The organism is Halorubrum coriense DSM 10284, from assembly GCF_000337035.1.
In the GTDB taxonomy this organism is placed as follows: Archaea; Halobacteriota; Halobacteria; order Halobacteriales; family Haloferacaceae; genus Halorubrum; species Halorubrum coriense.
This window is the reverse complement of sequence record NZ_AOJL01000013.1, coordinates 1-113,391: the sequence shown is the minus strand read 5'-3', so window position 1 is coordinate 113,391 and position 113,391 is coordinate 1. Positions and strand designations below refer to the sequence as shown.

The window sequence follows — 113,391 nt, the reverse complement described above, 5'->3', positions numbered from 1 at the left end:
TTGGCAGGCAGGTTGACCCACAGAAAGCTGTACTCCGCAGAAACAATTCACCGCCGACCGACCCGAACCGAGTTTGGGGTGATTAACAAGATGGCAAACGGTTCTGGATTAAACATTAACGGTCCTGATAGCCTCAAGGGTGCGTTACTGTATCTTGTCATTGGAATTGCGATCGTCAGCTACGGAGGGTACGACTATGTACAGCAAACGGAGGCAGTTCGAGAGTCGGTTGAGGTTGATGCGACTATCACGGAGATCGGCATCGAGACAGACAGCGGGACGTCGTCAAATATGCGTGTAAATTACGAGCCAATCGTTGAGTTTGAGTATACATGCGACGGCACCGAATATGCTGGTACAAAAATATATCCAGCAGATATCGAACAGAACTATGACACTCGATCCGGTGCCGAGTCTGCTATGGAGCAGTACGAACAGGGAGAACAGACTGTCGCGTATGTTTTTCCGGACCAACCGGGAGACGCATTCTTAAAAGACAATATCTCAAATGCTCCTCTTATGACAATCGTCTCCGGTGGTATATTCAGTATACTTTCAATTATCTCTGCTGTACGGAAGCTCTGAGTCGAATAGCAAATTTTGGCTCTGTTGAAACCCTCGGGAAATGATATATTCTGAGTTGGATGTGGTCAGTACAGGACTTCTATGAAGCGTTCGACAGAGGTGGAGTGGCTGTCGCAACTCAGTAGATCTTTACTTCGAGACCTTCGACATCTCGGAAGCCGGAATCATTCGAGACCACTGGCTCGCCAAGTAGTAGACCATGAGCGGCGACGATTGAGTCGGCACCGTCGAGTTCTGCCAGCACGTCGGACTTCATATGTTCGCCGTTCAACCTACCAGCCTGGCGAGCTACTTCCGGTGAGAGATCGACAGTTGAGCGGCTCGCAATCAGTCGCTCGTAGAGCGCATACAACTTCTCTCCTTGCTCCGCCAGTGGGGCATTTCCAATACCAGTGTCGACCTCCCAAACGACTGCTGGCGGAACGCGGGTCGGGAGGACTCTCTCATCAAGCTCTCGTGCCTTCTCACGTGTAGCCTCATCGCCATCGGCCAGCGCGCCGAGGTATTGCGTGTCCAGAATCATTCCGACCCGGGCGGCGTCGCGCTAACTGATCCGTCAGTCACGTCCTCAACGCTCACCTCAAGATCAAGTTCGGTCGCATCATCAGCGAAGTCAGTTAGCGAATACCCACCGACCAGCCGGTCCAATGTTTCTGCGAGTGTTTCCCCCTCTCGGTTCTCCGATTTCACCCGAGCGTATAGGTCTTCGCTGACTCGCATTCCTCGTGTTCAAATAAGCTGATTCCATGCGAATGCGAACGATCTGAGCCACGTATCAGCAGTTTCTGCTTTGGCGTTGCTGAAACAGTTTGAGAAACTGGTAGTTCTGCGTTTTATTTCACGAAAGACACGTTCAACGCTGTTCCGATTTCCATGTCGTTCGTATCTGAAATCGAGGTCGTGTTTCTCACAGGCTCGGTGAAGTGGAACCGCTCCATCAACGAGAAAGATCGCGTCATCTACGTCGTGTTTCTCCCGGAGTTCCGCGAAAAACTGATCTGCGATCACGTTTGTTCTTGTCGGTTCAAGCTTTGTATGGAGTAAATCGTTTGAGTCGGGATCGACGGCGGCGTACAGCCAATATTGTTCATCATCAAGCTGAATCACGGTTTCATCTACCGCAACTTGATTCGGGCACCGACTAGATTCCGGCTGTAGATCGGCTTTGTGAACCCAGTTATGAACGGTGGATCGAACCCGATCAACACCGAATACCTCAAGAAACGAAACAGTATTCGAAAGAGATAGTCCTGCTAAATGAAGCTGAATACTGAGTTTCATCAACAGCTTCGGTGTTGCCTCTCGCTCCACAAACTCTAAGTTGATCTCGTCTAAACAGCCACTGAGGCGGTCGTTTTCGGGCATAGAACACTTTGAAAACGCACCGCCTCACCTTTCAATCCTTATCTGAACACCGTCCTCGCATTTGTTTCGTTCCTATTCTCTCTTGCTTACGCCGTTGACAAAAGAACCTGACGCTGGCCCTATATAAGCAGGAGGACGGACAAGAAATTCGTTGATCAGTTCGCACCCTTCAGCGACCGGCTGTTTCAGGCGAGAAAATATCCGAAGAATATGATTTCAACAGAGCCTAAGTTTTCTAATTCTGTTAGAGTCTTTAGAGATAATATCTTCTGACCGCGCGTGGTCAGCCCAGATTGCTAAGTAAGTATGGTCGGGTTCATCTTGGGCCTGAAGCCGCAAGTGTTCTCGGCCGGCCCTACTCTTCGGTAACAGGCCGATCGTTTAGATCAAACCCGCCGTAAGAAAAGTCTGCGACGTATATTTCCCCGTCATAGCGCACCAGCCACGTGCCGTCGTAGCTGTCAGCATCGATCGCTGACTCTGCCGGGAAATGGTCCATCACAGACCGGAATGCCTCGTCATCTGTATCCTCAGCGTAATAGACGTCGTCAACCGCCTCATTTACCACCATCCGCTCGTCCTCTGAGAGGCCCGAGAGGGTGATTAAGTGCTTCTCGCGAAGTTGCTGAGCGTATGTGGCGGTGCTGTCTGCGACCGTGCTGACGGTGTAACGGTAGCGGGTCAGCGTCACATTCTCGCGTTCGTTCAGCTCGAAGGGATAAACGGTGCCGTTGTATCGTAAGGCACTGTAATCTCCGGATAATAGCACGGACGTATTGGTCTTTGCCATGGTGTACTCTTCAGAAACAGCAACCTCGGGACCGGGTCTTAGCCGGCCCTCAGACTCTGTTGTAGCCGAAACCAGACCGCCCAATAGCTGCCTATCATGCTTAGAGAGATCATCAAAAGCGACTGTCTCGTCGGCCGACGCTGTTCCGTTGAGATCAACGCCAACAACGAACGCGGTTCCGGGCTCTGTGCCAGTTACATTCCAGTCAACCTCGTAGTAGCTATCCTCATATACAAAGGGGAGCCCTCGCTCAACCGGCGGTTTAGTAGCTGTAACTGTTCCTGATCCATGTTCAATCGCCTCCCGAACTACTGCCTGATCGTCTGGGGCAGGACTTTCCACGGCTGCTGGTCGGCTGGCGGCCTCCACTATCTCCGCGTCGTCTGCGGCCTTCATCGACAATGATCCCGCTGCCGAACACCCCGCAAGTGCGACCAGAGCCACCAAAACGAGTATTGCGAGTACCCTGCGTTTCATGCCCGAAATCTTGTTTACCGGTTTATCTGTTTTGTTGTGGTTCAATGTTTAGCGGATGGCTCCTTGCTTCCATAATGTATCCTCCAGAATTTCTAGGCTTGAAACACGCCAGTATCACTATATAGAGACAGTCTAATAATTCGATATGTCGCAGTCAGTGAACCTCTTCCAAAGTCCAGTTGTCCGGTGGGGAATGCCTCTCATGACGACTGTCGCTATTATAGCTATCGCGTTTTTTATTATCGAAGATCGGATGCTTAGATTAGCAATGGTCGGTGTAGCTGCTGTTGATCTTCTTGTTACGCCTCAGATATTGAAGCGCGCCGCTCGGAATTCATAATCAAGATCAACCATGAGATTACAACGGAATCTAACTTGGCTGAAATGACTCAAGTACTTCCGAATCAGAAGCAAAAAATAACGCCCACTAGTAGCGCGAGTCAAGATGAGACCATGGACAGTGGGAAGCGGCGGCTTACGCAGTCATCAATACCGCTGAGACACGTGAACAATCTGGGTAACAGTAAGAAAGAGGAGTTCGGGTAACCAATGAGTAGTGAGCGTCGCACCAGCATTCTGTTGGATGAACTTCCTGACCCAACTCTTGCGTACACTATTGAAGCTGATGACGCTCGCATAACAGCCACAAATAACGCCTTTAGCCAGCAGTTTGAAACCGAACTGTCGGGGGCACTCATCTCGACGATATTCGATCGTTTTAATAAGTGTAACACAACTGGGGATAAAGAGCCATTGACCCATCTGCTCCAAGGCGATCAGGTTGGTGTCCGTCTTAGTGGATATAACCGTCAGGGCCCCTTCTTCGCCCGGATAATTCCATCTGATGATGACACGGGCTATATCATTTTTTCAGACCTGCGTAAGTGCCCAGACAGAGGAGAGTCACCGGGTATTGATCAAGTTAGCAGTGTCATCAGCCATGATCTTCGGAACCCACTAGATGTCGCGAAAGCGCATCTTCAGGCAGCGCAAGAGACCGGGGATGCTGAGCATTTTCAATCGGTTGCTAACGCGCATGATCGGATGGAACAAATTATTCGCGATGTGCTTACACTAACGCGCGACGATATCGTTATTCAACCCTCAGAGGAGGTCGCAGTTGAGGCCACTGCGACAGACGCGTGGGAGTCAATTGACACTGAGCATGTTGAGTTGACAGTTTCAGAGGCCCTTCCAACCGTCACTGCAGACCCTGATCGTCTCCGGCGATTATTTGAGAACCTATTTCGGAATACCGTTGAGCATACTATCCCTAGCAACCAGTCAGAACCAAATCAGAAGACAGACCCGACTGATGAGAAATCTTCCAACTCTCAAGAGAATTGGAGAGGTGACGGGGTGACCGTGACTGTCCAACCATTCGAAGACGGCTTTTATATTGCTGATAACGGGCCGGGTATCCCGGCCGCAGAGCGCAACGTCGCTTTTAATCCTGGATACTCCACACGAAGTGGAGGTACAGGACTTGGTCTCGCAATTGTTAAGCAGATTATAGAAGCACATGATTGGGAGGTAACGCTCACAGTAGCAGACTGCGGTGGTGCTAAATTTGAGATCAACATTTGAAGGCGCTTCCTGCTCCGGGCGGACGGCCGGTTCCCCTGTTCGCTGAAGAACTCAACATGTGAAATGACGTTGTATAGATAGAAGCGCTAATTGCGTTTTGTACAGCAATAGTGTATATATAGACATGTGGAAACGTGCGTTGAGGCGAAGTGCCGACACAATATCAGAGACACTCCAGATATCAAGTGAATATATTCCAGGTCTCGTTTTGAACATCGCACTCATCGTTGCGATAATTGGCTTCCAATGGAGTCTACTGGAGATTGCGGTAATGTATGTACTGGAGATTGCGATCGTCAACGTTCTGTATCTGTTTGTTGCGTTGTTCACACCACAACCCCTCACAGATAGTGATGAAGAGCGGTGGAACACCAAGCCGACACCGATACAACCGATTAGCCGGTTTCCCGCAGTGTACTATCGGAATGCCCGGTTCATCCTTCGATATGTACTATCCACTGGGATTCTTATTCCAGTATTGTTACAAGCGCTGGTGGCTCAATTTGAGGTTGAGTCAATACGTGCCCCGTCGGTCGGGCTGGTAGTAGTTGGGATCACACTTTTTGAGTTACACCGGGTCTGGCAGAATTTCATTCGCGATCAGCAGTATCTAGAGAAGTCACCGCTAGATGCAGTTCAATTCGGATTTGTTCCGCTCAGTGAACTGTTTATTATATCGGTATACGTGATCGTCCCTGTCACAGTCATTATCGTAGTTATCGGGATCGCATTCGAGATCAGTTATGAGGCGCGCATTACATGGCTGGCCTATCTCATACCGATGGGGGCAGTCAGGGTCTGGTTCAGCGGACTTGATCCACAAACTGACGATGTCGAGGTTAGCTTCTCATGATAGTGATTATTCATTTGAAGTTTCCTCCCAAGGTGGTCAGTATGCTTCTCGTTCGATGCCAGAGAACGTGTCTAACAACTCTTTAGCGTCAGGAAGTAGTCGAGAAATACGATCCTGTAAGTTAGTGGCTTGCTCGTTGAGCGCTGAGAATTTCTCGTGATTCTTGAGTCGGTCTTGCGGTAACTCTGCGGCAATGACTGCTCGTTTCGACTCTATCCCAAAGTATTCGCCAATAAGCTCATATGCGAGAACCTGGCACTGTTGATCGACTGCGGCTCGGATATCCTCGCGGTCAACCGGTTTACAGAGGTAGTCATCAAATGGGAGGTCCAAGAGCTCCAGCCCCGGATCAATGGCGGTGACCATGATGATCTTGGTGTGGAGGTTGTAGTCACGCAGTTCCCGAAGAATGTCATCGCCCGATTGGTCCGGCATATGCCGATCCAACAAGACCACGTCTGGAGGTTCTGACTCATCAACTGCGGATAATGCTTCAGGGCCGCTATAGGTGACTGTAACGTCAGCTACGGCATCTAGCCGGAGGGCGTACGCGTCAGCAACCTCTTTTTCATCGTCAACGAGTAGCACCTGTGGCCGGTCAACGTACATATCGGCCGTCACAGCGCGGTGATACTAGCTACAGCGTCTAATAACCGGGGATTTTGAAATGGAGGGCTCTGTTGAGATCCTATTCTTCAGGCACGTTATGATCTGAAACATCCGGTCGCTGAAGTGTGCGGACGCACCGCTACAGATCCTGTCAGATTTTGTCGATTTCCAGAGAGGCGTGCTAAATGCAGCGCGAATGTCAGTCAAATTAAAGAGTCTTTATTGAATAGACCTAGGATAAGATGTATGATCTAATTACAGTCATCAGGCTGGCAGGGATTGTGTTGGAAGAGACACAGACATTCAAGATTTTAAAAATTTATCATATCAGCTTGAAAAAGCAACATCAGAGGAAGAACGAGATGAAGCTTTAGATGGAATCCAAGAGGGTGATATTCGTCAAGTATTGTATACCGCCTATAACTTAGTCACCAGTCCAGTGGTCAAGTTCCTCAATTTGTTGTGCGGGGGGGCTCCCCAGTACAATCTTCCCGGAGTCGATGTCCTGAGTAACCGCAGCTCCAGCGGCAATAACGGATCCAGAACCGATTTCCACACCGGGCCCGAGGACCGCGTTTGTACCAACGAAGACCCGATCGTGAAGGATAATCCGCTCGAATATGTCGTCTCGGAAAACCATACCCTGATCATGGAGTTCGTGGGTAACACCGACGACACTACAGTTGGGCCCAATCTGAACGTGGGACCCGATGTCAGCGTTTTCGACGTAGCTCCCGGCATTGATATCGACCCCCTCGCTGAGGTAGCTCTTCTTGATTGAGCACCGCTCGTAGATCCGGCATCCGTCACCAATCTCGGAATCATGGATGGTGGTGTACTCACGAATCATTACATCTCCCGTCGTCGATTCGACAAGTCTCACGGCCTCATCGATATCAGAGCCCATGGACCGGGTCGCGTTCACCTATTCTTAATCATTCCTATGAGCAGACAGGTGAGTCAGAAAATACCTCCCGAGAGACCACCCGACTCTGCTGAACGTAGGGCGCGTATCTCGCATTGGGGTCTTTCGGAAAACCAACTGTCCGGATCGGTCAGTACAGAGAAAGCACTTACCGACGAGTGAATTGGCGTTGGTATGCGGCGTCGGAGTATCATTAAAACGTGCGGCGTACTGATAGCGGGCGTCAGTAGTGGGTGTCTCTCTTCGGTTCGAGAAACAGTGAATCCGACCACTCAACTCGGGTGGTTCGGAGTCCACAATGTCGACACAGATTCGTCACATCAGTTTGACCTCGAAGTGAACCGAGATGGAGAGAGGGTTCACACTTCGACACATACAGTTGACGCGGCACGCGAGCTAGATGGCGGTGGCAAATACATCGACGGAGCCGTTGCGGAGTGTACCTGGGGAAATACTCCAGGCGATTATAGCGTTCGGATCCGTGCTGATGACAGCGAGTGGGTAGAAGAGTCCATCACGGAGTTCGCGTTGTCGAAAGATGTCGATTGCGTTGTTGCCGTCGCCGAATATCGCAGCACACTCAGCATCTATCTCAAGGAGGGATGTGACCGATACGATTACGATCAGATGTGCTCGTTCACGAACTGACCAAGTTTCACTCGGAGTAGCACGGTTGATTCCGTATATTGCGGACTGGATGAAATCTGTCGTCGTGCTGTATAGATCCCTCTGTATCTCGCACAAGACTACTGACAGACTCCGGAGGTCTGATGTCTGGCACCGTTACATGAGTCACCTGTCCTGATCACAGCCGGTCAGAATGTATCAACTTCGAATGGTTTCAAGAGAGCCAAATGGAGGCAAAATCTTGTCTAGGCAGGAGGCGGCAATCTATGACGAGATGTTATTACGGAATCGAACGACAACAGTAGTCCCTGTTGTGCCGGCGGACTGGAACTCAAGCTCAGCACCGAGTTGACTTACTGCCCAGTTGACGAACCAGAGCCCCACACCGAGTCCGTGTTTGATCTGTGTTTCGGTCGGTTCGGTCAACAAGTCACGCTCACGGTCGGGGATCCCGGGACCGTTATCTGCGACACGGAGCTGTGGACCATCGTCAGTCGACTCTTGAACTTCAATATCGACCCGTGTGGGATCATCCGAGTGAACGATTGCGTTCTCCACGAGTTCGGCCATGAGTCGGCGTACAACCGTTCGGTAGGTGGTTAGGTGTAGTCGCTCCGGTGCGGCGACTGAGATGCTGCTGTCTGGATAGTCATCACGGGCCGTCGCGGCTACCTCATGAGCGACAGCAGCGATGTCAACTGTCGACGGAGAGCCAACACTGTCGGTCATGACCGCCTCAGTCTCTCGTGCTTTGCGACTGACTGAGGCGAGATCTGTAGCGCTGTTTTGAATCGCTGTACGATGGGTGTCGTCTGCGACGTGGTCAGCGTGTGCCAAAATTACATCGAGTTTGTTCCGGGTGTTGTGTCTAAGTACTCGGTTGAGTACGGAAAGACGTTGTTCACGCGTCCGCTGATCGGTTACGTCTCGAAAGACAACCGTTCTCGCCACCGGCTCGCCACCGCCGTCACTAGTATCACGTTCGACATCGGAAACGGTGAACTGAAACTGACGTCGACCGTCGGTTGTCTGAAGCGAGACGAGTTCTGTGCTACCAGCTGAAATATCAGCTCCGGAGATATCATCAATAGCCGCATCGAGTGGTGTGCCAATCATATCTCGAGTTGTCCAGCCAAACAACTCTTCAGCTGTCACGTTGGCATCAAGGATGTTCATCTCCCAATCTACAACGATAACTGCTTCTTGGAGCGATTCGACAACACGTGACCGTGCGACATAGTCCGCCTTCGGGAATCCTGTCAATACTGGATAACGTTTAATTGCGACTCCAAGCAGTATCCCCGAAACCAACAATCCGCCTGTGACACCGTCAACAATCGAGCTTCCGTCAAGCCAGCCACCAATGAGATATGGAGCTGAAATTGCTCCTAGTTGGATTCCAACTTGTATTCTCGATACCCGGCCATGATTCCACCCATACCTGAGGAAAACAACTGCCGCATACATATACACAGCAAACAGCAGGAACAGTTCAGTTCCAGCAAGTGACGCAATCGAGCGCTGAATTTCTTCTCTTGTTGGGTCACCTTCGAACGTGACTGCTGCCCCAACTAACGGGAGCGCGAGGAGAACAAATAATGCTCTTCGCAGCCGAGTGAAACCTGTTTCCCGGCCGGTATACCCAAGCACATAGACCAACCAGATGGCGGGGAGAAACACAACTGGGACAATCTGTGCCAGCGCAGCGAGATTCGAACCAATCTCCCAGGCGTTTGGGAATTCCGAGACCAACGAGAGGAGTGCCCACAGTAGGAGACTGCCGCTCATGAGCGCAAAAGGGACCGCATTCGGCGGGGACCGGTCCTTCCCAACCTGCCACGTTACCCACGCGAGTAGACTTACGACAACAGCATCGATAGCAACTGATGTGACTAATGATAGCAGCATTGGTGGAGGAGTGTTCCTGTTAAATAGTTACTTGAAACCGGAGCGAATCCAAGGCCGATTGTGATCGTCATCGTAGCCAGTCACCTCGACTGTTTGGCAGGTTCATAAATAATACCACAGTGCTTGTTACGTCACCGGAAACACGACGCGCTCTGAGTCGTATATCTGTTCTTACGGAGAATCGAGGGAAAAGCCTCGCTCTTTGGCGCGAGGAAGATCTCAATGTTGGATTTTTCTACTTCGACCGACGGCAGCGGCGATTACGAGAACCACCGTTGCGATAGCTACCCAAACTGGCGTGCCTTGGGTGACTGTTTCTGGGTGTGTAGATATAAAACCAAAATATTAATCGTATTTATTTATTTGAGATGCCGTAATAAAAGGAATAGTATCTCAAACACTCGTGATGTACCGAGCCAAATCCAGCTTGCGAGTGCTGATTCAACTTAATGATTATCCAGATGATACTTACAATCTATCACGGGCTGTCAGTGTGTGGTTGAACTGCCCTCCACCCTGACGACGTTTCAGGGTCGACTCAAAAAGAAGACCGGTATTGCTCGCACAAGGGCATTTCTCGCCCTCATCGTATCGGCGACGATAGTTCTCAACTTGGTCGGCTCACTCGCTGTAGTGACGATGATCGGCTCAGACGCAGGTAGTACAGTAATATTCACCCTCCCGTTGTGGACCTGACTAATGATCAAACCGACAGGTAGCCGGTCCTGCTAATCCGTGTTTCTCCCGTTGAAACACTGCTACAGCCTTGATATGATACCGAGCACGATACGTACGTGGCCACTGACCGGAGGCCGCTCCTAACAAATGTCCGGTCATCGAACCCCCACCGCTTCCTCCCCCGATGGGGTGTTCGTCTGTACCCGGCAGTGCTGTATCGGCTACCCCGCTGACAGGACGGCCCTCCGCTCCGTCCAAGGTCCTCTTCATCGCTTGACATCCTCCCCGCGCTAAAACGCGAGGGTTCTTCGGTTGGGGGTTAGGCTACCGACCCACGGAGGCAACTTGCGGGTTTGTGCGTACTTCTTTGAGACTTTCGTGAGGGTGTGGTTTCCTCGACCACTCGTGGTCGTTCCACTCGAACCACACGGGCCGTGCCATCGGCCTGACTTCGCAATCGCTGTTTTTTCGAAGGAACGTTTCTGACGCCGTGAGGTCGGCGTGTTCCTCGAAACCACATAGACACGTCAACGTATACTACTCGACACTTTGATCGCCTCATCCTTCGACCGTATCTCAACACTCCCAAGGAGCCAAACAGAGCCACTCCCTCCCAGGGCGGTCAGATCAGCGTGGTGTCTGCGGGCGCCCCCTGAATATGAATCGGTACTGTCTGGATACTTAGACTCACGTCACTCGTTGATTCTGTATTATTAGCCAATAGCTACACCTATAATTGCCACACAGACATTACTGAACCCAAAGTGATGTACGTAGGGCATGTAGTATACCCGCTCGTATTGGCTAGTGCAAACATTATGATGGGCTTGGTACTCTATTACCTCGCTGAACCGGTTCTTGCGGCTTTGCTCATCGTGATCGGGATGCTTGTCGTGCTCGCCTCAGCGGGAGGCACTCTCAAGCAGCACCCCCCAATACACAGCGATCAGAACTGATTCGTTTTCTCATGGCTAACACCGCGAATTTGATACCGCGACGGCGAAGTGAGACAACGGTCACAGTCACTTTCGAGCACCCACACTTGCTTGCGAGTATCTCTCAGGAGATACTCCATACTCAAGAGGCGGGTAACGAGTCAGCCAGCAACGTCAGTCAAACATGAACGCAACAGGACCGTCTGACGACACACAAGACAGCCGTATTCCAGATCCAGAACTGGCGGCAATTATCATCGCGAATCTGGTCCCGATCGTGGGAATCATCGCGTTCGGTCTATCCGTGTTAGGACTGTTGACGCTGTATTGGCTCGAGTTCGGCGTTGTTTGCTTCTGGGCAATCGTTCGGGCCTTGTTCGCTGGGCGGCCAATAGAGCGAGACAAAGACCCACTTCTGTTGGGAGCGCTCGATGAAAAGAGGGCTTCAATTCCGATCCCAGTAGTCGATGCCGACATCCAAGTGATGACGATTCCGACGCTTCTGTTCGTGACACCGTTTCTCATCGGATTGTGGGTGTTTGTTGGTGCGCTAGTTGTTGGGCCTGTAGCGAATGTGAACCCAACTGCTGAGCCATCAGTGTGGATCGTTGCTGGTGCGTTTGGAATCTTTCTCGCAGAGGGGTGGCGGACAATCACTACCTACTTTCGGGATGACGGGTATCAAGATCATAACGTCGCCACGGCCCTCCAAAGCGTTCTGACTGAGGGCGCAACAGTGCTTATAGCGAGTATCGTCGCGTTGCTCGCCGCAGCTGTCTTTGTCACCAACGGCGGAGGTAGAGAGGGTCCTCAGACAATCGAACGCGTCGCGACTGGGCCACTCGTCATTGTCGTCGTCTCAATCAGGCTCCTTACCGACGTTGCCGGGTACTACTATGACGGTCGTCTCGGTGCTGGACTGTGGTCACTTGTTGGTCGCGGAGACGCATACCCCCCCCCAAGTCCTGAGACGATCGAGACAATGCTGTCAGGGGCTCCGACAGTGTTCCGCCCACCACTTCTTGGACGACTAGTGCCCACCGCATCACACTTCAGAGGACATCCTGCGCCGTGGCTACTTTCGCCGCTCGCCTTTCTCGCCGCGTCAGTTTCCGTATCCGACGGATCTATCCGAATCGCAATTGGATTCGTGGGCATTGGGCTCGGTGTACCCCTTACACTCGTCACGCTGGACTACTGGGTTCGGTACGCTGGTATTGAATACCAGGCTGATTCGAGCGCTATTGTTGCAACCGACACGCTATTTCGAACACCTCTCTGGCGGTACGAATCGCTTAATCATGGTGAGGTTCGAGTCGAACGTGACGCTGTCGACAGTTGGCTGGACACCTCGACGGTAATTGTTGACCGTGGCGACCGGCCAACCAAGTTACCACGGCTTGCTGATCCAACTGCGATCACACGCGTGCTTGCTGAGGCAGGTGAGGCTGACAGCAACATACGTGATTGGAACGCTGAGAGCGACGACCGAGACTCGATGATCGACGTTGGTACCGCATTGTTACGGCTAGATAGCTCATCGTCCACTCGGATGTCACTTGTATCAATGGGCCTGTTTGGGGCAGTCTCGCTAATTGCGATAATAATATCCGCTCAATTTGAAGGCAGCGTCGCAGCCGGTGTGTTCGTCTTCTTGTTCACTACGATCCCGCTCGTTTTGCTCACTGTTTATTCCATCAAGAAGTGACGATGTCCCTAAAATTCCTTGTGCTGTCTCGTACCGGTTTCAGACGCAGAAACGTGACGGAAGTGCTTTGACACGACCGCTGCTACCTTCGTATAGGGGAGAAAGAAATGCGAGGATTTATTGAAATCCCATCATTCAGACATATTCTCGCCTGAAACAGCCGGCTAATGAGAACTGCTTATCTGCGTAGTACAAAGTTTGAATTGGGATAATTCTATAGTATAGAATATGTCGGACATACGTAGCAAACTCCGATCTCGCCTACTTTCGACGGGTTTTGAGGCGTGGAACAACCCGCAACGGGCCAAGTTACTCCTGCCGGTTTTTGTTGTTGTTGGAGGCGGGCTAGGGATTCTCGTCCAGTGGTATGGGGTACTAAATCAAGCCCCACTACCCGTCCTCTGGACGATATTTGTACTCCTTGGAGTTACTTTTCTGGCCATCTTTGATTAACTCGGGCAGTTAGTGCTATCAGTTTGATAATACGATTTACAGAAAGTACCTCTTGCTGGATGTATTCTCTGTACCGAACGATACGTGATTCACTTGTACTGACTGGATTTACTCGTCATTTCGAGCGGGTTCTCCCCAACTCAGTTGGGATGAAACAACTGCTCAATCCATGTACGTAGTAGGCGAGTTGAGTACGACACCGATGTCGGCCTGTGGAAGACTGTTCATTGCTCCGGACCGGGACATGACTCGTAAACTAGCGGCGGGCCGAGCATATAACGCTGCCAGCAGTTGTTTCAAGATACTTTCGCCGTGTTTCCACGTCTGAGACTCACTGGTTGCTTCATGCTAACAAGATATCTGTCAGATACTCAATTATTGTTTGTCCACTGTACGATCAATTGACTGGTCTCTCACCACGCGGTCCTCTTCACAAAAGGTGTTAGACAGGTCATGATCAAGTGACTTGATCCAGCATGAGGCTTGAATTTTAGCCGATAAGTGAATCACCCCGCGGTCAAGACATAAGATCATATCGAGGTCCCGTTTCAATTCCAGAAACGTGGCTCTCCGTACTATTCGCTCTCGCACGTATGGGCGTCCATGCCTCTACAGCTAGGCAGTACATCAGAATCGCCTCGTAACAGGGCATTAAAGTTCAATTTTAGCTCTTCTTGGGCAATCGCATTTGTCGCGCTGTTATTCGTACATAACGAGATCCATGAAATATCACACACTGGTGTCGGGCGATTGATCTGTGGGTCTTGGGGTCCACGGAATTTCAACATGTGGCAGCTTGCGTGTCGGCAAACGCCAGAAATTGTCTTGGCACCAGTTGCTGGTCTTGTCTTTACTTATGGGCTCATGTGGATTGGGTATCATATAATAAGAACGAAAAAAGCCTTCCAAACAGATCGATCGGACTCTGTCTAATCTTCGCGACCATGCCTTTCGGCCGAATATACAGCGTCGCACAGTCTGGTGGCGATGAGATGGTAATTCTTCGGGGCATTTTTCCAAGACTGAATCCGCTTCTTCGCCTAGCAATTGGAGTAACAATTGTGTTAGCGCTCATCAGCCCGCCATTATATCAAGCCGCTTCAACGTTGCCACAGCAACGACAGTTGTCAACATTCACAGGACTACTCTTGATCCCGTACATGCTGTTTGAGATTCTCGTTTTGAGAGTTGCCAACCCGCTACTGGAGCAGGGCTTCTTAGCTGGTGAAGGAATGTTAGGTTCACCGCTATTTGTGAACGTCTGGACTGTATTCTGGGTACTTGTGTTGATCTTCTCTTGGCAGAGACTCCCCACTATTCTCGAATTACACGGAGATGATTAGTAAGATATTATCAAGTGAATTTGATTTTTCGCCCAAGCAGGGGTGTCTACGAACGACACAGCGGATTAGTTTGGATAACAGTATTGCCAACCACAAAGCTGTGGGTACTGATCTCACTATCTTCACTGTACTACCGACGGTTGTGTCCCGCTGAGAAACACACCACTTGGCGCTATTACTCTCGGTACAGAGCAACGATGTATGTCACAGCACTCCGGGGTTTTTCAGAGTCCGCTTTTCCGCTTGGGCATACCCACAATGACATCATTGATACTGGTTGGAATCGCTCTACTCATTGTCGAGGATCAAGCTCTTCGAATTATTTTGCTCATGACAGCAGCACTTGATTTCATCATTACCCCTCAAATATTGAGACGATCCGCCCGTAACGCCTGATAATATAGATACGAGCGCATACCCCCATTTTTAATCGGGGCCAAGCGGACAATGCGGAATGCCTCATAAATCAGACAGACACCCTCCTTACGGAGAATCCAAGAGAAAGCCTCGCACTTTAGCGCCGGGAGGATGTTAAACCACCCCCGACAAAGAACACGACAATCGCAAGTGTCAGCCAGCGGCGCACGGAGGCGAGAGTGAGAAACTCTCGAGTAACACCAAACGCTTTCTCAACGTTTTCGACTGCGTGGAGGGCTATGAGTCGGAATACACAAACAGGTGATTAGCCCTTCTGGTAGCCCAGTGTTCAGCGAGAGCTAACTTGCGAGGCTCTTTGTGGTCGTGTTCTCAGCGCCAACAGAGCTGTTTGTCGGCGTCCGAATTTCGATCGATTCGTCGTCATACACCCGCATGGTCTCGATCACGGTGCCATTTTCGGCAACCCGTTGGACAATGACTGTTGGCGTCTCTGTAGTCGTCTCGCTTGGATCTGTTTCGGTGGCTGTCTCAGTTGGCGTCTCGCCTGCGAGGAACTGCGTTATCGCATCTGTCTCTTCGAAGGAATCGACATTACCAGACCGTGCGTCGACAAACGCAACGTACGCGATCCCACTGTTGTCTTCGGGGACGACCCGTACCTGCCAGTACTCTCGGTCGTCGATAACGGTGAGAATCGGTTCGGCTGGTGAAAAGCGGTCCCAATCCGTCTGTGGCGCTGATTGCCTCACGAGATCCGCCGCTCGCTGTGGGCCGAACAGCGAGTCAGTTGGCACGTACCGTTCGAAGGTTCCGTTTTGACCGTCAATCGTCCACAACTCTTGAAGCCCCTGTGCGTCGCCATACGGTTCGACGGCAACAACGTACTGCGGGCCCGACTCAGAGAGAACGAAGAATGGCTGGTCGTTGTCGTCGCCGGGGAGTGGTGCGACCTCGATTTCATCTTCGTGGCTCGTGTACGTATTAATAATTCCATTGCGGTACTTCGTCGCTGCGACCGACTGGAGTGCCAACTTCTCTGGATACAGTTGCTGAGTGTCGAGGATCGGGTTGGCCGCAGCCTCAGCGGGCGAGAGCATTTCGATCGAACCACTTGGATCAATAACGGCGACACCGCCCCACTGTGGTGTAGAGTGAGGAAGCGGCGTCAAGTGGAACGCTGGCTCGGTGTATGGGACAGTGATATACTGAGTCTCATTGTGAATGACCATCTTCGGATCGCCGTAGTCAACGAGGTAAGCCTGCGATTTGAGGAGTTCCCACCGATAGTTCCGATGAAAAATGGTTCCGACGCCGGTCTCAAGCTCGCCATCAACAGACCGGACATTGGCCTGCTGAGTCGTCATATCGACCAAGACGGTGCCGGCCTGTCGTTTCGTGATCCTGTTGAATAGACCATCCGGAGCGAGCGGCGCCGCCCAGTAGGGAGTCCCGTTCACCACGCTAATATCTGTGTCACCAACACGATACTGTGGGCGATTGAGCGTGTTTGATGCGTATCGATCAGCGACCGCTCGCGTGACGATGCGCGGGTTGTCGGCATCAACATCATCAAGTCGCTCAATTGTAGCCGTCTGGCTCATCGTCTGATCGCTTAGCGTGACGCCAGCGACTGCGTTGGCGAGAGGCGCCAGCGCAAACGCAGCAATCACGAGCACAACCACCCCAACACGAAGTGGGGTAATCGTATGGTCATTGCTGGAGAGTGTATTGACGACAGTCTCAACGCGATCTCCCGACCGCGCGGTGACCCACGCAGCAACCCCGCCGGCAACGATACCGAGCAACAGTAACGGTGTTGAGTATGCTGTGTAGACGAGTCCGTGGAGCCACGGCCGAAAGAACCACCCAATAGCTACAGCTATGATTCCAGCAACACCAATTGGAAGCCACGGCGGGGATGACTCGCTTTGATCTGAGTCGCCTGGTGGCCAGTCGGTAAGGTCGTTATCGGATGACTGTTCGTCTGATCCGCCGGATGGAGGGCGTGTTGACATTGGTTGAAGTCTCGATGATAACTCGGGAACGTGTCCGTATACGGTGGGCAGCTAGTCCAAGTCAATGATAATCGGTGGGACTTGGTGATTGCGTCGATAAACCTCGTCGAATCACAACGTGGAGTGATGTCTTTCAGTAAATAAGTCTGCTCCTATTAACTTAGCAGAAGGCGTCAGGATTAGTCCTTCAGATTTCGACTCTTGACTAGGGAGATAGAATAGATCACCACCCAACGAACGCTAAAACACTAACGTACTCAAGTAGCAATTTCGGCTATCTCACGATTGAGAAGAATTCAAACTTTATTTGTCCGACATGCGTAGAGACATGTGGTGTGCTTTCATGAAACTCGCATTAATTGGGGTTGGACAGGCAGGTGGGAAGGTAGTCGACGAGTTTCTACATTACGACGCACAAACAGGCGCGGATATCGTTCGGGGAGCGATCGCCGTCAACACGGCAAAAGCAGACCTCAAAGGGATCAACAACCTCCCGACGGACCGTCGAATTCTAATCGGGCAATCACGAGTCAAAGGCCACGGTGTGGGCGCGGATAACGAGTTGGGCGCAGAAATCGCCGAGGAAGACCTCGATGAAATCCAAGGCGCACTCGACTCGGTGCCGGTCCACGAGATTGATGCGTTTCTCGTCGTCGCAGGACTTGGAGGCGGGACAGGATCGGGTGGCGCGCCCGTAATCGCGAAGAATCTCAAGCGGATCTACACCGAACCAGTATATGGACTTGGTATTCTGCCCGGCAGCGATGAGGGTGGGATCTACACGCTGAACGCTGCTCGATCGCTCAAGACGTTCGTCGATGAGGTTGACAACCTCATGTTGTTTGACAACGACGCCTGGCGCAGTTCCGGTGAATCCGTCGAGCAAGGGTTTGACGCAATCAACGAAGAGTTAGTCCAGCGGTTCGGCGTGCTCTTCAGTGCTGGTGAAATAACAGAAGGAAGCGATGTCGCCGAAAGCGTGGTCGACTCGTCCGAGATAATTAATACGCTCAAAGGCGGGGGTATCTCGACATTGGGGTACGCCGACGTCGAGGTGGAGGAAGCAGAGCGGGGTGGATTGCTCTCACGACTCCGTGGTGATTCGAATGACGGGATTGACAGTACAGAGGCCACCAATCGAATAACGAGTCTCGTTCGGAAGGCGACCTTAGGTCGCCTCACTCTACCCTGTGAGGTGAACGGAACAGAGCGAGCATTGCTCGTCATCGCCGGGCCGCCTGAGTATCTGAATCGGAAGGGGGTCGAGCATGGTCGTAAGTGGCTCGAAGATCAGACCGGGTCGATGGAGGTCCGTGGTGGTGACTACCCACGACGCGGTGAGGGAACGGTCGCAGCACTCGTACTACTCGGTGGCATAACGAACGTTCCGCGAGTGAAAGAGCTCCAGCAAGTCGCAATCGAAGCACAGCAGAATCGTGGAGAAATCACTGACGAAAGCGCGGACCGCTTTGCGGATTTGATGGATAGCGATGGGGAACTGGAGTCTCTATTTTGAACGCGGAGAGAGTATTGGGGGTGAGCGATTTTAGGGGTCGTGGGCGATGTACTCCGCTTCCCAGTCGACGCGGGCTTGGATTTCTCTTTGGCCGCGGCGAGTTGCCGCATACTCGTTGGTCCGGCGGTCCCGCTGACTCTTTTCGACAAGTCCCTTCTCAACAAGCGTGTCGAGGTTCGGATAGAGGCGGCCATGGTGGATCTCTTTTTCATAGTACTCTTCGAGTTCATCTTTAATTGCGAGCCCATGTGGGTCATCGAGCCCCGCAATGACGTACAGCAGGTCCCGCTGAAACCCGGTAAGATCGTACATATCCCAATATCCGGATTCAAGCTATGAAATACTATTGTTTTATTATATAATAGATCACTCATTTTATACGCGATGAGCATATGACAGTCGGAGATGATTTGGACGGTTGTATTCTCCTGACTATATGATCGGGTGGAGACGGTGGCCTACGGCTGATGTACCGACTCTGGCGTCCGATCCGAAGGGGGACGAGACCCTACCATACAAAGGCTCAAGATAGATACAGCACTTAATTATTTTTCAGGCGGTTAAATACAGACATTTCTAGGATGGTACGCGTACGCAACCTCAGAAGGTAGGCCAGCCCAAGCAGTTCGTATTTGTTATCAGAGTTAGACTGTCAAAACCACTCTCGTGGTTCCGGAATGACGGCCGCAGCGACACCTGCTAATAGCGAGAAATATCCCGCGAGGCCACCGAGCGTCGCCGCGTAAGCCATGTCACTGCGACGACCAACAGAGAGGGCCACGGCAACCAGCACGATGGGCGAGCCAAACCGAACACTCGGTTGCTGCCAGAGGTGACCTGCGCGCTCTGGCCACCACGCGAACACGGCTTCAATGATCACTGCTGTTGCCGCACCCCCCAGAAACGGACTTGGTCGAAGTAGCTCCTGAGTGGTCGCCCCACCTCGCCGCGCAGCGATCCAGACGATAACCGCAACGATGGCGGCCGAGCCAGCGTCAGTACGTCGCGTCGACACAGTCTAATGTACGCTGTCACATCACATACAGATGTCGCTGGCTGTGAGAATATCCACAGGACAGGAGGGAGCCAACAAACTAAACCGCCCGACAGTATATATCTGAGCGAATGGCCGTCGACGATGAGACTCGCAGTGGGGACGCGGAACGAGACGAATCAGCGTGGTCTGTGGGCCGGCTCAATAACGAGATCGAGGCGACCTTGGAGTCAGCCTCCAATCGATTCCCGACATATGTTGTCGGCGAGGTCTCGGATGCGACAGCGAAAAGCTATGGAACATTCTTCACGCTTCGAGACGTCAATGGCGAGGAGACGATCCAGTGTATCGTGTGGTCGTCCTATCGGAATCGTATCGATGAGCGCATCACCGAAGGCGAGGAGGTGATCGTTCGAGCGAACGTCGATTTCTACACCGACGGCGGACGCACACAGCTGAATGTGAAAAACTACTGGGCGGTAGGCGACTCCGACCGAACACAAGAGTTGGAGGCATTGCGTGCCGAACTCGATGAGGAGGGACTCTTCGATTCTGATCAGAAACAACCACTCCCACAATTTCCATCGAACATTGGCATCGTCACCTCGCTAACCGGGTCCGCACGAGAGGACGTGCGTGAAGCTGCTTGGGGTCGTGCGCCGGGTGTGACGCTTACTTTCTTCGGCGCAACAGTACAGGGCAAAAATGCCCCGCCATCACTCGTTGGGGCCATCCGGCAGGCAGATCAGGATCCGGGCATCGATATCATTGTTGTTACGCGTGGTGGCGGCGCAGACGACACGCTGTGGTCTTTCAACGAGGAGCCTGTCATTCGGGCCATCGCGGACTGTCGGACGCCAACAGTCGTCGCTGTCGGCCACGAAGATGATGAGACGCTTGCCGAAGGTGTGGCGGATAAGTCCGCGATAACACCAACGGAGGCCGGGATCGTCGCGACGCCGGCCGTGAGTACCGTCCGTGACCGGGTCGGCGAAATCGAGCGTCAGCTCCAAGCCGGATATGATGCGATTGTGACTGGCCGGCTGGACGCCTTTGATCGACGCGTCGACAACGCAGTGGTCAGTATCGAACGAGCGGCAGAGAACCGTCGGGCACAAATCCAACGAGCAGCTGACCTCGAACAGCGGGTTGACACCGCCTACTCGACACTCGTCTCGGCTCGTCTTGACAGTCTTGACTCACGGATAGGTACCGGAATCCAAAAGATAGAGCATGCCGCCGAGACGGAGGCTGTTACGGCCACAGCAGCCCGTGGACGTGTCGCCGGACTCGAAGCACGCATCGATCAGGCATATCAGACGCGCGTCCAGCGCGAAACTGAACATCTTGAACGTCGGATCGAGCGTGGGTACCAGGACATCGAGACAAATACAGATGTCCAAGCGGCACAGCAACAGGCTCAACAGCTTCGGATAGTCGTACTCGTTCTTATCGGGCTACTGGTGCTCGGTGTCGCCCTGTGGGCAAGTGGACTGCTGTGACAGAAACCAGGTATTCAAGACCGCTCCGGCCAACCACCGTTCATGAGCGAGGCTGAGATTGACATCAGCGAGCGGATCGATCGGCTCGAAGAGATCGCAGAAACGCTTGAGGAAGGAGACGTTGATCTGCCCACTGCGAAAGAGCTCCGCGAGGAGGCTGATGACCATCTCGAAGCACTTCATGACGCGTTAGACGTCGGTGATGGTGACATCATTGAGATCGATGGCGCAAAGGCCGAACTAGAGTCGTAGGCGGTCACCATAGGGAGTCAACTCGGGGAAACGCCCAGAAGAGGCGTACATGTTGCGTCGATATGCCCCGAGCATATCTTCAGTAGCATCTATAGAAAGATAGAGCAGTATGTCTTTGTTGAAATCCACTTCTTCAGACATCCATCAGTCTGAAACAGCCGGTCGCTGAAGGGTGCGTATTTCACAATAACTAAGACTCTAGCAGAGATTTTCCTCCAGTGATGCCCTCCAACTTAGCTCCTCTGTCCCGCGGGCTATCGCGCCCATACTACGAGGATTCTTTTCCCGCACACGATATGTTCCACGCGAAACGAGTACGTGATGTCGCACTCAGGCTTGCGAACCAGCATCCGGACAGCGTCGATCGAGACATCCTAGCCGCAGCAGCGTGGTTTCACGATATCGGGCGGCCACTCGAACGCGTCGGGGAAATCGACGATCACGACGACTGGGCAGCAGACGAGGCCACGACTCTCCTCGCGTCGGAAGATGTACCGTCGGACCGGATCGCAGCGGTTGAACACTGTCTTCGGGCACACAGCATTCGGGCAAGTTCGCCTGATCCTGAAACGATCGAGGCAAAGTTACTCTTTGACGCTGACAAGCTCGATGCAGTCGGTGCGGTCGGACTCGTCCGTCTCGCCTGTATCGTCGGTGAACGCTCCGGACGCATCGGCAAGCAGTACGCCATCATTGATGACGTAGAGACCCTTCCCGACGATGCCCCCGAGTTGCCAGATGTGGATCTTCTGTACGAGTGGGCGCGCAAACGCCTCGGCGCGTTGTATACGGACCCAGGTCGCCGCCTTGGAGAGTCGCGCTGGGATGTGATGGAGACGTTCTTTATACAATTCGCTCGCGAGATTGACCCAGACGCTACGAAATAAATAGTCTGTACTGAGCGATTCCTAATCCCGGTTCTCAGCGGGTAGATCAGCGACAGATACACGCTCGTATTCAGCACAGCCTCAGCAAACTGTCAGCGGCTGAGGATTTCAACAGAGCCGCCCATTTATGTCGATGCCTCTGTGGATATATCTCACCCTTGTTAGACGGGGTATGTTGCGATCTGTTTAACCAACAAATCTATGCCAACAGAGATACTGTTGGTTAACACGAGGCAATTGCTGATGCCTAACAAGCCACCGACGCCACCAGCGGATCTTCCGACAGAGATGGTTGACACGCTCAACAGCTATTCGCCAACTCAGCTCCGATACGTCGCACACTACGCCGAGGCTTTGGCATCGCACAAAACTCGTGGAGTCCACCTCGAAGAAGAGCCGGATAGCAACGAAGCTAACGAGCGACCTGGCGATCTTCCTAACAATGTCCCCTCAAAAGCCACGATAACGATCAAAGAGATCAACGACAACCGATATTATTATTGGCAGTGGCGAGATGGAAAGAAAATCCGCTCACAATACAAGGGACCAGTCAGCGCGGATGAGTAGCAACTGAGCCATATGCGACATTTACATAAATGTTGGTAGTCGTTCACCTAAGCAAATTCCTCGCTCACTTGGCTTTTCAATACTTCAAAAACCGATTTACACATCGATAGAGGGGTGTCTGCGAGAATGAATGGAAACCGGTATATTGGCACAAAACAGGTGATTTGAGTATCAATTGTGGACTGCTAGCAGACGTACCGAACACATCGATAGAGGGGTGTATACGCGAACTACTGGAAAACAATAGTCGGGGATTAGGAACCATTAAGCAAAGTAGCAATTGTTACTTGGGAACAAACGGTTCGAACACATCGATAGAGGGGTGTCTGCGCAATTTAGATAAAAACCGCAACTGAGAGGAAGAGAATTGGTTGGCTGAGTGAAAATTGCGTCCTGATAGCAGACACATTGAACACATCGATAGAGGGGTGTATGCTCGGATGAACAATAGCAGCAGAGATTAATCTACAGAGCGATTGCGGAACCGCTCCATTGGGATCAAATCGAGAGAATGATGGACGCTACTCCAAGCGAAAGCTGCTATTAGGTCTGGTTACGGATTTGCGCTTTGACGACAGAATTGACTTCATCCTCAGAGACCGCCTCAATACGCGAATCTTCTCGGAGTGTTTCCAAGATTGTTTCTGGTCGCTCTCCAAACTGGAACTCAAGGAACATTCCGGAGCTAGGACCGTGACTTCGACGTTCGAAGTCAACCAGCGAATAGGTCGTGAGTTCTTTCATTTTGTTCACGTACGTCTCCTGATGGTACTGATCAGCGTCGATAGCGTCAGTCAGATACTGGTACACGCGGTAACCGGTCGTACTTCGAGCAGACCCACCATCGCTTTGGGAAGCGACAGCTGCGGTTGCGTATAGACAGAGCTTCTTTTGTGTACTGATGCCACGGACAACCTCAAGCACCCGATTTTTTTCGACTTTCGCTTGTGCGGTGCGGACGTGTTCTTCGCGAACGCGAGTGTCGCCTTCCCGTTCAGCCAGTTCACCGGCAACACGGATAAGGTCAATCGCCTTCCTTGCGTCACCATGAGTCTGAGCCGCAAATGCCGCCGCAAGCGGGATCACATCATCGTCGAGCACATCATCATGAAAAGCATCTTGACGGCGTCGAAGGATCGATTGGAGCTGGTCTGCGTCGTAGTCGTCAAAGTGGACGTCTTCCGGAGTAAACGAACTAACGGCGCGACTCCCGACAGATTCCATCATCTTCGTGTCGTTTGAGATTGCAACGACTGAGATGTACGCGTTGAGATCGTCATTCGTGCCAGCTCGGGAGAGTTGATACAGCAGCCGCGAGAACGCAGGCTCCTGTTTGTCTCGCCGTCCGACAAGCATATCCAGTTCATCAAGGACAAACACAACAGAATCGAAATGCTCGTTGACGATCCGATAGAGTTCATCCCATTTCTCTTTCGTCGCGACGCCGTGTTTTGGAACCTCAACAGCGACACCTGCTTCGTCGGCAGCCTGCTGAACAAGTTCGTACACGGCAATACCCAGCGTGTCTAAATCTTGGCAGTTCACTTCGATTGTGCCAAACTGGATATCTCGACTTTTACAGATACGGCTAATATTATGACAAACAGCCTTTGTGATCAGCGACTTGCCTGTTCCGGATGGCCCATAGAGGAACAGATTCGGCGGTCGGTTGTCGCCGAGCGCAACACGAAGCATCTTGGTGACCTCCTGAAGTTGCTCGTCACGACCTACGATGCGGTCCTCTTCGACGACGTAATTGGGATCAAGTAGCGCTCGCTCCCGAATCAATCCTTTCTGGTCGTCGAACTCGAGGAGCATGTCCTCGATCGACTGTGAGGGCTCTCCAGAGTCAGGATCATCTTTGGACTGTGAATCACCGTTTGTGACGTGAGACGATGTCGGCTGTCGCGACGGTTCCGACTGTGACGCGTTCGACAGCTCTGCTTGAGCCGTCGTCTCGTCCTCCGGCGATCCCGACTCATCTAAAGGATCATCGGAGTCGTCAATACCCATACGCATGTTGATACCGGCCTGTATCAAAAAGGTTCCCCACCTCTATCGAAGTGTGATTAGCCGTTTGAAACCGCATGATACCGCATTAATCGCGTGAGAATGGTGATAATAGGGTAACTAGCAGTAGCCGGTGACGATGTGTTTAGGATCACACACCCGAAGACACACACCCCTCTATCGATGTGTTCAGTGTCTTCACGGGGTGGGCAATTCGTCGACCACCTCAACTAGTGTGTTGGAAGTGACCGCGTCTTGTCTGTCCAAATTGGACGAAACGTACTCTTGTCGGTTTCAAGTCGTTCGTTTCATCCTCTTCGTTCTCTTCTCTTCTTTCTTCCAATTAACACGAACACACACACCCCTCTATCGATGTGTTCGATGTGTTGTGACTGCGTGTATTCTGTGTTTCTCACTCCAACAATTTTGGTTGCTAGTACTCTTACAGTATTCGACGTATAACTGCCCCAAAGGTCAATTTTCGGGCTGTATCAACAATCCCAGCTCAGATGTTACGATTATCTGTTCAGTAACGACTGCGTGGAACACATCGATAGAGGGGTGTGTGTCTCTTTGGCCTCGAGGTGACGGCTAGTGAATAGCACTCTTAGTCAAAACCGTGATTCGACTTCTAACCTAACTAACAACACCGAACGTGGAAAACACATCGATAGAGGGGTGTGTCGTCCGCAACGTGCTAGCTGTCACACTCACATCTGGTGTTGTGATTTCATAGCAATTCAAAACAGAAACCCACGGCTAAAACCGTGGGAAGCAGCCACCGGGGCCGACAGTCCGACTCCCTCCATGGTACCGTAGTATATATTATCAACGCCACACAGGTGAATCCGGCGTACACGTCTACGTGGTGCTCAAAGTGCGAGACGACGTTGGACGAGAACCGCCAGTCGCAAGCGAAGTTCTGTTGTGTGAACTGCGGCTACGAAGTCAACGCGGCGAAGAACATCGGATTTCGGCCACTCCATGCGGGGCAAAAGTCTCCGCATAGAGGGGCGACACGTCACCTCGCCCTCAAGTTGGGGGCACTGAAAGTGAATGGCGGCTACTCGCCTGCCATCCAGTAGGATCGGCCAGAACGGGAGTCCACCGACAAGCCCACCATCTTAGAGGTGGGTTGGTGACATCGCACACGGGCCGTGGGGGTTCGCTCACGTGGAACCGTAATTAACCAACAACCCTACGTCAACCGCCACTTCTGTTGGTTAATCGTTTCCACCGCCGGCGAAGGCCAGCAGTTCTGGCATCCGTGTCTCTGCCAGTGCTCGACGAATCTCTGGCTGATCCCAGCCAAACGGTGCTAGCAAACTTCCGACAGCTCGGATGAATTGTGCCTCATACTACGACGCATCGTGCGGCGTAGTCTTTTCGTGAGCCAACGCGACCCGCTCCCGCGAGTGTTTCTCACCGTCAACGACCACGTACTCGATCTCTTGTCCAGGATGGACAACGAGGTCTTGGTCGCGAGCCCGCTTCATCCCCGCCATATTTTGAGTGTTCTGCGTATGCTGTTCGAGTGGCTTGGAGACGCGATTGCGTTCAACGAGGCCCTCAACCGGCACCGCTCCGGCGTGGAGCCGACTGATCGCCTCCTAAATACACTCGAGTACAGCGTCCGGAGGTCGAGTCGTGTCGAGCCGATCGAGGCAGTCACGCTGGGCGGCCTCGATGAACGGTGGGGTTGAGCGCTGTCGGGATTTGATTCCTCTAATCTTGAACTCGTCATCACCGGTGACCTTCCCGAAGTACTTCGTTAATGTGCCAGCGTTGCTCTCCTGTTGCGGCACGGACGCCACCTAGTCGTAGTGGGCTTCGTGTTCGAGCTGAATGTCGACCTACTCCGTGATCGCCGTTGCGAGCGTCTGGAGGTCCCCACGGTCGTCGTTGTCGCCGACGTCGGGGTCTGGCGTCACCCAGATCGAATCGACAATCCCATCGACGACGCGCCAGCCGCCGGCTTCCAGTCGCTCCTTCGCAGTCAGCAGGATCTCGCGGGCGAACGCATTGATTGCCTCATGACACTCAATACGCCCGAATTTGGCGTTACCCGTATGTGTCCAACTTTCTCTACTCGTTCGCTTATAACAATTAACACTAAACAATATGGTGGCTATGACGCGACACGCACCTCTATACGCAACTAATCACCGAAATTAGTATACATCAGTAGTGCGTGTAATGTTATCATGGGTGTTGATAATACTCCAGTTGAAAATCTAATGAGCACTGATCTTCTGACCGTTACACCCGACACTAAGATCTCTGAAGCCGCAGATATACTGCTGGACCAGGGTGTCGGATCATTGGTCGTGTTAGACTCTGAGGGTCACCTCAAAGGGGTATTGACAAGTACTGACTTCGTGTCAGTCGTGTCAACAAATAACTCTCTCTACAGCGGTACTGTTGGAGACTACATGACAGAGGATGTGCTCACGGTTTCATCTACGGCTACTCTCTATGATGTTGCAGTCAAAATGTTCCGCGAAGATATCCAGCATCTCCCAGTCGCTGGAGACAAAAATGAGATCGTTGGAATGGTCTCTGCGACTGATCTCACGGCGCAGTTAGCGTACATGGGGAGTAGTGGAACTGACTAACTGGACAGACTCGCTGCCTTTTGCCGCCTACCTACTGACTGCTATGAGTCTGAGATCTGTATCTAAGACAAGCGATCAATAAGCTCAGGTAAGATCTATATCTGAGTTTCGCACCAAACTCTAGCTCAACACCTTCGTGAATTAGTATAACAAAATCATACCCAGCTTGGCCTATCCGCAGCTTAGAAGATCCGCTCAAGAAGTCTTAGCGGTCATCGAGCAGGGAATCGTACGCTGCGGCAATTGGATAGTTCCACCCGCGCCCGAGCGACTTCTGCGTGATACGAAGTGGTGGTGGAGTTTGTCGCCGTTTAAATTCAGCGCGCGTGGTCCGTCGAAGTGCTTCGTCAACGACGTGGTCAGGATATTCTTCTTGTATCGAACTGGTGCTTTTGCCCTCCTCGATATAGTGTTCAAGAATAGGATCTAGTACCTCATACGCTGGGATCTCCTCCTCGTCGGTCTGTCCAGAGCGAAGCTCTGCGCTCGGTTCTTTTTCGATTACAGATGTTGGAATGACTGGCGATGACTCTGCTGAGGAAAAAGTATCGTTGAATACGCTAGCTAACTCATACACCAGCCGTTTGTAACAATCACCCAGTGGAGCAAGTGCGCCTACGGCGTCGCCGTACAACGTACAGTAGCCGACTGCGGCTTCGCTCTTATTATCTGGAGTGAGCACGAGCGCATTACGCTGGTTCGCTATTCCCATGAGGATGGACCCACGGATTCGCGCTTGGATGTTCTCAGCAGCAACACCAGCGAGCGATGCGTCGTTCTCATCAAGCGTCTGGGAGATGTCCTCCACCACCGACCCGATGGGGATCACATCGAACTCGATCCCTAAGTTCGCTGCCACCGTCCGAGCGTCGGCGATGCTCTGTTGGCTTGTGACTTCACTTGGGAGCGACACGGCATAGACGTTGCCTGCGTCGAGTGCCGCTACTGCGAGCGCGGCCGCGACTGCTGAATCAATTCCACCTGATAACCCAACTACGGCTTCCTCAAACCCAGTTTTTTCGAAGTAATCCCGTACCCCAAGCGTGAGTGCTTTGCGAGCCTGCGTAGCGCGGGTTTCAGTATTACCCGTCGGAACTGTTGCGTCTCCGCGGACCGGAACGTCTACCACAGTGGTGCTAGACTCGAATCCCGTCAGCTGCTCGTGGACCGCTCCATCAACAGCGACCAACGAGTGCCCGTCGAAGATCAACTCGTCATTCCCACCCACTTGATTAACAAAAACAACCGGACAGCCTGTCTCAGCAGCATGCGCTGCGAACCGACGCTCACGTCGCGACGGCTTCTCAAGACTGAATGGGCTCGCAGAAAGCGTGATAATAAGATCTGCTCCGCTTGTAGCTGTGTCTTGTAGTGGACTCTCGTCGTGGCGGCGCGTCCCGGTTACGACGGCATCCTGCCATGCGTCTTCACAGATTGTGAGTCCAACGGCGGTGCCCGCAATATCTACGACCACTGGGTCGGTCCCGGGCTGAAAGTACCGATGTTCATCGAAGACGTCGTATGTCGGGAGTAACCGCTTGTGGTACGTTTCACCCGTCTTTCCATCGCGGAGCACGATTGCGGCATTGTGGACCGGCGCACCATTGTCACGCTCGGTTCTGACCGCAGCGCCGACGATTAACGGTGGCCCGTCAGCGGTTTCTAACGCTAGATCGTTGAGCGCTGCCTCCTGAGCATCAAGTATCTCTGCTCGGTGGAGTAAATCACGAGGTGGATACCCAACCACCGAGAGCTCAGGTGTGACGACGAGATCCGGCTCAGTATCCAGCAGCTGCCTGTACTCCGTGACGATCTTACCGACATTTCCGTCTATATCGCCGATTACAGGGTTGTGTTGTATGACTCCAACTTTGAGCTGCTCTTCCATCTTTTCTAACAAGATGTTAGGCACACAGTAATAAAAATAGATCTAATATGTGTAACCGATCATTTTAGTTCGACCAACTCGCGCACGGGTTCGAACATTCACTGTCTTTACACATCTTCAGTATCTGCTGCGGCCAATATCTCGGGATACCTGTTTCGTATCGTCATCTCGCTCACCTCAGCAGCATGAGCAATATCTGCTTGTCGGAGAGACTCATCACATCGTTTCATGACATCCTCCTCGCCGTGAACGGCGAGGTTTCCTCACGCTGGGGGTATCGCTTACCGACCCACGGAGGCAACTTGCGGGTTCGTATGCTCCTCGTTGGGACGAAGAGAGCGTGATGACTCTGACCATGANGCAACTTGCGGGTTCGTATGCTCCTCGTTGGGACGAAGAGAGCGTGATGACTCTGACCATGAATGGTCGTCCCACTTGAGGCATACAGGTCGTGCCATCGACCGTGTTACCGTCGTCTGCCGCCGAAGGAACGTCTCTGACGCAGATAGGTCTGCGTGCCCCTCGAATCCACACGGACACGTCAGCGTGTCTCGGTGGCGTGTTGTGTCCTCTGTCGAACCGCAGTTCGGGCACTCCTGACTCGTCCACGCCTCCGACCGAATCTCAACCGAAATACCGTATTCTTCGGCGGTACACGCCAGTCGGTTCACGAACGTTCTAAACGCCCAGAAGTTGTGCGTTTTCGCGTTCGTCTCCACCGACCAGTGTGTGTCAAGCACGTCCGTCAACGCCCCAACGTACACCGTCGAAACGCCTTCGTCGTACAGGCGTTCGATGAGCTCGCGGGCGAGTGCGTCTTGGGCGTGGTCTCGTCGCTTCGTGCGCCGATCGTACAGGCACCGGATGCGGTGACTACTGTATCGGCCGTCCTCCAAGAGCGATTGGAGGCGGGCTATTTCTCGTGTCGTCTCGCGGAATCGCTCGAACAGCCCGCGTCCTTCGTACAAGAGTTGCTGACCGGTCGTGGTTGTACAGGCGACGAGGTTGTTCGCACCAATATCCAGAGCGGCTTCTTCTGAAGCCAGTGGGTGTGCCAGTCGAGAATGGTCTTCGCTGATTGTGACTGGCTGAAAGGCCCTGAACGTCTGTGCTTGCTCGTCGTAGAACAACTCTAACCGACCCTGTTTCTCGTACTCCTTCCAGTTGGGTTCCCCTCGAACTTCGAGGCGGAGACGTTCGCGGTATCCAAGCCCGTACTCGTCTTTCAGGTCTTGACCGACGAGAATTTCGAGCCGAGAGTATTCGCCCCACTCAACAGAGTATGATGTGTTGCGGATGTACGTACGGAGTTCTCTGCCGGCTTCCGAGTTACCCCAGAAGCCGGGTTTGCCGTTGGCTTCGCCCTTCTTTTTGAGGCTAAAAAANACGACTTCCACGATTCACGGTTCTTGCGTTCGATTTGTTGAACCGTGGATGCACCGAGAACGCCGCCGTAGCGACCGCGATACTCGCTGATGTCCCATACGTCTCCGTCTGGGTCGGCGTAGTTCTCGCGGCGCTCGTAGTTGATTTCGTTCCAGAGAGCGGCAGAAGCGTCCAACAATCGACGGAGGAGTTCCTCGTCCTCTGCGGACTTGGGAACCACGTCGAACGTGTTGGTTCGCTTCACCGACTACTGGTTGTATCAGAACACACATAAAGATGTGGTTTGTGTGTTACTATATGGTTGAAGTTCGCATCGAGTTCGATGACGATGAACAGTACGAGCGGTTGAAGGAACTGAAGAAACACCGTGGGTTGACGTGGAAGGGGTTGCTCCTCGAAGGCGAGAAAAAAGTCAGGGAGGATACCCTGGAGTAAGCGTCGAACGTGGTTGTGAAGTGGAGTGTCGGATTCACGCCCGGGCTAAAGGCCGGGACTCTCTCCTTGATTCAGGTAGNCCTGGAGTAAGCGTCGAACGTGGTTGTGAAGTGGAGTGTCGGATTCACGCCCGGGCTAAAGGCCGGGACTCTCTCCTTGATTCAGGTAGTGACCCAAAAAGGTAGTTTTGTTGATATGAGGTGATGCTACACGAAGTCGTCAGTGTACGCACACGACGGACAATCAATGCGGGTGATCCATTGGTCACCGTGTTCGTGGCTTCGCGGCGGTACTTCTACAATGTTGATCTGGAGGGTACCACACCCAGGGCACGTTGATGGGATGGGCTGTTCCACAATCTATTGTTGTTTCACTCATCCATCATAAATGCTGACCCACTATGTATTATAGATATGGTATATCTTTTGATATTAATATAGCCGATACAGGTCGACGTCGGACAAAACGCCACGTTGAAGAACAGACAATGGGAAAAAAGTGTATGCTGCGGCGAGCCGCGACAGATATCCTCACTGTGCTCGCGGTTATCGCAGTTATCACGCTTGTTGTGGGACAGCTCACTGGCCAGCCGGTCTTGCTAGGGTTCGTCACGTCAGAGAGCATGGCGCCCACACTGGAGGCGGGCGATGGGTTTGTGGCGGTTCCAGCGGGGCTAGGCAATGACATTGACACTGGGGATGTTGTCGTGTTTGAAGCCGTTGAGCTACAGGGAGGTGGGCTCACAACCCATCGAGTCGTCGGCGAGACAGACGCCGGCTATCTCACCCAAGGGGACAACAACCCATTTCCAGACCAAGACGGCGATGAACCAGTTGTAACGGATGGCCGAATCGTCGCAACCGCACTTCAAGTGAACGGGCAGGTCGTCCGCATCCCACAGCTTGGTGCTGGTATTGAACTGGTACGAGAGACCGCGTCACGCCTCCAAACAACACTAACCGGAGCACTTGGAATCGAAACTGTAGTTGATTCAGAAGGTCTCAGTGGACTGTTTATCGCGATCGGTTTGGTGTTGCTGTTAGCTGTGTTCGCCGATGACCTTCGCACGCCACACACACGTGATCGGACTCGCAGTCGGTCTCGGGTTGACGATCAGGGTATTGACGGCCGGTGGGTCGCACTTGCGCTTGCGTTTTTGATTCTCGTCCCGGCAAATGCGGCGATGCTCGCACCAACGGGCACCCATCAGATCGTCGTCGATGGCGATGATCTGCCCGCTGGCACAGCGGCGGGTGAGCCTGTCGACACCAGCCTCACTGCCGAAAACGGTGGGCTTGTAACGATGCTCGTACTGCTTGAGACGACATACCCAGATGGAGCGCTCAGCCGTAACGAGTTGGTTGTGCCTCGTGGTCAGTCAGCAACCACGACTGTAACCGTCACAGCGCCTCCACCAGAAGAACAAGCGGTGGTAACCGTGTCTGAACATCGCTATTTCCTCATTGCGCCAGCAACAGTCATTACTCGGCTTCACGCGATTCACCCCCTTGTCGCGATCGCGGCGTTCAACCTGTTGGTTATCGGAACGACTACAACACTCATCGGCGCAGCCTTTGGGTTTGGGCGACAGCGAACACGACGCCGGCGGAGTCGAGTGTGACACAGAGGATACAGAACACAGCCAGACGGAGCAGTACGCTACAGCCTACTCAGAGTACTCCACAGGCTTGAGGCTGAATCCTTCGAGTTGAGATTGGTTTCGACCGTTAGTACCGCCGTCAAATATCAAAAATAGCTCTCTGTTGCTAATATCCTCTTCAGGGTCGACAGTGAAATTGAATGGCCTATTTTTATTTTTGAGCAAGAACTCAGAACTCAGCCTATCCCCATCGTTATCCACAAGATACACAGTAAGATTCCCGGTTACTTTTGAAGCCGTGATTTGGAGCGTGTACGCGTCAGCGGACGAGACAGACGGCAACGCGAAGCCAACATTAAGCCCTTGACCGCCACTCCCTTTGAGTGTCGCAGATGTGCCACCATCTCCATCATTCACGTTCTCAGGGGCTAGAACCTCGCCAGTAGCATCATCACCGGGCTGTACAGCAGTGCCATCAACAGCGTCGCTGTAATTACTCGAGTTTCCATAATCGGCCGAACAGTCAACGCTCACAGCATTGGCTGTCGTTCGCGTTGCGTTAACAGAAAACGAATCAGCGTCCACAACAAGTGCCAAAGTGAACGTGTATGTCCCACTGAATTTACTTGCTGAGTCAGCACAAGCCAGCGTGACGGCGTAGTCGTTACTCCCCGTCTCAGTGAGTGATGCTTCAACCGCGTTGCTAGTAATCTGGTCGCCATTCTCAACAGAGACGCTTGTCACAGACACAGCAAGATCCATGAGTGAAAATGCCATCTCACTTTGACTGGCTAGTATCGTATAGATTGTCGTTGACCTATCCCGCCCGCTGATCGAAGCGGTTGCTGATTCATCACGGAGCGGCAGTAACGCCGTTGGATCACTAGCTGTTGTGAACTCGACAGCTCGGTCGGAGTGTATGTGTGTTGCCGCATCAGTGCTGAGTGTTGTGAGGCCAAATCCAACCCCCAGAAATCCCAGCGCGGCTCGTCGAGTCCACCTGCGGTCTCGACTCACGATCGGAACTCAGCTGGCTTGTCGCCGTTTCCAAGTAGCTGTTGACTGTTTTCATACACATGATACGCCGATGACCCAGCGAAGAGCAATCCGATGAGCGCTGCCCACGCGAGCGATGGAATCGACGCTGGGAACACACCGACCCATACCGCAGCCACAAGCGCGAGTGAGAACGCAGACAATCCCAAGTAGTACTCTCCCCACGGAATTGAGTTGTTGGGGACCACATCCATGTAGACGTCGAGTTCGTCGGCCTCGCTTGTCAACTCTAAATTACCCCTGTTGTGTGTAATAATGCCAGCGCGCGCTAATCGGGGTATATGATTCTGTTGAACCGAGGTGTACACTCGGTGGCGTTCGCGTGAGCTGACCTCTGCCACTGGTTTGTCGTTTTCCCACGCTGCAATCTCTTCAGCAATACTGGAGAGTGCGCTTTCCCCATCGTCGCGTTTTAGAATATGAATTGTGTGGCGGCGTCGCGAGTTGCTCAGAATATCGTGCACATCAGTACGCGACAGTTGTGGGCTAGTCTGTGACGGTTGAGGTGATGTACTCATAATACGGAGTGAAGAGGTGACGTTTGTCTCCTCTTTGGTTGCGTCTACTTCAAGAATTTGTGTTTAAAGGATATATTCTTTGTCATACAAATTCAGCGAACGAATCGACAATTGACATCCTCCTCCGCCTGAAGGCGGAGGAATCCCGAGCGTTGGAATATTAGGGTTTACACTCTCCCTGTTCTCTCGGTGTGAACTGTCCGCTCTCGCGGTCGAACAGGAAGACTCCTGGCTGTGCCAACCAGCCGTTACTCATATCCTCCAACGGAGGACTCTGAGTTATCTTTCTCCGAATATTTACCGCGCCGTTCACGTCCGCGTTCATCATCGTCTCGCACGACGAACAGACGTACAGACCGCGCTCCACTCGGTTGCTGTCACGAATCTGCCCGCAACACGAACAGGTCTTGCTCGTGCTTTTCTCGTCTACACGGTCAACGAGGATCCCGTGTTCTTCAGCCTTGTATTCGAGGAGTCGAGCGAATCGGTCAAACTCCCAGCCGTGAAGTTTCTTGTTCCCCGACGTGCCCCAACTCCGAGAGTCACCGTTCTCGCCTTCACGGATGTCACTGAGATCGCCAACCGCGATCTTCCCGATGCCTTCTTCGACACACCGCTGAACGATGTGTTTCGAGAGGGTGTGAAGGAAGTGGTCTTTACGCCGGGAAAGTTTTCGGCGAGCCTTCCGCGCACGCTTGCTTGGGCCGTTCCCACCCTCGGTCTGGTACTGCTCACGGGTGAAGTAGTGCTTGTCCTCTTTCAACGTGTTCCCCGGATACAACTCTGAGGAACTGTCCTCGTAGTCGATAGCGAGGTAGTTGCTAATCCCGGGGTCTATTCCCGCCGTCTTGTCTCCCGGTGCGTCTTCGACTGGTATCTCTTTCTTACAGACGAGGTGTAGTTCCCACTCGTCTCCGTTCCAGACGGCACGCACCTGTTGGATGTTCTCAACTTCTACGTCGGGACGGGTTTCGTACTCCGCGAGGATGAAGTCAGACCGACTCTGTTTCAGGTTGAATCCTTTCGAGAGGCGGAGCTGGCAGTGCTTCGTGTCGTGCTTGATGGCTTGTTTCTTCCACGTGACGGTGGAGCGCGGGTGTCGGTCGCCCTGTTTCCGGTAGCCGGGTGGGTTGTTGCCGTCGTCGGAGTTGTACCAGCCGGTGAACGCCTCAGCAAGTTCTTCGAGAACTCGCTGACTTGACTGAGAATGGAGGGCATTGTAGCGTTCATGATCTTTCAGCTCCGATTTCAATTCGCTTTCGTCAGGTATCTCACCAGTTTTGTCCCACTGGTCTTGGATGTAGTAGCGTCCGACGTTCCACAGTTTTGACGCTGCGAACCCGCATTGGTCGATGTCGTCACGAACCTGTTGGTGGTTCGTGATGCGTGCGACGTAGGTGCGGGTCGTTTCCAGCTCCGTACTGTGTCTATAAATACCAACCAACAGCCCACAAATCGAGTCAGGACAATTCGAATCCTCCGCGCTGATGTGTTACGACGAGGATTCTTCGATCCGGATGTCTAGCTGCTCGCGGCTGTTGTTGTCGGTTCCAGTCGCCACGTCAGCGTCCGCCGTCGGTGTGGCTCCCGAACTCACAGTAATCGTAGCCCCGGTACTGACAGTGGATCCACCAACCGACGACAGAATGCTGCCACCGTTCGTATCACCGAACGTGACATCAAAATTAGTATTATCATTCCCAACAAAGGAGAACAGGTCCCCGTAGTTCACCGTGGAGTTCGGCGGGAGGCCGTTATCATCGCCAAACACGATTGTCACGTCATTGGCAACGAGACTCACGTAGTTGTTCCCAATCCCAGAGTACGTTTCGCTCGAACCTGGGTTTTCCGGGTATACATCAGTCCCATCGGTAGAAACTTCCGTGTCACCAGTTGCGTCATAAATATCAACGGTGTCAGACGACGCGTCAACAAGGACATCAACAAAGTTGCCGGTTATCTGGCCTGCGAGGGTGGTCTCTTCCCCCTCGGTTAACCCAGAGACGACCCCGGCCGTACCCGAATCGCTAACCTCAGCACCGAACACGTTGACTTCGACCGCACGCTCTGCGGTCGTTGAGCTGAACGCACCTGACCCGAATGCCGCACCTGTTCCAACGCCGATAACCCCGATCGCACCCAGCACACTTCGCCGATTCACGTTCATTGGTGTAGCTCTTTCTAAACAAGATACCCAATTAATAACACGCCGCGTTAGGATTCTAAATGCCGCATTTAGCCACAGTAAACCGTTTCAGGCACACCCTGAACCGCCCCACGCAATTTGGTTGGTTGCTAAAGCGCTCCAATATTATACCCCTGTAGTGTATATGATGTGATAATGCGAAGACGAGCGTTACTCGCGGGAATTGGTCTGTCAAGTGTTGGAGTCGGAGCCGCGTTTGGATCTGGTGCCTTCACCACGGTGAGTGCCAACCGAACAGTCGACCTCTCAGTTGAGAATGATGCGGACGCTCGGATTGGATTTGGCCCGGGAACAGGGGCAAGCGGCGTCATTGAAACGAGCACGGACGACGATAGTGCGGATGTGATCACATTTTCACAGTCTGACCTCAACGAACAAGCAAAAACGCTGTTCGAAGACGCGCTCACCGTAACAAACAACGGAGAGAGTGGCGACCCGGCCGTTGAGATCTACGTCAAAGAGGTAAGCAATGTTGGAACTGAAAGCAGCGATGCGCTTGATTTCCAGACGGCTACCGACAACACATCAATTGTTGGGAGCACAAACGCCGATGAACTTGCCACAGATGGTGGCAGTGTCTCACTCGATATCGTCGTGGACCTGCGGAATGGCGCAAACAAAACAGCACTTGAATCTATCACCGAAGTGACGTTCATCGCAGACGCAAAGCCCACCAACAACTAGCGATGAAGCCAGCCAGTTCAACCAAAACCAAAGCGAGTAGCTGAGCAGTACCGAGCGTTGCTGACCGACGGTCCCACAATCACAATCTCCACATGACCCGTGTCACTGTCGTTGTATTCACTCTGTTACTTCTCGTCAGTGGCACGGTCGCTCCGGTTGCGGCATTCACCGACGGTGATGAGGTCGCGCCCGGGTCAGAGGTGTATCTCGATGCCGCTGACAGCGAAAACGCTGACAAATACGTCCAGTTCGATGCGAGTGATGAAGTCCGCCTCCAATTTGGTGGGGTGCCACCTGGAAGCCGCACTCGTGTCGATGATCTGTTTGTTGTTGGGTTCGATGGTTACCAGAATAGTGACAACACCACAACGGTCGGAATCAATAGCGCCAACAAGCAGTTCACGCTGACGCGAATGGACACTGGAGCAACGTTCGACAACGGTGAAATAACACTTCAGCCCGGCGAGAGTGTCGTATTCGGTGTTATACTCACGACAGAGCAAACCAGCGTTACCGGAACAATTAATTTTGAAGTGAATGTCCCCGACGGAGACAGCAGCGAAGAGAGTGGAGGTAGTGAGACAGGAACCGGTGGTGGGCCGCTAGATGGGGTCAACGGTGGGACTAGTGGTGGATCTGTCGGTGGGGGGACAGATGCTGGCGTAGGTAGTACCGATACGAATGGCACAGAAGATACTGGTACTGGATCGGGTGACAATAGTGGGGATGGAGAGACACCTGGTGGGAGTACCGGCGACAACACCGGTGGTGATGGCTCCTCAGCAGAACCAGCTCCAGAAAACACCACAGGTGATGAAACAGGACCAGACACCGGTGAGGAGGCTACTGGTCCAACGCTTGAGCCGGGTGGACTCCAATTCGGAACTGTGACGTTCCAATGGTCATTATTCGGTGGACTTTTCGCAGCGTTCACAAATTACTTCGTCCAGACACGAGTACGAAATCAGTTGCCGGTGTTGCGGTTTGACCGCTCACAGCGCCGTGAGCGTCTCAAACCGGTTGTACTCCGAGAAGCGGCCATCGGAGTCGGTGTCTTCGTTATAACTGTAGCAGTCGCGGGGCTGCTATCCGGGGCTGGAATCACAGGCAACGGACAGTTGGCTGTGACAGTTATATTCTCAGCGCTCGCGGGGGGCGTGACTGGGTATCGACGGTTCCCATATCTTGATCTCACCTTGGTTGGAGAGAATACGAAACAGTAGATTCAGTTAGGATTGCTCAGCGTAGCCAAGATAACGTCCAAGTGTTACTCAGACACAACATTTATTATTCCATCAGTAATAAAAGATAATGCTCGTCGCATGAGCATAAATCGGCCTCGGGTGGAGTGATGAGCCATCCGAGCCTGTCCGTCAACCGCTGCTGACGGGCACTCTTTAATCTGATAGTAAGTGACCTGTAGGCCCGGTATCTGTGGAGGGACACGGCGTCGGAGCCGACAATGGACCGGGTGCGGAGATCGCAACGGCCCTCCGGAGAGTCTAGCCCACACAACTGGAGTGCGGCAAGTGCGAACGGCCCCGCCCGTACCGAGAGACATCAACGTGTCTGTGTGGCTTCGAGGGCTGCGCTACCCCTGTCGCGTCACAGACGGGACTCGAATGAGCGACGAACACTACTGGCAGCCTGACTGACACCGTGTGGCTTTTGTCTCTGGTATCCGACTTTGAGTTATGAGTGATCGGCGGACGGCGTGGTTGTTGCTTCCACGACCAGTCCGGCGGCTTCCGGCCGACTTAGCAGCCGTTGTGGTGTTGACACTGCTCACGTTGGGCAGTGTATTTATTCCGGGCATCAATGAGACGCCGCTGCGGATTATCTTTGGACTTGGATTTGTCTTGTTCCTTCCCGGCTACGCACTGATTGCGGCACTGTTTCCTGAAAAGGGAAGCTCCGAGACCGAAGCCGACGACGAGCAGACACAAACAGCGACTAGTGATGAAACCAAGGCCAAACCCAGTCCAAAGCCGGGGACCGACGCAGCAGAGTCCGAACCCACACAGCCGACACCATCCGGTGAACACACACAACAACAGGGGATCGATGGAATCGAACGGGTCGCGTTGTCGTTTGGCTTATCGATTGCCATTGTACCGCTCATCGGGTTAGGGCTGAACTTTACACCGTGGGGCATTCGACTGGCACCGATTGCGCTTTCGGTCACAGTCTTCACGCTCGCGTGTGTGGCCGTCGCAGCAAAGCGACGCCATGAATTGCCTGCTGAAGAACGGTTCCGTGTCCCATACACGAAGTGGATCGCGGCTGGGAAAGCCGAGCTGTTTGATCCAGAGAGCCGGATGGATGCTGCGCTGAATGTTGTCCTTGTGATTTCGGTGTTGCTTGCTGTTGGGAGTGTGGGATACGCGGTTGCTGTCCCGTCACAAGGTGAGCAGTTCTCGGAGTTTTACTTGTTGAGCGAATCTGAGGATGGCGAGTTAGTAGCGGACGGCTATCCGGATGAACTCGCAGTTGGTGAGCAAAGCGAGCTGATTGTCGGGATCGGCAATAACGAATATGAGACAACAGCGTACACCGTTGTTGTCCAGCTCCAAACAGTTGAGCAAACCGGGAACACCACGACCGTGCGTGATCGCGAGGAAATTGACCGATTTCAAGCAACAGTAGAACACAACGGCACACACCACGAACCACATACGTTACGTCCGGGACAACCGGGAGAGAATATTCGTGTCAAGTATTTATTGTATAAAGGGAGTGCTCCGGAGACACCCACCGAAGAGAACTCATATCGGGATCTACATATCTGGATTGACGTTGGTGGCTCGAGTCAGTGACCTGAATCCGCGCCAGAGTCTACATTTGTCACCGAAGCGCTTGTACAGATTGTGTACGTGACCTCCTCCCCGTCGTAAACGCCGGGGCTTCCCACGGTACCGCACCGCTGGGTTGGGATATTTGCTGGTTGACGACCTGTCGGTATGACAGGTCGATGGCGGGGCCACACCGCCGTTACTCCTATCCCGGCAGGGGACTCGGAGTTATCTTACCCGAGACACCACAGCGGTTCGAGAGGGTGTCTCGAACATTCTGGGTCTCGGAGTCCCGATATTGTGCAATTGGGTGGGCGGTGGGACCGCCTCGGTGTACGTCATGCTACGGACCGATGCCAGTTAAATATCCGTATCGTCGTCAGACTGTGGTTTATACCGGAGTTGTCGGATTCACGCCCGGCGTAAACGCCGGGATTCTCTCCTCGAAGAAAGATAGCAAACAGCGTGCCCACTATCTCCACGCGAGTCCCCGACGACCTCGAAGCGGAACTCGAAGCCTACCTCGACGAGGAGCGCCTTGACCGGAGCACGGCGGTGCGAAAGCTCCTCTCGGAGGGGCTCGAAGCGTGGCGACGCGAGCACGCACTGGAACGCTTCGCCGACGGGGAGCTCACGCTGGTGAATCGCCTCGGGGTCAAGCCCCGAGGCTTCCCGTTTCTACGACGTGACTTGCAGACACGGACTCGAAGTGAGTCGTGTCCGTAGCGGTCACAGTCTCCACGGGCGTATCTTCGGGCCATCCCAGCCCTAACTCAGAAAAGCCGCGTTGCAAGACATTCATCGCTGCGTTCGCATCCCTGTCCGTCTCGAATCCGCACGACGGGCAGGAGTGTTCCCGTACCAAGATGGGTTTCGCTGTTTCCACACCACACGACGCACACTCTTTGGTTGTGCCTCGCGCTTCGACCTGTTTGACGTGACAACCGTACAGGTCAGCTTTGTATTCAAGCAGTGTGGTGAACTGTCGCCACGCCGCATCCTGCTTGTTCCGAGCGTTATGCGACTGTTCAAGCATCTCCTTCACGTCCAAGTCTTCAACGAATACGGCGTCGTACTCGCGGACGAGCCACGTCGTTATCTTGTGCTGGTAATCAAGCACCTTCCGCTTGATGTGACGCTTGACCTTCGCTACTTTTCGGCGTTGCTTCTCGTAGTTGCTCGACTCCATCTCCTTCCGTGACAACTTGCGCTGTTCACGGCGAAGGCGTTCGTACTCGTCTTCGAGATCGAGCCAGTCCACGGTCTTGCCGTCACTGGTGTGGATGTAGTTCTGGATACCGAGGTCGATTCCAACGCTGTTGCTCGCGCCGAGCGAGTCCACGTCGGGTTTCTCGGGCAGGTCGGAGTCGTCGGTTCCCAACCCGAAGGAGACGAACCACTCGCCGGTCGTTTCCTTCTTGAACGTGACTTCTTTGATGATGGCGTGGTCGGGAATGGGACGGTGATACCGGATTTTCACCCACCCGATTTTGCTGAAGCGGACGTAGGCGAACCTGTCTCGGCCCCTCTTTTCATCGAGGTTGAAACCAGACTGGTTGTACGTCACGCTTCGGTACTCGGTGGGTGCTTGCCGCTTGAGCCGACCGACGTTGTACCCCTTCTCTTTCTTTTTGCGTAGGTCCGAGAGGTTGCGGTGGAAGCGAGCAACGGTAGCTTGGGCAGCCTTCGAGTGTAACTCGCTGAATACGGGCCACTTCTGCTTCCACTCGGGGAGTTTGTTGTTCTGGTCGTACTCAGTCGGCTTGTCGTCCTCTGGACTGTTTTCGTAGTCCCAGCGGACGTGGTTGTAGAGTTGGCGATGAACGTTAAGATGGTGTTCCAGCCCCTCCGCTACCTCTTGTGTCGGGTAGGCGCGGTAGCGGTGACTGTGTTCCATCGCTGTCTTATGATTATAGATATGTTGAGTTAATGATTTGTATTACGAGTCGTCGGCTTCATCCCCGAGGTCAAGCCTCGGGGTATTCGCCTTGTCCGCTGATAAAGGCCGCCGAACTCGCGGACGTATCGGTGTGGGAGTTCGCGCGCCTCGCCGGGGACGCCGACGACGCGTGGGTCTCGTCTGATCATCTCGAAGCGGATCTCGACGAGCTGTGAGCTGGGCGTTCGACGCCACCCCGCTGATCTATCTCGCGAAGGCGGAGGGGCTCGGCGTAGTCGAGGCGCTGGACGAGCCGCGAGTCATCCCGGAGGCCGTCTATCACGAGGTCGTGACCGCCGGCGTCGAGCAGGGATACGACGACGCGCGTCGGATCGAGCGCGCCGTGGAGAACGGCCTCATCGACGTCGTCGCGGTCGATACTGACGGCTCTGCGGTCGCGACGCGGCTCGCGCGGCATCCGGGGCTGAGCGACGCCGACGTTACGGTCCTCGCCTGTGCGGACGCTCGCGACGCGGTCGCCGTGATGGACGAGTCCGCCAGTCGCTCCGCGGCCGAGGTTGAGGACATCGAGACGCGGGGGACTGCGTACCTCGTCCTCGCCGCCGTGAGGGACGGCGCGCTCTCGACTGCGGCGGGGCGTGACACCGTCGACGCGATGGTCGATCGGGGCTGGTACGTCGCGCCGGACGTGTATACGAGGATCGTCGAGAAGTTGGAGTCGCTCGCAGAGTGACGGAAGCGAGTCTGTCTCCGATCAGACGGGGCCATTCAGGTGCGCTTATGTATCTCCCAGTCACATCCGAAAACATGGACGACCACTCCCACGAGCCCGATCCGGACAAGCGCGTGACCGCCCCGATGCAGGAGTTCGGCGGCCGCGAAGTCGGCATCGGCGCGGCCGTCACGCTCGTCGGCCTGCTGCTCGCGTACGCCGTGCCGTTCCTCGCGACCTTCTGAACGCCGTCGCTCGTCGGGTTTTATTCGATCACCGAGTCGCCAGCGACTCGCTTACCGCGGGTACCAGGCGAGCGGATGGTCCGCGGTGAGCTCCAAGGAGACGGGCACGTCGAGGTCGAACTCCTCGACGTGGTTGTGGAGGCAGTGGACCGCCTCGCCGGAGTCGAGCTCGACCCGGTAGACGAACGACGGGCCGACGTACTGCCGCGAGGTGACGACGCCGTCGGCGAGGTCGGGGCTCGCAGGCGTCGCGCGGAGGTCGTCGGGCCGGACGAGCACGTCGACGGGCGCGCCGTCGTAGACGGTGTCGTACCCCTCCAGCGTGACGGCGTCGAAGCGCCCGATACCGGTGTCGACCTTCCCGTCACGGAGCTCGCCTTCGAGGAACGACGCCCGCCCGAGGAAGGAGGCGACGAACTTCGACTCGGGACGCTCGAAGACGGACTCGGGGCGACCGACCTGCTCGATCTGGCCGCCGTTCATCACCGCGACGCGGTCGGAGATGGAGAGCGCCTCCTCCTGGTCGTGCGTGACCGAGATGGCGGTGACGCCGGCTTGCTTCAGGATGCGGCGGACCTCCTCGCGCATCTCGACGCGGAGGCGCACGTCGAGGTTCGAGAACGGCTCGTCTAAGAGGAGCACCTCGGGCTCTGGGGCGAGCGAGCGCGCGAGCGCGACGCGCTGCTTCTGGCCGCCGGAGAGCTGGTCGGGCGTCTTCTCGCCGTGGTCGGTCATCTCGACGAGTTCGAGCAGCTCGTCGACGCGCGACTCGCTCGCGGCCGCGTCGGCGTCGGTCAGCCCGAACGCGATGTTCTCGCGGACGGTGAGGTGGGGGAACAGCGCGAAGTTCTGGAAGACGATGCCCACGTCGCGCTGCTCCGGCGGGACGAACGCCCCGTCGCCGGCGACGACCTCGTCGCCGAGCGCGATCTGCCCGTCGGTCGGCTCTTCGAGGCCGGCGATGGTGCGCAGCGTCGTCGTCTTACCGCAGCCGGAGGGGCCGAGGAACGTCAGCAGCTCGCCGGACCGCACGTCGAGCGAGACATCCTCGACGGCGGTCTCGGGGCCGAACGCCTTCGTCACGTTCGACAGCGACAGGACGGGGTCCGCGACAGCGGTCGCCCCGTCGTCGGCGGCGGCGCTCGCTCGGTGGTCAGTCGCGGAGTCGTCCGGTCGATCGGCGTTCGCGTCGTCCGACTCGGTCGAGCGCGTCGTGCCGACTGGTTCCGTGGATGCCATCGATGAGAGGCGGGCACCGGATTGGCCGGCGTCCCGCTGTTGGCGCCACGTACTTTAGGAGTGCCTAAAAACGTATCGCTCGCTCTCGAACGGTCGAAATCGGGCGCACGCGGGCAGACGCCGCGTCGGCTCGCTGCCCATACCCCGCGTCGGAGGGGTCTCAGGCGAGTTCGCGGTCGATCACGTCGCGGTGGTCGCGCACCGCCTCGGCCGAGAGCGCGACCGACTCGTCGTCGACGGTCAACGAGAGGGTTCCGTCAGTCGTCACGGCGCCGAGGCGGAAGACCGGGAGGTCGCCCGCCGCGGTCGCGACGGCCTCGGGGTCGGTCGTCTGGACGAGAAGGCGGCCGGGCGTCTCGTCGAAGGTCGCGACGCGGTCGGGGAGCGTCGCGTCGACGCCGGCGTCGTCGGTCACCAGCTCGGCGAGCGCGACCGCGAGCCCGCCCTCGCTCACGTCGTGGGCCGCGAGCGTCGACTCGTGGCGCGCGGCCGCCGCCAGCGACGCAACGAGACCGCCGAGGTCGTCCGCGCCGCCGGACTCGTCGGGCAAGGTCGGGAACCGGTCGCTGCCGCCGGCGTGTGCGAGGTACTCGGAGCCGCCAAGCGCGTCGCCCCCGGAACCGACGAGCAGGAGCTCGGAGTCAGCCGCGCGGTCGTCGTCAAGCGCGGCGGGCGGGGCGTCGTACCCTCGCGTCGTACCCAACACCGCCAACGTCGGCGTCGGCGGGATGGGCCCCTCGACGCTGTCGTTGTACAGCGAGACGTTGCCGCCGACGACGGGCGTGTCGAGCGCGGCGCAGGCGTCCGCGAGGCCGTCGACGATCCCCTCGAACGCGCCGTACACGTCCGGCTTCTCCGGGTTGCCGCCGTTGAGGCAGTCGACCGCGGCGAGCGGGACCGCGCCGGTCGCGGCGAGGTTCGTCGCGTTCTCTAACGCCACCGCCCGGGCCCCCTCGTACGGTGCGACCGTGGTCCATTTCGGGTTCGCGCCCGAGGCGAGCGCGAGGCCGACGCCGTCGCCCCCCGCGGCGGGTTCGTCATCCGCGTCGCGCTCGTCGTCCGGCTCGGTCTCGCGGATCGCGAGCAGCGCGGCGTCGTCGCCGGGCTTCAGCGCCGTGCGCGTCCCGACCTCGTGGTCGTACTGGCGGTACACCCAGCGCTTGCTCGCGGTGGAGGGGGCCGCGAGGACGGCCGCGACCGCCTCGTCGAGCGGGGGCTCGTCGGTGGGGAGGTCCTGGTCGGGCTCGCTCGGCGGCTCGCTCGGGAGGTCGTTCATCGGCGCGCCGTCGGCGAGGAACTCGGCGTCGGCGTCGACGACGGCCTCGGCCTCTGCGCCCGCGTCGCCGGCGAACTCGCAGACGTAGTTCCCGTCGGTCACCTCGCCGATGACAGAGCAGCCGAGGTCGAACCGCTCCGCGAGGGCGGCGACGCGCTCGACGTCGGCGGGCTCGACCTCGTAGCACATCCGCTCTTGGCTCTCGGCAAGCAGGATCTCCGTGGCGTTCATGTTCGGCTCGCGCTGGTGGACCGCGTCGAGGTCGATCCGCGCGCCGAGCCCGCCCTTCGCGACGAGTTCGGAGGAGGCGCCGCCGAGGCCGGCCGCGCCGAGGTCGCGAGCCGACAGGACGAGGCCCTCGTCCACGAGGGCCTCGTTACACTCGATCAGGCGCTTCTCGGCGTACGGATCGCCCACCTGGACCGCGGGGCGATCCTCCGTCTCGGCGTCCTCGGCGAGGTCCTCGCTCGCGAAGGACGCGCCGCCGAGCCCATCGCGACCGGTGCCATTACCGACGAGGACCAGCTTGTTGCCCGGCTCCTGGGCGGTCGCCGTGACGAGCCGGTCCTCGTTTGTGAGGCCGACGCAGGCGACATTGACGAGCGGGTTCCCCTCGTAGCCGCCGTGGAAGGCGACGCTGCCGCCGACCGTGGGGACGCCGATACAGTTGCCGTAGTGGGAGATGCCCTCGACGACGCCCTCAAAGAGGTACCGCGAGCGCTCGCGCTCGAAGCCGCCGAAGTACAGCGAGTCGAGGAGCCCGATCGGGTACGCGCCCATGCTCATCGTGTCGCGGACGATGCCGCCGACCCCCGTCGCCGCGCCGTCGAACGGGTCGACGAAGGAGGGGTGGTTGTGGCTCTCGACGCCGAAGGTGACGTAGGTGTCGCCGTAGTCGTCGGCGTCGCGCTCGGCCGCCGGCGCATTAGCCGCATCCGGTTCGGGCAGCGCGAGGACTGCGGCGTCGTCGCCGGGGCCGACCACGACCTGGTCGCCCTCACTATCGAACGCTGACAGCAGGGGTCGCGAGGAGCGGTATGCGCAGTGCTCGCTCCAGAGGTTCTCGAACAGCGCGGCCTCGGCCGCCGTCGGCTCTCGACCGAGCTCCGCGGTCACGAGCTCGTGGTCCGCATCGGACAGACTCATTCATCTGTGTGGTCACCGAGCCGGGTCTAATGCTTTTCTATACGCACGTTTGTGAGTATTCCGCGGCTGAGACTCGCGTGGGGCGGAACGGATCGCGGCGGTGTACAGCGGGACGGAGCCGTCTATGGCGGGGGAGGATTGGAGGTATCTCTGACGCTTCAGATCGGTTCTCAGCCAATCCGCAAACAGTCGTGTCTCAGTATCGATCGACGCGTCCGCGGTCTCTTATAGAAGAACGGCCGCGCCGACGTAGACGGCGACCGTCCCGGCTGCGCCGAGCGCCACCGCCTTCAGGTTGAGCTTGACCGCCTTCTTGCGGTCAGCGGCGAGCGCCGCCTCGTTCTGGATCTCGCTCGTCCCGCCGCCGACATCAAAGACGCCCATGCCGGCGAAGCCAATACAAAAGCGCTCGCGATACTGTAACCCCCCCATGGCAGCGCCGTATAGCGGGAACACCGTGAGGATGAGCGACCACTGCGGCCACGCGAACGAGACGACCGCCGCCACGAACACGGCGGCGAGCGCGAGCGACCCGACACCGAGGAAGAGCCGCCGTCGCTGCTGGGTCGGTCCGATGTTACACACGCCCGGTTGATACTCCATGTGGCCGAAACGGGCGGGACGGGCAAAGCCTCAACGGATCGATCTGGCCAGCAGGTCACGGCCTCAAGTCGGTCGGCTGGGGAACCGGTGCGGTGGTCAGAGCGGGCCCCTGCGCGGTCGGGAGACACGGGCAGACGAGCGAGGGCTTTTTACCGGTCGGTCAAAACTGGACGGCAAGTGCCATGGATGACCGTAACCCGGACCGTCGAGCGCGGGATCTGAGTCGGTACGAGACGATCCTAGGGTCGCTCGACGACGCCGTCTACGCCATCCGCTCCGACGGGACGGTCGCCTACGTCAACGAGCGGTACGCGGAGATGAAGGGCGTCGACCGGGACAAGTTCCTCGGCACGGGCACCTACGACTGGGGAAGCGAAGAGACGGCGAGACTGGCGCGACGCGAGCACACCGAAATGTGGGAGGCAGCCCACAACACCGGGGTAGTCGAGTACGAGTTCGAGCCGATCGACGGCGAGCCGTTCCCCGCGGAGATGCGGTTCGGGCCGACGGACCTCGGCGACGGGGAAGAGCTCGGTCGAGTCGGTGTGATCCGGGATATCAGCGAGCGGAAATACCGGGAACGCGAGTTACAGCGCCAGAACGAGCGGCTCGACGAGTTCGCGAGCATCGTCTCACACGACCTCCGGAACCCGCTGGACGTGGCTCAGGGGTACCTCGGACTCGCTCGTGAGGAGCACGACTCCCCACACCTCGAAGCGGTCGCGAAGGCGCATGACCGCATGGGAACGCTCATCGACGACCTCCTGACGCTGGCGCGCGAGGGTGTCGATGTCGAGTCGCTCGAACCGGTCGCCCTTGGCGCGGTCACCGAGGAGTGCTGGCAGGGCGTCGAGACCGCAGACACGACGCTGCGCGCGGAGGCGACGGCAACCATCCGCGCAGACCGCAGCCGACTCAAACAGCTGTTGGAGAATCTCCTGCGGAACGCCGTCTCGCACGGGGGCCCGGCGGTCACAATCACCGTCGGCGATCTTGATAGCGGGTTCTACGTCGCGGACAACGGCCCCGGAATCCCCGAAGACGAGCGCAACGAGGTCTTCGGGCGCGACCACACGGCCAATCCGGAGGGGGCCGGCCTCGGCCTCGCCATCGTCGAGCGGGTCGCCGAAGCGCACGGCTGGGCGGTCGGCGTCACTGACGGCCCCGACGGCGGGGCCCGTTTCGAGTTCACCGGCGTCGACGTCGAGTGATCGCGCTGGCGACGTGGTGGAAACGGTGAAATGCCCGGCAGCCGACGTAGCTGTGTGAAACGGATCCAGCTCGGCAACACCGTCTTCGAGGGAGAAAACGACGTATACCTGCTCGACGGCGAGACGACCGCGCTCGTCGACACCGGCGTCGCGCTCCCCGGAGTCCGAGAGGAGTTGGTCGGCGGCCTCGCCGACTACGGGCTTTCGTTCGCCGACGTCGACGCGGTCGTGCTCACCCACTGGCACCCGGACCACGCGGGGCTCGCCGGCGAGGTCCAAGCCGAAGGCGACGCCGACGTGTACGTCCACGAGGCTGACGCCGGCCTCGTTGACGGGACGGAGACCCCGCTGTTTACCGACCGTGACCTCCAGCACGAGACGTTCGAGCGCTGGGGGATGCCCGCCGCCGACCAGAAGCGGCTGATCAACTTTTTCGACGCCGTCAGCGTCGACCTCTCTGGACGACCGGCCGACGTGACGACGTTCGCGGACGGCGACGTTATCGAGGCCGGCGGCGTCGCGCTCGAAGCGCTCCACCTGCCGGGCCATACTGCCGGGCTCTCCGGCTTCGCGTTCGACCCGCGGACGGTGCCGGAACACAACCCCGTCGCCGGCGCGGACGCAACCGAGGAGGCGTTCACCGGCGACGCGCTGCTCCCGAAGTACACTCCCAACGTCGGCGGCGCGGACGTGCGCGTCGACGGCGCGCTCGCGGCGTACGCGGAGAGCCTCGCTCGGATCGTCGCGCGCGACTTCGACGCCGCCCACCCGGGGCACCGCCGGCAGATCGACGAGCCGAGCCGCCGGGCGGCGACGATCCTCGACCACCACCGCCACCGGACCCGCCGGGTGATCGAGGTCCTCGGCGAGTCTGGGTCGGCGACCGCGTGGGAGGTGTCAGCCGCGTTGTTCGGCTCGCTGGAAGACATCCACGTACTCCACGGCCCCGGAGAGGCGTTCTCGCACCTCGACCACCTCGCCGAGGCCGGCGTCGTCGAACCCGACGGGACCGCCTATCGACTCGTCGACTCGGATCCCGACGTCGACGCGCTGTTCCCGACCACGCCGCTCGACGACGTCGTTGACGGCAGCGACAACGCGTAAGCGACAACGCGCAAGCGGAGCGACGGACAGCGGTCGCCGAAAGCTATTCCCGCCGGCCGCCGTATTCGGTGACGTGAAGCGGGACGCCCTCGTCGCGGTCGCCGTCGCCCTCCTCGCCCTCCTCGCGCTCGGCGTCGCGTCCGCGACGCTCGACTCCGCGGTCGACACCGGCAGCGGCGGATTCGGCGGAGGCTCCGGCGAGCGCCCGAGCGTCGGCGAGGGCGGCGACGACCCGGGCATCCTCTCCTCCTCGGGCGAAGCGGGTGAGGTGTCGGTGACTGGCGTCTGCCTCCCGTTCCTCAGGGAGCCGCCCGCCGTCGCGGCGTTCGTCCTCGGACTCACCCTGCTCGGCGCGGTAGCCTATCGCGACACCGCGTCGCCGTTCGCGAGCGTCGCGGTCGCCGCCGCGGTCGGCGCGCCGATCGGATTCTTCGGGTGGGTACTGTCGACGTGCCGCAGCGGAACAGGGGGCATCTCGGCGTCGCTTGGCCTTGGCGGCAACGAGACGGGGCTGTTACCGCCCGGGGCCGCCGGCGGCGGCGGGCTCGGCGGCGGTGAGGGGGCGGCGTCGGCACCGCAGCTCCTCTTCGCGGTCGTCGTCGTCGCCGCGGTGATCGCGAGCGTCGCCGCGCTCCTCCTCGCCGGCGGCGACGACGAGGCCGACGGCGACGAGGGCGGCCGAGCTGACGAGCCGGCCGAGGAGCCGCCGGACCTCGCCGCAGTCGGGCGGGCGGCGGGCGAGGCCGCGGACCGGATCGAATCCTCAGACGCGGACAACGAAGTGTACCGGGCGTGGCGGGACATGACCGACGTCCTCGACGTCGACCGGCCGGCGTCCTCGACACCGGCGGAGTTCGCGACCGCGGCGGTCGACGCCGGCGTCGACGAGGAGCCGGTGACCGCGCTCACCGAGGCCTTCGAGCGCGTGCGCTACGGCGGCGAGGACGCGACCGACGACCGCGAGCGCCGCGCCGTCGAGGCACTGCGCCGGATCGAGGAGCGCCACGGGGGCGACTCGTGACCCGCGGCCGCGGCGGGAGCGCGGACACGGCGCTCGACGGGGGTGACACGTAGTGCGACCGCTCACGGTCGCGGGGGTGGCGGCGGTCGCAGCTGGCCTCTTCGCGGCGCTCGACCGCGGGATCGCAGCCGCCGTCTCGCCCACGTCGGCCGTCGTCACGCTGCTCGGCGTCCTCGGCCTCGCGCAGGGGGTCCGGTACGTGAACGCGCGTCGCGACCGGCGGCAACTGCTGACCGACCCCGGCGAGCCGGAGCGGCGCGCGCCAGCCACGGTGCCCGGCTCGGCACTCGACGAGCGGATCGCGCAGGTCGCCAGTCCCGCACCGGGCGGCTATCAGAGCCGGCGCGACCTCCGCGGCCGCGTCCGCGAGGCGGCCGTCGTCGCGGTCGCTCGCGACCGCAACTGCGCGCGGGAGGCGGCGGCGGAAGCGGTCGACGACGGCACGTGGACTGACGACCCCGCCGCCGCCGCGTTCTTCGATACCCGGACGGGGTACCCGGTCCGCGTCCGGCTCGTGGCCGGGGTCAGGGGACGCTCGAACTACTGGTACGGGCTCCGGGCCGCGATCGACGAGCTCGAGCGGATCGACGGGGGCGAGCCGTGAGCGAGTCGCGGGACGCAGCGGTCGCGCCCGGGTCGGCAGATTCGGATCCGGACGGTAGCGAGGCGAGCGACGCCGGTGCGTCGGCGGCGAAGGAGGCGACGGGAGCAGAGGTGAGCGAGGCGACCGGAGCGGGTGAGAGCGACGCGACCGGGGCGGAGTCGACCGAGACCGCGACCGACCGGGAACGCCGGCGCGAGGTCGCGACCGATCGCTGGCTGGGGATCGCCGGCGCGGCGCTGTCGCTCGTCGGGCTCGGCGTGCTCGTCCGGCAGTCGGCGCTGGTGCTCGCCGGGGCTGTCGGCGTCGGGTACGCCGTGTACGCGCGGGCCGGCGACGCGCCGCCACCGACGCTCGCGGTGACGCGGTCGGTGAGCGACGCGGCCCCGGAGCCCGGCGACGAGGTCCGGGTCACCGTCCGCGCGGAGAACGTGGGCGAGCGCGCGCTCCCCGACCTCAGGCTCGTCGACGGCGTTCCGCCGGGGTTGGCGGTCGTCGACGGTCCCGCCCGCGTCGCGACGGCGCTGCGACCCGGGACGGCGGTGACGTTCGAGTACACCGTCCGGGGAGCCCGGGGCGACCACGAGTGGGAGCCGCTGACGGCGATCACCCGCGACGCGGCCGGCGCGCGGGAGCGCGTCAGCGACCTCGACGCGCCGACCGCGATCGCCTGTACCCCGGAGCTGTCCGCCGGCGGCGACCTCCCGCTGCGGGGGCTGACGACCGTCCACCACGGGCGGGTGCCGACCGACGTGGGCGGCGCGGGCGTCGAGTTCCACGCGACCCGGGAGTACCGCCGCGGCGACCCGCTCAAGCGGGTCGACTGGAACCGACGCGCGCGGACGGGCGAGCTGTCGACCGTCGAGCTGCGCGAGGAGCGCTCCGCCACCGTCATGCTGCTCGTCGACGCCCGCGAGTCGGCCTACGTCGCCGCCGACCCCGACGCCGAGACCGCGGTGGAGGCGAGCGTCGCGGCCGCGGGACAGGCGTTCTCCGCACTCCTCGACGGCGGCGACCGGGTCGGCGTCGCGGCCCTGTCGCCGCTGGACTGCTGGCTCCCGCCGGGCAGCGGGACGGTCCACGCGGCCCGCGGGCGCGAGACGCTGGCCACCGACCCGGCGCTGGCCCCGACGCCGAGCGACGAGCGGTTCTACCGGTCGCTGTGGCTCCGGCGGTTCAGACGGCGGCTCCCGGCCGACGCGCAGGTGCTCTTCTTCACGCCGCTCGTCGACGACACCGCGGCGACGCTCGCGCGGCGGATCGACGCGCACGGCCACCTCGTGACGGTCCTCTCACCGGACCCCACGGCGACCGGCACGGCGGGCGAGCGGTTGGCGGCCCTCGAACGCCGCCAGCGGCTCCGGACGCTCCGGTCGGCGGGGATCCGCGCGCTGGAGTGGGGCGACGACTCCTTCCCAGTCGCGGTCGCGGCCGCGACGAGACGGTGGTCGCGATGAACGGCGACGACGCGCTCGTCGACTTCCACGAGGCCGACGCGCGGCCGCCGACGGTCGCAATCGTCGCGAGCGTCACCGCCGCGGGGGTCGCGTCGACCGCCGGCGTGATCGCCAGCCCGGCGGGCGGCGCGCTGCTCGGGATCGCCGCGCTCGCGTTCCTCGCCGGGTCGCTCCGGCGGTCAGCGCGGGTCCTGACGTGGGGGGCGGCGATCGGCGTTGGGGGACTCGGGCTCGCCGGGTACCGCGGGGCCCCCACCGAGGCGCTGCTCGTCGCCGCCGTCGGGCTGACGGTTGCGTGGGACCTCGCCGACCACGGCGTCGGCCTCGGCGAACAGGTGGGCCGCGGCGCGCGGGTCCGGCGGAACGTCGCCGTCCACGCAGGGGCGAGCCTGCTCGTCGGCGTGCTCGCGGCCGCGCTCGTCTACGGGGTGACGCTCGCGGTCGGCGGCGGCCAGCCGATCGCCGCGCTTGCGCTGTTTTTGGCCGGCGGTATCGCGCTCGTCTCGGCGTTGCGGTGAGGCCGCGAGCGACCGGAGAGCGAGGCGCTGCCCCAGCCGTCGCCGCCCCGCGAGGGCGGAGCTAAACCCTTATCAGCGCGCGGCTGGCAGGTACGCTCGTATGAGCGACCTCCCGGACGACTTCGACTGTACACTCACCAACTGGGAGTACATCTACGGGCTCTGCCGCAACGTGTCCGACGCGGTGAAGCGGGCCGACTTCGAGCCGGACGTGGTCGTCGCCCTCGCCCGCGGCGGCTGGTTCGCAGGGCGGTGTATCTGCGACTTCCTCGGGCTCAACGACCTCACCAGCCTCAAGATGGAACACTACGTCGGGGCCGCAGAGAAGAGCGACGAGCCCCAGATCCGCTACCCCATGCCCGAGGGGAGCGTGGAAGGGAAGAACGTCCTCATCATCGACGACATCGCCGACACCGGCGGCTCGATCCAGCGGGCCGAGGAGTACGTCGAGGACCGCGACGCCGGCGCGGTCCGCACCGCGACGCTCCAGCTCTTGGGCACCTCGGAGTTCCAGCCCGACTTTGTGGGCGAGCGCCTCGAACAGTGGACGTGGGTCGTCTACCCGTGGAACTTCCTCGAAGACATGGTCGACCTCACGGAGGGAGCCATGGAGCGCGCCGACGAGTCGGCGTTCTCGCGGGAGGATCTGCGCCACTACTTAGAGGAGTACCACAGCATCGGACGAATCGAGATGGAGGTCGCACAGCCCGGCCGCCTCGACGAGGTCATCGAGGAGATGGTCCGGCGGGACGTGGCTATGCCCGTCGGCGACGAGACGTGGGCGCTCGCCGAGTAGCCGGACGGCGCGATGACTTCCGGTGACGGCGGCGACGAGGGCGACCCCGCGGGCGGTGACACCACCCCCGCAAACGGCGACAACTCCGACACGGCGCTCGACGCCCTCCTCGACGCCTACGCGCTGAAAGACGAGGGGCGCACCGGGTGGCAGCTCCGCGGCGTCGACGCGCCCGAGTCCGTCGCCGCCCACTCGTGGGGCGTCGCCTACCTCGTGTTGGCGCTCGGCGACCGCTTCCGCGAAGACCTCCCGGGCGTCGACGTCGACCGAGCGCTGCGGCTCGCGGTCGTTCACGACGTCGCCGAGGCCGAGACGGGCGACGTGGCGACGCGGGCACGCGACATTGCGGAGCCGGGCAACGACGCGACCGCCGGCGGGGTCGACCGCGAGGCGAAGGTCGCTGCCGAGCGGGCGGCGATGCGCGATCTCGCCGGGCCGCTCCCGGATGACGTTCGGGACGCGTGGGAGGCGTACGAGGCGCGCGAGTCACCGGAGGCGGTCCTCGTGAAAGAGTGCGACCTGCTGGACACCAGTCTTCAGGCCGTCCGGTACGAGCGCGGCGACCGGTACGACCCGGAGCGGGGCGACCCCGACGCGTTCAGCGAGTACGACGACTTAGACGAGTTCTTCGCGACGACCGAGCCGCGGCTCCGGACCGACGCCGGGCGGAAGCTGTTCGCGGCGGTCCGCGAGCGGTACCGGGTCGCGCGCGACGAGTAGCGAGGGCCGCCGCCGAACCGCGCGCGCGTCGAGCGCCGGCTCGGGCGATCCGCTCCTACGCGAGCCCCTCCTCCGCGACCTCTCGCTCGAACGCCTCGCGGAGCACGCGGATCGCCCGGCGCTTCGTCCCGCTGGGGACGAACACGAACGGGATCGGCACGTCGAACGCGCGGTCACCGTAGAGCCCCCAGTCGGCGACCGACCGCGTCGTCCCCCCGTACGCGATGGGGATGTCCTCCAGCTCGTCGGGGTCGTAGGCGGGGACGTACGAACGGTCGATCCACACCTCGTGGACCGGGACGTTGAGCGCGTCGGCGAGGAGCCGCTCCAGTCGGTCGTCACCCTCGGTGAGCCACGCGGTGAACGCGTCGAGCGGGTCGTCGTCGCCGGCGAGGGCCTCGTCGAAGTCGCCGCCGACCCGGTCGGCGAGTGCGATCCGGTGTTTCCAGCAAGTAGCGGGGAACCGGCGGCTCCGGAAGCGGTCGTACATCGACGCGAGCGTCGAGTCGGGGTTCTCGCGGGCGGCGCTCCGGAGGCGTTCGAGCACCGCGTTGTCGTCGAGCTCGCGGTCCAAGATCCCGTCGACCGTGACGGGGCTCTCGCCGGTCTCGGAGGCGTACTCGCCCAGCAGCGCCTGGAGGAGCCGGTTCGCGTACACCGACTTGTGGTGCTGGGTGACCCACATGTACAGCGCGATCCGCCCTTCGAGGTAGTTGCCGATGGTCGACAGCGCCTTCTCCGAGAGCGCCAGCCCCTCCTCGGGGTGGGCGGTGTACGCGTCGACCATGCGCTCGACGTCGAAGCTCAACACGCCTGCGCCGGTCATCTCGTTGTCGCGGGTGATGTAGTCCAGCCGGTCCACATCGATGGGGGAGTGGAGTAGCTGCGCGCCGACCCCGTACTGCCAAGGCTCGCCGCGCTCGTACGCGAGGCTGTAGCCCAGCACGTACGCGCACACCTCGAACGGGTCCACGTCGAACGCGCGGAGGGCGTCGCCGTACTCCTCGACGATGATCACGCAGCCGAGCAGCTCGTGCGGATTCGCCGACCGGAGGGGCGCGCCGCCGACGCCGGCCGCGTCGAAGGCGTCGACCAACCCCGTCTCCGCGACACGCTCCCGGAGGATCCCCTCGTCGAGGAACCCCTCGGAGAGGTGCGAGAAGGGCGGGTGGCCGACGTCGTGGAGCAGGCAGGCGCACTCCAGTGTGCGCTGGATCTCCTCGAGCTCGTCGACCGCGGCGTCTTGCGTAAAATACGACTGCTGACGGAGGTTCTGGAAGACGGTCCGCCCGAGGTGGTAGACGCCGAGCGAGTGCTCGAACCGGGTGTGGTTCGCGCCCGGGTACACGAGGTGAGTCGCCGAGAGCTGTCGGACGTACCGCAGCCGCTGGAACGGCCGCGTGTCGACGACGCCCTCGACGAGCGCGTCCGGCAATTCGATGTAGCCGTGAACGGAGTCTTTGATCTGGGTCGTGGGCATCGATTGTGGGCACCACACCCTCCGACGTCCTGCCTCTTTCGGTCGGCACCGGGCCGCCGTTCGTCGCCGTTCGCCGTCGCTTCCGCCGAGAAGGGCCCGATTCACACCATATAAATGCGGGCGCGGCGATCAACACGTATGGCATCGGACCCCGACGACGCGACCGGCTCCGCGGCCGTCGACCGTTGGACCGCGCTCGACCGGGGCTGGCAGGCGCTCGCGCTGGGGCTCGGCGTCGTCGCGGCGCACCTCGTCGGCCAGGCGCTGTGACCGGCACCGCCGAGGCGGTTCGGACGCACCTCCCCGGCCTCGGGCTACTCGTCGGCGGGGCGGTCGCCGCGACGCTCGTCGCGGGCGCGGTCCCCGGCCTCCAGCCGCTCGTCGTCGCGGTCGCGATCGGCGTGGGCGTCGGGAACACCGTCGGCGTCCCCGAGGTCGCGGAGCCGGGCGTGGGCGTCGACAAGCTGTTCTTGGAGACCGGGATCGTGCTGCTCGGCGCGGCGGTCGCGGTCGAGGAGTTCCTCACCGCCGGACCGACCGTCCTCGCCCTCGTGGTGGGGGTCGTCGGCGGCGGGCTCCTGTTCGCGGAGGTCGCCGCCCGCGGGCTCTTCCGGATCGGGTCGCCCACGTCCTCGCTGCTCGCGGCCGGCGCGAGCATCTGCGGCGTCTCCGCGGTCGTCGCCATCGGCCGCGTGCTGGACGCGCGCGGGGCCGACATCACCTTCGCGGCCGCGACGATCCTGCTGTTCGACGCGGTGACGCTCGTCGCGTTCCCGCTGGCGGGCGAGTGGCTCGGCCTCACCGGTCGGCAGTTCGGCGTCTGGGCGGGCGTGAGCATGTTCTCGACCGGCCCCGTCGCGGCCGCGGGGTTCGCGTACTCGCCCGAGGCGGGCCAGTGGGCGACGGTGACGAAGCTGGCGCGCAACTCGCTCCTCGGCGGCGTCGCGGTCGCGTACTCGCTGGCGTACGCGGCGCGGTCGGCCGCGGACCCGGGCGTCCGACGCCTCTGGGCGGAGTTCCCGAAGTTCCTGCTCGGTTTCCTCGTCGTGGCGGTCGTCGCGAACACCGGGCTGCTCTCGCCGGCCGCGCTGGCGTCGATCGGCCGCGTGTCGGACGCGCTGTTCGCGCTGGCGTTCGTCGGCCTCGGGCTCTCGATCCGGATCGACGACATGCGCGCGGTGGGCGCGGCGCCCGTCGGGGCCGTCCTCGTCCACCTGCTCGCCGTGAGCGCGGTCGCGCTCGCGGCGGTGCGCTGGCTCCTGTGAGACGGTCGGGGCCGCGCGGTCGGCCCGAGCCGACGAGCGCGCCTCGTCCCCTCGCCCGTCGTCGACCGGGTTCACGTCTTATAAGTAGCGAGCGGGCGCACTCCGGGTATGGGAACGATCGGATTCATCGGCGGCAGCGGCATCTACGAGGCGCTCCCCCTCAACGACGTGCGTGAAGTCGAGTTCGACACGCCGTACGGCGCGCCAAGCGACGCGGTGACGATCGGCGAGTTCGGCGACACGGGCCGCGAGGTGGCGTTCCTTCCGCGTCACGGGTCGGAGCACGGCGTCTCGCCGACCGACCTCCCGTACCGCGCCAACATGTACGCGCTGAAGCGGGCCGGCGTCACCCACGTGTTCGCGTCGAACGCGGTCGGAAGCCTGAAAGAGGAGCTGGAGCCGGGGACGCTCGTTGTCCCGGACCAGATCTACGACCGGACGAAACACCGCGACCTCTCCTTCTACGGCGACGGCGTCGTCGTCCACCAGCCGTTCGCGGACCCGTACAGCCCGGAGCTCGTCGACCACCTCACTGAGGCGGCCGAGTCCGCCGTCGGCGGCGACGGCGACGACGGCACGGACGTCGTGAAGGGCGGCACCTACGTCTGTATCGAGGGGCCGCAGTACTCGACGCGCGCGGAGTCGGAGTTCTACAAGTCGCAGGGGTGGGACCTTGTCGGCATGACTGCGATCCCCGAGGCGAAGCTGGCCCGCGAGGCCGAGATCGCGTACGCGACGATCGCGGGCGTCACCGACTACGACGTCTGGAAGGAAGACAGCGAGGTGACGCTCGAAGAAGTGCTCGAGAACGCCGAGCAGAACCAGGCGGCGATCAAGGCCGCCGTCGAGGAGGCCGTCCGCACGCTGCCCGACGATCTGGAGTGTGACGCGCACACTTCGCTCGAAGGCACGGTCAACACGCCGACAGAGGCGATCCCCGCCGAGACGAAAGAGCGCGTCGAGCCGCTGCTCGGCGACTACTTATAATTCGCTAACTCCGGATCGCCAGCGAACACCGCCAAAGCCCCGGCCGCGAGGGCCCGGTGCGCTCGCTGTGGTCCTCGGCGCTCACTCCGTTCACGCCTGCGGTCCTTGCGTCGTGCGCCTTCGCCCTCGCGGCCGCCCCTTTGAGTCCCGCCCCACCGCTCCGCACGGCACCTCACACCTCCCCAGCCTCGCCGCTCGCTCGGGGCTCCCTTCGGTCGCCCGCGTCGCTCGCGGCGTCCCTCGCGCGTGCTGGCTTCGTGGCCGCCAGAGGCGGCCGCTCGCAGGCACGCGCCACCGCCTCGTTTACTGACGAATGATCGGCCGAGGATGCGACGATACTTGCCGTCGGTTTGGCGGTAGCTGTTTGGTACGGTCAGTTACAGTTCCGGAAGCGAATACGACGTCGAAACGTACTAATCCGCTATCGCTTCCGACTCGCCGGCCATCGCCGACGGGTCCTTCACCCAGAGGTCGCCGAACAGGTCGTCCTGCTGGAGGCGGACCGAGCCGCGGTGGGCCATGAACAGCAGCGCGAGGTACGTCATGAACGGGCGGCCGCCGGCCGCCTCGATCTCCGCGAACAGCACCTCCGTGCGCCCGCGCTCGAAGTGCGTCCGGAGGGCGTTGTCGATCTCCACGATCACCTCCTCGATGTCCTCGTCGTGGGTGCGGTCGGTCGCCTCGCCCGCGGTCGGCTCGCCGTCCTGCCGGAACTCGTCGCCGGCGTGGTAGTCGAGCGTCTGCGTGCCGCGGGCGTGACCGTGCGGCGACTCCGAGGTGTCGTACTCGCGGGAGTCCTTCCACCACGAGCCGCGCTCGGCCTCGCGGAGCTCGCGGACCAGTTCGTCGAGCGTCTCCGGCGAACCGCGAGTGTTCTTCCGGTCGAGCCGCCGGTCCATCTCCGCCTCCAGCTTGTCGACCGGGTCGAAGCCGTCGGCGGCCAGGTCGGGCGCGCCGCCCTCCATCGCGACCTCCCACGGCTCGGGCTCCGGCTTCTCGTCCTCGTCGTCGTCCGCGAGCATGCCGTCGCTCTTCATCCGCAACAGGACGCTGGCGTAGAACAGCGCCCGCCCGGTCGTCCGGAGGTCCGTCTCGTCGAGCTTCTCCAAGAAGGCGTCCGTCACCTGGACGATGTCGATGTCCCACGGCTCGATATCGCCTTCCTCGGCGAGCTGGACGAGGAGCTCGACGGGCTCGACCTCGTCGTCGTCGGTCTCGTCGGGCGGCGACACGTCGGGCGAGTCCGGGGCGGGATCGCCGGGCGAGTCGGGCTCGCCGGTCTCCGCTCTTCCAGCTTCCGGCTCGTCGTCGGCGAGCGGGGCCGCGCCGTCGCGCTCGCTCGTCAGGTCGAGGTCGGGGACGCCGTCCTCCTCAGTCATCCGCGCTCACCTCCTCGTCGGCCTCGTCGCCGAACTGCATCCCGGTCACCGCCGAGAGGTTGTCGCCCTGCATCGTGACGCCGATGGCGCGGTCCGAGCGCTCCAACAGCGCCGAGCGGTGACCGACGACGACGAACTGCGCCTCCTCCGCCAGCTCCTCGATCATCTCGCCGACGCGCTCGGCGTTGACCGCGTCGAGGAAGGCGTCGATCTCGTCGAGCGCGTAGAACGGCGCGGGGTTGTGCCGCTGGACGGCGAAGATGAAGGAGAGGGCGGTGAGCGACTTCTCGCCGCCGCTCATCGCGTCGAGCCGCTGCACCGGCTTGTCCGCCGGCTGGGCCTTCATCGTCAACCCCTCCTCGAAGGGGTCTTCGGGGTTCTCCAGGACGAGCTCGCCCGACCCGGCCGACAGCCGCGCGAAGATGTCCTCGAAGTGGTCGTTGATCGAGTCGAACGTCGCCATGAACGTCTCCTTTTTCGCCGCCTCGTACCCCTCGATCCGCTCCTCGATGGCGTCGCGCTCCTCGACGAGCACGTCGCGGCGCTCCTGTAGCTCGTCGAGCGCCGCCTCAACCTCCTCGTACTCGTCGATTGCGAGCATGTTCACAGGCTCTAACGCCTCCATCTCGGCCTCTAGTTCCTCGATCCGGGACTCCACCTCGTCGAGGTCGGGGATCTCGTCGGCGTCGTAGTCGCCGACCTGCGACTCCAGCTCGTCGATCTCCCAGTCCAAGCGGTCGCGGCGGTCGGTGAGGTCCGAGAGGTCCGACTCCGCCGCCGAGACGAGCGACCGCTGCTCGTCGCGCGCCTGCGTTGCCTCGCGAATCTCCTCGCGGAGCGCCTCGCGCTCCTCTTTGAGCGCCGTGAGCTCTTCTTCGAGGTCGGCGATCGCCTCCTTCTTGTCGGCGAGGTCGGCCTGCTTCTCCTCGATCGCGGCCTCGTGGTCCGCGATCGCCTCCTCCGCCTCCGCCTTCGCGTTCTGCGCCTCCTCAACGTCGTCGTGGAGGTCGTCAAGCGCGTCCTCGGCGTACCCCTTCTCAAGCTCCAGCTCGTTGATCCGGCCGTCGAACGAGCTCATCCGGTCTTCGAGGTCGTCGATCTCGACGCGGATTTCGTCGGCGCGCTCGGAGAGCTCCGGGATCTTCGAGTCGGCGAGCTCGGCTTCGATCGCCGAGATCTCCTCGGCGAGCTCGTCGATCTCGGCGTCGGTCTCGGCCAGCTGCTCGTCTAACGCGGTCATCTCCGCATCGACCGACTCGCGTTCCGCCTCCAGCTCCTCCAGTTCGGCTTCCAGCTCCTCGATCCGGTCTTCCGCCTCGGCGAGGTCGGCCTCGGCGCGCTCGATGTCCGCCTCCAGCGACCGGACGCGCTCGGCCGCGTCGGCCTTGCGGTCGCGCGCGTCCTCGATGTCGTCGTCGAGGGCGTCGATCTCCGACTGGACCGACTGCCGCTCGTCCTCGAGGTCGGCGATCTCGGTCGCGAGCCGTTCGAGCTTCCCGCCGCCGGACTTCGTGAACGAGTAGCGGGAGCCGCCGCCGGAGCCGCCGGTCATCGCGCCTGACTTCTCGACGAGGTCGCCGTCGAGCGTGACCATCCGGTAGTCGCCCATCAGCTCGCGGGCGGTCGCCATGTCCTCGACGACGAGCGTCGATCCGAGGACGTACGAGAAGATCGACGCGTACTCCGCGTCGTAGTCGACGAGGTTGCGCGCGAAGTCGACGACGCCCGGGAGGGAGGGCTTCCGCGGCAGGCTCCGGTCGTCCATCTCCGTGATGGGGAGGAACGTCGCCCGCCCGGCGTTGCGCCGCTTCAGGTAATCGATACAGGTTGAGCCGACCCCGTCGTCGTCGACGACGACGTTCGCCAGCCGGCCGCCAGCCGCGGTCTCGCACGCCTCCGCGTACTGGGCCTCAACTGACCCGAGCTCGCCGACCGCGCCGTGGACCCCGTCAATGCCGCCGTTCTTCACCTCGGTGACCGCGCGGGGCCACGAGGCGTCGCCGCGCTGGTCGGCGGCGGCCTCCAGCTTGGCGTACTCGTTCTGCTTCTCGCGGAGGGTATCCTCGATCTCTTCCAGCTGCTCGCTCTGCTCCGCCTTCTCCGCGAACAGGTCGGCGACCGCGTCCTCGATGGTCGCCTCGTTCTTCTCCGCCTTGTCGAGCTCGCTCTTCAGCTCGGAGATCCGCGCCTTGTGCTCCGGGAGCGACTCGCGGGCCTCTTCCAGCTCCTCGCGGGCCTCGCTCACCGCGTTCGAGCGGCGGCGCGCCTCGTCGAGCAGCCGGTCCTTCTCGCGTTGCGTCTCGTTCTTCTCCTCGCGGAGCGACTCGATCGCCTCCTTCTTGTCCGACAGCTCGGCTTTCAGCTCGTCGAACTCGGTGTCCGCCCCCTCGATCTCGGCCTCGACGTCGGCGAGTTCGGAGCGCTTCGTCGCCAGCTCCGACTTCACCGACGCCTTCTCCACTTTGGCCTCGCGGATCTCGTCTTCCAGCTCCCCGATCGTCTCCTCCTTGCGGTCGATCTGGACGAACGCCTGCCGACGGTCGGTCTCAGCGGACTCCGCGCGCGACTCGGCCGACTCGATCTTGTCCTCCAGCCGCGAAACCTCGCCTTTGATCTCCTCGATCTCCGACCGGATCTGGATCTGCTCGTCCTCGCCTTTGGTCTCGATCTCGTGGTTGAGGTCCGCCAGGTCCTCCTCCAAGCGGGTGAGCCTCCCCTGCCGGGCGTCGAGCTCCTCGCGGAGCTCGTCGAGGTCCGTCTCCGCCTCGCCGATCTCCGCCTCGACGTCGGCGAGCGCGTCGCGCTTCTCCTCAAGCTCGGAGGCCTTGCGGAAGCCACGGTACTCCGCTAACTCGTCGCGGAGGTCCTGGTACTGGAGCGCGGTCTCGCGCTCGTCGGCGAGCTGGTCGAGCCGGTCTCGCTTCTCACCGATCCGGAGGTCTGCCTCGCCGATGCGGTCTTCGACCGTGTCGAGCTCCTCGTAGGCGGCCTCCTTTTTTTCGTCGAACTCGGCGACGCCCGCGATCTCGTCGACGATCCCCCGCCGCTGGTAGGGAGTCATGTTGATGATCTCGGTGACGTCGCCCTGCATCACCACGTTATACCCCTCCGGCGTCACGCCCGCGGCCGCGAGCAGGTCCTGAACGTCCGAGAGGTTCACCGAGCGGCCGTTGAGGTAGTAGTACGAGTAGTAGTTGTCCTCGGTCTCCTTCACGCGGCGCTTGATCGTGATCTCGGAGACGTCGCCGACGTTCTCAGTGCCGGCGGCGGAGACGACCTGCGACCGGTCGAGGACCCCGTCCTCGTTCGAGAGCACCACGGTGACGGAGGCCTCGTTCGGCCCGTCCGCGGCCTCGCCGTCGTCGTGACCGGGGTTGTAGATGAGGTCGGTGAGCTTCTGGGCGCGGATCCCGCGGGTGCGGGCGAGCCCGAGCGCGAACAGCACGCCGTCGATGATGTTCGACTTCCCGGACCCGTTCGGGCCGGTGACGACCGTGAAGTCCTCGTAGAAGGGGATCCTCGTCGTTCGCCCGAAGCTCTTGAACCCGTCCAAAACGACTTCAGTGATGTGCATTGGGGCGGAGGCGACCGCTTACGCGACGATGATGTCGTCGGTGTCGCTCGACTCGCCGTCGTCCTCGGCGGCGTCCTCCGCGTCGGCGTCGGGCGTCGTCGCCGACTGTTCGGGGACGATGACGTCGCCACCCTCCTCCGCGCTCGGCTCGGCCTCATCGGCCCCGTCGGACGACTCCTCGACGGACTCGAACACGTCGACGTGGTCGTCGGAGTGGGTCGTCCGCTCGCCGCTGGACGCGGCCTGCGCGGCGTCGGCGGACTCGGCGGACTCGGCGGACTCGGCGGCGGCCGCCGCGCTCCCTTCGGAGCCGGCCGTCGCGCCGGCGGCGTCGGCCTCGACCGCGACCGACCGCTCGTCTTCCAGCTGTCGGACGCGCTCTTTCATCTCGACGAGCTCTTCGGTGAGTCCGTTGACCGCCGCCTGTAGCTCCGCGACCTGTCGTTCGAGGTCCTCGACGCGGTTACTCATATATACACGCATGCTCGCGCGACGGGTATAAATCTGCGTCAGACACATGTGTGACCAAACACCACGATTCGGGCGGCCGCGGCAGGATTTGACCCGCACCGACGGAGTTCGGCCGGCGTCGGCGCGGGGCCGGTCCGCGCACGCCCGGACGTATCCGAGTCGTGAAACGTGTCAGGCGGCAGGGGAAGATACTAGTACTGACCCGAGGTATCAATTTGGTATGAGCAAGATCACCTTCCGAGCGGACGATGACCTTGTCGACCGCCTGGAAGCGTGTGACGCCTCCAAGAGCGAGGTGATGCGGGAAGCGCTCCGAGCGCATCTCGACGAGGGCGACGCGGAGGCGAGCGCGTCCGACGCGTCGGATGCCTCGACGGAAAGCGTCGACGACGTACTCGCGGGCCGCGTCGACGAGCTGATCGCAGAGCGGCTCGACGCCGCGCTCGACGACCGGATCGGCCCGGCATGCGGCGCTGCTGCGCCCCCAGGTGCGACCGGGGAACCCGGCGACATCAACGTAAACGTCACGCTCGACGCGCCGTCCGCCGGATCGAGCGACCCGGAGAAAGCCGTCCGTGTGGCGCGTGAGACGACTGATGACGCGGAGCCGAGTGCGCGTAAGACGGACGCGAGCGCGGGGAGTCCCCCGGACGGGCCGAGCGCGCAGCCGCGTGAGAGCGCCTGCGGCGGCTGCGGCGAGACGGTCCCCGGAGAACACGTCTACTGTCCGAACTGCGGCGAGAAGCAGTCTCACCGGGCGTTCTGTGAGTGCGGTGACGAGCTCCGAAGCGACTGGGCGTTCTGCCCGGGCTGCGGGCGTCGCACCCCGGCCGCGGACGTACTGAAAGACAGATAACAGGTTGTAAGCGCGCGTATACGGCGAACGACTCGTTTGTCTTACAACCGCCGATAGTTTTATATGAACAGCCTCGGTGATTCAAATTGCGTAAGACGGTCGTCTTACAGCGACCGTCCGGATCGGGGTGAGACCCCGTTCCCGGGCGATTGCGGACTGTAAGACACACGCGTTGCGTGGACGCCGTCTTACCGGGGGAATACAATGGAGCGTGTGACACTACGAATTCCGAAACAGCAGATCGACGAGGTCGAACAGATGGTGGAGACGGGCGAGTTCCCGAACCGGAGCGAGGCGATCCGGTCGGCCGTCCGCGACATGTTGAACGAACAGGACGGCGAGCGCGACGAGCGCGGCCGCAACCGCAGCTGGGCGAAGGTGTAAACTGATGCAAGATCTCGTTCAGGACGCCCTCGACAACGCGGAAGCGGAGAAGCGCGACATGGATGTCGACATGGACGACGACGAGTTCGGGGACCCCCGGATCGTCATCGTCGGTGCCGGCGGCGCCGGGAACAACACGGTCAACCGTCTGTATAACATCGGCGTCGACGGTGCCGACACCGTCGCCATTAACACGGACAAACAGCACCTCAAGATGATCGAGGCCGACACCAAGATCCTCGTGGGCAAGTCGCTCACGCAGGGGCTCGGTGCTGGCGGCGACCCCAAGATGGGCGAGCGCGCGACGGAGATGGCCCAGGGGACGATCAAAGAGGTGCTCGGGGACGCCGACCTCGTCTTCGTCACCGCCGGGATGGGCGGCGGCACGGGCACCGGCGCTGCGCCGGTGGTCTCGAAGATCGCCAAAGAGCAGGGCGCTATCGTCGTCGGGATGGTGTCGACGCCGTTCAACGTTGAGCGCGCCCGCACGGTGAAAGCCGAGGAAGGACTCGAAGACCTCCGCAACGAGGCCGACTCGATCATCGTCCTCGACAACAACCGCCTCCTCGACTACGTCCCGAACCTGCCGATCGGGAAGGCGTTCTCCGTGATGGACCAGATCATCGCAGAGACGGTGAAGGGGATCTCCGAGACGATCACCCAACCGAGCCTCATCAACCTCGACTACGCGGACATGTCGACGATCATGAATCAGGGCGGCGTCGCGGTCATGCTCGTCGGCGAGACGCAAGACAAGAACAAGACCCAAGAGGTGGTCAACGACGCGATGAACCACCCGCTGCTCGACGTCGACTACCGCGGGGCCTCCGGCGGGCTCGTCCACATCACGGGCGGTCCGGACCTCACGCTGAAGGAGGCCGAGGGGATCGCGAACAACATCACCGAGCGGCTGGAGGCGAGCGCCAACGTGATCTGGGGCGCGCGCATCCAGGAGGAGTACAAGGGGAAGGTCCGCGTCATGGCGATCATGACGGGCGTCCAGAGCGCACAGGTGCTCGGCCCCTCCACTCAGAAGCAGGCCGACAAGTCCCGCGCCGCGGTCAACGGCGAGGACCTCGGCGACTCGCGCCAGCGGGCGGCCGAGGCGAACGAAGCCGCCGGTGGCCGGGGCGAACCGGCGGTCTCCGGCGGCAGCGACCGCAGCGCGTGGGAGTCCGACGGCGGGAGCGACCAGATCGAGAAGAACAACGGGCTCGACGTCATCCGCTGACGCTCCGGTCGCCCGGACACCGACCGCAGTTTGCTTTTTTCCCGCGCCGACGCGTGTCTTCCGCGCTCAGACGGCTTCGATCGACTCCAGCAGTCGACACTTCCGGCAGACGTCGCGGCTCGTCTGGGAGCCGCAGCGCTCGCACTCAGAGAGGCCCGGGTTCTCGTCGCCCTCGTCGCCGTCCCCGCGGTAGGCGTCGGCCGCGAGCGCGGACAGTTCCTCGTAGCCGGCCATGATCGAGTGGCGCGCGCCCGGGTGGTTCTCCTCTAGCGCGTGGATCGTCGACTGGATCTCGCCGCGGTACGCCTCCTCGGCGTGGGGGCACTCGGCCATGTGCGTGGGGAGGTCGCGGGCGTGGCAGTACAGCGCGATCTCCTTTTCTGGCACGTCGCGGAGGGGCTTGGCGCGCGGGACAAACGCGTCGGTGTCCCCGCGCTCGTCGAAGGGGCCGAGCGAGGCGTCGAAGTGTTTCGCGACCTGTCGGACGTCGCCCTCGAGGAAGTTCATCATCGCCGTCTGCGCCTCGTCGTCGAGGTTGTGCCCGGTGAGCAGCTTGTCCGCGTCGAACTCGGCGGCGTAGTTCTCCAGCAGGTCGCGGCGGAACACGCCGCAGTACGCGCACGCCGCCATGTTCTCGGGGTCGTCCTCGACCACGTCGTCCATCCGGACGTCGAACTCCTCCTCGTAAGACACGAGCTCGTGGCGCATCGAGAGGTCGTCGGCCAGTTCCACACAGGCGTCGACGCTCGCGTCGCGGTACCCCTCGATCCCCTCGTGGATCGTCAGGGCAAGCATCTCGACGCGGGGGTCCCGGCCGAACACGTCGTCCAGAATCGTCGTCAGGGCGACGCTGTCTTTCCCGCCGGAGAGCCCGATTACCCAGCGGTCGGGGTCGTCGGGCGTCGCGTCCAGGTCGAGGAGGCCGTCCTCGCGGACCCGACGCTTCACGCGCTTCTCGACCGACTGTCGGAGGTGTTCGCCACAGAGGTGGGCCCCGGAGTAGGCGGCGTGGTGGATCGCGTCGGCCCCGCACTTGTCGCACTCCATCGGTGTCGGGTTGCGGTCGCGCGGGGATACCCGTTTCGGGCTCCGTCGGACGGTCGCGCCGGACAACCGTCGGTCGGTTGTCGCCGGTTCCGACACCGGTTTCTCGCCGGGCCTCCGCGGATCGCCGTGAGCGATTCCCCGACCGGGGTCGGCCGCGACCCCGACCCGCGCCCGCTTCGCGAGGACCCGCCGGCGGAGAGCCGTCGGACGCGGCTCTGGCGGTACGGGTTCAACTTCCTCCCCGCGTACCGAGGTACCGGGGCCCGGGTCGACCACATCGCCGCCGGCTGGCGGTACGTCCGGATCCGCGTCCCGCTGAACTGGCGCACTCGCAACGCGGTCGGCACCATCTTCGGCGGCAGCATCTACGCCGCGATCGACCCGGTGTACATGATGATGCTCCGTCGCGTCCTCGGCGACGGGTTCACGGTGTGGGACAAGTCGGCCGCGCTGGAGTTCATCGAGCCCGGCCGCGACACGCTGTACGCGGAGTTCCACCTGCCGTCGGCCGAGACCGAGTCGATCCGCGAGGCGCTCGACCCGGGGGAGTCGACCGACCGCGAGTACCTCGTCTCGCTCGTCGACGACGGGGGGGCGGTCCACGCGGCCTGCGAGAAGACGCTGTACGTGCGCCGCGACGAGTGAGGAAGTGCCGCGAACCGGCGTCGGTTCGGCTCAGTCGTCGGCGGGGGGCGCGGCGGTGTCGAGCGGCGACACCGAGATGACGAGCCGGTCGTCCGCGGTGGTGCTCACCATCTTCGACTCGGCGAACCGGCTCCCGTCCGCGCGGAGCCCCGTGCTCGTCCCGCTCCAACGCTCCCCGTCGGTCACGACCGGGATGATGTGCGTGCGGATGTGCTCGACCTCGGCGTCGGGGTGGACCCGCTGCCACGGTTCGCCCTCGAGCTCCTCGGGGTCGTACCCGTACAGCTCGCCGTACTCCTCGCCGACGAACTCGAAGGTCCCGTCCGGCCCCACGGTACAGACGCCGTCGAGGGCGACGTCTCGGCCGGCACCGTCCTCGAAGCCGGCGTCGCCGCGCCCGTCCTCCCCCGCTTCGGCGCGTTTGACGCGACGGAGCAGCGCGGTGTAACCGTCCACCCCGCCGTGTTTCGAGACGTAGTCGCTGACGCCCGCGCGGATCATCTCGGCCGCGATCTCGTCGGGGCCGGTCGCGGAGAAGAGCAGGAACGGGAGGTCCGGCTCGACCTCGCGCGCCGCCGAGAGCAGTTCGACGCCGGTCAGGCCGGGCATGTCGTAGTCGCTGACGACGCAGTCGAACGACTCGCGCTCGACCCGGCGGAGCGCCTCGCGGGGGTCCGTCTCGACCGCGGCCTCGCAGTCGAGGTCGTCGTCTCGTTCGAGGTGCGTCGCCACGAGCCGGGCCAGCCCCGGTTCGTCGTCGACGCACAGGAGGCGAAACGTGTCCGTCATGGGGAGTCCTCCGAGGGTACCGTATTTATCGGTGGCCGTTCGATATTCAGGGCTGAGAATCGCGGGCTGGACCGGCCGCTACGCCGTCGCGCCGGCGACGAGCGCCTCCTCGACCGTCTCGACGAACCGGTCGGGGTGTTCGACGTGCGGGAGCAGCCGCGCGCGGTCGAAGACGACGAGGCGCGCGTCGGCCGCGTCCGCGAGCTCGCGGCCGTCCGTCAGGGGGCTCACGGTCGCCTCCCGGCCCCAGACGATCGTCGGCGGCACGTCGAAGTCCGCGAGCGCCGCGGCGAGGTCGATCTCGCTGTTGAGCGTGCCGGAGACGAACGACGCGGGCGCGAACCGCGCGTTCTCGACGTGGGTCGTGCGCCACTCGTAGTCGGTCCACTCCGCGCTCGGGTTCGCCGGGTCGTCGTAGCCGTGGTCGGCGTTGAAGTAGCGGATCGACGGCTTCGACGTGATGACGTTGAACAGCGCCTGCCCGACTAGGGGCGCGCGGAGCAGTTCGCGGAGCCACCCCTTCGCCGGGCTCGGTCCGGCGGTCGCGGTCGGACAGACCCCGAGGAACCCGCTCAGTTCGACGCCGCCGTCCGCGTCGTCGACCGCGGCGGCCGCGTACGCGGCCGACAGCGAGGAGGCGACGACGGCCGGCTCGTCGAACTCGGCGAGGAAGTCGTGGACGAAGTCCTCGTACAGCGCGGCGGAGTACCGCAGCGGCGGCCGGTCGGACCGACCGTACCCGGGAAAGTCGGGCGCGACGACGTGGTAGTCGACCGCCAGGTCGTCGAACACCGCGCGCCACTCGCCGGAAGACCCGGCGGCGTTGATCCCGTGGAGCAACACGAGCGTCCGGTCGTCGGGGTCGCCCGCCTCGGTGTAGGCGACGTTCATCCCGCGCCAGCGGAAGGTGCCGTCGTCGCCGTCGAGCGGGGGCTCCAGTTCGCCCTCGTACCGGAGGCCGGTGTTGATAGCGGCGAGCGCGCCGACGCCAAGGGCGGCGCTTCCGAGGAGGTTCCTGAGCTTCATGGCAAACTGTTGGTTCGCTGGCGACTTATACCCGTGGGACGCGGCGGTACGTCGGGGCCGGTTCCGCGGGCGTCGGCTGGGGCCGCAATCAGTCGTCGCGGTCGCTATTGGGGCCTCGCAGTCAGGCGTCGCGGTCGCCGTCCGCGCGTTCACCGTCGACGCAGTCAGCGATCGGTCCCACGATCGCCTCCGCGACGGCGTAGGGGTCCGTCTCGCGGTCGCGGACCCGCTCCGCGAGGCGGTCGATCCCGCCGCGGCGCTCGATCTCGGCGGTCGCGAGCGCCCCCACGTCGGCCCGAACGAGGGTGCGGATCTCCTCGGCGTACCGGCGGCGTTCGGTCGTCTCGATCTCGCCGGACTCACGGAGGTACGCCGCGTGCGCGTCGAACGCCTCGATCAGCGACCCGACGCCCTCGCCACTGTTCGCGACGGTCTCTAAGACCTCGGGTGTCCACGAGTCGCCGGCGTCTCCCGAGCCGCCCCCCTCGGCCGCCGCGTGATCGTCGTCGCGGGACCCCTTCGTGGGACCGCCGCCGGTCGAGGCAGTCGAGGTCGCGCCGTGGTGACCAGCGTTGCGGCCCGTCGTTCCCCCCTCGCGGCGGTGGACCATCTCCTCTAATTCGGCCACAGTCCGCTGTGCGCCGTCCATGTCGGCCTTGTTGACGACGAACACGTCGCCGATCTCGAGGATGCCGGCCTTCAGCGTCTGGACGTCGTCGCCGGAGCCGGGCTGGACCAGCACGGCGACCGTGTCGGCCGTGCGGACCACGTCGACCTCGTTTTGTCCGGCGCCGACGGTCTCCAGCACGACCACGTCTTTCCCGAACGCGTCGAGCGCCTTCACGGCGTCCGCGGTCGCGGTCGAGAGGCCCCCGAGCTGGCCGCGCGCGCTCATCGACCGGAAGAACACGTCCATGTCGCCGACGTTCGATCCCATCCGGATGCGGTCGCCGAGGACGGCCCCGCCGGTGTACGGCGAGGACGGGTCAACCGCGATCACGCCGACCGTGTCGCCGCGCTCGCGGTAGGCGGCGGCCAACTTGTCGACGAGCGTCGACTTCCCGGCACCGGGCGAGCCCGTGATCCCGATCACGTCCGCGCCGCCGGTGTGCTCGTGGAGCGCGGAGACGATCGCCCGGTACCCCGGGGTTCGGTTCTCGATCTTCGTGATGACGCGGGCGAGCGCGCGGTGGCTCCCGGAAAGGAGGTCCTCGACGAGCGCGGCGTCCGCGTCGGAGAGCGTCGGCGCGTCCGCGAACGCGGGTGCGTCCGGCCCGGCCATCTACGCGCGCTCCGGGACGTTGTTCCGGATGAACTCGATCGTCTCCTCCATTGGGGTCCCGGGGCCGAACACCTCGGCGACGCCGAGTTCTTTCAGCTCGGTCTCGTCTTCGTCCGGGACGATCCCACCGACGAGGACCAACGTGTCGTCGAACGCGTCGTACTCTTTGAGCCCCTCGATTACCTTCGGGACGAGCGTGTTGTGCGCGCCCGAGAGGATCGAGATGCCGAGCACGTCGACGTCCTCTTGCACCGCCGCCTGAACGATGTCCTCCGGCGCTCGGTGGAGCCCGGAGTAGACGACCTCGAAGCCGGCGTCGCGGAACGCTCGCGCGATCACGTGTGCGCCCCGGTCGTGCCCGTCGAGCCCGACCTTCGCGACCAGACACCGGACGGCCCGTTCCTGCTGTTCGGCGCTCATGCCCTACGATGGGTCGCGTGCCGGTTTGATTCTAACGGAAGAACAGGAAGGTTTCTCGAGGGGCGAGCGCGGTCGGTCACCCGACGATCGTCCGGAGCGTCGACTCGGTCAACAGCGCGGTGATGCCGAGCGCCTCGGTCGTCATCCAGCCGAGGAACACGGCATACATCGCGAGGAAGACGTACCCCTCCTCGGTGGATATCTCGAAGTCTGTCGCGGACAGCACCACGACGACGAGCGTCGTGTAAAACAGGAACAGGAGCAGGGGGACGGAGGTGAGGAAGCCGATCGACACGCCACCCGCGAGGATGACGCCGATCGGCAGCGCCGCGACGAGGTTGAACGTGTTCGTCCCGAAGACGTTGGCGACCGCCGCGCGCTTGTCCCCCGCCTGCCCCATCTTCACGCCGACGAGGAGGTCGGGGAACGAACTCAGCACGGACAGCACGGTCACGGAGATCAGGAACGGCGGCGCGCCGAGCGCGTCGGCAACCTGGAGCGTCATGCCGATCATCGACTCGACGCCGACGAGCACGACGGCCAACCCGCCCGCAAATAGGCCGAGCTGCTTCGGGACGTTCGTCGACTCGGTCCGCGTCCGGTCCGACGCGCCGCTTTTGCCGCCGACGAGAAGGACCACGTACACGCCGTATAACACCAAGAGTCCGACGCCCATCTGCGGGGTGATCCGCGCGAGCTCCCGCCCGTCGGTGCCGAGGACGCCCAAGGCGATCACGCCGAAGAGCGCGAGGACCGCGACGGTGTAGAAGATGGCGTCGCGGTAGACGATTCCCTGCGTCGTCGTCGTGTCGCCGCTCGTCACGGCGACGGCGGCAGGGATGACCAAGATGTTGAACACCGCCGTGCCGATGAGCGCCCCGGCGCCGACGCCGAACTCCCCGAGGACCAAGACGGAGATCACGATGATCGCGAGCTCGGGGAACGAGGTCGCGGCCGCGACGATCAGGCCGCCCTGTATCGCCTGCGAGACGCCGAAGTGGTCGCTGATCTTCGAGGTCGTGGACTCGACGACGTTCGCGCCCTTCCAAGTCAACAGGAAGCCGACCAGGCCGAGCGCGACCCAGACGACGAGCGACTGGTCGCCGATGAGCTCGTAGAGTAGCGTCACCGTGCGATCAGTGCGCACGGAGCCGATTAGTGATTCCGGAAGCGCTCGGGTCGATCCGGTCGCCCGTGCGTCAGTCCGCCGCGCAGCGCTCGCCGCGTGTGACGACCGCGCCGCGTCGGGGACCCTCCCGGATCTCCGGATGGGTTTCGGGGGACGTTACCCGAACTTGCCCGTGATGTAGTCCTCGACGCGCTGCTCTTCGGGGTCCTCGAAGATCTTCGCGGTGTCGTCGTACTCGACGAGCTCGCCGCCCGTGAGGAACACGGCGGTCCGGTCCGAGATACGGGCCGCCTGCTGCATATTGTGGGTGACGATGATGACGGTGTACTGTTCTGCGAGGTCGTCGATCAGGTCCTCGATCTTCGAGGCCGCCACGGGGTCCAGCGCCGAAGTCGGCTCGTCCATCAGGATGACCTCCGGGTCCGGCGCGATGGCGCGAGCGATACAGAGGCGCTGCTGTTGGCCGCCGGACAGTTCGAGCCCCGAGGAGTCGAGCTGGTCTTTCACCTCGTCCCACAGCGCCGCCCCCTTCAGCGACTCCTCGACGCGCTTGTCGACATCGCCGTCGAATCCCTGTATCTTCAGCCCGTACGCGACGTTGTCGCGGATCGACTTCGGGAACGGGTTCGGCTTCTGGAACACCATCCCGATCTTCCGGCGTAAGGCGACGGGGTCGACGTCGGTGTCATACACGTTCTTGCCGCCGAACTCCACGTCGCCATCGACGCGGCAGATCTCGATCATGTCGTTCATCCGGTTGATACACCGGAGGAACGTCGACTTCCCGCAGCCCGAGGGGCCGATGAGCGCGGTGACCCGCTTCTCGGGGATCTCCATCGTCACGTCGTCGATCGCCCGTTCGTCGCCGTAGTAGACGTTCAGGTCGCGCGCCGCCACCGCGGTTTCGGCGGCGGATGCCGCGCGGTCGTCGTTCGAGTCCGCCTGTACCTCCGTCGTGATCAGCGAGTCGTCTGATGTCGTGTTGCTCATGTTAACTCCCCCGTTCCGCGCGGTTCCGCAGCAGGATGGCCGTTCCGTTCATGCCGACAAGAATGATCAGCAGCGTGATAACGCCCGCGGCGACGACGCCGTACCGGAAGTCGGCCTGCGGGAAGCCCGCCCACGTGTAGATCTGCATCGGCATGGCGCTGAACCGGCTAAACAGGCTGTCCGGCGCTCTGAACACCGTCGTCGCCGCACCGATCATGATCAGCGGCGCGGTCTCGCCGATGGCCCGGCCGAGCGCGAGGATCGTCCCGGTGAGGACGCCCGGCATCGCCTCGGGGAGCACGACGTTCTTCGTCGTCTGCCAGCGTGTCGCGCCCATGGCGTCGGAGCCCCGCCGGAGGTCGTCCGGCACCGACCGGATCGCCTCCTGTGCGGAGATGATCGTGATCGGCAGGATGAGGAGCGACAGCGTCAGCGCCGCGGTCACCGCCGTCCCGATGCCGAGTCCGAGGAGGTTCGCGAAGAGTCCCAGGCCGAGGAGCCCGTAAACGACCGACGGGACCGCCGCGAGGTTCGCGATGTTGACCTGAAGGATCCGCGTCAGCGTGCCGAGCGGACCGCTCTCGGGCGTGTACTCCTCGAGGAAGACGGACGTGCCGACGCCGAGTGCGAACGACAGCACGGCGACCAACGCGATGATGATGACGGACCCGACGATCGCCGGATAGAGCCCGGCGTCGGTCGGCGTCCGAGAGGGTGCCCCGGTGAGGAACGACCCGTCGAGCCACGGGTCGGGGGCCGGAACGCCCCACGCCTCGACGATCAGGGCCCCGGCGATCACGCCCGCACCGAGGAGGAGCGGGAGCCCGAGACCGGCGAGACCCTCCCCGGCGTCGACCACGCGAGAGACGTACGCCGCGGTCGGGACGCCGGTCAGGACGAGCACGAGGAGGACCGTGGGAGCCGGGAGCCCGGCGCCCGCGGCGAGGAATCCCCCGGCGGTCGCGACGGCGAGCGGGAGGCCGGCGACGACGGCCGCGGCGGTTCGTCCGCGGCGGCCGGCGACGAGGAGCCCCCCGGCGGCCGCGACCGGGACCGCGACCGTCCAGAGGTAGATGATGAGGTCCGACGGGTACGTGGAGACCACGTCGCGGAGGACCACCGCGGCGATCAGTCCCGCGAGGCCGACCGGTGCCGCCGCGGTCTGCGCTCGGGGCGTCGACCGACGCCGGCCGACCGCGTACAGCCCGACGGCCGGGAGGACGCCGAGCGTGTACGCGAGGAACCACAGCAGCGGGTCGAACACCAGAAACAGCGTGCCGACCGCGAGCCCGATGGCGACGCCGCCGACGAGCCGACCGAGGAGCCCGAAGCCGACCGCTCCGACGCGGCCGCCGCTCCCGACGTACGCGAGGTACGCGGTGGCCGGAGCCCCGACGACGAAGAGGTACGCGAGCTGCCAGTTGAGTCGGGGGATCGGCGAGACGAGCGTCTCGACCGCGGTGAACAGCGCGGCGACGGCGACGAGGCCGCCCCCGAGCGCGCCGAGCGCGCGCCGGGTGACCCCGCGGTCGTTCGCGCTGTACAGACAGAACGCGAGGAAGGGGACGACGAGCGTGAGGAAGTAGGTCAACAGCCACTCGGGGCTGGCGTTCGCGAGGTCGAAGGCGTCGATCGCGACGTACACGAGCAGCACGCCGAGAGCGACGAGTCCGAACACGCTCGCGCCGAAGGAGAGGTACTCGAAGACGATCCCGCGGACCCGACTGACCTCGCCGAACCCGTCCGCGTTCGCGTTGTCGGTCGCCATCAGTACTCCTCCCGGTAGCGTTGCGCGATGATATCACTGATTACGTTCATAACGAGCGTTACCGCGAACAGCGCGAGACCGAGCGCGAACATCGAGTTGTACGGGAGCGTCCCGCCGGTGAGGTCGCCGCCGGTGATCTGGACCATCGCGACGGTGATCGTCATTCCGGACTGTAAGAGGACGTCGGCGGGATTGACGAACGGGATACCGAAGAGCGCCTGCTGGACCTCGGGCATCCGCGCCTGCGCGCCCATCGCGACGACGACGATCATCGTCTCGCCGATGGCACGGGAGACGGCGAGGATGTACGAGGAGGCGATCCCGGAGATCGACGCCGGGACGACGATCCCGGTCGAGACCTCGAACTTCGTGGCACCGAGGCCGTAGCCGGCCTGACGGAGTTCGTCGGGTACCGCGCTCATGGCGTCCTCGGATATCGACGACACCATCGGGATCGTCATGATGCCGACCATGATCGACGCCGCGAGCGCGTTGAAGGTGCTCATCTCCGGGAACAGCGTCGCCTTCAGCGCCGGGGTGACGTACACGAGCGCGAAGTAGCCGTACACGACCGTCGGGATCCCGGCGAGGATCTCCAGCAGGGGTTTCAGGATCGACCGGGCGTTCGGGGTCGCGTACTCGCTGAGGTAGATGGCGGTGAGCGTCCCTACCGGAATCGAGATGAACGCCGCCGTGACCGTCACCGTGATCGTCCCGATCAACAGCGGGACGATGCCGAACGCCTGCCCGCCACCCGCCGGGTTCGGGCTCCAGTTAGTGCCGGCGAGGAACTCGGCTATCGGGATCGAGCGGAAAAACACCACCGCGTCCGACAAGAGCGTGACGAAGATCGCGGCCGTCGTGAGCAGGGTGATCGCCGCGCACGCCGCGAACAGGCCGCCGTATGTTCCCTCTTTCAGTCGTGTGAGCCCGCCCCGTCGAGACAGGTCGGGACTCTCTGTGCTGTCAGTCACGAACGGTGGGGTATCGAACGCTGTCGTAAATCAATACACCGGTTCATCGCGTGGGCTCAGCCCTGCGCCTGTTCGATCGCGTCTTCGAGGGTCTGCAGCTGCTCTTCCTGCGTCTCCTCGGTGGCTGGCACGTAGCCGACGTCGCCGGCGACGAGGTCCTCGTTCGTCGTCTGCTCGACGAAGTAGCGGGCGAACTCCGCGATGTGCTCCTCGCCCAGCGACTCGATGGACGGGTAGGTGAACAGCGGCCGGGAGAGCGGCGTGTACTCGCCCGACGAAGCCGTTTCGAGGCTCGGCTCGACCGGCCCGTCGCCGTCGTCGATCCCGAGCGCCTTCAGTTGGTCGGGGTTCTGGAAGTAGTACGCGAACCCGAAGTAGCCGATGGCGTACTCGCTGCCGGAGACGCCCTGCGCGATCGTGTTGTCCTGCTCGGTCGCCTGGTAGTCACCGGTGTGGCCCTCCTCGCCGAGGATCGCCTCGATGAAGTAGTCGTACGTGCCGGAGGTGTCGGCGGCGCCGAACCGCTCGATCTCCTCGTTCGGGAACTCGTCGCGGACCTCGTCCCACGTCTGGACGGGGTCCGACTTCCAGATCTGTGCGAGTTCCTCGGTGGTGAGCGAGTCGATCCAGTCCGCGTCGGGGTTGACGACGACGGTGAGCGCGTCAGTCGCCGCGATGAGTTCGACGTATTCGACGCCGTTGTCCGCGCACAGCTCCTCCTCTTCCGGCTGGATCGGGCGGCTCGCGTTGTTGAAGTCGGTGTCGCCCGTACAGAAGAAGTTCGAGAACCCGCCGCCCGAGCCCGTCGAGCTGATGTCGGGGTCGACGCCGGGGTGCTGCTCGGCGAAGTCCTCCATGATCGCGCTCATCAGCGGGAACACCGTACTCGACCCGGCGATGTTGATCGGTCCGGAGAGCTCGTCGCCGCCGTCGCCGCCGTCTCCGCTCTGCGTACAGCCGGCGAGTCCGAGCGCCCCCGCGCTGGCGATAGCCGCGAGCGATTTCCGCCGAGTGATTCCCGTTGCGTCCGCGTCGTGGCTGGAAGCCATCACCCGAGATGGGCGAGTTCCGGTTAAGTAGTATGCTATGAACGGTACGGGGGGTCGCGTACGGCCAAATAGCGCTATATTTTGGTACATATTCTATATATTACTATATAATCCGTCTCGCTGCGGCCGAGGGGCGGTGGGCGACGGAAAGCGGCGGCGACCGAAATCGGCGGCGCGCCGTCGCCGCAGACCGCGAACCGAGACGTAGTTTTAAGTCCCCGTGACGGGAGAAGCCGGACGAATGACCCCTCCCACGACAGACGAGCCGCCGGCGCCGACGGCCTCCCGGGAAGAGGCGTGGGTGGCTCACGCCGCGCTGCTCGACGCCGCGCGGAACGCGACCGACGAGGACCCCGCGTACCGCCGCCCGATCGAGTCGATAGAGCGGGGGGCGGCGCTCGACGACGAGGGCGTCGCCCTGCTCCGGGACGCGCTCGTCGACTACCTCGGCGACGCGCCGGTCCGCGACCGCGCCCCCGGACGGGCGCTGTTGCGGCGCACGGACGAGGCGGCGGGCGCGCAGTCGCGGCGGGCGTAGGCCGACGGCCGCAGACGTGCGCGTCCGGCCGTCAGGGGCCGGCGTCCACCGCCTCGATCAGCAGTTCCGCCACGTCGACGATCTCGATCTGGTCCTCGAAGTCGCCCGTCTTCCGCCCGTCCTCGAACATCGTCGTACACATCGGACAGGCGACGACGAACTTCTCGACGGCCGCGCCCGCGTCGGTGTCCTCGACCGCCTCGCGCAGGCGCTCCTCGCTCGGCTTGACCGCCTCCTCGTGTTCGGTCCAGAGCCCGCCGCCGCCGCCGCCACAGCAGAACGAGTCGTCTCGGGACCGGGGCATCTCGTGGAGGTCGGCGCCGGTCGCGCGGATCAGCTCCCGGGGAGCCTCGTACTCGTCGTTGTACCGCCCGAGGTGACAGGGGTCGTGGTAGGTGACGGTGTAGTCGAGCTCGTCGCCGGAGAGGCCGAGGCGGCCCTTCTCGACTAACTCCTCGACGACCTGCGTCCAGTGGAACACGTCGACCGCGCCGTCGGCGTTCCACGGCTCCTCGCGGTCGAACGGCATCATCGGGTCGTCCGCGAACTCCGCGAAGTCGACCTCGGGGTACTCGTTTTTGATCGTGTTGTACGAGTGGGGGTCGGTACAGACGATGTTCTCGAACTCGCAGTCGGCGAACGTCTCGACGTGGTGGCCGGCGAGCTCGAGGTAGAGGAACTCCTCGCCGATCCGGCGGATGTCGTTGCCGTCCGTCTTCTCGTCGTCGAAGAGGATGCCGAACGACACGTCGGCCTCGTCGAACAGGCGGGCGAGCGCCCGCGCCACCTTCTTGTTCCGGTCGTCGAAGCTCGGGTAGTCGCCGACGTACCAGAGGTACTCCACCTCGGTCTCGCGGGCGTCCGGCACGTCGACGTCGTCGAGGTCGTCCGCCCAGTCGCCCCGCGTCGACTGCGACTCGCCGAAGGTGTTCCCCTTCCCCATCACGTCCTGGAACACGTCCTGGAGGTTCGAGTCGACCGCCCCCTCGTCGACGAGCTGGCGGTTCATCTTCGTGAAGGAGGTGAGATGTTCGATGTCGACCGGGCAGGCGTCCATACACGCCATACAGGACATACACGACTCCATCGACTCGGCGTCGATCACCCCGCCCTCGTCGGCGACGATGGGGACCGAACCTCCGTCTGCGCTCGCGACACCGCCGTCGGTCGCGACCGCCCCGCCACCGCTGCCCGCCACCGGGTCGTCGCTCACCGACTCCCGGTACGCCTTCAGGTCGAGGATGACGTTCCGGGGGTCGAGGTTGCGCCCGACCGTGTCGGCGGGACAGGCGTCGGTACAGCGCCCGCACTTCGTACAGGCGTCGCCGTCCAGTAGCTCCTTCCACGTGAAGTCGTCGAGCGACTCCGCGTTCGTGTGATCGAGGTCGGCGGGGACGTTCGGGAGCCGCGCGCCCGCCTTCTCGTCGCGGGCGACGACGTTCGCGAACGAGGAGATCATGTGGAACGGCTTCGCGTACGGGATCCACGCGACGAACGCGAACGCCAGCAGCGAGTGGCTCCACCAGAGGACGCCGTACGCCGCCTCGGCGCCCGCGGCCGTGAGCCCGGCCGTCTGTAGTCCGGTGGCGAGCGCCATCCCGACGAAGCTCACCGTCTCGGTCGCCCGCTGCGGCTGACCGACCATGCTCACGCCCTCGACGACGAAGCCGCCGACCCCGAGCAGGAACAGGGTCCAGAGGAACGCCGCGTCCTCGAAGGAGGTGTGTTTGCCCCACAGCCGCCCCTCGCGGTTCCGGTACCGGCGGTAGCCCGCCATCCCGACACCGACGACGAACAGCAGCCCGAACGCGTCGACGGCGAACTGGTAGGCCAGGTAGAAGTCGCCGACCCAGAACGACTCGCCCGTGAGCGGACGGTAGAGGTCGATGTCGATCCCGAGGATGGTCGTCGCGACGAGCAGGACGAGGAACCCCCACAGGACGAACGTGTGCATCACGCCGGTGTACAGGTCCCCGTCGAACTGGTTCTCGTTCGAGAGGACGGTCTTCGTCGCGGCGACCGTTCGGCCGGGGAGGTTCGACAGCCGGTCGCGGGGGTCGGCGCTCCCGCGCGCGTACGCCGCGAACCGCGCGTACACGCCGTACAGGAAGACGAGGATCGCGACGACGGCGAGCCAGTAGAACGCGGCCTTCCCCACGGGACCGATGGTCCAGAAGGTCTCGCGGGTGGCCGCCTGTAGGGGAGTCATGATCGATCACCGGGATAGGGTCGGGTTAAAACTTGCCACAACGAGGTGTTCGTCGCGCGGCGTTTCACCCGACGCCGGGACGGCGACGGGGCGCGCTCCTCGGGGACAGGGTCACGCGACCCGGAGGACCGCGGCCGCGAACATCGAGCCGGCGAGCGCCAGCGCCGGGGCGTCGACGCGGCGGAACGCCAGCCGCGGGAGCGTCGGGTTCCACGCGAAACACCGGGCGACGAGCGCGGTCCCCAGGCGGTCGGCGCGGGAGAACGCCCGCGAGAGGCCGCCGACCGCGACCAGCCGCATCCGCTCGCGGCGGGACCGCTCCGCGCCGAGTCGGGCCCGGACCGCCGCGCGCGAGGCCGCGAGGTCGCGTTTTAGGAGGGGGAGGAACCGGAAGACGAGCGCGACGCCGACGCCGAGGAAGACGCCGAACCGGCCGGGGACCGTCCGCTGGAGCGCCGCGCGCGACTCCCGCACCGGGGTCGACCGCACGTACGCGGCCGCGACGACGAGCAGCAGGAGGACGCGGTAGCTCGCGAGTCCCGTCGCGACGGCGCGCTCGACGCGAAACCACGGCGCGCCGACCGTCGCGCCCGCGACGAGCGGAGCGAAGAGGAGGACGGGGAACGCGACGCGGTAGCTCCACAGGTCCCGCGCGCCCCCGTCGGCGGCGCGCAGGCAGCCGACCGCGACGAGCGTGAGGAGGGCGAGCCCCCGCGGCGTGGTGTAGGCGTACGCGACGGCCGCGAACCCGACCTGAACGAGCAGCTTCGACCGCGGGTCGAGCCGGTGGGCGAGCGAGCCGCCGGGGACGAACGAGAGCGTCATTCGGCCGGGGACGCGAACTTCCCGCTCTCGGGGACCCGGACGTCGAGTCCGGGCAGCGCCGAGACCGCCTCGTCCGGGGGCGCGTCGACCGCGACCCGCCCGTCGGCGAGGCCGACGATCCGGTCGGCGAGCGCGGCGACGTCGCGGAGGTCGTGGGTGACGACGACGACGCCCGTCCCGCCGCGGTGAAGCGCCCGGAGCCGGTCCACGACCGACCGCCGCGCGGGCTCGTCGAGGCCGGTGAAGGGCTCGTCCAGCACGAGGTGGTCGGGATCCATCGCGAGCGCGCCGGCGATGGCGACGCGCTCGCGCTCGCCCCCCGAGAGGGAGTCGATCCGCTCGCGCTCCCGGCCCGCCATGTTCACCGCCGCGAGCGCGTCCGCGACGCGTCGGTCGATCTCGTCGTGCGAGAGTCCGAGGTTCTCCGGCCCGAACGCGACATCCGCGCCGACGGTGGCGGCGACCAGCTGGTCGCGCGGGTCCTGGAACACCATTCCGACCGCGGAGCGCGCGGCGACGAGGTCCTCGTCGACGGGCGTCCCGTTCACCGTCACGGTGCCGGCGTCCGGTTCGACGAGCCCGTTGAACGTCCGGACGAGGGTCGTCTTGCCCGAGCCGTTCGCGCCGGCGACGACGAGGAACTCGCCGTCGGGGACGGAGAGCGACACGTCGTCGACGGCGACGGTGGCGACCGCGGCGTCGGCGTCCCCGTCGCCCCCGCCCCGGCCGTACCGACACGTGACGCCGTCGAGGTCGATCACGCCGCGGCGATCGCGTCGGACCTGACGACGCCGACGGCGGCGGCGACCTTCAGGGCCTCGGCCGGGAGGAACGCGACCGCGCCGACGGTGACCGCCTCGACCGGCCCGAGCGAGAGGACGAGCGCGAGCCCGGCGACGCCGAAGCCGTAGATGACGACGGTGCCGAGGACCATCGCGCCGACGAGCGTCGGGAGGCCGACGGCGTCGAGGTCACGCGGCGTCGCGCCCCGGTGGACGACCGCGCCGACGACCGCCGCGGCGACCGGGTACGACCAGAGGTAGCCGGCCGACTGGCCGACGAGGGCCCCGACGCCCGCCGAGCCGCCCTCGAAGACCGGCGCGCCGAGCGCCCCGGCCGCAAGGTAGAGGACGAGCGAGGCCGGGCCCCAGACGGGGCCGAGGAAGATCCCGGCGAGGAAGACGCCGAGCACCTGAAGGGTCACGTCCACCGGGGAGACCGGGTTGGGGAACGTGACGTACGCGAACGCCCCGACGAGCGCCGCGAACAGCGCGGCTCGCGCGAGGTTCGTCGCCGCCTCGTCGCCGACGAGGTCGACGGACTCCGTGTTCGTTGCCATGGTTGAACGGTCTCGTAAACCCACTTCAACGTAGCGGTTTACGAGACGGACGCGGGCGGAGTGAGACGACCGAGTTCGTCGAACGACTACCGTGAGAACCCGCGGATAATCCTCGGATAATAACGTTCATGCCCGCCCGGCGTCCACGACGCGAGTATGCCCAAGATAAGCGTCGAGATCCCGGCGGAGCTCCTCGACGATCTCGACGAGCACGTCGGCGACGACGGGAAGTTCGTGAACCGCAGCGACGCGGTGCGCGCGTCGATCCGGAAGAACCTCGACCTGCTCGACGAGATCGACGCCCGCCACGACCGCCTCGACGACGGGGGACCGTCGACCGCGACCGGGCCCGGCGAGGGGAGCGATGAGTAGCCGGGCGACGGGCGGCCAGCGGGACCCCTTCCGGACCGACCCGCTCGACCGGTCGGCGGTCGCGGCGGTCGCGCTCGTCACGCTGTTCACCGTCGCGCTCGCGACGGCGCAGGTCACAGCGGCGAAGGTGCTCGCGCTCCCCCTCCCGTTCGCGCTGCCGGTCGTCGGGCCCGAGATCACGCTGCCGGGGGCCGCGCTCGCGTACGCGCTCACCTTCCTCGCGTCGGACTGCTACGCGGAGCTGTACGGGCGGCGGGCGACGCAGGTCGTCGTCAACGTCGCGTTCGTCGCCAACTTCCTCGTGTTGGCGCTCGTCTGGTCGACGCTCGCGGCCCCGGGAATCGACCCCGAGGTGTCGGCCGCCTTCCAGACGGCGCTCGGCCCGGCGGCGAACGTCGTCGCCGGCAGCCTGCTGGCGTACGTCGTCAGTCAGAACTGGGACGTGTTCGTGTTCCACGCGATCCGCGACCGCACCGGCGAGCGGATGCTGTGGCTGCGCAACCTCGCGTCGACGGCGACGAGTCAGGCGCTCGACACCGCCATCTTCGTCGGCGTCGCCTTCTACGCTGCTCCGGTCCTGCTGGGCGTCGGGAGCCCGCTCCCGGGGAGCGTCCTGCTCGCGCTCGGGCTGGGCCAGTACCTCCTCAAGCTCGCGATCGCCGTCCTCGACACGCCGGTCGTCTACCTCGTCGTCGGCGCGGTCCGAGACTGACCGAACCGGCCGGGGACGGCCTCGTTTTCGCCTCGCCGGCAGTTCAGGCGACCGCCAGCGCCCGCGCCGGGCGGTCAGGGAGGTCGACCGGGACCTGGTCGAAGGAGTCGCCCGCGTCGCGGGTGACGAAGAGCCCCCGATTCGAGAGCGCCCAGATCTCTCCGGCGGCCCGCCCGGTCGCGAGGACCGCGCGGTGCGTCCCCGATCCCGTCGGGAATCCGCGGTCGTCGAGGCGCTCGAACCGGCCGAGGTCGTCCGCGGACCCCTCGTTTCCCGCGCCGTCTCGGCGGTAGCGGTACAGGAACGCCTCGCCGCGGCGGTGGGCCGCGGTCGCGCTCTCGGCCGCGCTGACGATCGCGGTGTCGGGGTCGCCGGGGTCGACCGCGAGCCCCCAGACGTAGCCGTGATCGAGGCCGGCGTCGCGGGCGCGCCACGAGTCGCCCCGGTCGTCGCTCTCGGCGAACCCGTCGCCGGCGGCGGCGTAGACGCGGTCGGGGGCGTCCGGGTGGGTCGCCATCGCGTGCGTGTCGCGACGCGACCCCGGCGGCCGGTCGGTCCACGTCTCGCCGCCGTCGGCCGTCACGGCGAGCGCGCCCGCCTCGATACCGACGAGCCACCGCTCCGGGTCGGCCGGGCAGGGTTCGATCCACCGCACGTGGTGGGTGTCGGGTCGGGGCGGAAACGACCACTCGGACGCCGACGGGAGGTCGGTCAGCCCGTCGATCCGCCTCGCCGTCTCGCCGCCGTCCGCGGAGCGGTACGCCCGCGAGGGCTCCGTGCCGATCCAGACGACTTCGGGGTCGTGCGGGCTCGTCGCGACCGCGGTCACCGCGTCCGGGCCGGACCCCTCGGGGCCGAGCGTCACGGCGGCCGCGCGGGTGAACCGCTCGCCGCCGTCGACGGAGCGGAACAGTCCCGCCTCCGACGTCCCCGCGAGGACGCGCGCCGATCCGGTCGCGTCGCCATCGTCGGCGGCGGTCCGCGCCGCACCGGGCGTCGCCGAGAGGCACTCGACGCGCTGGCCCGACAGGCGCGTCTCGACCGCGCCGGTCGCGGGGTCGACGAGCCGGACCCCGTCGTCGTAGGCCGCGTAGATGCGCATATCTCGGCGTTCGGGCACCGGAGTGAAAAGCGTACGCCGGGTCGCCGCGGGGGCCGACGCCTCGGCGCGTCGACGCGATGGGCGTCCGCGGACGGGTTCCACGAGCGCAAGAGACTTACCGCCGCCCCCCGTGCGAACTGTACGCATGGATCTTCGCGTTCAGGGGGACGTCCCCCCAGACCCGTTTCTCGGCGCGGCGGACCTCTTCGAGACCGAGCGCTCCGTCGAGGCGCCGGTCCGCGTCGTGGTCCGCGACGACCCCGACGAGCGGACCTGGGCCGGCCACTACGACGACCACCACGTCCTGAACGTCTCCCGACGGGCCGCCACGAGCGCGATGGCGCGCGAACTGGCGATCCACGAACTCGCGCACATGGCCCGCTACGAGGAGGGCCACCCCTCGCACCTCCAGTCCACGGAGGAGGCGCTGTACCTCGGCCTCTCCGGCGAGTCGGTCGAACGGCGAAAGCTCGCCCACTGTTACCAGATCGCGAATCACATGAAAGACATCTACGCCGACGACATCACGCTCTCCGTCGCCCCCGCGGACAAGCTCCTCGGCTTCCTCGAGTCGACGCTGGCGGCCGCGGTCGCGGACCGCCCCGACGTGTCGCGGACCGGGTCGCCGCCGGTGACGGCCGGAGCCGACCCGGAGATAACGGCCGTCAACGCCGCGTTCGCGCTCGCCCTCGTGGAGCGCCACGACATCGCCGGCCCCGACCACCGGATCTACGACCTCGCGCGGGCGGCCGGCAGCGACACGGACGCGGTCGACGTCGACGCGTTCAAAAAGCGGTTCCTCGACCTCGGGCACGACCCCTCGGAGAGCGACTACCGGAAGGCGCTCGTCGCGGCCGCCCGCGCGTACGCCGTCTGAGTCCGGCGTTCGGCGGGCGGAGCGCCGTCGTCCGTCGACGCCCGCGGGAGGTTCCCGAAACGCGCCTCGACGGCGTCTACGGCGAGTCGTTCTGCGCGGCGTCGCCGCCCGCGTCCGCTTCCGCCGCCCCGGTCTCGTCGGTCGAATCGGCGGCCTCGACCGGCGCGGTCGAGTCCGTCGCCGCGGGGGTCCCGTCGAGGACCGTCACCCGCGCGGACATGATCCGGGTGTTGTCGACGCGCTCGATGCGGATCCGGATGCTGTCGAACTCGATCTCCTCGCCCTCCTCGACGAGTCGCCCGGCGCGGTTGAACACGAAGCCGGCGAGCGTCTCGAACTCCTCGCCCTCCGGGAGGTCGATCCCGAGTATCTCGTTGACCTCGTCGATGTTCACCTCGCCTTGGACGACCGCGACGTTGTCGTCGACGAACTCCACCGGGGCCTCCTCGTCGCCCTCTAAGATCTCGCCGACGATCTCCTCGACCATGTCCTCCAGGGTGATGATCCCCTCCGTGGTGCCGAACTCGTCGATGACCGTCACCATCTGGAGGCGGTTGTCCTGCATCTCCGCGAGCAGCTCATCCGCGTTCTTCGACTCGGGGACGTGGAGCGTGGGCTTGACGACCCGTTCGAGGGAGGGTTCCCCCTCCGAGTAGCGCAGTTCGCGCACCAGGTCGCGCACCGTCACCACGCCGATGATGTTGTCGAGGTTCCCCTCGTACACCGGGACGCGCTCGTGGTCGGCCTGGATACACGTCTCGATCGCCTCCTCGACCGAGTCCTCCTTCGCGACCGCCGTGACGTCGAGCCGCGGCGTCATCACCTCCTTGGCGATGGTGTTGTTGAACCGGAAGATGCGGTCGAGCATCTCCCGCTCCTCCTCCTCGATGACGCCCTCGCGCTCGCCCGTCTCGATGATGTCTTGTATCTCGTCGCGGGTGACGTACGTCGACTCGATGGCCGCCGAGCCGCCGATGACGCTGTTGACGCCTTTGACGATGTAGTCGAAGAGGACGACGAGCGGGTAGAGCGCGTACTCCGAGGCCTTCAGGGGGCGGGCGATTCGGAGCGCCCACGACTCGGTGTTCTCGACGGCGTACGACTTCGGCGCGCTCTCGCCGAAGATCAGCACGAGCGTCGTGATGCCGAACGTCGTCGCCAGCACCGACTGCCCCCGGGAGAGGTAGATCCCGAAGAGCGCGGTGGCGATGGAGGTCATCGCCACGTTGACGATGTTGTTGCCGACGAGGATCGTCACCAGCAGTCGGTGGGGGTTCTGTTTCATGTCCCGGATCGTCTCCGCCCCCGTCACCCCCTCGTCGACGAGGCTGTCGATGCGGTGTTGCGGCAGCGAGAACATCGCGATCTCGGACGAGGAGAAGAACGCCGAGAGCCCGACCAACAGGAGGATCGCAGCGACGCCGAGGGCGGTCACGATTCCCTCGCCCGGCATCGGTATCTGGAGGACGTCGATCACCGGCGCGCTAGACGACAAGCCCATATCCGTTTGTCATCCGTCGGCCCGCGATTAAAGCGTTCCCTTCGGCAACCCTCGACCGGACGGAACAAGCGGTCCGAGGCGGCTCGGGTCCGCCGCACCCGCGGGGTGCCGCTGCCGACACGATTACCCGTCTCGCGAGCGAATCGCGGGACATGAGCGAGCCACAGATCACCCTGTACCGGCTTCAGGCGTGTCCGTTCTGCGAGCGCGTGGTCCGGACGCTGGACGAACTCGACCTGGAGTATCGGTCCCGGTACGTCGAGCCGATGCACTCCGAGCGCAACGTCGTCAAGCGCGTCTCCGGCGCGCGGAGCGTCCCGGCGATCGTCGACCGCGAGACCGGCGTCACCATGTCCGAGAGCGCGAACATCGTCGAGTACCTGAACGGGACCTACGGCGAGGGAGGTGCCTGAGATGGTCGACTTCGACGTCGTCTCGCTCCCGGAGACCGACCACGTCGCCGAGGGCGACACCGCGCCCGACTTCACTCGCCCGCTCGTGAACGACGAGTACTGGGAGGACCGCGCGCTCGCCGACGTCGTCGACGGGCCGACCCTCCTGTTGTTCCACCCGATGGACGGCGCGTTCCAGGGGACGTACCTGTACAACACCGTCGACGACCACGGGTGGAGCGACGACGTCGACGTCCTCGGCGTCTCCATCTCGACGCCGTACGCCCACAAGCGGCTGCTCGCCGACCGCGGCGACGGCGTTCGGATCTTCTCGGACCCGGGCGCGGACGTGATCGAGGAGTACGGCCTCGCGCACGACATCGACGGCATGACGGGGATCACGGAGAGCCGCCCGGCCGTCTTCCTGCTCGACGCCGACCGCACCGTCGAGCACGCGTGGGTCGCGAGCGAGCACCCGGAGTTCCCCGACGGCGAAGCGATCGACGACGCGGTCGCCGACCTCGTCGACTGATCCGGTCGCCGGCTTCGCCGATTGACGCCGCCGACCGTCGGCGACCACCGCAGCCGCTCGCGCCGGTGCGTGCGCCGCGCATCCACTCGTCACCCTTTTTCAACTCCGCGTCGAACGGACGGCCGTGACTGCCGACACGAGCGACGACCCGGACCGATCCGACGAGCTGCGCGCGGCGGCCGCCGCCGTCGACCGCGGGGAACTCGTCGTCTACCCGACCGAGACGGTGTACGGGCTCGGCGCGGACGCGCTCGACGCGGCCGCCGTCGAGCGCGCCTTCGACCTGAAGGGTCGCGACCGGTCGAACCCGCTCTCGCTCGGCGTGGCGAGCGTCGACGACGCCCTGCGCTACACCCGCCCGACGGAGCGGGCGGTGGCCTTCGCCCGGGCGTTCCTCCCGGGGCCGGTGACCGTCGTCGTCGAGCGCGGCGACCGCGTGCCGGACGCGCTCACCGCCGGCCGCGACCACGTCGGGATCCGCGTGCCGGACCACGACCTCGCGCGGGCGCTCATGGCCGAGACCGGTCCCCTCACGGCGACGAGCGCCAACGTCTCCGGGACCGGGAGCGTCACCGACCTCGGCGACCTCGACGACCGGGTCCGCGAGGGGGTCGCCGCCGTGATCGACGGCGGCGAGACGCCCGGGACCGAGAGCACGGTCGTCGACCCGGACGCGGGGACGATCCACCGGCGCGGCGCGATGGCCGGGGCCATCGAGGCGTGGCTGGCGGACCCGCCGGTGGACGGGTAGGAGCGTCCGCGAGAAGCGGTCGGAGCGTCAGACGGAGAGGTCGCCCTTCGCCTTGATCACGTCGAGGTCCTCGGCGTCGACCGTCTCGACGTCGAGCCAGTGGGGGACGTACTCGCGTTTGTCGTAGGCCTCGCGCTCGTCCTCGGTGCCGACGGTACACCAGAGCTGAGGCTCGTCCGGGCCGTGCCAGCCGCCCTGGACGTTGATGCCGAAACAGACCAGCTCCTCGCCGTCGTGCTCGATCACCGCGTCCTTCCGTATGTCGGGGTCGCCGCGGATGATGAGGTGGTACATGTGCCGGGGTTCGCGTGTTCCGGGCTTAATCGCTTCGATACCGCAGATTGGAAGCGGGGTCGGAGCCGCGTCGCGCTCACCACCCCGCGTCGAGGTCCGCGACGAGCGCGCCGAGGATCTCCCGCGTCGTCGCCTCGACGATCGGTTCGAGCGCGTCCGGGTCGCTGTTCGTCGGGTCGCCGAGCCCGCCTAGTTCGGTCACCTGATCGAAGTACTCATAGCTCCGGGTGCGGGGCATCTCGTCCGCCTCCTGCGGCGTCTTTTCTTCCGTCCGAACGAGGTCCGGGCGGTACAGCTCGACGAAGCTCGTCTCGTGGTCGCCGGCGTGACCCCACCCCTCGCCGTACGCCTCCTCCAAGTCCTCTCGCGCGAAGTCCGTCCAGTGGACGAAGTGGACCGTCAGGTCGGTGTCGCGGCCGAGCCGGTCGGCGGCGATCGACAGCGGCTCCCGGTTGCCGCCGTGGGTGTTCACGATCAGGAGGCGGTCGACGCCGTGTTCCGCGACCGACTCGCCGATTTCGCGGACCACGTCGACGTACGTCTCCGTCGAGAGGGTGATCGTCCCCGGGAACCGCATGTGGTGTTCCGACTGGCCGTACGGGAGGGTTGGGAGCCGCAGCAGGTCGAGGTCGAACTCGCCGGCTGCGTCGACGAGCTCCGCCGTCAGGTGGTCCGCGCGGAGCGTGTCGGTCGACACCGGGAGGTGCGGCCCGTGCTGCTCGATGCTGCCGGCCGGGAGGACCGCGAAGTCGGCGTCGTCGACCGCGGTCTCGGCGTCCTCCCACGTCATGCCGAACAGGTCGGCGTCCGTCTCTGGCATGGCGGCGATCCGGAGCCGGGCGAGGAAAGGTTCGGGGTAGCGGCGACCGTCTCAACCGGAGTAGTAGTACTCGCCGTCGCGCTTCTGCTGGCTGTCGAGCTGCGAGCCGGGCTTGTTGATCCGGGGGCGTCCGGTGCGCTCGTCGCGGCGGAAGGTGATCTCGAGGTCGGCGAGGAACTCGTTCATCCCGTCGCGCATGTCCTGCGGCGGGGCCGCCCGCCCGTGCTCGGCCGGCTCGCCGTCGAACACCATCAGGCGGTCGGCGAGGAGGTCGATCATGTAGATGTCGTGGTCGATCACCATCACCGTCGCGTCGTGGTTCTCGGCGTACCGGCGGATCGCGGTCGTCGCCCGCACGCGCTGCTCCACGTCGAGGTGGGCGGAGGGCTCGTCGAGCAGGTAGAGGTCGGCGTCGTCGGAGAGACACGCGGCGATGGCGACGCGCTGGCGCTCCCCGCCCGAGAGGTCCGAGAGGTTCTGCTCCATGACGCGCTCCAGCTGGAGCGGCTGGGCGATCTCGGTGTTCCAGTAGGAGGAGCCGAACTCGTCGGTGATCGACGAGAGGAACGCGTCGACCCGCATGTGCTGGTCGATGTCGATGTACTGCGGCTTGTAGGAGATGTCGAGCGCGAAGTCGAGCTCGCCCTCGTCGGGTTCCAAGTCGCCGGTGAACAGCTGCGCGAGCGTCGACTTCCCGATCCCGTTCGGGCCGACGACGCCGAGCACCTCCGAGCGGTTGATCTCGCCGCCCTCGACGCGGAGTTCGAACTCGCCGTCCCCGTACGACTTCCGCAGGTCCGGGTACTCGATCAGCGTCTCGCTCCGGGAGGCGACCCGGGGCGCGTGCTCCTCGAAGGTGATCGCCGAGGGGCGGATCCGCATGTTCTCGTTGTCGAGGTATCCCTTCAGGTACTCGTTGATGCCCTTCCGGACCGACTTCGGGTCGGTGATGACCCCGTACGCGCCGGGCTCACCGTACGCGACGTGGAGGGTGTCCGCGAGGAGGTCGAGGATGGCGAGGTCGTGTTCGACGACGAGCATCGACCGGTCGGCCGCGTCGTCGTCCGCGAGCTCGCGGATGAGCCGGGCGACGATCATCCGCTGGCCGATGTCGAGGTACGGCGTGATCTCGTCGAGGAAGTAGAAGTCGGCGTCGCGGGCGAGACACGCCGCGATGGCGACGCGCTGGAGTTCGCCGCCGGAGATGGAGTCGATGTCCTGGTCCATCACCGGGCGGATGTTGAGCCGGTCGACGAGGTCGTCGAGCGCGCCGCGCTCGTCGGTCCGCTCCAGCAGTTCGCGGGTGTTGCCGTCGAACTGGTTCGGGATCTGGTCGACGTACTGCGGCTTGCGCGCGACCGTCACGTCGCCGTCGCGAAGCGATTCGAGGTAGTTCTGGAGCCCGGTGCCGCGGAAGCGGTCGAGGACGCGCTCCCAGTCGCCGTCGGCGGCGTGGTCGCCGAGGTTCGGGACCATCTCGCCGGCGAGCGCGTGGACGGCCGTCGACTTCCCGATCCCGTTCGGCCCGAGGATCCCGGTGACGCTGCCCGGTTCGGGGGTCGGGAGGCCGTACAGCGAGAACGCGTTGTCGCCGTAGCGGTGGACCGGATCGTCGTCAAGCTCGGAGGGGAGGTTGATGATCTCGATGGCGTCGAACGGACACGAGTTGACGCAGATGCCGCAGGTCTCGCCCAGACAGATCTCCTCGGAGATGTGGATCTGATCCGGGTCGCCCTCCTCGGCGTCCTCGCCGCGCGTCGTGATACACTCCTTGCCCGTCCGGTTGGGCGGGCAGTCCTTCATACACTCGTAGTTACAGCGGTCGGGCTGACACCGATCGAGGTCCACGACCGCGATGCTGTCGTCGGCCATCTCAGACCCCCAACTCGACGCCGGACGTCAGGAGGACGGTGTAACTGATGAACCAGAGGGTGAACGTGAGAAACGCGATGTAGAGGTTGTCTTTGACGCCGAAGTCCCCGACGCCGATGGCTTTGAACACCGGGTACTGGGCGATGACGAACGCGCCGAGCACGAACACCGCGGTGGTGCTCGCGGCGGACGCCGGATCGGTGCCGACGTAGACGGCCGAAACGACGCCGGCGGCGATCCCGGCGAGACAGCAGATGGTCGTGACGACCACGCCGCGCGCGTGGTCGGAGAGGCCCGAGTCGTCGCTCATGCCATCGGATCCGCGAGCGCCCGTGAAAAGCCGTTCGTTCCCGCCGCCGGTCACGGGTGAGACGGGAGCGCCGCGAGATCCTCTCCCGGTCCGTCCGCCGCGCGTCGTCGCGGCCGGAGCGCGCGCGAGCGAAATCGCTGACTGACTGGTCAGTCCAGCGGGGAGAAGCCGGAGGTTGTTGCCTGTACCGGCGGCGAGAACCGGCTGTTCTGGCCGGTAAATGGCGGTTCGGCCCGGATGCTCCATCAACATTTATGAGCGTGTACGGTTTCGAATCGTAACGATGGAAGGAACCCAAACGGAGGGCCTCGACGACCTCCCACCGAGCGCCAAACTCGTCTTCAAGGTGCTCGAGTACAACGGACCGTTGACCCAGAAGGGGATCGTCCAAGAGTCGATGCTGTCGGCCCGCACCGTCCGATACGCTCTTGAACGGCTCGAGGGGATCGGCGTCGTCGACGAGGACGTCTACTTCGCGGACGCTAGACAGAACCTCTACAAGCTCACGGAGCCGGCACAGGAGTTCACCGGCGACGAGAGCGAGGCCTCCTGTACCGCCGACTGACGTTCCGCTTCGCCCGTCCGCGCGCTGTTCGTCCGGCGGCGTCTCGCTCCGACTCGAGTAGTGTCTCGTTCCGATTCGCCCCAGCGGCGCACGGCGCTCACTCGGCTGACTCCGGGTCGCCCTCACGCGCGCCGCGGACCGCCGCGGCGATCGTGAGCGCGACCGCGACCGACAGCGCCGAGGTCGCGGCCAGCACGAACGCCAGCAGGAGGAACCACACGTCCGGCCCGAACAGCGGGTAGTCGCGCGTGTCGATCACCGGCCCGAGGAGCTCCAGCGTCCGGACGAGGTACAGCGTCACCGCGAGCAGCGCGCCCGCCGCCGCCCCGACGCGGACGTTGCGGTAGAACGACAGCGACTCCAGCAGGACCAGCATCGGCGGTTTCGAGGGCTCGTCGCTCACGGGACGCCGTACGACCGGCGACCGCAAAGAGCCATCGGAACGCGGCCGCAGAACGCCGATCGATCACGATCGAAACGGACGTATGAGGACCTGACGCCGTCAGTGACAGCCGTAAAGTGGTCTGGCGGAGAAACGTCGTATATGCCCAAAGTCGTGCTGTCGGCGTTCCCGATGATAGACCCGGAGACGTACCGCGAGGTCCTCGCCGACGCGGTCGACGAGCCGGTCGACATCGAGGTCGCGGAGCTGGGGTCGACCGAGCGACTGATCGACGCGGCCGCGGACGCCGACGCGGTCGTCACCGACATCAACACGCCCGTCACCGAGGCCGCGCTCGACGCCACGGACCTCGATGTCGTCGTTCGTTCGGCGGTGGGCGTGGACAACATCGACGTCGGGGCGGCCGCGGAGCGCGGCGTCACCGTCACCCGGGTCCCGGAGTACTGTACCGACGAGGTGGCGACGCACTCCGTCTCGCTGCTCCTCGCGTGTCTGCGGTCGCTGAAGCCGTACGACGACGCGGTCGCCGCCGGCGGGTGGGACTGGGAGGCCGGCACGCCGATCCGGCGCGTCAGCGCGTCGACAATCGGACTGTTCTCGTTCGGGCCGATCGCCGAGCGGGCGGCCGAACAGCTCTCCGGGTTCGGTGCCGACCTCGTCGCGCACGACCCGTTCGTCGACGCCGACGAGATGGCCGACTACGGCGTCGAGAAGGTCGACTTCGAGGCGCTGTTCGACCGGTCGGACCACGTCGGGGTCTACGCCCCCCTGACCGACGCGACCCGGGGGATCGTCGACGCCGGCGCGCTGGCGCGACTCGACGAGGACTCGGTCGTCGTCAACGTGAGCCGCGGCCCGGTCGTCGACGCCGACGCGCTGCTCGACGCACTTGAGGGAGACGAAATAAAGGCCGCCGGCCTAGACGTGCTGGCCGAGGAGCCGCCGGAAGACGACCCGCTCGTCGGTCGCGACGACACGGTCGTCACGCCGCACGCGGCGTGGTACAGCGAGGAGGCGAAAGACGACCTGAACCGGAGCGGCGCGGGCGACGTCGCGGCCGTGTTGAACGGCGAGACGCCGGCGGGCCGCGTCGACCCCGACGCGGACTGGCTGTAGCCCCGCGCGGTCGACGACGCGGGTGGCGGTCTACAGACGGTCGAGGGCGTCGAAGTCGTCGTCCGAGCCGTCCGAGCCGTCCGCGTCGTCGAGGAGCGAAGAACTGCCGCCGTCCTCGCCGTCGGGGTAGCTCGCGTCGAGCCCCGCCGCCAGTCCGGCCCCGAGGTCGTATGTGTCCCGGACCGTCTGCGCGAGGACGCCGTCGCGGTCGAAGACGACGTAGACGGCGACGAACTCGTGGGCCGCCGGGCGCAACACGAACACCTCCCGCGGGTCGTCGTCGCCCCGCGAGTCGTTCACCCGCGCGACGAGCGGCTCGACCGGGAGCCGCCCGGTGCGGACCTCGTCGAAGGTGTCGCTGCCGGGGGCGTCGGCGAAGAGGTACAGCGCGCCGTTGGGGTCCCCGTCGTTCGACCGGGTCGTGATCGAGCCGACGGGCTCCCCCTCCGCGCGGATCTGCCGCCACGTCTCGACGGCCGCCTCGAACATGCCCTCCACCTCGTCGGCGAAGCGGAACCGAGTCTCGCGGACGACCTCAACATCGCGGAACCGCGCGGAACCGTCGGTCCACGCGAGCGTCGCGTCGACGACGAAGCCGGGCCGGAGCGCGTCGACCGCGTCCGCGAGGTCGCCCTCGTACCCCTCCGCGGTGGCGTAGAGCGGGTCGTATCGGTCCGCGGCGTCGGAGGCCATCGGATCGACGGGCTCGTCGGCGAGCTCGACGAGGACGAACTCCTCGGCGTCGTCGCCGCTCCGAGCCGCGTCGTCGTCGATGTCCGGCCGCTGGCGCCGGTCGTGGACGCGGAACCGGCCGCTCGTCGTCGGGTCCATACCCCTCGGTGGGGCGGCGGGCTGAAAAGGCGGTCGAAAGCGGCGCACCGGCGCGGCCGAACCGGTCGCGGATCCGTGTCGTTATGGGGCCGCCGGCCCAAGGAACCGGTAAATGGGGATCCTCGAGGACAAGTCGAACGCCCGGCTCTTCTACAAGTACCTCTCGAAGGTGTACGACCAGATCAACTCCTTCAACTGGAACGACGAGATGCGCGCGGAGGCGCTCTCGTGGCTGGAGTTCGGCGACGACCCGACGGTGCTCGACGTCGGCTGCGGCACCGGGTTCGGCACCGAGGGGCTGCTCGAACACGCCGACGACGTCCACGGGCTCGACCAGAGCGTCCACCAGATGGAGAAAGCGTTCGAGAAGTTCGGGAAACACGATCGAGTGAACTTCTACCGCGGCGACGCCGAGCGGCTCCCGTTCCGCGACGACGCGTTCGACGTGGTGTGGTCGTCCGGCTCCATCGAGTACTGGCCCAATCCCGTCGAGGGGCTGCGCGAGCTCCGGCGCGTCGCGAAGCCCGGCGGACAGGTCCTCGTTGTCGGGCCCGACTACCCGCACAACCCGATCCTCCAGCGGGTGGCCGACGCAATCATGCTGTTCTACGACGCGGACGAGGCGGACCGGATGTTCGAGTCGGCCGGCTACGAGGAGTTCGAACACCACATCCAGCAGGCGACGCCGCAGAGCCCGCGGGCGATCACGACCGTCGCTCGCGTTCCCGGCGGCGAGGAGACGGACGACGGATCCCAGTCGAGCGTCGCCGACGCGGGGCCCTCGGTCCCCGACGCCGAGTAGGCCGGCGGCTCCGCGGTCCCTCCTCACCCCGCTTCGACGGACGTCTCCAGCGTCGCGACCGGCTGCCCGTCGGCCGTGATCCTGACGGTGACCGTTCGGCCCGGTTCGAGCGTCGGGTCGTTCGTGTCCGCGACGCGAAAGCTCGCCGTCTCCCCCACCCGCCACGTGTCGTCGCTGGCGGCGTTGAACGGACCGGTCGGTCCCGGCCGGAAGCCGGCCGCGGAGAAGAACGGGACCGACGGCTGCTCGTCGAGCGGCTCGCCGTCGACGCTGACGCACACCGTCACGGCCGCGACGTCGATCGGGTCGCCGCCGCGGTGGCGGATCGCGATCCGGTCGTCGGTCGCCGACAGCGACAACACCGCCGAGGGCGGCACGGTCGCGGTCGACGGGCCGAGCGCGGCGGCCGCGACGCCGCCGGCCAGCACGACCGTGATCGCGAGGAGTAACACGCCCGCGACCGGTGCCATGCCTCGATCGGCGGAACGGACTGCTGGTGACACGGCGGCCCTGCGGCGGCTTCGGGTAAAAGGGTCGGCCGCGCCGGCGACACGAGCCGAGCCGGGAAGTGGGGGTAGACGGCCGGGCGCGGAAACGCGGGAATCAGAACCGAGCAGCTCGGACGCTCACACGTCTCCGATCGGTCGCGGCGTCGCGAGGGGTTCGATGCCGTCGAGCACGAGGACTCGAGGCTCGTCGACAACCGTGATGCGGTACGTCTCGGCCGGGGAGAGCGTCCGGACGACGCCGTCCTCGTCGGTCGTCCCGATCGTCTGACTGTCGCCGCCGCCGACGGACTTCGTGACGGTCACGTCGGAGACCGGCTCGCCCGTCTCGTCGTCGAGGACGGTCACGGTCACCGGGCCGCCGGGGTACGTCCGGTCGACGGTGACGTTGAACCCGTCGCCCGTCGCCGTGACCGGCTCGCTGTCGGGAAACGCGGCGAGGTCGATGCGCTGGTGTTCGACGAACACCCGCTCCGTCCCGCCGCTGACGAAGGTGCGGAGGGTGCCGATCTCGTGCGGGATCGTGATCCGCTGGACCGAGCCCGCGCCGAACGCGTCCGGCTCGCGGAGCGCCGCGGTCTCGGGGTACGACGCCTCGATTATCTCGATCGCCGCGTCGTTCGAGATGTCGCCGCCGCCGCGGTCCCACAGGTCGGTCCGAAACACCTCGCGGACGTACTCGCCGTCGACGACGGTCGCGAGCGCGACGGCCCCCTGACTCGACGCGACGTAGATGTCCTTCGCGGTGGACTGCCCGCGAGCGGTCGCGAGCGCGTGGCCGCGGACCGGTCCCTCGTACACCTGAAGCGCCACCTGAAGCTCGTCGAGCCGGCCGGGCGAGCTGAAGCCGTCGGTCGACTCGGCGAGGGCGTCGATCTCGTCGAGCCGGTCGTCGTACTCGCGGGCGGTCGCGGCGATGCGGACGAGTTCGTCGACGAGCTCGCGGTCGGTGATCTCGCCGGACGCGTGCGCGCTGAAGGCGTCCGTCTGGCGGCCGGACAGCGCGACCTCCGCGCGCTCGACGCGGTTGATCTCCGCGAGGATCTGCTGTTGGCGCTCGACCCCGGGCTCGGCGCGCTCGATCCGGTCGACGACGGCCGCGGTCTCGAAGGCGGCGTCCGCGTCGGCGGTGGCGAACCCGAGCGCCGAGCCGAGGTCCGGTCCGCGACCGTACGTGCTGACTCGCGTCTCCGCACCGATCGGCGTCGACAGCGTCCGGAGCGTGAGGTTCGCCGCGTCGATCTGGGTCGTCGTCTGTCCGGGGGCGGCGGGGGACGGGGAGTCGGCGGCGGCCGTCGAGTCGGCGGCCGACGCCGGACCGACGGGCTGCGAGACGGCACCGGGGGCGGTGACGCCGGCGACCGGGGCCACGAGCAGCAGGAGCGCGACCACGGCGATCTGGAGGGCTCTCATCGTCACGAGGTTCGACCCCCGATATAAAAAATCCACCCACTGCGGTCGGACGGCGGAGCCGGACGAGGTCGACCCCGCGGGCGCCCCGGCCCCGCCCGGGAGTCAGATCGGGGATTCTACCGGTTTCGTGTCAAAAAATATCGTATGGAAAGCGTTTTGGCCGGCGCGCGAGTGAGCCGAGACGTATGCGGAACCCCGCCCTTCGCGCGCTCTTGATAGCGTTCGTCACGCTCGCGCTGGTCACGAGCGCCGGCGGCGCGGTCGGTGCCGCGACCACGGTCCCCTCCACCCTCGACGCGGACGACACCGCGGCCCACGTCTCGGTCGGCACGGCCGACGAGCGGATTCGCGGCTCGATAGACGACCGCTCGACGGCGGCCAGACCGCAGACCGAGGACGCGGTCACGTCGCCGTCCGCGACGCGGATCCGCGTCGCGTTGAATCCCGACCGCAGCGCCGACTGGACCGTCGCGGTGCGGTACTCGCTCGCTGACGAGAACGAGACGGCGACGTTCAGGACCGTCGGCGAGCGCTTCCGCGACGGCGAGGTCGGCCCCGACGCCGAGCTGTTCGAGGGGTTCCGGCGCGCGGCGAACCGCAACGTCGACCGGTCGATGGCCATCGAGGGCGTCGAGCGCGAGTTCGTCGTCCACGAGGACCCGAGCGAGTTCGACGTCGCCACGGACGACGCGGCCGCGGTCGGCGAACTCCGGCTGACGTTCACGTGGACCGCCTTCCTCGCGCAGGACGGCGAGAACCTCGTCCTCGGCGACGCCCTGACGACGCCGGACAACGCGACGTGGCTCGGCAGTCTCGAAGCGGACCAGACGCTCGAGGTGCGGACGCCGGAGGGGTACACGGTCACCGGCACGCCGAGCACCGCGGTGACCCAGCTCTCCGACGGCGACGTGATCATCCAGGGGCCGCAGACGTTCGACGGCGGCGAGCCCGTGGCGATAGTGTACAGCCCCGCCGGCGTGGGCTCACCCCCGTGGGGGATGTTCGTGGCCGCGATCGTGCTCGCCGCGGTCCTCGTGGCCGGCAGCGTCGTCGGATACCGTCGGGTCAGCGCCGATGAGGGCGCGGCCGGAGAGCCGCTCGCGAACGGCGAGGGAGGCGCGCCGAGCGGGACCGGGCAGCGTACCGCGGGCGACCCCGCCGCGGGCAGGAGAGAGGACCCCGACGCGGCCGGCGAATCCGACGACGGAGCCGACGAACCGGATCTCTCGCTGCTCTCGGACGAGGAGCGCGTCGAGCGGCTCCTCGGGGAGAACGGCGGCCGAATGCGACAGGCCGACATCGTCGCCGAGACGGGCTGGTCCGACGCGAAGGTGTCGCAGCTGCTCTCGGCGATGGCCGACGAGGGGCGCGTCGAGAAGCTCCGGCTGGGCCGCGAGAACCTCATCTCGCTGCCCGACGACGAGGCCGAGGGCGGCGACGACGAGGCCGACACCGGCGGTCGCGGCGTCGGTCGCTGACCGGCCTGCGTTCGCGGCGGCGGCCCGCGGGAGGGCGCCGATCCGGCCGAGGAAGCGGTCGGTTGACCGACGGGACGGAGCGGAAACCGCCGGTATGTCCTCGGCCGTTCCGAAAACCATTACAGGGCGAGCGACCGAGTAACGATCATGAAGGTTCTGGTGACCGTCAAGGAGGTCGCGGAGGCGGACGACGACTTCGCGATCGAGGGGACCGACATCGCAGCGTCCGACCTCGAGTACGACCTCAACGAGTGGGACGACTACGCCGTCGAGGCCGCCGTCCAACTGGCCGAGGCCGGGATCGCCGACGAGGTGGTGACCGTCACCGTCGGGCGGGAGCGCACCGAAGAGACGATTCGGATGGCGCTCGCGAAGGGCGCGGACCGCGCGGTCCGCGTCTGGGACGAGGCGCTCGACGGCGGGTTCCCGGACGTCGCCTCGAAGGTCGCTCTGTTCGAGGCGGTCGTCGCGGAGGAGGAGCCGGACCTCGTCCTCGGCGGCGTCCAGGCCGCGGACACCGGGTTCGGCGCGACCGGCGTCGCGCTCGCGGAGCGGATCGGCTTCGAGCACGCCGCGGTCGTCAACGACCTCGACGTGGACGCCGACGCGGGCGTGGCGCACGTCCACCGCGAGCTGGAGGGCGGCGTCGAGGAGCTGACCGAGGTCGACCTCCCGGCGGTGTTGACCGTCCAGACCGGACTCAACGAGCCGCGATACGCGAGCCTCCGCGGGATCCGGCAGGCGCAGCGCAAGGAGATCGCCGCGAAGGACCTCTCCGACCTCGGCCTGACCGCCGACGACGTCGAGAGCGCGCTGACGGTCACCTCGATGTACGAGCCAGAGAGCGAGTCCGACGCGGAGATGATCGAGGGCGACGCCGGGGAGTCCGCGGATCGCCTCGCTGAGGTCCTCCGCGAGAAGGGGGTGAGCGCGTGATGAGCGTGCTCGTCGCGGCGGAACACCGTCGCGGAGCGCTCCGCGACGTCTCGTACGAAGCGATCTCGGCCGGGCGGGAGCTCGCAGACGCGCGCGGCGTCGACCTCCACGTCGCCGTGATCGGCGGCGACGTCGACGGGTTCGCGGAGGACCTGAACCGCGACGGCGTCGACGCGATCCACACCGTCGCCGACGGCGAGGAGTTCGACCACAACGCCTACCAAGCGGCGCTCTCGCAGCTCGCCGACCGGATCGACGCCGGCTCGGTGGTGCTGCCGAACTCGGTCAACGGGCTCGACTACGCGCCCGCCCTCGCGGAGGCCCTCGGCGTCCCGATCGTGACCGACGCCGTCGGGATGGCGTACGACGACGGGCTCACCGTCACCCGCGAGATGTACGGCTCGAAGGTCGAGACGACCGTCGACGTCGCCGGCGACCGGTTCGTCCTCACGGTCCGCGGCGGCGAGTGGCCGCCCGCGGAGGGCGTCGGCGACGCGACGATCGAGGCGGCGGACGTCGACATCCCCGAGTCGGGGGCTCGCGTCACCGGCTTCGAGGAGGTCGGCGGCGGCGACGTCGACATCGCGGACGCGGAGGTGCTCGTCTCGGTCGGCCGCGGCATCGAGGAGGAGGAGAACATCGAGCTCATCGAGGACCTCGCGGACGCGCTCGGCGCGACGCTGTCCGCCTCCCGGCCGATCGTCGACAACGGCTGGCTGCCGAAGAACCGACAGGTCGGGCAGAGCGGGAAGGTCGTCACGCCGGACGTGTACATCGCGGTCGGCATCTCCGGCGCGGTCCAGCACGTCGCCGGGATGAAGGGGTCAGACACGATCGTCGCGATCAACACCGACCCGAACGCCCCCATCTTCGACATCGCCGACTACGGGATCGTCGGCGACCTCTTCGACGTGGTGCCCGAGCTCATCGACGAGTTCGCGTAACCGCGGCGCGGCCGGAGCGCCGCCGCGGCGCGCGTCCCGTTCTCGGTTCGTTTATCACCCCACCGACCGTCAGATCGGACAATGAGCGAGGCCGACGAGCAGGCGGCTGCGACCGCGACCGGGCGGGAGATCTGGATCGAGAAGTACCGGCCGCAGACGCTCGACGACGTCCACGGACAAGAGGAGATCGTCGAGCGCCTCCAGAGCTACATCGCACAGGACGACGTGCCGCACCTGCTGTTTTCCGGGCCGGCGGGTATCGGCAAGACGACCGCCGCCACCGCAATCGCCCGCGAGATCTACGGCGAGGACAACTGGCGCGGCAACTTCCTCGAACTGAACGCCTCCGACCAGCGCGGCATCGACGTGGTTCGGGACCGGATCAAGGGGTTCGCGCGCTCGTCGTTCGGCGGCGACTTCCGGATCGTGTTCCTCGACGAGGCGGACTCGCTCACCGACGACGCGCAGTCGGCGCTCCGCCGGACGATGGAGCAGTTCTCCGACAACACGCGCTTCATCCTCTCGTGTAACTACTCGTCGAAGATCATCGACCCGATCCAGTCGCGGTGTGCCGTCTTCCGCTTCTCGCCGCTCTCGGACGAGGCGGTGAGCGGGATGGTCCGCGAGATCGCGGCCGCGGAGGAGATCGAGGTGACCGACGCCGGCGTCGACGCCTTAGTGTACGCGGCCGACGGCGACATGCGCCGCGCGATCAACTCGCTTCAGGCGGCCGCGACGACCGGCGACGTCGTCGACGAGAAGGCGGTGTACGCCATCACGGCGACCGCGCGTCCGGAGGAGATCGAGTCGATGGTGACCGACGCGCTGAGCGGGGACTTCGCCCGGGCGCGGTCGACGCTCGACACGCTGCTCACGGAGACGGGGATGGCCGGCGGCGACGTGATCGACCAGCTCCACCGCTCCGTCTGGGAGTTCGACCTGAGCGAGCGCGAGGCGGTGCGGCTCATGGAGCGCATCGGCGAGGCCGACTACCGGATCGCCGAGGGCGCGAACGAGCAGGTCCAGCTGGAGTCGCTGCTCGCGGCGCTCTCGCTGGACGAGTAGCGAGAGGCCGGGTTCGAGTCTCCGGCCGCTCGTGTATGAGATGCCGACCGCCCGGCGACGGCGGACGCCTCCGAAGCCCCGGCCGCGAAGCGGCCTCGCAGGCGCGCGCCACCGCGGGGCACGCTTTTTAAATCACGCCGGCGCGGACTGTCGCTATGCTCGTCGTCGTCTCCGACACGCACGCACGCGAGGAATCGCGGCTACAGGGGCGGACCGCCTCCGCGGTCCGCGAGGCGGAGTTGGTGATCCACGCCGGCGACTTCTACCGCGAACCGGTGTTAGACGCCTTTCAGTCGGCCGCCGCCGGCCTCCGGGCGGTCTACGGCAACAACGACGACGCGGCGATCCGCGACCGGGTCCCCGAGGTGCGGACCGTCGAGTACGCCGGCGTCCGGTTCGCGGTCACGCACCGGCACCGCAGCGGCGACACCGGGCTCGTCATGCTCGGGCGGGGTCGCGACGCGGACGCCGTGATCTGCGGTCACAGCCACCGGCCCCGGTTCGACGACTCCGGCGGGCTCCCGATACTGAACCCCGGGAGCCATGCCCAACCGCGCGGGAATCGCCCGGCACACGCGGAACTGACTCCGGTCGAAGGCGAGGCCGGAGACGGTCTGGACGGGCGACTGGTGACGCCGGACGGAGAGGAGTTCGAGACGTTCCGAATCGGGGGCGGGAACGCCGAGTAACGGTACAACGGACCGAATCGAAGACGCGAGGACCGAGCGACGTCGCCGTCGCGTCGGCGGGGACCGATCGCGACACCCCGCGAGCGGCCGGGCCGACCGACGGTCGTGTCACGGTGGAGTGCCCGGGCGGCGCGGGCGCGGACGCCGGCGGTCGGTCGCGCTGGTCGGCCGGGGAGGGGTACCGGGCAGGGAGGGAGCGGTACGGGTCCGACCGGCCGGCGCGTCGGCCGGCTGTGTCGAGCGGGTGAGGGCCGAAGCGGGGGTCGCGATTACACGTAGTGCGGAGACCGACATATACGTGGCTGAGGCACAAAGACGCGCTTTAGCCACCGATCCGATCGCACGGAAGCGGGAGTCCCAGTCGGACGCGGGACCACCCGCTCGAAACTTATAACCGCGTGCCGACGGTTTCAGGCGTATGCTTCCGGTCCAACCGCTGTTCGTCCTGCTTTTACTGGGTCTTCTCGGGCTGTTCTTCTTCGGGTTCCTCCTCGTCCGACGCACGGTGAGGGGGTTGAACGAGGGGTACAACGACGGGCGGAACTGATGGTGTTCGTCACCGCCGCGACGCTGCTCGTCGCCGCCGCCGCCAGCCTCTTCATGGCGTGGTCGATCGGTGCCGGCTCCTCCGGGTCGACCCCGTTCGCGCCCGCCGTCGGGGCGAACGCTATCTCCGTGATGCGCGCCGGTCTGGTCGTCGGGGTCCTCGGGTTGCTCGGCGCGATACTCCAAGGCGCGAACGTGACGGAGGCGGTCGGGACCGAGCTGATCGGCGGCGTGACGCTCACCGCCGCGGCGGCCATCGTCGCGCTCGTCACGGCCGCGGCGCTGGTCGCGATGGGCGTCTTCGCGGGGTACCCGATCGCGACGGCGTTCACCGTGACCGGCGCGGTCGTCGGCGTCGGCCTCGCGATGGGCGGCGACCCGGCGTGGCCGAAGTACGCCGAGATCATGACGCTGTGGGTGCTCACGCCGTTCGTCGGCGGCGGCGTCGCCTACGGCGTCGCCCGGCTGCTCATCGGCGAGTCGCTCTCGGAGCGGCCGCTCACTGCCGCTCTCGCGGGCGTGGTGGGAGCGATCCTCGCGAACGTCGGGTTCGCGCTGCTCGGTCCCGCCGGCGAGCAGGCGTCGGTCGCGAGCGTCCTCGGGTCGGGGCTCGGGATCGGAGGGGCGGGGCCGCCCGCGGTGACCCTCGCGATCGCCGCGCTCGTCGCGGTCGCCGTGTACGCCGACCTCGGCCGCGATCGCGCGGGGGCCCAGCGGCGGTTCCTCCTCGCGATGGGCGGGCTCGTCGCCTTCTCGGCGGGGGGGTCGCAGGTCGGCCTCGCGATCGGTCCGCTCGTCCCGATATTCAGCGACGTGGGCGTCCCGCTGTGGGCGCTGCTCGTCGGCGGCGGCGTCGGACTGTTGGCCGGCTCGTGGACCGGCGCGCCGCGCATGATCAAGGCCATCTCGCAGGACTACGCCTCGATGGGCCCGCGGCGGTCGATCTCGGCGCTCATCCCCTCGTTCGCGATCGCGCAGACCGCCGTCGCCTTCGGGATCCCCGTCTCGTTCAACGAGATCATCGTCTCGGCGATCGTGGGCGCGGGCTACGCGGCGGGCGACGCGGGCGTGAGCCGTCGGAAGATGGGATACACGGTCCTCGCGTGGATCGGGTCGCTCGCGGGCGCGTTCACGCTCGGGTTCGGCCTCTACTCGGTCGTCGACTTCGTCGTGTGAAAGCGGCCGCCCGCTTCGTCGTGCGGAGGGCGAATTCGGTCGCCCCCGCGGGTCCCGCTGGCCGCGTCAGGCGCGCAGTTCCGGATACGTTGGCAGCCGAGCGGACCGGGCGCTGCCGTCGACGAACGGGAGGTCGACGGCGGTGGCCGGACGCTCCCCGCCGTCGACGCGGACGGTGACCCCGCCGAGGTCGGCGTCGAACGCGACGAGCGCCAGCGCGACCGGCACGTCCGTCGCGGGGCCGACCGCGGCCCGAGTCACCTCGCCGATCGCCTCGTCGCCGTCGAAGACGGCCGCGCCGGAGGCGGGGAGGGCGTCGTCGATCCCCTGCGGGTCCGCGTCCGGATCGACGTCGGCGACCGCCTCGGCGACGCCGTCGAGTTCGAGGCCGACGAGCCGGCGGCTCGGCTGCCCTTGGTTCTCTACGCGCGAGACGACCTCCTGGCCGACGTAACACCCCTTTTCGAAGTCGAGCGCGTTCCGCAGGCCGAGCACGTTCGGGACCGTCCCCGCCAGTTCGTACTCGAAGAGGGGCGTTCCGGCCTCGGTCGCGAGCGCGTCCCACGTCCGGTAGCCGAACGGCGCGGCGTTGAGCCCGCGGTTGATCAGGGTGTCGAACACGTCGCCCGCGTCGGCGGCGGCGCAGACGATCTCGTATCCCTCCTCGCCGAGGGGAGAGTCAGTCGCGATCACGGTGACGCCGGCGTCGACCATCGACCCGCGGACGAACGAGAGCGGCCCCTCGGGCGCGCCGGGGCCGCCGAGGACGGAGGCGACCTTCTCGGTCGACTTGGGGCCGTGGACGCCGAACACGCCGAACTCGTCGGAGACGTCGTCGATTTCGACGTCCTGGATGAACACTTTGCCCGCCCAGTCGTCGGCGACCGCCTCGGTCCGCTCCGGCGGGAGGAAGACGAGCAGTCGCTCGTCGGCGTTGTACACGTACATGTCCGTCTCGATCCCGCCCTGCGGGTCCAAGAGGAGGGCGTACGTCCCCTCGCCGTCTTCAGTGGGGACGCGGTTCGAGACGGCGTTGTCCACGAACTCGACGCGGTCGGTCCCCCTGACGGCGAGGACGCCGTACCCCATCTCGATCACGCCGGCGACGTTGCGGACCGCCTTGCCGACGCGGACGGGCTTCCCGTAGTGGTCGACCACCTCGCGGCCGCCGCGGTCGCGGTACACGGCGCCGTGCGCGTCGTGGGTGCCGGAGACGAGCGTCATGGTCGCACGGAGGCGATCGAGGGCCAAAAGGCCGCCGTCTCCGGCGGCTACAGTCCGAGACGGTCGCGGATCGCGTCGACGAGGCCCTCCGCGGGCTCGTCCTCCGGGGCGTCCGGGTCCGGGATCACCCGTTCGTGGGCGTACACGCGGACGCGCTCCTCGGTCTCGACGGTGATCAGCGAGTCCTCCTTCAGCGCCGAGAGCGCCTCCTCGACGGCGTCGATGTCCGCGTCGACGGCCGCGCGAAGTTCGAGGACCGTCATCCCCTCGTCGCCGCGGTCGACGAGCGCGTCGAGCAGCGCGACCTCGACGTCCGGCCGGTCGCGATATTCCGGCTTTGCGGCCATACCCGTCTCTTGTACGGGGCGGACTTTACGTCTACCGGCGAGAGCGGGAGGTCGAGAGTCGGCTCACCGGACGAGCCGAGAACAGGTGCCACAGAGGTTCTCCTCTTTCACGTCGACCTCGCGGACGGTCGGAGAAAAGGACATCACGCACTTGCTGTTGTCGCAGTGCTCCAAGCCGAGGGTGTGGCCGATCTCGTGGACGACCTCCTTGCGGACGCGGTCGCCGAAGACGTCGACCGCGGGCTTGGTGGAGACGCCGCCGTCGGAGGACGTGCGGAGCCGGTGCGTGGAGATGACGGAGCCGCTCCCGTTGAGGTACGCGAGGCCGAACACGTAGTTCCGGCGGCGGTAGTAGAGGTCCTCGGGCGTGATGCCGATGTTCTTCTCGCCGCCGCCGACCCGCGTGACCGTCTCGATGAGGTCCTCGGCGCGGTACTGGTCGCGGTCGGCGTCGAACGCGGTGTCGGGGATCGCTTGGTCGTCGTGGACCGTCACGTCACAGTCGTACACGGAACGCAGCGCACCGGAGGCCTCCCGTTTCACTCGGGGGGTGACCTCCCCGACCGGGACGATGTCCACGAGCATGAAACCGCTTTTGACCGCCGCGGTCATAAAGGCCGCGCCGTGGGACCACCACCGCCATCGGAGCGGGCGCTCGTCGACGCGCTCGACCCGTACGAGCGCCTGATCGAGGTCGGCGTCGGACGGCGACCGTCTGTCGCTCGGTCGCTCGCCGACCGGGGCCGCGAGGTCGTCGCGTTCGATGTCGCGGTGAGCGAGGCGGCGCGGGACGCGGCGACGGAGACGCGGACGCCGAGCGGCGGAACGCTCCGCGTGGTCGCCGCGGACGTGACGGCGCTCGCGACGGTCGACGACGGACGGGAGGTGCGGAGGGCGCTCGGGATCGGCGCGAGCGACGAGGTCGGCGGGGAGACCCCGAACGCGGCCGGTGGCGTCGACGCCGTGTACGCCCGGAACCTCCCCGCCGAGCTCCAGTCGGCGACCGTCGCCCTCGCCGAGCGCCTCGACGCCGCCTGCCTGTTCACCACGCTCGGGTTCGAGGAGCCGGTCGTCGGCGTGTCCCGCCGCGCGGCGGCGTCGGGAACCGTCGTGTACGTGGCGCGCTGACGGCCCCCTAGCGGTCGCCGTCGCCGCGTCGCTCGGACCGCCGACGGCGACCGCGAACCCGAACGTTCATTCCGCCGCCGGGCGGGGTAGCGGTATGCAGATCGACGCAGTGGTCCTCGACATCGACGGGGTGTTGGTCGACGTGGCGGACTCCTACCGTCGGGCGATCCTCGAGTCGGTCGACCGGGTCTGCGGTAAGCCGATCGACCGGGACGCGGTACAGGCGTTCAAGGACGCCGGCGGATTCAACAACGACTGGGAGCTGACGGACGCGGCGGCGCTGTTCGTGTTGGCCCGCCGCGAGGGGCTCCGGATGGACGTCGACGAGTTCACCGACCGCGTCGCCGAGATGGGGGGCGGGCTCGACGCCGCCAAGGAGGTCGTCGGCGACCTCCCGCGGGTCGCGCAGGCCCGCGTCCGCGACCAGTGGGACCGGGACGCGCTCCGCGAGACGTTTCAGGCGCTGTACCTCGGCGCGGAGCTGTACCGCGAGCTGGAGGGCGGCGAGCCGCCGTTCGAGGCGGACGGGTACATCCACGACGAGCCGACGCTCGTCGACCCCGAGACGATCGCCGACCTCACCGCGCGGTTCGACGTCGGCGTCCTCACCGGGCGGCCCGCGGCCGAGGCCGACATCGCGTTAGAGCGCGTCGGCCTCGACGTCCCCGAGGACCGGCGGTTCACGATGGACGACTGGGAGGAGGGGAAGCCGCACCCGCGAGCGCTCGTCGAACTCGCCGAGCGGGTCGACGCCGAGCGGGTCGCGTTCGCGGGCGACACCCTCGACGACGTGCTGACCGCGCGCAACGCCGACGAGGACGACGAGACGCGCGTCTACTACGGTGTCGGCGTCCTCACCGGCGGGCTCACCGGTGAGTCGGGGCGCGAGAAGTTCGCCGACGTCGGCGCGGACGCGGTCGTCGAGGACGTGAACGAGCTGGTCGGGCTGCTGGAGTAGGCGGCGACGTGTCACGGCGGCTCGGCCCTCGTTCGTCCCTCCCGTGCCGACCGCTCTCGGTCGCTTCGCGACGGCCCCACCGGCGATCGCGGAAATCGCCGCTATCCGAGACGCGTCGCCGCGGCTCCGGTCGTCAGAGACGCCACGTCCGCGGTTTTCAGCGTCTACGGACGCTTTCTCTCTAGTGTCCGGTGTCACGGGCACCGGCACGAACCCGGGCGACGGTGACAGTTTACACCCGTCCGGCCGCTACGACGGGTGATGAGTGACGCCAACGCGACGCAGCGGATGGAGGTCACCGGAGAGAGCGACGGCGAGTCGGCGTTCGTCGCCCGCGCCCGGGACCACGAGCTGGTGATGGACGACCCCGAGGCGATGGGCGGCGACGACGCGGGCGCGATGCCGATCGAGTACCTGCTCGCCGCCTGGAGCGGCTGTCTCGACGCGACGGTCCGCGCGACCGCGCCGGACTTCGACTTCGACGTCGAGAGCGTCGAGGTCGCGGTCGCCGGCGGGTTCGATCCCCGCAAACACCTCGGCCGCGACGAGGAACCGCGCGCCGGCTACCAGGGCGTCGAGGCGACCGTCGACGTCGACTTCGCGGACGAGGTCGACGACGACACGCTCGCCGAGTTCACCGCCGCGGTCGAGGAGCGGTGTCCGGTGAGCGACAACCTCGCGAACGAGACGGCGACCGACGTGACGCTCCAGCAGGAGTAGAAGGCCAGATACCACACGGAACCGGGAGGATCTGGAATGGGCCTTGCCGGATTCGAACCGGCGATCAACTCGTTATGAGCGAGTCGCTTTAACCAGACTAAGCTAAAGGCCCGCGTCGATCCCGAGTATACGAGCGACGTTCTTTACGTTACCGCATTACCCCGACTAGAGCTCGTCAAGGATCGTCTCAAGGCGGTACCCCGCGTGCCGGTTGGCGTTCGCTCGGTCGTTGTTCGCGGCCGGTTCGTACCTGATCGTGGTCGTCGTCGGGCCCGTTTCGTCGACCGTAATCAAGTAGATCTCTTCGGTTCTGATGTCCGGGTCCGCGAGATAATCGACCTTCCTCTCGTAGCCCGTTCGCTCGTATCCGTCGCTTTTTGTCCGTGCGCGTCGGGTCCGAAATTCCACCGCGACGTCGCGTTTGCTGTCGTACGCGGTCTCGACCTAGATTCCGTAGAACTCTCAGCCCAGTTTGACCACGAGGTCGCACCGTTCGAGGAGGGACACACGGTCCCTGTGTCGGTATCGAACAAAAAATGTAATTTCGAGCGGAGCAGTTCGGAAGGACGCCGAAGCCAGGACTCGAACCTGGGACCGCCTCGTTAACAGCGAGGCGCTCTACCAACTGAGCTACTTCGGCTCAGTCTCGGGTACTCGCGTCTTTTTGATAGGGCTTTCGTTTCCGCCCGACGGCGCGGAAGGGGGCGGGTCGAAACGCGGGACGGCGACGACGATCCGTCGCCTCGTCGCGCCGCCGATCCGACCGACACGTTTTCGGCCGAACCGCGAGACCGTTCGGTATGGACGATCTGGAGGCGGTGCTGTCGCGGGTCCGCGAGCGCGTCCTCCCGGAGCCGGAGGAACGGGAGCGGCTTCGGGCGGCGGCCGCGACGCTGACCGAGCGGACCCGCGAGGCGATCGCCGACCTCCCCGTCGACGCCGACGTGGTCCAGGTCGGGTCGACGGCGCGGGGCACGTGGGTCGCGGGCGACCGCGACATCGATCTGTTCGTCCGGTTCGACGCGGATCTCGGCCGCGCCGAACTGGAAGAGCACGGCCTTGCGGTCGGGCACGCGGTCCTCCCCGACGGCCACGAGGAGTACGCCGAACACCCGTACGTGAAGGGGAACTACGAGGGGTTCGACGTCGACCTCGTCCCCTGTCACGACGTGGAGACGGCGGGTGATCTGGTCTCCGCGGTCGACCGCACCCCGTTCCACGACGCGTACCTCTCCGCGCGGCTCGGCGACGACCTCGCGGCGGACGTGGTACTCGCCAAGGCGTTCCTCAAGGGGATCGGCGCGTACGGCAGCGACCTCCGCACCGAGGGCTTTTCGGGGTATCTCACGGAGCTGCTCGTGTTGGAACTCGGCGGGTTCGTCCCGCTCGTCGAGTCGGCGCGGAGCTGGCATCCCCCGATGGAGTTCGACCCCGAGGGGCACGCCGAGCGCACGTTCGACGACCCGCTCGTCGTCGTCGACCCCACGGACCCGACGCGGAACGTCGCGGCGGTCCTGTCGGCGACGAATCTCGCGCGCTTCCAGCACTACGCGCGCGAGCTGCTCGCAGCTCCGAGCGAGGATCGCTTCGAGCCGGGCGAGCCGGAGCCGCTCGGTCCCAAGGAGGTCCGCGCGCACCTCGACCGGCGGGGGACGACGCCGGTCGCGGTCGTCTTCGACGCTCCCGACGTGGTCGACGACCAGCTGTGGCCGCAGCTCCGCCGATCGCTGGACGGGATCGTCGGCGGGCTCAACGGGCACGGGTTCGACGTGCTCCGAGCGCGCGCCATGACCGACGCGGCGGGAGCGAAGGACGCCGGGGGGGCGAGCGACGTCGACAACGGAACCGAGCGCGGCGACGCCGGCGAGTCGACGCGGGCCGCCCTGTACGCGGAACTGGAGGTGACGGAGCGGCCGGCGGTCGCGCGTCACGAGGGGCCGCCGGTCGCGGTGCGGAAACACGCCGCGAGCTTCTACGAATCGTACGTCGACGACGTCGACCCGGACACCTACGGGCCGTTCATCGACGGGGATCGGTACGTCGTCGAGCGCGAGCGCGAGTTCGCCACCGTTCGGGAGTACCTAGAGAGCGACGCCGCGGGCGACGTGGCGCTCGGCGCGCGGGTGGAGCCGGCGTTCGACGACCGCGACGTGCTGGTCGGCGAGGCGGTCGCGACGCTCGCGCCCGCGTTCGGTCGGCCGCTCCGGGAGTTCTACGAGCCGCGACCGTGAGGCCGCCGAGAGGGGCTCCTCACGGAGACGGGGAGAGACGACCGCAACGGGGACACAGTCAGCGAGAGAGCCGGTCGAGAAGCCAGTATACCACCGCGGCGACGGCGACGACGACCAGCGCGACCGCCGAGAGGAGTCCGGCTGCGCGGGGGAAAGACAGCCAGAACGCGGCGTAGAAGGCGATCGCGAACGCGAACAGGCCGACGACGAGCAGTCCGCGCGAGGGGTTCTGCGCGGCGGCGACGAACCCGCGCTGGAGGATCGAGAGGTCGCCGAAGTCGGGGACGTCCTCTGGGACCGCGTCGTCCGCGGGACCCCCGGAGTCGGCCGGAGCGGTCGACTCGCCGTCGACGGAGCGGTCGGTGTCGGTCACGCACCCGCGTAGGGGCCGGGGGATCCTGTACCTGTCGCTTGCCCGGTGAGAGGCCGGTCAACGGCCGTGAACCCCGGTCAGACGGAGACCGCAGCGACGAGGTGCGAACCGAAGAGAAACGCCGCCAGCGCGGCCGTGAGGTTCGAAGCCGCAAGCGTTGCGGCGGCGCGGGGACCGGTCTCGCTCGCCGCCCGGACGGTCCCGACCGCGAACGACGAGAACGTCGTGAACGCGCCACAGAAGCCGACGCCGAACAGCAGCGTCGCCGTCGACCCGATCGGTGCGGCGGAGACGGCCCCGAGGGCGAGGCTCCCGAGGGTGTTGAGGGTGAGGACCGACCGACGTCCCTCGACGCGGAGCCCGACGGCGTGGCGGGCGGCGGCACCGAGCGCGCCGCCGCCGCCGACGAGCGCCGTCGCGAGGAGCGGCGAGGCGCTCATCGCCGGTACGACCCCCCGATCGCGAGCCCCAGCGCGGCCGCGGCGAATCCGGTCACGTAGCTGACGGCGACGTACCCCGCGCCGGCGACCGTCCCGAGCGCGACCGCGTCGGCGACGAACGTGCTGTACGTCGTGAACGAGGAGAGCGCGCCCGTCCCGACGAGCAGTCGGAGCCGGTCGCTCGACGCGCAAGTCAGCAGGACCCCGAGGGCGAACGAGCCGGCGACGTTCGCGGTCAGCGTCCCGACGCCGGCCGGGACGCCGCCGAGAAGGGCGAGCCGGCTACCGGACGCAGCGGCGAGTGCGCCATCGACCCCCACGTCGACGGCGTGTCTGGCGACCGCACCGAGGAAGCCCCCGGCCGCGACGAGGAGAAATCCGTAGGGCGTTCGTTCCATACGCCAGCGTATTTCCGGCGCGGCTTGTGCGTTCTGAACCCGTCACTGCGATTCGGCATCCGAGAGCCGACTCGCTCGCGGGCTCTCGCCCTCGTGAGGCGTTCGTCGTTCGCGGATCCGGACCGTGTGAGCGGTCTCCGTGGCGTCGTCGACGACGAGCGCCTCGCCGACGCCGTCGGGGAGTCGCGCGGCGAGGTCGCCGGCGAGGTACGTCGCCTCCGCCTCGGCTAACCTGTCGACGTCGCGCGCGGCCGTAAGCCGGTGAGAGACGAGGAGGTCGGACTGCGAGACGGCGACGCTCGGCAGCGCGGCCGGCCGCTGCGTCGCGCAGACGAGCGAGACGCCCGGCGCGCCCCCCCCCCGAGTGAGGAGCGTCCGGAGCGCGGATTCGGCCACTCCGTCGAAGAAGGCGTGCGCCTCGTCGACGAGCAGCCACGGGAGCCGTGAGAGACCGTCGGACGTTGCCCGACTGCCGGAGGCGGAGCGCGCCTCGCCGCCGCCGGCGATCCGGGCGTCGTAGAGTCCGCGGGCGACCGCGCGGACAACGGCCGCGGCGGCGGCGTCGGGGACTCCGGCGAGGTCGATGACCGCGGGAGCCCCGTCGGCCGCGAGGGACGCGACCGGCGGCGCGTCGGCGTCGAAGACCCCCCACGAGGTCGCCAGCCGGAGGTGGTTCGCGGCGGCGCGCCGGGTTTCCCTCGGCGCGTCGGCCGCGGCGACAGTCTCGCGGAGCGCCGCGATCGACGGCGAGGAGCTCGTCCCGCCCGCGGAGTCGCAGTCCGCCGCGTCTCCGGACCCGCCGTCGACCGCGTCGGCGACGACGCGCCAGACGAGGCTTCCGGGGCCGCTCGCCGGGTCGAGCCCGAGCAACTGCGGCCACGCGGACGGGGGTATCGAGGCGGGACGGACCGCGGGGTCGACGACGCGGCCGCCGGCGGCTTCGAGACCGCCGAAGACACCCATCGGATCGACGACGACCGGAGCGACGCCGTCGGCGGCGGCGAGCTCCTCCGCGAGGACGCCGAGGGTGTACGACTTCCCGGTGCCCCGCTTCCCGAAGACGACGCCCGCGTGCGGGCGGTCGAGGTCGACGCCGACCGCCGCGCCGGCGCTCCCGTCACGGGCGAGGAAGGAGCCGATCCGAGCGGTGTGAGGCGGGCGGTCGGCGTCGCGGTCGGTTCCGTCATCGCGGTCGGTCCCGTCGTCGTGGGCGGTCC

General features: G+C 64.0%; 108 protein-coding genes, 2 tRNA genes and 6 pseudogenes. 55 read left to right on the top strand and 61 right to left on the bottom strand.

The window, feature by feature from the left end:
* Positions 1–90: 90 nt before the first annotated feature.
* Positions 91–585, top strand: a complete 495-nt coding sequence (locus C464_RS17205) for a DUF3592 domain-containing protein (protein ID WP_006111966.1) — start codon at positions 91–93, stop codon at positions 583–585.
* Between the two features lie 118 nt (positions 586–703).
* On the opposite strand, the gene C464_RS17200 is transcribed toward C464_RS17205, so the two are convergent.
* From C464_RS17200 to C464_RS02645, 3 genes are all read right to left on the bottom strand, one after another.
* Complete coding sequence (locus C464_RS17200) at positions 704–1,108, bottom strand: PIN domain-containing protein (RefSeq protein WP_006111965.1); 405 nt, start codon at positions 1,106–1,108, stop codon at positions 704–706.
* A 206-nt stretch (positions 1,109–1,314) separates the two neighbouring features.
* Positions 1,315–1,950 carry an IS6 family transposase gene (locus C464_RS17195; RefSeq protein WP_080510386.1) on the bottom strand — a complete coding sequence of 212 codons (636 nt, stop codon included), beginning with the start codon at positions 1,948–1,950 and terminating at the stop codon, positions 1,315–1,317.
* Positions 1,951–2,305: 355 nt separating this feature from the next.
* On the bottom strand, positions 2,306–3,136 hold the full coding sequence (locus C464_RS02645; protein ID WP_049910796.1) for a hypothetical protein: 831 nt from the start codon (positions 3,134–3,136) through the stop codon (positions 2,306–2,308).
* A gap of 630 nt (positions 3,137–3,766) precedes the next feature.
* Between C464_RS02645 and C464_RS17185 the strand changes: the two genes are divergently transcribed.
* Both C464_RS17185 and C464_RS02640 read left to right on the top strand, forming a co-directional pair.
* A complete protein-coding gene (locus C464_RS17185) occupies positions 3,767–4,804 on the top strand; it encodes a sensor histidine kinase (protein ID WP_006111962.1) in 1,038 nt (345 codons plus the stop codon).
* Positions 4,805–4,928: 124 nt separating this feature from the next.
* Positions 4,929–5,657, top strand: a complete 729-nt coding sequence (locus C464_RS02640) for a DUF6498-containing protein (protein ID WP_099046393.1) — start codon at positions 4,929–4,931, stop codon at positions 5,655–5,657.
* 36 nt (positions 5,658–5,693) lie between these two features.
* Here the strand turns inward: C464_RS02640 and C464_RS02635 are convergent, their stop codons facing one another.
* The 3 genes from C464_RS02635 to C464_RS02625 all read right to left on the bottom strand — a co-directional run bounded on the left by C464_RS02635 (position 5,694) and on the right by C464_RS02625 (position 9,726).
* Complete coding sequence (locus C464_RS02635; RefSeq protein ID WP_006111960.1) at positions 5,694–6,266, bottom strand: response regulator; 573 nt, start codon at positions 6,264–6,266, stop codon at positions 5,694–5,696.
* Between the two features lie 424 nt (positions 6,267–6,690).
* Complete coding sequence (locus C464_RS02630; RefSeq protein WP_049910785.1) at positions 6,691–7,173, bottom strand: acyltransferase; 483 nt, start codon at positions 7,171–7,173, stop codon at positions 6,691–6,693.
* Between the two features lie 909 nt (positions 7,174–8,082).
* Positions 8,083–9,726, bottom strand: a complete 1,644-nt coding sequence (locus C464_RS02625; protein ID WP_006111958.1) for an ATP-binding protein — start codon at positions 9,724–9,726, stop codon at positions 8,083–8,085.
* Between the two features lie 495 nt (positions 9,727–10,221).
* Here C464_RS02625 and C464_RS18315 point away from each other — a divergent pair, with 495 nt between their 5' ends.
* The gene (locus C464_RS18315; protein WP_152420866.1) at positions 10,222–10,422 is read left to right on the top strand and encodes a hypothetical protein; all 201 of its coding nucleotides are present in this window, start codon (positions 10,222–10,224) and stop codon (positions 10,420–10,422) included.
* A 306-nt stretch (positions 10,423–10,728) separates the two neighbouring features.
* On the opposite strand, the pseudogene C464_RS17180 reads toward C464_RS18315, so the two are convergent.
* Positions 10,729–10,938, bottom strand: a pseudogene (locus C464_RS17180) (IS200/IS605 family transposon protein TnpB); the annotation flags it as partial.
* Positions 10,939–11,523: 585 nt separating this feature from the next.
* On the opposite strand from C464_RS17180, the gene C464_RS18310 reads away from it, so the two are divergent.
* Complete coding sequence (locus C464_RS18310) at positions 11,524–13,047, top strand: DUF6498-containing protein (protein WP_152420865.1); 1,524 nt, start codon at positions 11,524–11,526, stop codon at positions 13,045–13,047.
* A 2,310-nt stretch (positions 13,048–15,357) separates the two neighbouring features.
* Here C464_RS18310 and C464_RS20055 read toward each other — a convergent pair.
* Together C464_RS20055 and C464_RS02615 are read right to left on the bottom strand one after the other, a co-directional pair.
* Positions 15,358–15,501: a DUF7544 domain-containing protein gene (locus C464_RS20055; protein ID WP_449404379.1), complete on the bottom strand. Its 144-nt coding sequence runs from the start codon at positions 15,499–15,501 to the stop codon at positions 15,358–15,360.
* Between the two features lie 58 nt (positions 15,502–15,559).
* Positions 15,560–17,236: a hypothetical protein gene (locus C464_RS02615; RefSeq protein WP_049910783.1), complete on the bottom strand. Its 1,677-nt coding sequence runs from the start codon at positions 17,234–17,236 to the stop codon at positions 15,560–15,562.
* 343 nt (positions 17,237–17,579) lie between these two features.
* Between C464_RS02615 and C464_RS02610 the strand changes: the two genes are divergently transcribed.
* Entirely contained in the window at positions 17,580–18,752 is a 1,173-nt protein-coding gene (locus tag C464_RS02610) for a tubulin/FtsZ family protein (protein ID WP_049910794.1), read from the top strand.
* Between the two features lie 30 nt (positions 18,753–18,782).
* Here the strand turns inward: C464_RS02610 and C464_RS02605 are convergent, their stop codons facing one another.
* A complete protein-coding gene (locus C464_RS02605; protein ID WP_006111955.1) occupies positions 18,783–19,064 on the bottom strand; it encodes a helix-turn-helix transcriptional regulator in 282 nt (93 codons plus the stop codon).
* A gap of 813 nt (positions 19,065–19,877) precedes the next feature.
* On the opposite strand from C464_RS02605, the gene xseA reads away from it, so the two are divergent.
* The 4 genes from xseA to C464_RS17175 all read left to right on the top strand — a co-directional run bounded on the left by xseA (position 19,878) and on the right by C464_RS17175 (position 22,954).
* On the top strand, positions 19,878–21,248 hold the full coding sequence (xseA, locus tag C464_RS02600; RefSeq protein WP_006111954.1) for an exodeoxyribonuclease VII large subunit: 1,371 nt from the start codon (positions 19,878–19,880) through the stop codon (positions 21,246–21,248).
* A gap of 42 nt (positions 21,249–21,290) precedes the next feature.
* Positions 21,291–21,500, top strand: coding sequence for an exodeoxyribonuclease VII small subunit (locus C464_RS02595; RefSeq protein ID WP_006111953.1), 210 nt, complete (start codon positions 21,291–21,293; stop codon positions 21,498–21,500).
* Positions 21,501–21,721: 221 nt separating this feature from the next.
* The gene (locus C464_RS02590; protein WP_049910782.1) at positions 21,722–22,387 is read left to right on the top strand and encodes an HD domain-containing protein; all 666 of its coding nucleotides are present in this window, start codon (positions 21,722–21,724) and stop codon (positions 22,385–22,387) included.
* Positions 22,388–22,630: 243 nt separating this feature from the next.
* Positions 22,631–22,954, top strand: a complete 324-nt coding sequence (locus C464_RS17175) for a hypothetical protein (protein WP_080510392.1) — start codon at positions 22,631–22,633, stop codon at positions 22,952–22,954.
* Positions 22,955–23,497: 543 nt separating this feature from the next.
* Here the strand turns inward: C464_RS17175 and C464_RS02585 are convergent.
* Positions 23,498–24,967, bottom strand: a complete 1,470-nt coding sequence (locus C464_RS02585) for an orc1/cdc6 family replication initiation protein (RefSeq protein ID WP_193366006.1) — start codon at positions 24,965–24,967, stop codon at positions 23,498–23,500.
* Positions 24,968–25,731: 764 nt separating this feature from the next.
* Between C464_RS02585 and C464_RS17170 the strand changes: the two genes are divergently transcribed.
* Positions 25,732–26,049: a zinc ribbon domain-containing protein gene (locus C464_RS17170; RefSeq protein WP_275039715.1), complete on the top strand. Its 318-nt coding sequence runs from the start codon at positions 25,732–25,734 to the stop codon at positions 26,047–26,049.
* A gap of 138 nt (positions 26,050–26,187) precedes the next feature.
* Here C464_RS17170 and C464_RS19525 read toward each other — a convergent pair.
* A pseudogene (locus C464_RS19525) lies at positions 26,188–27,027 on the bottom strand (DNA polymerase domain-containing protein); the annotation flags it as partial.
* Positions 27,028–27,201: 174 nt separating this feature from the next.
* Between C464_RS19525 and C464_RS17160 the strand changes: the two are divergent.
* Entirely contained in the window at positions 27,202–27,579 is a 378-nt protein-coding gene (locus tag C464_RS17160; RefSeq protein WP_239640172.1) for a CBS domain-containing protein, read from the top strand.
* Between the two features lie 205 nt (positions 27,580–27,784).
* On the opposite strand, the gene C464_RS17155 is transcribed toward C464_RS17160, so the two are convergent.
* Positions 27,785–29,467: an NAD+ synthase gene (locus tag C464_RS17155; protein WP_080510384.1), complete on the bottom strand. Its 1,683-nt coding sequence runs from the start codon at positions 29,465–29,467 to the stop codon at positions 27,785–27,787.
* Between the two features lie 281 nt (positions 29,468–29,748).
* Positions 29,749–31,097, bottom strand: a pseudogene (locus C464_RS17150) (RNA-guided endonuclease InsQ/TnpB family protein).
* A gap of 53 nt (positions 31,098–31,150) precedes the next feature.
* On the opposite strand from C464_RS17150, the gene C464_RS19120 reads away from it, so the two are divergent.
* Both C464_RS19120 and C464_RS17145 read left to right on the top strand, forming a co-directional pair.
* A complete protein-coding gene (locus C464_RS19120; RefSeq protein WP_167539329.1) occupies positions 31,151–31,288 on the top strand; it encodes a hypothetical protein in 138 nt (45 codons plus the stop codon).
* Positions 31,289–31,790: 502 nt separating this feature from the next.
* Positions 31,791–32,909 (top strand): signal peptidase I, encoded by a 1,119-nt coding sequence (locus tag C464_RS17145; protein ID WP_080510383.1) that lies wholly within the window; start codon positions 31,791–31,793, stop codon positions 32,907–32,909.
* A gap of 45 nt (positions 32,910–32,954) precedes the next feature.
* Here C464_RS17145 and C464_RS18305 read toward each other — a convergent pair whose 3' ends face one another.
* The 5 genes and pseudogenes from C464_RS18305 to C464_RS02565 form a co-directional block, all read right to left on the bottom strand.
* Positions 32,955–33,665 (bottom strand): hypothetical protein, encoded by a 711-nt coding sequence (locus C464_RS18305; RefSeq protein ID WP_152420864.1) that lies wholly within the window; start codon positions 33,663–33,665, stop codon positions 32,955–32,957.
* Between the two features lie 236 nt (positions 33,666–33,901).
* Positions 33,902–34,171 (bottom strand): hypothetical protein, encoded by a 270-nt coding sequence (locus tag C464_RS19520; protein WP_239640171.1) that lies wholly within the window; start codon positions 34,169–34,171, stop codon positions 33,902–33,904.
* A gap of 24 nt (positions 34,172–34,195) precedes the next feature.
* Positions 34,196–34,462 (bottom strand): annotated as a pseudogene (locus C464_RS20050) (DUF7344 domain-containing protein); the annotation flags it as partial.
* 160 nt (positions 34,463–34,622) lie between these two features.
* Positions 34,623–35,906: an RNA-guided endonuclease InsQ/TnpB family protein gene (locus tag C464_RS02570; protein WP_006111942.1), complete on the bottom strand. Its 1,284-nt coding sequence runs from the start codon at positions 35,904–35,906 to the stop codon at positions 34,623–34,625.
* A 48-nt stretch (positions 35,907–35,954) separates the two neighbouring features.
* Positions 35,955–36,608 (bottom strand): hypothetical protein, encoded by a 654-nt coding sequence (locus C464_RS02565; protein ID WP_239640170.1) that lies wholly within the window; start codon positions 36,606–36,608, stop codon positions 35,955–35,957.
* A gap of 195 nt (positions 36,609–36,803) precedes the next feature.
* Here C464_RS02565 and C464_RS17135 point away from each other — a divergent pair, with 195 nt between their 5' ends.
* The 3 genes from C464_RS17135 (at position 36,804) to C464_RS17125 (ending at position 40,168) form a co-directional block, all read left to right on the top strand.
* Entirely contained in the window at positions 36,804–37,352 is a 549-nt protein-coding gene (locus C464_RS17135) for a hypothetical protein (RefSeq protein ID WP_080510381.1), read from the top strand.
* Between the two features lie 92 nt (positions 37,353–37,444).
* Complete coding sequence (locus C464_RS17130) at positions 37,445–38,575, top strand: hypothetical protein (RefSeq protein ID WP_080510380.1); 1,131 nt, start codon at positions 37,445–37,447, stop codon at positions 38,573–38,575.
* Between the two features lie 471 nt (positions 38,576–39,046).
* Positions 39,047–40,168: a DUF1616 domain-containing protein gene (locus C464_RS17125; RefSeq protein ID WP_080510379.1), complete on the top strand. Its 1,122-nt coding sequence runs from the start codon at positions 39,047–39,049 to the stop codon at positions 40,166–40,168.
* A gap of 631 nt (positions 40,169–40,799) precedes the next feature.
* On the opposite strand, the gene C464_RS02550 is transcribed toward C464_RS17125, so the two are convergent.
* Positions 40,800–42,041: an RNA-guided endonuclease InsQ/TnpB family protein gene (locus tag C464_RS02550; protein ID WP_006111937.1), complete on the bottom strand. Its 1,242-nt coding sequence runs from the start codon at positions 42,039–42,041 to the stop codon at positions 40,800–40,802.
* 214 nt (positions 42,042–42,255) lie between these two features.
* Between C464_RS02550 and C464_RS02540 the strand changes: the two genes are divergently transcribed.
* Both C464_RS02540 and C464_RS19115 read left to right on the top strand, forming a co-directional pair.
* Positions 42,256–42,777 carry a DUF3368 domain-containing protein gene (locus C464_RS02540; protein WP_006111936.1) on the top strand — a complete coding sequence of 174 codons (522 nt, stop codon included), beginning with the start codon at positions 42,256–42,258 and terminating at the stop codon, positions 42,775–42,777.
* 74 nt (positions 42,778–42,851) lie between these two features.
* Positions 42,852–43,001, top strand: a complete 150-nt coding sequence (locus C464_RS19115; RefSeq protein ID WP_006111935.1) for a DUF7550 family protein — start codon at positions 42,852–42,854, stop codon at positions 42,999–43,001.
* Between the two features lie 51 nt (positions 43,002–43,052).
* On the opposite strand, the gene C464_RS02535 is transcribed toward C464_RS19115, so the two are convergent.
* The 3 genes from C464_RS02535 to C464_RS02525 form a co-directional block, all read right to left on the bottom strand.
* Positions 43,053–44,240, bottom strand: a complete 1,188-nt coding sequence (locus C464_RS02535) for an ABC transporter ATP-binding protein (RefSeq protein ID WP_006111934.1) — start codon at positions 44,238–44,240, stop codon at positions 43,053–43,055.
* A 160-nt stretch (positions 44,241–44,400) separates the two neighbouring features.
* Positions 44,401–46,662, bottom strand: coding sequence for a phosphoribosylformylglycinamidine synthase subunit PurL (gene purL / locus C464_RS02530; protein WP_006111933.1), 2,262 nt, complete (start codon positions 46,660–46,662; stop codon positions 44,401–44,403).
* A gap of 225 nt (positions 46,663–46,887) precedes the next feature.
* Complete coding sequence (locus C464_RS02525; RefSeq protein WP_006111932.1) at positions 46,888–47,265, bottom strand: hypothetical protein; 378 nt, start codon at positions 47,263–47,265, stop codon at positions 46,888–46,890.
* Positions 47,266–47,447: 182 nt separating this feature from the next.
* Between C464_RS02525 and C464_RS02520 the strand changes: the two genes are divergently transcribed.
* The 8 genes from C464_RS02520 (at position 47,448) to C464_RS02485 (ending at position 54,693) form a co-directional block, all read left to right on the top strand.
* Positions 47,448–48,476: a PAS domain-containing sensor histidine kinase gene (locus C464_RS02520; RefSeq protein WP_006111931.1), complete on the top strand. Its 1,029-nt coding sequence runs from the start codon at positions 47,448–47,450 to the stop codon at positions 48,474–48,476.
* 54 nt (positions 48,477–48,530) lie between these two features.
* Positions 48,531–49,580, top strand: coding sequence for an MBL fold metallo-hydrolase (locus tag C464_RS02515; protein ID WP_006111930.1), 1,050 nt, complete (start codon positions 48,531–48,533; stop codon positions 49,578–49,580).
* A gap of 73 nt (positions 49,581–49,653) precedes the next feature.
* The gene (locus C464_RS02510) at positions 49,654–50,601 is read left to right on the top strand and encodes a DUF4129 domain-containing protein (protein ID WP_006111929.1); all 948 of its coding nucleotides are present in this window, start codon (positions 49,654–49,656) and stop codon (positions 50,599–50,601) included.
* Positions 50,602–50,653: 52 nt separating this feature from the next.
* Positions 50,654–51,205 carry a DUF7269 family protein gene (locus C464_RS02505; protein ID WP_006111928.1) on the top strand — a complete coding sequence of 184 codons (552 nt, stop codon included), beginning with the start codon at positions 50,654–50,656 and terminating at the stop codon, positions 51,203–51,205.
* Complete coding sequence (locus tag C464_RS02500; protein WP_006111927.1) at positions 51,202–52,659, top strand: DUF58 domain-containing protein; 1,458 nt, start codon at positions 51,202–51,204, stop codon at positions 52,657–52,659. The genes C464_RS02505 and C464_RS02500 overlap by 4 nt, the downstream gene beginning before the upstream one ends.
* A complete protein-coding gene (locus tag C464_RS02495; protein WP_049910777.1) occupies positions 52,599–53,177 on the top strand; it encodes a DUF7519 family protein in 579 nt (192 codons plus the stop codon). Before C464_RS02500 ends, C464_RS02495 begins: the two co-directional genes overlap by 61 nt.
* Before the next feature lie 100 nt (positions 53,178–53,277).
* Positions 53,278–53,973 carry a phosphoribosyltransferase gene (locus C464_RS02490; protein ID WP_006111925.1) on the top strand — a complete coding sequence of 232 codons (696 nt, stop codon included), beginning with the start codon at positions 53,278–53,280 and terminating at the stop codon, positions 53,971–53,973.
* 12 nt (positions 53,974–53,985) lie between these two features.
* Positions 53,986–54,693, top strand: coding sequence for an HD domain-containing protein (locus C464_RS02485; protein WP_006111924.1), 708 nt, complete (start codon positions 53,986–53,988; stop codon positions 54,691–54,693).
* A gap of 55 nt (positions 54,694–54,748) precedes the next feature.
* Here the strand turns inward: C464_RS02485 and C464_RS02480 are convergent, their stop codons facing one another.
* Positions 54,749–56,173 carry an HD domain-containing protein gene (locus C464_RS02480; RefSeq protein ID WP_006111923.1) on the bottom strand — a complete coding sequence of 475 codons (1,425 nt, stop codon included), beginning with the start codon at positions 56,171–56,173 and terminating at the stop codon, positions 54,749–54,751.
* Between the two features lie 138 nt (positions 56,174–56,311).
* Between C464_RS02480 and C464_RS19825 the strand changes: the two genes are divergently transcribed.
* The 3 genes from C464_RS19825 (at position 56,312) to mtnP (ending at position 58,425) form a co-directional block, all read left to right on the top strand.
* Complete coding sequence (locus C464_RS19825) at positions 56,312–56,443, top strand: hypothetical protein (protein WP_006111922.1); 132 nt, start codon at positions 56,312–56,314, stop codon at positions 56,441–56,443.
* Positions 56,440–57,438, top strand: coding sequence for a YeiH family protein (locus C464_RS02475; protein ID WP_006111921.1), 999 nt, complete (start codon positions 56,440–56,442; stop codon positions 57,436–57,438). The genes C464_RS19825 and C464_RS02475 overlap by 4 nt, the downstream gene beginning before the upstream one ends.
* 108 nt (positions 57,439–57,546) lie before the next feature.
* Positions 57,547–58,425 (top strand): S-methyl-5'-thioadenosine phosphorylase, encoded by an 879-nt coding sequence (gene mtnP, locus C464_RS02470; RefSeq protein WP_006111920.1) that lies wholly within the window; start codon positions 57,547–57,549, stop codon positions 58,423–58,425.
* Between the two features lie 413 nt (positions 58,426–58,838).
* Here mtnP and C464_RS02465 read toward each other — a convergent pair whose 3' ends face one another.
* Genes C464_RS02465 through C464_RS02455 form a run of 3 tightly spaced genes read right to left on the bottom strand, consistent with a single transcriptional unit; the run spans position 58,839 to position 63,849 of the window.
* Positions 58,839–59,804 carry a segregation and condensation protein A gene (locus C464_RS02465; RefSeq protein WP_006111919.1) on the bottom strand — a complete coding sequence of 322 codons (966 nt, stop codon included), beginning with the start codon at positions 59,802–59,804 and terminating at the stop codon, positions 58,839–58,841.
* Positions 59,797–63,378 carry a chromosome segregation protein SMC gene (gene smc, locus C464_RS02460; RefSeq protein WP_006111918.1) on the bottom strand — a complete coding sequence of 1,194 codons (3,582 nt, stop codon included), beginning with the start codon at positions 63,376–63,378 and terminating at the stop codon, positions 59,797–59,799. The genes C464_RS02465 and smc overlap by 8 nt, the downstream gene beginning before the upstream one ends.
* Positions 63,379–63,396: 18 nt before the next feature.
* Positions 63,397–63,849, bottom strand: coding sequence for a DUF7518 family protein (locus C464_RS02455; protein ID WP_006111917.1), 453 nt, complete (start codon positions 63,847–63,849; stop codon positions 63,397–63,399).
* Between the two features lie 220 nt (positions 63,850–64,069).
* Here C464_RS02455 and C464_RS02450 point away from each other — a divergent pair, with 220 nt between their 5' ends.
* From C464_RS02450 to ftsZ, 3 genes are all read left to right on the top strand, one after another.
* Entirely contained in the window at positions 64,070–64,705 is a 636-nt protein-coding gene (locus C464_RS02450; RefSeq protein ID WP_006111916.1) for a ribbon-helix-helix protein, CopG family, read from the top strand.
* 204 nt (positions 64,706–64,909) lie between these two features.
* Positions 64,910–65,089: a ribbon-helix-helix domain-containing protein gene (locus C464_RS02445; RefSeq protein WP_006111915.1), complete on the top strand. Its 180-nt coding sequence runs from the start codon at positions 64,910–64,912 to the stop codon at positions 65,087–65,089.
* Positions 65,090–65,093: 4 nt separating this feature from the next.
* Positions 65,094–66,320, top strand: a complete 1,227-nt coding sequence (ftsZ, locus tag C464_RS02440) for a cell division protein FtsZ (RefSeq protein ID WP_006111914.1) — start codon at positions 65,094–65,096, stop codon at positions 66,318–66,320.
* Between the two features lie 66 nt (positions 66,321–66,386).
* On the opposite strand, the gene ncsA is transcribed toward ftsZ, so the two are convergent.
* Positions 66,387–67,367, bottom strand: a complete 981-nt coding sequence (gene ncsA, locus C464_RS02435) for a tRNA 2-thiolation protein NcsA (protein ID WP_006111913.1) — start codon at positions 67,365–67,367, stop codon at positions 66,387–66,389.
* A gap of 126 nt (positions 67,368–67,493) precedes the next feature.
* Here ncsA and C464_RS02430 point away from each other — a divergent pair, with 126 nt between their 5' ends.
* Positions 67,494–68,012 carry a DUF4442 domain-containing protein gene (locus C464_RS02430; RefSeq protein ID WP_006111912.1) on the top strand — a complete coding sequence of 173 codons (519 nt, stop codon included), beginning with the start codon at positions 67,494–67,496 and terminating at the stop codon, positions 68,010–68,012.
* Between the two features lie 30 nt (positions 68,013–68,042).
* Here C464_RS02430 and C464_RS02425 read toward each other — a convergent pair whose 3' ends face one another.
* The 9 genes from C464_RS02425 to C464_RS02385 form a co-directional block, all read right to left on the bottom strand.
* Positions 68,043–68,801 carry a response regulator gene (locus C464_RS02425; protein ID WP_006111911.1) on the bottom strand — a complete coding sequence of 253 codons (759 nt, stop codon included), beginning with the start codon at positions 68,799–68,801 and terminating at the stop codon, positions 68,043–68,045.
* A 78-nt stretch (positions 68,802–68,879) separates the two neighbouring features.
* Positions 68,880–69,827 carry an alpha/beta fold hydrolase gene (locus tag C464_RS02420; protein WP_006111910.1) on the bottom strand — a complete coding sequence of 316 codons (948 nt, stop codon included), beginning with the start codon at positions 69,825–69,827 and terminating at the stop codon, positions 68,880–68,882.
* Between the two features lie 121 nt (positions 69,828–69,948).
* Complete coding sequence (gene meaB, locus C464_RS02415) at positions 69,949–71,109, bottom strand: methylmalonyl Co-A mutase-associated GTPase MeaB (protein WP_006111909.1); 1,161 nt, start codon at positions 71,107–71,109, stop codon at positions 69,949–69,951.
* A complete protein-coding gene (locus tag C464_RS02410) occupies positions 71,110–71,529 on the bottom strand; it encodes a cobalamin B12-binding domain-containing protein (protein ID WP_006111908.1) in 420 nt (139 codons plus the stop codon).
* A 76-nt stretch (positions 71,530–71,605) separates the two neighbouring features.
* Positions 71,606–72,658, bottom strand: a complete 1,053-nt coding sequence (locus tag C464_RS02405) for a sodium:calcium antiporter (RefSeq protein ID WP_006111907.1) — start codon at positions 72,656–72,658, stop codon at positions 71,606–71,608.
* 156 nt (positions 72,659–72,814) lie between these two features.
* Positions 72,815–73,648 (bottom strand): phosphate ABC transporter ATP-binding protein PstB, encoded by an 834-nt coding sequence (gene pstB / locus C464_RS02400; protein WP_006111906.1) that lies wholly within the window; start codon positions 73,646–73,648, stop codon positions 72,815–72,817.
* Between the two features lies 1 nt (position 73,649).
* Positions 73,650–75,416, bottom strand: coding sequence for a phosphate ABC transporter permease PstA (gene pstA, locus C464_RS02395; RefSeq protein WP_006111905.1), 1,767 nt, complete (start codon positions 75,414–75,416; stop codon positions 73,650–73,652).
* Complete coding sequence (gene pstC, locus C464_RS02390; RefSeq protein WP_006111904.1) at positions 75,416–76,390, bottom strand: phosphate ABC transporter permease subunit PstC; 975 nt, start codon at positions 76,388–76,390, stop codon at positions 75,416–75,418. The genes pstA and pstC overlap by 1 nt, the downstream gene beginning before the upstream one ends.
* 56 nt (positions 76,391–76,446) lie before the next feature.
* The gene (locus tag C464_RS02385) at positions 76,447–77,439 is read right to left on the bottom strand and encodes a PstS family phosphate ABC transporter substrate-binding protein (protein ID WP_006111903.1); all 993 of its coding nucleotides are present in this window, start codon (positions 77,437–77,439) and stop codon (positions 76,447–76,449) included.
* Positions 77,440–77,680: 241 nt separating this feature from the next.
* Here C464_RS02385 and C464_RS02380 point away from each other — a divergent pair, with 241 nt between their 5' ends.
* The gene (locus C464_RS02380; RefSeq protein WP_006111902.1) at positions 77,681–77,977 is read left to right on the top strand and encodes a DUF7853 family protein; all 297 of its coding nucleotides are present in this window, start codon (positions 77,681–77,683) and stop codon (positions 77,975–77,977) included.
* A gap of 31 nt (positions 77,978–78,008) precedes the next feature.
* Here C464_RS02380 and C464_RS02375 read toward each other — a convergent pair whose 3' ends face one another.
* The 4 genes from C464_RS02375 to C464_RS02360 form a co-directional block, all read right to left on the bottom strand.
* Entirely contained in the window at positions 78,009–80,186 is a 2,178-nt protein-coding gene (locus tag C464_RS02375) for a (Fe-S)-binding protein (RefSeq protein ID WP_006111901.1), read from the bottom strand.
* A 111-nt stretch (positions 80,187–80,297) separates the two neighbouring features.
* Positions 80,298–81,011: an energy-coupling factor transporter transmembrane component T family protein gene (locus C464_RS02370; RefSeq protein ID WP_006111900.1), complete on the bottom strand. Its 714-nt coding sequence runs from the start codon at positions 81,009–81,011 to the stop codon at positions 80,298–80,300.
* Positions 81,008–81,772, bottom strand: coding sequence for an energy-coupling factor ABC transporter ATP-binding protein (locus tag C464_RS02365; protein ID WP_006111899.1), 765 nt, complete (start codon positions 81,770–81,772; stop codon positions 81,008–81,010). The genes C464_RS02370 and C464_RS02365 overlap by 4 nt, the downstream gene beginning before the upstream one ends.
* Positions 81,769–82,350, bottom strand: a complete 582-nt coding sequence (locus tag C464_RS02360; RefSeq protein WP_006111898.1) for a biotin transporter BioY — start codon at positions 82,348–82,350, stop codon at positions 81,769–81,771. The genes C464_RS02365 and C464_RS02360 overlap by 4 nt, the downstream gene beginning before the upstream one ends.
* Before the next feature lie 156 nt (positions 82,351–82,506).
* Here C464_RS02360 and C464_RS02355 point away from each other — a divergent pair, with 156 nt between their 5' ends.
* Together C464_RS02355 and C464_RS02350 are read left to right on the top strand one after the other, a co-directional pair.
* Positions 82,507–82,722 carry a ribbon-helix-helix domain-containing protein gene (locus C464_RS02355; protein ID WP_006111897.1) on the top strand — a complete coding sequence of 72 codons (216 nt, stop codon included), beginning with the start codon at positions 82,507–82,509 and terminating at the stop codon, positions 82,720–82,722.
* Positions 82,715–83,434, top strand: a complete 720-nt coding sequence (locus tag C464_RS02350) for a queuosine precursor transporter (RefSeq protein ID WP_006111896.1) — start codon at positions 82,715–82,717, stop codon at positions 83,432–83,434. Before C464_RS02355 ends, C464_RS02350 begins: the two co-directional genes overlap by 8 nt.
* A 43-nt stretch (positions 83,435–83,477) precedes the next feature.
* Here the strand turns inward: C464_RS02350 and C464_RS02345 are convergent, their stop codons facing one another.
* Complete coding sequence (locus C464_RS02345) at positions 83,478–84,536, bottom strand: WD40/YVTN/BNR-like repeat-containing protein (RefSeq protein WP_006111895.1); 1,059 nt, start codon at positions 84,534–84,536, stop codon at positions 83,478–83,480.
* Positions 84,537–84,681: 145 nt separating this feature from the next.
* Here C464_RS02345 and C464_RS02340 point away from each other — a divergent pair, with 145 nt between their 5' ends.
* On the top strand, positions 84,682–85,413 hold the full coding sequence (locus C464_RS02340; protein ID WP_006111894.1) for a DUF5781 family protein: 732 nt from the start codon (positions 84,682–84,684) through the stop codon (positions 85,411–85,413).
* 76 nt (positions 85,414–85,489) lie between these two features.
* Here C464_RS02340 and C464_RS02335 read toward each other — a convergent pair whose 3' ends face one another.
* The gene (locus tag C464_RS02335) at positions 85,490–86,914 is read right to left on the bottom strand and encodes a hemolysin family protein (RefSeq protein WP_006111893.1); all 1,425 of its coding nucleotides are present in this window, start codon (positions 86,912–86,914) and stop codon (positions 85,490–85,492) included.
* Between the two features lie 152 nt (positions 86,915–87,066).
* On the opposite strand from C464_RS02335, the gene C464_RS02330 reads away from it, so the two are divergent.
* From C464_RS02330 to C464_RS02320, 3 genes are all read left to right on the top strand, one after another.
* Entirely contained in the window at positions 87,067–87,327 is a 261-nt protein-coding gene (locus C464_RS02330; protein ID WP_006111892.1) for a glutaredoxin family protein, read from the top strand.
* Between the two features lies 1 nt (position 87,328).
* A complete protein-coding gene (locus C464_RS02325) occupies positions 87,329–87,838 on the top strand; it encodes a redoxin domain-containing protein (RefSeq protein WP_006111891.1) in 510 nt (169 codons plus the stop codon).
* Between the two features lie 124 nt (positions 87,839–87,962).
* Positions 87,963–88,589, top strand: a complete 627-nt coding sequence (locus tag C464_RS02320) for an L-threonylcarbamoyladenylate synthase (protein ID WP_006111890.1) — start codon at positions 87,963–87,965, stop codon at positions 88,587–88,589.
* Positions 88,590–88,616: 27 nt separating this feature from the next.
* Here C464_RS02320 and C464_RS02315 read toward each other — a convergent pair whose 3' ends face one another.
* The 4 genes from C464_RS02315 to C464_RS02300 all read right to left on the bottom strand — a co-directional run bounded on the left by C464_RS02315 (position 88,617) and on the right by C464_RS02300 (position 91,885).
* Positions 88,617–88,883: an HAH_0734 family protein gene (locus C464_RS02315; RefSeq protein ID WP_006111889.1), complete on the bottom strand. Its 267-nt coding sequence runs from the start codon at positions 88,881–88,883 to the stop codon at positions 88,617–88,619.
* Positions 88,884–88,959: 76 nt separating this feature from the next.
* Positions 88,960–89,703, bottom strand: coding sequence for a creatininase family protein (locus C464_RS02310; protein ID WP_006111888.1), 744 nt, complete (start codon positions 89,701–89,703; stop codon positions 88,960–88,962).
* A gap of 51 nt (positions 89,704–89,754) precedes the next feature.
* Complete coding sequence (locus tag C464_RS02305; RefSeq protein WP_006111887.1) at positions 89,755–91,575, bottom strand: ribosome biogenesis/translation initiation ATPase RLI; 1,821 nt, start codon at positions 91,573–91,575, stop codon at positions 89,755–89,757.
* Between the two features lies 1 nt (position 91,576).
* On the bottom strand, positions 91,577–91,885 hold the full coding sequence (locus tag C464_RS02300) for an EMC6-like membrane protein (RefSeq protein ID WP_006111886.1): 309 nt from the start codon (positions 91,883–91,885) through the stop codon (positions 91,577–91,579).
* Between the two features lie 283 nt (positions 91,886–92,168).
* Here C464_RS02300 and C464_RS02295 point away from each other — a divergent pair, with 283 nt between their 5' ends.
* Positions 92,169–92,450: a MarR family transcriptional regulator gene (locus tag C464_RS02295; RefSeq protein ID WP_006111885.1), complete on the top strand. Its 282-nt coding sequence runs from the start codon at positions 92,169–92,171 to the stop codon at positions 92,448–92,450.
* 97 nt (positions 92,451–92,547) lie between these two features.
* Here C464_RS02295 and C464_RS02290 read toward each other — a convergent pair whose 3' ends face one another.
* Positions 92,548–92,853: a DUF7536 family protein gene (locus C464_RS02290; protein WP_006111884.1), complete on the bottom strand. Its 306-nt coding sequence runs from the start codon at positions 92,851–92,853 to the stop codon at positions 92,548–92,550.
* 141 nt (positions 92,854–92,994) lie between these two features.
* On the opposite strand from C464_RS02290, the gene C464_RS02285 reads away from it, so the two are divergent.
* Positions 92,995–93,969, top strand: coding sequence for a C-terminal binding protein (locus tag C464_RS02285; protein WP_006111883.1), 975 nt, complete (start codon positions 92,995–92,997; stop codon positions 93,967–93,969).
* 30 nt (positions 93,970–93,999) lie between these two features.
* Here the strand turns inward: C464_RS02285 and C464_RS02280 are convergent, their stop codons facing one another.
* Complete coding sequence (locus C464_RS02280; RefSeq protein ID WP_006111882.1) at positions 94,000–94,800, bottom strand: DUF6663 family protein; 801 nt, start codon at positions 94,798–94,800, stop codon at positions 94,000–94,002.
* Positions 94,801–94,912: 112 nt separating this feature from the next.
* Here C464_RS02280 and C464_RS02275 point away from each other — a divergent pair, with 112 nt between their 5' ends.
* Positions 94,913–95,602, top strand: coding sequence for a methyltransferase domain-containing protein (locus C464_RS02275; RefSeq protein WP_006111881.1), 690 nt, complete (start codon positions 94,913–94,915; stop codon positions 95,600–95,602).
* 23 nt (positions 95,603–95,625) lie between these two features.
* Here the strand turns inward: C464_RS02275 and C464_RS02270 are convergent, their stop codons facing one another.
* The gene (locus C464_RS02270) at positions 95,626–96,072 is read right to left on the bottom strand and encodes a type IV pilin (protein ID WP_006111880.1); all 447 of its coding nucleotides are present in this window, start codon (positions 96,070–96,072) and stop codon (positions 95,626–95,628) included.
* A 156-nt stretch (positions 96,073–96,228) separates the two neighbouring features.
* Positions 96,229–97,521 (bottom strand): DUF7094 domain-containing protein, encoded by a 1,293-nt coding sequence (locus C464_RS02265; protein ID WP_006111879.1) that lies wholly within the window; start codon positions 97,519–97,521, stop codon positions 96,229–96,231.
* 185 nt (positions 97,522–97,706) lie between these two features.
* Here C464_RS02265 and C464_RS02260 point away from each other — a divergent pair, with 185 nt between their 5' ends.
* From C464_RS02260 to C464_RS02235, 7 genes and pseudogenes are all read left to right on the top strand, one after another.
* A complete protein-coding gene (locus tag C464_RS02260; protein ID WP_006111878.1) occupies positions 97,707–98,999 on the top strand; it encodes a helix-turn-helix transcriptional regulator in 1,293 nt (430 codons plus the stop codon).
* 147 nt (positions 99,000–99,146) lie between these two features.
* On the top strand, positions 99,147–99,935 hold the full coding sequence (locus tag C464_RS02255; RefSeq protein ID WP_006111877.1) for an electron transfer flavoprotein subunit beta/FixA family protein: 789 nt from the start codon (positions 99,147–99,149) through the stop codon (positions 99,933–99,935).
* The gene (locus C464_RS02250) at positions 99,935–100,879 is read left to right on the top strand and encodes an electron transfer flavoprotein subunit alpha/FixB family protein (protein ID WP_006111876.1); all 945 of its coding nucleotides are present in this window, start codon (positions 99,935–99,937) and stop codon (positions 100,877–100,879) included. The genes C464_RS02255 and C464_RS02250 overlap by 1 nt, the downstream gene beginning before the upstream one ends.
* Before the next feature lie 81 nt (positions 100,880–100,960).
* The gene (locus C464_RS02245) at positions 100,961–101,944 is read left to right on the top strand and encodes a replication factor C small subunit (protein WP_006111875.1); all 984 of its coding nucleotides are present in this window, start codon (positions 100,961–100,963) and stop codon (positions 101,942–101,944) included.
* Positions 101,945–102,099: 155 nt separating this feature from the next.
* Entirely contained in the window at positions 102,100–102,633 is a 534-nt protein-coding gene (locus C464_RS02240; protein WP_006111874.1) for a metallophosphoesterase, read from the top strand.
* Between the two features lie 415 nt (positions 102,634–103,048).
* Positions 103,049–103,180, top strand: a pseudogene (locus C464_RS19820) (DUF7859 family protein); the annotation flags it as partial.
* Entirely contained in the window at positions 103,180–104,355 is a 1,176-nt protein-coding gene (locus C464_RS02235; protein WP_006111873.1) for an inorganic phosphate transporter, read from the top strand. The pseudogene C464_RS19820 and the gene C464_RS02235, both read left to right, overlap by 1 nt.
* A 66-nt stretch (positions 104,356–104,421) precedes the next feature.
* Here the strand turns inward: C464_RS02235 and ygfZ are convergent, their stop codons facing one another.
* The 3 genes from ygfZ to C464_RS02220 all read right to left on the bottom strand — a co-directional run bounded on the left by ygfZ (position 104,422) and on the right by C464_RS02220 (position 106,511).
* The gene (gene ygfZ, locus C464_RS02230; protein ID WP_006111872.1) at positions 104,422–105,579 is read right to left on the bottom strand and encodes a CAF17-like 4Fe-4S cluster assembly/insertion protein YgfZ; all 1,158 of its coding nucleotides are present in this window, start codon (positions 105,577–105,579) and stop codon (positions 104,422–104,424) included.
* A gap of 47 nt (positions 105,580–105,626) precedes the next feature.
* Positions 105,627–105,926: a DUF6432 family protein gene (locus C464_RS02225; RefSeq protein ID WP_006111871.1), complete on the bottom strand. Its 300-nt coding sequence runs from the start codon at positions 105,924–105,926 to the stop codon at positions 105,627–105,629.
* A 63-nt stretch (positions 105,927–105,989) separates the two neighbouring features.
* Positions 105,990–106,511, bottom strand: a complete 522-nt coding sequence (locus C464_RS02220; RefSeq protein WP_006111870.1) for an archaemetzincin family Zn-dependent metalloprotease — start codon at positions 106,509–106,511, stop codon at positions 105,990–105,992.
* Between the two features lie 39 nt (positions 106,512–106,550).
* Between C464_RS02220 and C464_RS02215 the strand changes: the two genes are divergently transcribed.
* From C464_RS02215 to C464_RS02205, 3 genes are all read left to right on the top strand, one after another.
* Positions 106,551–107,054, top strand: a complete 504-nt coding sequence (locus tag C464_RS02215) for a UPF0146 family protein (RefSeq protein ID WP_006111869.1) — start codon at positions 106,551–106,553, stop codon at positions 107,052–107,054.
* 94 nt (positions 107,055–107,148) lie between these two features.
* Entirely contained in the window at positions 107,149–108,012 is an 864-nt protein-coding gene (locus C464_RS02210; protein ID WP_006111868.1) for a TIGR01548 family HAD-type hydrolase, read from the top strand.
* Positions 108,013–108,273: 261 nt separating this feature from the next.
* Positions 108,274–108,732, top strand: coding sequence for an OsmC family protein (locus tag C464_RS02205; protein ID WP_006111867.1), 459 nt, complete (start codon positions 108,274–108,276; stop codon positions 108,730–108,732).
* A gap of 37 nt (positions 108,733–108,769) precedes the next feature.
* Here C464_RS02205 and C464_RS02200 read toward each other — a convergent pair.
* The 3 genes and pseudogenes from C464_RS02200 to C464_RS02190 all read right to left on the bottom strand — a co-directional run bounded on the left by C464_RS02200 (position 108,770) and on the right by C464_RS02190 (position 109,372).
* A tRNA-Ile gene (locus C464_RS02200) sits at positions 108,770–108,844 on the bottom strand.
* A gap of 53 nt (positions 108,845–108,897) precedes the next feature.
* Positions 108,898–109,146: pseudogene (locus C464_RS02195) on the bottom strand (group I intron-associated PD-(D/E)XK endonuclease); the annotation flags it as partial.
* 153 nt (positions 109,147–109,299) lie between these two features.
* A tRNA-Asn gene (locus tag C464_RS02190) sits at positions 109,300–109,372 on the bottom strand.
* A 160-nt stretch (positions 109,373–109,532) separates the two neighbouring features.
* Here C464_RS02190 and cca point away from each other — a divergent pair.
* Positions 109,533–110,963: a CCA tRNA nucleotidyltransferase gene (gene cca, locus C464_RS02185; protein ID WP_006111865.1), complete on the top strand. Its 1,431-nt coding sequence runs from the start codon at positions 109,533–109,535 to the stop codon at positions 110,961–110,963.
* A gap of 58 nt (positions 110,964–111,021) precedes the next feature.
* Here cca and C464_RS02180 read toward each other — a convergent pair whose 3' ends face one another.
* The 4 genes from C464_RS02180 to C464_RS02165 form a co-directional block, all read right to left on the bottom strand.
* Positions 111,022–111,336: a hypothetical protein gene (locus C464_RS02180; RefSeq protein ID WP_006111864.1), complete on the bottom strand. Its 315-nt coding sequence runs from the start codon at positions 111,334–111,336 to the stop codon at positions 111,022–111,024.
* A gap of 77 nt (positions 111,337–111,413) precedes the next feature.
* Positions 111,414–111,776, bottom strand: coding sequence for a fluoride efflux transporter FluC (locus C464_RS02175; RefSeq protein ID WP_006111863.1), 363 nt, complete (start codon positions 111,774–111,776; stop codon positions 111,414–111,416).
* Complete coding sequence (locus C464_RS02170; RefSeq protein WP_006111862.1) at positions 111,773–112,174, bottom strand: fluoride efflux transporter FluC; 402 nt, start codon at positions 112,172–112,174, stop codon at positions 111,773–111,775. The genes C464_RS02175 and C464_RS02170 overlap by 4 nt, the downstream gene beginning before the upstream one ends.
* 42 nt (positions 112,175–112,216) lie before the next feature.
* A partial coding sequence (locus C464_RS02165) for an ATP-binding protein (protein ID WP_006111861.1) occupies positions 112,217–113,391 on the bottom strand: 1,175 nt, incomplete at its 5' end.

What these genes read in the sequence shown, in the direction of transcription:
- C464_RS02625 (WP_006111958.1), bottom strand. Translation starts at nt 9,726, where the DNA reads ATGCTGCTATCATTAGTCACATCAGTTGCTATCGATGCTGTTGTCGTA.
- C464_RS02245 (WP_006111875.1), top strand. Translation starts at nt 100,961, where the DNA reads ATGAGCGAGGCCGACGAGCAGGCGGCTGCGACCGCGACCGGGCGGGAG.
- C464_RS18310 (WP_152420865.1), top strand. Translation starts at nt 11,524, where the DNA reads ATGAACGCAACAGGACCGTCTGACGACACACAAGACAGCCGTATTCCA.
- C464_RS02270 (WP_006111880.1), bottom strand. Translation starts at nt 96,072, where the DNA reads ATGGCACCGGTCGCGGGCGTGTTACTCCTCGCGATCACGGTCGTGCTG.
- pstA (WP_006111905.1), bottom strand. Translation starts at nt 75,416, where the DNA reads ATGGCGACCGACAACGCGAACGCGGACGGGTTCGGCGAGGTCAGTCGG.
- C464_RS02480 (WP_006111923.1), bottom strand. Translation starts at nt 56,173, where the DNA reads ATGCCCACGACCCAGATCAAAGACTCCGTTCACGGCTACATCGAATTG.
- C464_RS02465 (WP_006111919.1), bottom strand. Translation starts at nt 59,804, where the DNA reads ATGACTGAGGAGGACGGCGTCCCCGACCTCGACCTGACGAGCGAGCGC.
- C464_RS17130 (WP_080510380.1), top strand. Translation starts at nt 37,445, where the DNA reads ATGACCCGTGTCACTGTCGTTGTATTCACTCTGTTACTTCTCGTCAGT.
- C464_RS19120 (WP_167539329.1), top strand. Translation starts at nt 31,151, where the DNA reads ATGGTTGAAGTTCGCATCGAGTTCGATGACGATGAACAGTACGAGCGG.
- C464_RS02240 (WP_006111874.1), top strand. Translation starts at nt 102,100, where the DNA reads ATGCTCGTCGTCGTCTCCGACACGCACGCACGCGAGGAATCGCGGCTA.
- C464_RS02345 (WP_006111895.1), bottom strand. Translation starts at nt 84,536, where the DNA reads ATGCGCATCTACGCGGCCTACGACGACGGGGTCCGGCTCGTCGACCCC.
- C464_RS02265 (WP_006111879.1), bottom strand. Translation starts at nt 97,521, where the DNA reads ATGAGAGCCCTCCAGATCGCCGTGGTCGCGCTCCTGCTGCTCGTGGCC.
- meaB (WP_006111909.1), bottom strand. Translation starts at nt 71,109, where the DNA reads ATGGCCGGGCCGGACGCACCCGCGTTCGCGGACGCGCCGACGCTCTCC.
- C464_RS17185 (WP_006111962.1), top strand. Translation starts at nt 3,767, where the DNA reads ATGAGTAGTGAGCGTCGCACCAGCATTCTGTTGGATGAACTTCCTGAC.
- C464_RS02225 (WP_006111871.1), bottom strand. Translation starts at nt 105,926, where the DNA reads ATGGCCGCAAAGCCGGAATATCGCGACCGGCCGGACGTCGAGGTCGCG.
- C464_RS02445 (WP_006111915.1), top strand. Translation starts at nt 64,910, where the DNA reads ATGGAGCGTGTGACACTACGAATTCCGAAACAGCAGATCGACGAGGTC.
- C464_RS02380 (WP_006111902.1), top strand. Translation starts at nt 77,681, where the DNA reads ATGACCCCTCCCACGACAGACGAGCCGCCGGCGCCGACGGCCTCCCGG.
- C464_RS02330 (WP_006111892.1), top strand. Translation starts at nt 87,067, where the DNA reads ATGAGCGAGCCACAGATCACCCTGTACCGGCTTCAGGCGTGTCCGTTC.
- C464_RS02385 (WP_006111903.1), bottom strand. Translation starts at nt 77,439, where the DNA reads ATGGCTTCCAGCCACGACGCGGACGCAACGGGAATCACTCGGCGGAAA.
- C464_RS02175 (WP_006111863.1), bottom strand. Translation starts at nt 111,776, where the DNA reads ATGAGCGCCTCGCCGCTCCTCGCGACGGCGCTCGTCGGCGGCGGCGGC.
- C464_RS02295 (WP_006111885.1), top strand. Translation starts at nt 92,169, where the DNA reads ATGGAAGGAACCCAAACGGAGGGCCTCGACGACCTCCCACCGAGCGCC.
- C464_RS02315 (WP_006111889.1), bottom strand. Translation starts at nt 88,883, where the DNA reads ATGTACCACCTCATCATCCGCGGCGACCCCGACATACGGAAGGACGCG.
- C464_RS02285 (WP_006111883.1), top strand. Translation starts at nt 92,995, where the DNA reads ATGCCCAAAGTCGTGCTGTCGGCGTTCCCGATGATAGACCCGGAGACG.
- C464_RS17195 (WP_080510386.1), bottom strand. Translation starts at nt 1,950, where the DNA reads ATGCCCGAAAACGACCGCCTCAGTGGCTGTTTAGACGAGATCAACTTA.
- C464_RS02525 (WP_006111932.1), bottom strand. Translation starts at nt 47,265, where the DNA reads ATGGAGTATCAACCGGGCGTGTGTAACATCGGACCGACCCAGCAGCGA.
- C464_RS02615 (WP_049910783.1), bottom strand. Translation starts at nt 17,236, where the DNA reads ATGTCAACACGCCCTCCATCCGGCGGATCAGACGAACAGTCATCCGAT.
- C464_RS02260 (WP_006111878.1), top strand. Translation starts at nt 97,707, where the DNA reads ATGCGGAACCCCGCCCTTCGCGCGCTCTTGATAGCGTTCGTCACGCTC.
- C464_RS02640 (WP_099046393.1), top strand. Translation starts at nt 4,929, where the DNA reads ATGTGGAAACGTGCGTTGAGGCGAAGTGCCGACACAATATCAGAGACA.
- C464_RS17135 (WP_080510381.1), top strand. Translation starts at nt 36,804, where the DNA reads ATGCGAAGACGAGCGTTACTCGCGGGAATTGGTCTGTCAAGTGTTGGA.
- C464_RS17160 (WP_239640172.1), top strand. Translation starts at nt 27,202, where the DNA reads ATGAGCACTGATCTTCTGACCGTTACACCCGACACTAAGATCTCTGAA.
- ygfZ (WP_006111872.1), bottom strand. Translation starts at nt 105,579, where the DNA reads ATGACGCTCGTCTCCGGCACCCACGACGCGCACGGCGCCGTGTACCGC.
- C464_RS02325 (WP_006111891.1), top strand. Translation starts at nt 87,329, where the DNA reads ATGGTCGACTTCGACGTCGTCTCGCTCCCGGAGACCGACCACGTCGCC.
- C464_RS02205 (WP_006111867.1), top strand. Translation starts at nt 108,274, where the DNA reads ATGAGTGACGCCAACGCGACGCAGCGGATGGAGGTCACCGGAGAGAGC.
- C464_RS02340 (WP_006111894.1), top strand. Translation starts at nt 84,682, where the DNA reads ATGGATCTTCGCGTTCAGGGGGACGTCCCCCCAGACCCGTTTCTCGGC.
- C464_RS02220 (WP_006111870.1), bottom strand. Translation starts at nt 106,511, where the DNA reads ATGCTCGTGGACATCGTCCCGGTCGGGGAGGTCACCCCCCGAGTGAAA.
- C464_RS02310 (WP_006111888.1), bottom strand. Translation starts at nt 89,703, where the DNA reads ATGCCAGAGACGGACGCCGACCTGTTCGGCATGACGTGGGAGGACGCC.
- C464_RS02455 (WP_006111917.1), bottom strand. Translation starts at nt 63,849, where the DNA reads ATGAGTAACCGCGTCGAGGACCTCGAACGACAGGTCGCGGAGCTACAG.
- C464_RS02485 (WP_006111924.1), top strand. Translation starts at nt 53,986, where the DNA reads ATGACTTCCGGTGACGGCGGCGACGAGGGCGACCCCGCGGGCGGTGAC.
- C464_RS17175 (WP_080510392.1), top strand. Translation starts at nt 22,631, where the DNA reads ATGCCTAACAAGCCACCGACGCCACCAGCGGATCTTCCGACAGAGATG.
- purL (WP_006111933.1), bottom strand. Translation starts at nt 46,662, where the DNA reads ATGAGTCTGTCCGATGCGGACCACGAGCTCGTGACCGCGGAGCTCGGT.
- C464_RS02210 (WP_006111868.1), top strand. Translation starts at nt 107,149, where the DNA reads ATGCAGATCGACGCAGTGGTCCTCGACATCGACGGGGTGTTGGTCGAC.
- ncsA (WP_006111913.1), bottom strand. Translation starts at nt 67,367, where the DNA reads ATGGAGTGCGACAAGTGCGGGGCCGACGCGATCCACCACGCCGCCTAC.
- C464_RS02375 (WP_006111901.1), bottom strand. Translation starts at nt 80,186, where the DNA reads ATGACTCCCCTACAGGCGGCCACCCGCGAGACCTTCTGGACCATCGGT.
- C464_RS02520 (WP_006111931.1), top strand. Translation starts at nt 47,448, where the DNA reads ATGGATGACCGTAACCCGGACCGTCGAGCGCGGGATCTGAGTCGGTAC.
- C464_RS02370 (WP_006111900.1), bottom strand. Translation starts at nt 81,011, where the DNA reads ATGACGCTCTCGTTCGTCCCCGGCGGCTCGCTCGCCCACCGGCTCGAC.
- C464_RS17200 (WP_006111965.1), bottom strand. Translation starts at nt 1,108, where the DNA reads ATGATTCTGGACACGCAATACCTCGGCGCGCTGGCCGATGGCGATGAG.
- C464_RS02305 (WP_006111887.1), bottom strand. Translation starts at nt 91,575, where the DNA reads ATGGCCGACGACAGCATCGCGGTCGTGGACCTCGATCGGTGTCAGCCC.
- C464_RS17205 (WP_006111966.1), top strand. Translation starts at nt 91, where the DNA reads ATGGCAAACGGTTCTGGATTAAACATTAACGGTCCTGATAGCCTCAAG.
- C464_RS02630 (WP_049910785.1), bottom strand. Translation starts at nt 7,173, where the DNA reads ATGGGCTCTGATATCGATGAGGCCGTGAGACTTGTCGAATCGACGACG.
- C464_RS02585 (WP_193366006.1), bottom strand. Translation starts at nt 24,967, where the DNA reads ATGGGTATTGACGACTCCGATGATCCTTTAGATGAGTCGGGATCGCCG.
- C464_RS02590 (WP_049910782.1), top strand. Translation starts at nt 21,722, where the DNA reads ATGCCCTCCAACTTAGCTCCTCTGTCCCGCGGGCTATCGCGCCCATAC.
- C464_RS02300 (WP_006111886.1), bottom strand. Translation starts at nt 91,885, where the DNA reads ATGAGCGACGACTCGGGCCTCTCCGACCACGCGCGCGGCGTGGTCGTC.
- C464_RS19115 (WP_006111935.1), top strand. Translation starts at nt 42,852, where the DNA reads ATGGACGACCACTCCCACGAGCCCGATCCGGACAAGCGCGTGACCGCC.
- C464_RS02535 (WP_006111934.1), bottom strand. Translation starts at nt 44,240, where the DNA reads ATGGCATCCACGGAACCAGTCGGCACGACGCGCTCGACCGAGTCGGAC.
- C464_RS02280 (WP_006111882.1), bottom strand. Translation starts at nt 94,800, where the DNA reads ATGGACCCGACGACGAGCGGCCGGTTCCGCGTCCACGACCGGCGCCAG.
- C464_RS02635 (WP_006111960.1), bottom strand. Translation starts at nt 6,266, where the DNA reads ATGTACGTTGACCGGCCACAGGTGCTACTCGTTGACGATGAAAAAGAG.
- C464_RS02450 (WP_006111916.1), top strand. Translation starts at nt 64,070, where the DNA reads ATGAGCAAGATCACCTTCCGAGCGGACGATGACCTTGTCGACCGCCTG.
- C464_RS02360 (WP_006111898.1), bottom strand. Translation starts at nt 82,350, where the DNA reads ATGGCAACGAACACGGAGTCCGTCGACCTCGTCGGCGACGAGGCGGCG.
- xseA (WP_006111954.1), top strand. Translation starts at nt 19,878, where the DNA reads ATGGCCGTCGACGATGAGACTCGCAGTGGGGACGCGGAACGAGACGAA.
- C464_RS02595 (WP_006111953.1), top strand. Translation starts at nt 21,291, where the DNA reads ATGAGCGAGGCTGAGATTGACATCAGCGAGCGGATCGATCGGCTCGAA.
- C464_RS02255 (WP_006111877.1), top strand. Translation starts at nt 99,147, where the DNA reads ATGAAGGTTCTGGTGACCGTCAAGGAGGTCGCGGAGGCGGACGACGAC.
- C464_RS02645 (WP_049910796.1), bottom strand. Translation starts at nt 3,136, where the DNA reads ATGAAGGCCGCAGACGACGCGGAGATAGTGGAGGCCGCCAGCCGACCA.
- C464_RS17125 (WP_080510379.1), top strand. Translation starts at nt 39,047, where the DNA reads ATGAGTGATCGGCGGACGGCGTGGTTGTTGCTTCCACGACCAGTCCGG.
- C464_RS02170 (WP_006111862.1), bottom strand. Translation starts at nt 112,174, where the DNA reads ATGGAACGAACGCCCTACGGATTTCTCCTCGTCGCGGCCGGGGGCTTC.
- pstB (WP_006111906.1), bottom strand. Translation starts at nt 73,648, where the DNA reads ATGAGCAACACGACATCAGACGACTCGCTGATCACGACGGAGGTACAG.
- mtnP (WP_006111920.1), top strand. Translation starts at nt 57,547, where the DNA reads ATGGGAACGATCGGATTCATCGGCGGCAGCGGCATCTACGAGGCGCTC.
- C464_RS02235 (WP_006111873.1), top strand. Translation starts at nt 103,180, where the DNA reads ATGGTGTTCGTCACCGCCGCGACGCTGCTCGTCGCCGCCGCCGCCAGC.
- C464_RS02610 (WP_049910794.1), top strand. Translation starts at nt 17,580, where the DNA reads ATGAAACTCGCATTAATTGGGGTTGGACAGGCAGGTGGGAAGGTAGTC.
- C464_RS19825 (WP_006111922.1), top strand. Translation starts at nt 56,312, where the DNA reads ATGGCATCGGACCCCGACGACGCGACCGGCTCCGCGGCCGTCGACCGT.
- C464_RS02350 (WP_006111896.1), top strand. Translation starts at nt 82,715, where the DNA reads ATGAGTAGCCGGGCGACGGGCGGCCAGCGGGACCCCTTCCGGACCGAC.
- C464_RS02420 (WP_006111910.1), bottom strand. Translation starts at nt 69,827, where the DNA reads ATGAAGCTCAGGAACCTCCTCGGAAGCGCCGCCCTTGGCGTCGGCGCG.
- C464_RS02355 (WP_006111897.1), top strand. Translation starts at nt 82,507, where the DNA reads ATGCCCAAGATAAGCGTCGAGATCCCGGCGGAGCTCCTCGACGATCTC.
- smc (WP_006111918.1), bottom strand. Translation starts at nt 63,378, where the DNA reads ATGCACATCACTGAAGTCGTTTTGGACGGGTTCAAGAGCTTCGGGCGA.
- C464_RS02275 (WP_006111881.1), top strand. Translation starts at nt 94,913, where the DNA reads ATGGGGATCCTCGAGGACAAGTCGAACGCCCGGCTCTTCTACAAGTAC.
- C464_RS02490 (WP_006111925.1), top strand. Translation starts at nt 53,278, where the DNA reads ATGAGCGACCTCCCGGACGACTTCGACTGTACACTCACCAACTGGGAG.
- ftsZ (WP_006111914.1), top strand. Translation starts at nt 65,094, where the DNA reads ATGCAAGATCTCGTTCAGGACGCCCTCGACAACGCGGAAGCGGAGAAG.
- C464_RS17155 (WP_080510384.1), bottom strand. Translation starts at nt 29,467, where the DNA reads ATGGAAGAGCAGCTCAAAGTTGGAGTCATACAACACAACCCTGTAATC.
- C464_RS02410 (WP_006111908.1), bottom strand. Translation starts at nt 71,529, where the DNA reads ATGAGCGCCGAACAGCAGGAACGGGCCGTCCGGTGTCTGGTCGCGAAG.
- C464_RS18305 (WP_152420864.1), bottom strand. Translation starts at nt 33,665, where the DNA reads ATGGCATTTTCACTCATGGATCTTGCTGTGTCTGTGACAAGCGTCTCT.
- C464_RS02550 (WP_006111937.1), bottom strand. Translation starts at nt 42,041, where the DNA reads ATGGAACACAGTCACCGCTACCGCGCCTACCCGACACAAGAGGTAGCG.
- C464_RS02335 (WP_006111893.1), bottom strand. Translation starts at nt 86,914, where the DNA reads ATGGGCTTGTCGTCTAGCGCGCCGGTGATCGACGTCCTCCAGATACCG.
- C464_RS02425 (WP_006111911.1), bottom strand. Translation starts at nt 68,801, where the DNA reads ATGACGGACACGTTTCGCCTCCTGTGCGTCGACGACGAACCGGGGCTG.
- cca (WP_006111865.1), top strand. Translation starts at nt 109,533, where the DNA reads ATGGACGATCTGGAGGCGGTGCTGTCGCGGGTCCGCGAGCGCGTCCTC.
- C464_RS02250 (WP_006111876.1), top strand. Translation starts at nt 99,935, where the DNA reads ATGAGCGTGCTCGTCGCGGCGGAACACCGTCGCGGAGCGCTCCGCGAC.
- C464_RS17145 (WP_080510383.1), top strand. Translation starts at nt 31,791, where the DNA reads ATGCTGCGGCGAGCCGCGACAGATATCCTCACTGTGCTCGCGGTTATC.
- C464_RS02605 (WP_006111955.1), bottom strand. Translation starts at nt 19,064, where the DNA reads ATGTACGATCTTACCGGGTTTCAGCGGGACCTGCTGTACGTCATTGCG.